At 38.4% G+C, this 89,786-nt stretch carries 80 protein-coding genes; 35 read left to right on the forward strand and 45 right to left on the reverse strand.

Annotated features, from left to right (window positions below; all coding sequences use genetic code 11):
* Positions 1-213: 213 nt before the first annotated feature.
* Both R3F25_12455 and R3F25_12460 read right to left on the reverse strand, forming a co-directional pair.
* Positions 214-1,158 carry a hypothetical protein gene (locus tag R3F25_12455; protein MEZ5497611.1) on the reverse strand — a complete coding sequence of 315 codons (945 nt, stop codon included), beginning with the start codon at positions 1,156-1,158 and terminating at the stop codon, positions 214-216.
* A gap of 71 nt (positions 1,159-1,229) precedes the next feature.
* Complete coding sequence (locus tag R3F25_12460) at positions 1,230-2,855, reverse strand: M12 family metallo-peptidase (protein MEZ5497612.1); 1,626 nt, start codon at positions 2,853-2,855, stop codon at positions 1,230-1,232.
* A 289-nt stretch (positions 2,856-3,144) separates the two neighbouring features.
* Between R3F25_12460 and R3F25_12465 the strand changes: the two genes are divergently transcribed.
* From R3F25_12465 to R3F25_12485, 5 genes are all read left to right on the forward strand, one after another.
* Complete coding sequence (locus R3F25_12465) at positions 3,145-3,930, forward strand: hypothetical protein (protein MEZ5497613.1); 786 nt, start codon at positions 3,145-3,147, stop codon at positions 3,928-3,930.
* Between the two features lie 27 nt (positions 3,931-3,957).
* Positions 3,958-4,560, forward strand: a complete 603-nt coding sequence (locus tag R3F25_12470) for a DUF4124 domain-containing protein (protein ID MEZ5497614.1) — start codon at positions 3,958-3,960, stop codon at positions 4,558-4,560.
* 137 nt (positions 4,561-4,697) lie between these two features.
* Positions 4,698-4,937, forward strand: a complete 240-nt coding sequence (gene acpP, locus R3F25_12475) for an acyl carrier protein (protein MEZ5497615.1) — start codon at positions 4,698-4,700, stop codon at positions 4,935-4,937.
* Positions 4,938-5,017: 80 nt separating this feature from the next.
* Positions 5,018-6,256 carry a beta-ketoacyl-ACP synthase II gene (gene fabF / locus R3F25_12480; GenBank protein ID MEZ5497616.1) on the forward strand — a complete coding sequence of 413 codons (1,239 nt, stop codon included), beginning with the start codon at positions 5,018-5,020 and terminating at the stop codon, positions 6,254-6,256.
* A gap of 11 nt (positions 6,257-6,267) precedes the next feature.
* Positions 6,268-7,575: an aminodeoxychorismate synthase component I gene (locus tag R3F25_12485; protein ID MEZ5497617.1), complete on the forward strand. Its 1,308-nt coding sequence runs from the start codon at positions 6,268-6,270 to the stop codon at positions 7,573-7,575.
* Between the two features lie 51 nt (positions 7,576-7,626).
* Here R3F25_12485 and R3F25_12490 read toward each other — a convergent pair whose 3' ends face one another.
* From R3F25_12490 to R3F25_12505, 4 genes are all read right to left on the reverse strand, one after another.
* Positions 7,627-8,193 carry a hypothetical protein gene (locus R3F25_12490; protein ID MEZ5497618.1) on the reverse strand — a complete coding sequence of 189 codons (567 nt, stop codon included), beginning with the start codon at positions 8,191-8,193 and terminating at the stop codon, positions 7,627-7,629.
* Positions 8,194-8,319: 126 nt separating this feature from the next.
* Entirely contained in the window at positions 8,320-8,757 is a 438-nt protein-coding gene (locus R3F25_12495; protein MEZ5497619.1) for a hypothetical protein, read from the reverse strand.
* A 65-nt stretch (positions 8,758-8,822) separates the two neighbouring features.
* Positions 8,823-9,377 (reverse strand): response regulator transcription factor, encoded by a 555-nt coding sequence (locus R3F25_12500; protein MEZ5497620.1) that lies wholly within the window; start codon positions 9,375-9,377, stop codon positions 8,823-8,825.
* On the reverse strand, positions 9,374-10,591 hold the full coding sequence (locus R3F25_12505) for an ATP-binding protein (GenBank protein ID MEZ5497621.1): 1,218 nt from the start codon (positions 10,589-10,591) through the stop codon (positions 9,374-9,376). Before R3F25_12505 ends, R3F25_12500 begins: the two co-directional genes overlap by 4 nt.
* A gap of 129 nt (positions 10,592-10,720) precedes the next feature.
* Here R3F25_12505 and R3F25_12510 point away from each other — a divergent pair, with 129 nt between their 5' ends.
* Positions 10,721-12,787 (forward strand): TonB-dependent receptor, encoded by a 2,067-nt coding sequence (locus R3F25_12510; protein MEZ5497622.1) that lies wholly within the window; start codon positions 10,721-10,723, stop codon positions 12,785-12,787.
* Between the two features lie 70 nt (positions 12,788-12,857).
* On the opposite strand, the gene R3F25_12515 is transcribed toward R3F25_12510, so the two are convergent.
* The 4 genes from R3F25_12515 to R3F25_12530 are packed head-to-tail and all read right to left on the reverse strand — an operon-like array spanning position 12,858 to position 18,610.
* The gene (locus R3F25_12515) at positions 12,858-14,687 is read right to left on the reverse strand and encodes a hypothetical protein (protein MEZ5497623.1); all 1,830 of its coding nucleotides are present in this window, start codon (positions 14,685-14,687) and stop codon (positions 12,858-12,860) included.
* A gap of 57 nt (positions 14,688-14,744) precedes the next feature.
* A complete protein-coding gene (locus tag R3F25_12520; protein MEZ5497624.1) occupies positions 14,745-16,742 on the reverse strand; it encodes a DUF3488 and transglutaminase-like domain-containing protein in 1,998 nt (665 codons plus the stop codon).
* Positions 16,729-17,715, reverse strand: coding sequence for a DUF58 domain-containing protein (locus R3F25_12525; protein MEZ5497625.1), 987 nt, complete (start codon positions 17,713-17,715; stop codon positions 16,729-16,731). The genes R3F25_12520 and R3F25_12525 overlap by 14 nt, the downstream gene beginning before the upstream one ends.
* The gene (locus R3F25_12530) at positions 17,696-18,610 is read right to left on the reverse strand and encodes a MoxR family ATPase (GenBank protein ID MEZ5497626.1); all 915 of its coding nucleotides are present in this window, start codon (positions 18,608-18,610) and stop codon (positions 17,696-17,698) included. Before R3F25_12530 ends, R3F25_12525 begins: the two co-directional genes overlap by 20 nt.
* A gap of 215 nt (positions 18,611-18,825) precedes the next feature.
* Here R3F25_12530 and R3F25_12535 point away from each other — a divergent pair, with 215 nt between their 5' ends.
* Together R3F25_12535 and ung are read left to right on the forward strand one after the other, a co-directional pair.
* Positions 18,826-19,629, forward strand: a complete 804-nt coding sequence (locus R3F25_12535) for a response regulator (GenBank protein ID MEZ5497627.1) — start codon at positions 18,826-18,828, stop codon at positions 19,627-19,629.
* Positions 19,630-19,632: 3 nt separating this feature from the next.
* Entirely contained in the window at positions 19,633-20,316 is a 684-nt protein-coding gene (gene ung, locus R3F25_12540) for a uracil-DNA glycosylase (GenBank protein MEZ5497628.1), read from the forward strand.
* A gap of 60 nt (positions 20,317-20,376) precedes the next feature.
* Here the strand turns inward: ung and R3F25_12545 are convergent, their stop codons facing one another.
* The 11 genes from R3F25_12545 to rsmG all read right to left on the reverse strand — a co-directional run bounded on the left by R3F25_12545 (position 20,377) and on the right by rsmG (position 35,346).
* The gene (locus tag R3F25_12545; GenBank protein MEZ5497629.1) at positions 20,377-20,793 is read right to left on the reverse strand and encodes a hypothetical protein; all 417 of its coding nucleotides are present in this window, start codon (positions 20,791-20,793) and stop codon (positions 20,377-20,379) included.
* 65 nt (positions 20,794-20,858) lie between these two features.
* A complete protein-coding gene (locus R3F25_12550; protein ID MEZ5497630.1) occupies positions 20,859-21,257 on the reverse strand; it encodes a hypothetical protein in 399 nt (132 codons plus the stop codon).
* Between the two features lie 69 nt (positions 21,258-21,326).
* A complete protein-coding gene (locus R3F25_12555; protein MEZ5497631.1) occupies positions 21,327-23,846 on the reverse strand; it encodes a B12-binding domain-containing radical SAM protein in 2,520 nt (839 codons plus the stop codon).
* A 15-nt stretch (positions 23,847-23,861) separates the two neighbouring features.
* Positions 23,862-25,829 carry a S9 family peptidase gene (locus R3F25_12560; protein MEZ5497632.1) on the reverse strand — a complete coding sequence of 656 codons (1,968 nt, stop codon included), beginning with the start codon at positions 25,827-25,829 and terminating at the stop codon, positions 23,862-23,864.
* 20 nt (positions 25,830-25,849) lie between these two features.
* Positions 25,850-26,791, reverse strand: a complete 942-nt coding sequence (locus tag R3F25_12565; GenBank protein MEZ5497633.1) for a class I SAM-dependent methyltransferase — start codon at positions 26,789-26,791, stop codon at positions 25,850-25,852.
* On the reverse strand, positions 26,778-28,328 hold the full coding sequence (locus R3F25_12570) for a sulfotransferase (protein ID MEZ5497634.1): 1,551 nt from the start codon (positions 28,326-28,328) through the stop codon (positions 26,778-26,780). The genes R3F25_12565 and R3F25_12570 overlap by 14 nt, the downstream gene beginning before the upstream one ends.
* Before the next feature lie 140 nt (positions 28,329-28,468).
* Positions 28,469-31,099 (reverse strand): TonB-dependent receptor, encoded by a 2,631-nt coding sequence (locus R3F25_12575; protein MEZ5497635.1) that lies wholly within the window; start codon positions 31,097-31,099, stop codon positions 28,469-28,471.
* Between the two features lie 198 nt (positions 31,100-31,297).
* Positions 31,298-33,055 (reverse strand): phosphoenolpyruvate carboxykinase (GTP), encoded by a 1,758-nt coding sequence (locus R3F25_12580; GenBank protein ID MEZ5497636.1) that lies wholly within the window; start codon positions 33,053-33,055, stop codon positions 31,298-31,300.
* 20 nt (positions 33,056-33,075) lie between these two features.
* Positions 33,076-33,948 carry a ParB/RepB/Spo0J family partition protein gene (locus R3F25_12585; protein ID MEZ5497637.1) on the reverse strand — a complete coding sequence of 291 codons (873 nt, stop codon included), beginning with the start codon at positions 33,946-33,948 and terminating at the stop codon, positions 33,076-33,078.
* A 1-nt stretch (position 33,949) separates the two neighbouring features.
* A complete protein-coding gene (locus R3F25_12590) occupies positions 33,950-34,723 on the reverse strand; it encodes an AAA family ATPase (GenBank protein ID MEZ5497638.1) in 774 nt (257 codons plus the stop codon).
* Positions 34,720-35,346 carry a 16S rRNA (guanine(527)-N(7))-methyltransferase RsmG gene (rsmG, locus tag R3F25_12595; GenBank protein MEZ5497639.1) on the reverse strand — a complete coding sequence of 209 codons (627 nt, stop codon included), beginning with the start codon at positions 35,344-35,346 and terminating at the stop codon, positions 34,720-34,722. Before rsmG ends, R3F25_12590 begins: the two co-directional genes overlap by 4 nt.
* Before the next feature lie 135 nt (positions 35,347-35,481).
* Here rsmG and R3F25_12600 point away from each other — a divergent pair, with 135 nt between their 5' ends.
* Positions 35,482-36,132 (forward strand): protein-L-isoaspartate O-methyltransferase, encoded by a 651-nt coding sequence (locus R3F25_12600; GenBank protein MEZ5497640.1) that lies wholly within the window; start codon positions 35,482-35,484, stop codon positions 36,130-36,132.
* Between the two features lie 16 nt (positions 36,133-36,148).
* Positions 36,149-37,513 (forward strand): TolC family outer membrane protein, encoded by a 1,365-nt coding sequence (locus tag R3F25_12605; protein ID MEZ5497641.1) that lies wholly within the window; start codon positions 36,149-36,151, stop codon positions 37,511-37,513.
* Between the two features lie 56 nt (positions 37,514-37,569).
* Here R3F25_12605 and R3F25_12610 read toward each other — a convergent pair whose 3' ends face one another.
* The 3 genes from R3F25_12610 to putA form a co-directional block, all read right to left on the reverse strand.
* Positions 37,570-37,908: a PilZ domain-containing protein gene (locus tag R3F25_12610; GenBank protein ID MEZ5497642.1), complete on the reverse strand. Its 339-nt coding sequence runs from the start codon at positions 37,906-37,908 to the stop codon at positions 37,570-37,572.
* A gap of 14 nt (positions 37,909-37,922) precedes the next feature.
* Positions 37,923-40,076, reverse strand: coding sequence for a DUF1631 family protein (locus R3F25_12615; protein ID MEZ5497643.1), 2,154 nt, complete (start codon positions 40,074-40,076; stop codon positions 37,923-37,925).
* A 164-nt stretch (positions 40,077-40,240) separates the two neighbouring features.
* The gene (putA, locus tag R3F25_12620) at positions 40,241-43,375 is read right to left on the reverse strand and encodes a bifunctional proline dehydrogenase/L-glutamate gamma-semialdehyde dehydrogenase PutA (GenBank protein ID MEZ5497644.1); all 3,135 of its coding nucleotides are present in this window, start codon (positions 43,373-43,375) and stop codon (positions 40,241-40,243) included.
* A 354-nt stretch (positions 43,376-43,729) separates the two neighbouring features.
* Here putA and coxB point away from each other — a divergent pair, with 354 nt between their 5' ends.
* The 6 genes from coxB (at position 43,730) to prpC (ending at position 50,051) form a co-directional block, all read left to right on the forward strand.
* Complete coding sequence (gene coxB / locus R3F25_12625; protein MEZ5497645.1) at positions 43,730-44,614, forward strand: cytochrome c oxidase subunit II; 885 nt, start codon at positions 43,730-43,732, stop codon at positions 44,612-44,614.
* A gap of 21 nt (positions 44,615-44,635) precedes the next feature.
* Complete coding sequence (gene ctaD / locus R3F25_12630) at positions 44,636-46,255, forward strand: cytochrome c oxidase subunit I (protein MEZ5497646.1); 1,620 nt, start codon at positions 44,636-44,638, stop codon at positions 46,253-46,255.
* Between the two features lie 123 nt (positions 46,256-46,378).
* On the forward strand, positions 46,379-46,906 hold the full coding sequence (locus R3F25_12635) for a cytochrome c oxidase assembly protein (protein ID MEZ5497647.1): 528 nt from the start codon (positions 46,379-46,381) through the stop codon (positions 46,904-46,906).
* 14 nt (positions 46,907-46,920) lie between these two features.
* A complete protein-coding gene (locus R3F25_12640) occupies positions 46,921-47,793 on the forward strand; it encodes a cytochrome c oxidase subunit 3 (protein MEZ5497648.1) in 873 nt (290 codons plus the stop codon).
* Positions 47,794-48,024: 231 nt separating this feature from the next.
* The gene (gene prpB / locus R3F25_12645; GenBank protein MEZ5497649.1) at positions 48,025-48,912 is read left to right on the forward strand and encodes a methylisocitrate lyase; all 888 of its coding nucleotides are present in this window, start codon (positions 48,025-48,027) and stop codon (positions 48,910-48,912) included.
* Between the two features lie 11 nt (positions 48,913-48,923).
* Positions 48,924-50,051: a 2-methylcitrate synthase gene (gene prpC / locus R3F25_12650; GenBank protein MEZ5497650.1), complete on the forward strand. Its 1,128-nt coding sequence runs from the start codon at positions 48,924-48,926 to the stop codon at positions 50,049-50,051.
* 266 nt (positions 50,052-50,317) lie between these two features.
* Here the strand turns inward: prpC and R3F25_12655 are convergent, their stop codons facing one another.
* From R3F25_12655 to acnD, 4 genes are all read right to left on the reverse strand, one after another.
* A complete protein-coding gene (locus R3F25_12655) occupies positions 50,318-51,091 on the reverse strand; it encodes a sulfite exporter TauE/SafE family protein (protein MEZ5497651.1) in 774 nt (257 codons plus the stop codon).
* Positions 51,092-51,219: 128 nt separating this feature from the next.
* Positions 51,220-52,392: a 2-methylaconitate cis-trans isomerase PrpF gene (prpF, locus tag R3F25_12660; protein MEZ5497652.1), complete on the reverse strand. Its 1,173-nt coding sequence runs from the start codon at positions 52,390-52,392 to the stop codon at positions 51,220-51,222.
* A 9-nt stretch (positions 52,393-52,401) separates the two neighbouring features.
* The gene (locus R3F25_12665; GenBank protein ID MEZ5497653.1) at positions 52,402-52,827 is read right to left on the reverse strand and encodes a hypothetical protein; all 426 of its coding nucleotides are present in this window, start codon (positions 52,825-52,827) and stop codon (positions 52,402-52,404) included.
* 110 nt (positions 52,828-52,937) lie between these two features.
* On the reverse strand, positions 52,938-55,529 hold the full coding sequence (acnD, locus tag R3F25_12670; GenBank protein ID MEZ5497654.1) for a Fe/S-dependent 2-methylisocitrate dehydratase AcnD: 2,592 nt from the start codon (positions 55,527-55,529) through the stop codon (positions 52,938-52,940).
* Positions 55,530-55,827: 298 nt separating this feature from the next.
* On the opposite strand from acnD, the gene R3F25_12675 reads away from it, so the two are divergent.
* From R3F25_12675 to R3F25_12690, 4 genes are read left to right on the forward strand one after another with little or no spacing between them, the layout of a single operon-like run.
* Positions 55,828-56,409 (forward strand): PepSY-associated TM helix domain-containing protein, encoded by a 582-nt coding sequence (locus R3F25_12675; GenBank protein ID MEZ5497655.1) that lies wholly within the window; start codon positions 55,828-55,830, stop codon positions 56,407-56,409.
* The gene (locus tag R3F25_12680; protein ID MEZ5497656.1) at positions 56,406-56,915 is read left to right on the forward strand and encodes a DUF2271 domain-containing protein; all 510 of its coding nucleotides are present in this window, start codon (positions 56,406-56,408) and stop codon (positions 56,913-56,915) included. The genes R3F25_12675 and R3F25_12680 overlap by 4 nt, the downstream gene beginning before the upstream one ends.
* Before the next feature lie 12 nt (positions 56,916-56,927).
* Complete coding sequence (locus tag R3F25_12685) at positions 56,928-57,737, forward strand: DUF4198 domain-containing protein (protein MEZ5497657.1); 810 nt, start codon at positions 56,928-56,930, stop codon at positions 57,735-57,737.
* A 17-nt stretch (positions 57,738-57,754) separates the two neighbouring features.
* Positions 57,755-59,830, forward strand: a complete 2,076-nt coding sequence (locus R3F25_12690) for a TonB-dependent receptor (protein MEZ5497658.1) — start codon at positions 57,755-57,757, stop codon at positions 59,828-59,830.
* A 43-nt stretch (positions 59,831-59,873) separates the two neighbouring features.
* Here the strand turns inward: R3F25_12690 and R3F25_12695 are convergent, their stop codons facing one another.
* Positions 59,874-60,245: a nuclear transport factor 2 family protein gene (locus R3F25_12695; protein ID MEZ5497659.1), complete on the reverse strand. Its 372-nt coding sequence runs from the start codon at positions 60,243-60,245 to the stop codon at positions 59,874-59,876.
* Between the two features lie 195 nt (positions 60,246-60,440).
* Between R3F25_12695 and R3F25_12700 the strand changes: the two genes are divergently transcribed.
* Positions 60,441-61,343, forward strand: coding sequence for a hypothetical protein (locus tag R3F25_12700; protein ID MEZ5497660.1), 903 nt, complete (start codon positions 60,441-60,443; stop codon positions 61,341-61,343).
* Positions 61,344-61,420: 77 nt separating this feature from the next.
* On the opposite strand, the gene R3F25_12705 is transcribed toward R3F25_12700, so the two are convergent.
* The 5 genes from R3F25_12705 to R3F25_12725 are packed head-to-tail and all read right to left on the reverse strand — an operon-like array spanning position 61,421 to position 65,524.
* Entirely contained in the window at positions 61,421-62,059 is a 639-nt protein-coding gene (locus tag R3F25_12705) for a hypothetical protein (GenBank protein ID MEZ5497661.1), read from the reverse strand.
* An 18-nt stretch (positions 62,060-62,077) separates the two neighbouring features.
* On the reverse strand, positions 62,078-62,872 hold the full coding sequence (locus tag R3F25_12710; GenBank protein ID MEZ5497662.1) for an SDR family oxidoreductase: 795 nt from the start codon (positions 62,870-62,872) through the stop codon (positions 62,078-62,080).
* Positions 62,865-63,539, reverse strand: coding sequence for an iron-containing redox enzyme family protein (locus tag R3F25_12715; protein MEZ5497663.1), 675 nt, complete (start codon positions 63,537-63,539; stop codon positions 62,865-62,867). The genes R3F25_12710 and R3F25_12715 overlap by 8 nt, the downstream gene beginning before the upstream one ends.
* Positions 63,502-64,869, reverse strand: a complete 1,368-nt coding sequence (locus R3F25_12720) for an AMP-binding protein (GenBank protein ID MEZ5497664.1) — start codon at positions 64,867-64,869, stop codon at positions 63,502-63,504. The genes R3F25_12715 and R3F25_12720 overlap by 38 nt, the downstream gene beginning before the upstream one ends.
* A 4-nt stretch (positions 64,870-64,873) precedes the next feature.
* On the reverse strand, positions 64,874-65,524 hold the full coding sequence (locus R3F25_12725; protein ID MEZ5497665.1) for a thermostable hemolysin: 651 nt from the start codon (positions 65,522-65,524) through the stop codon (positions 64,874-64,876).
* A gap of 147 nt (positions 65,525-65,671) precedes the next feature.
* Between R3F25_12725 and R3F25_12730 the strand changes: the two genes are divergently transcribed.
* The 3 genes from R3F25_12730 (at position 65,672) to R3F25_12740 (ending at position 69,796) form a co-directional block, all read left to right on the forward strand.
* Positions 65,672-66,295 carry an RNA polymerase sigma factor gene (locus R3F25_12730; protein ID MEZ5497666.1) on the forward strand — a complete coding sequence of 208 codons (624 nt, stop codon included), beginning with the start codon at positions 65,672-65,674 and terminating at the stop codon, positions 66,293-66,295.
* Position 66,296: 1 nt separating this feature from the next.
* Positions 66,297-67,277 carry a FecR family protein gene (locus tag R3F25_12735; GenBank protein ID MEZ5497667.1) on the forward strand — a complete coding sequence of 327 codons (981 nt, stop codon included), beginning with the start codon at positions 66,297-66,299 and terminating at the stop codon, positions 67,275-67,277.
* Positions 67,278-67,393: 116 nt separating this feature from the next.
* Positions 67,394-69,796, forward strand: coding sequence for a hypothetical protein (locus R3F25_12740; protein ID MEZ5497668.1), 2,403 nt, complete (start codon positions 67,394-67,396; stop codon positions 69,794-69,796).
* 360 nt (positions 69,797-70,156) lie between these two features.
* Here the strand turns inward: R3F25_12740 and R3F25_12745 are convergent, their stop codons facing one another.
* From R3F25_12745 to R3F25_12755, 3 genes are all read right to left on the reverse strand, one after another.
* Positions 70,157-70,294 carry a DUF3265 domain-containing protein gene (locus tag R3F25_12745; protein MEZ5497669.1) on the reverse strand — a complete coding sequence of 46 codons (138 nt, stop codon included), beginning with the start codon at positions 70,292-70,294 and terminating at the stop codon, positions 70,157-70,159.
* On the reverse strand, positions 70,251-70,670 hold the full coding sequence (locus R3F25_12750; GenBank protein MEZ5497670.1) for a GFA family protein: 420 nt from the start codon (positions 70,668-70,670) through the stop codon (positions 70,251-70,253). The genes R3F25_12745 and R3F25_12750 overlap by 44 nt, the downstream gene beginning before the upstream one ends.
* Before the next feature lie 276 nt (positions 70,671-70,946).
* Positions 70,947-71,168: a hypothetical protein gene (locus R3F25_12755; protein MEZ5497671.1), complete on the reverse strand. Its 222-nt coding sequence runs from the start codon at positions 71,166-71,168 to the stop codon at positions 70,947-70,949.
* Positions 71,169-71,357: 189 nt separating this feature from the next.
* On the opposite strand from R3F25_12755, the gene ald reads away from it, so the two are divergent.
* The 7 genes from ald (at position 71,358) to R3F25_12790 (ending at position 79,356) form a co-directional block, all read left to right on the forward strand.
* Positions 71,358-72,413 (forward strand): alanine dehydrogenase, encoded by a 1,056-nt coding sequence (gene ald, locus R3F25_12760; protein ID MEZ5497672.1) that lies wholly within the window; start codon positions 71,358-71,360, stop codon positions 72,411-72,413.
* A 21-nt stretch (positions 72,414-72,434) separates the two neighbouring features.
* A complete protein-coding gene (locus R3F25_12765; GenBank protein MEZ5497673.1) occupies positions 72,435-74,729 on the forward strand; it encodes a DNA translocase FtsK 4TM domain-containing protein in 2,295 nt (764 codons plus the stop codon).
* Positions 74,730-74,794: 65 nt separating this feature from the next.
* Positions 74,795-75,460: an outer membrane lipoprotein chaperone LolA gene (gene lolA / locus R3F25_12770; GenBank protein MEZ5497674.1), complete on the forward strand. Its 666-nt coding sequence runs from the start codon at positions 74,795-74,797 to the stop codon at positions 75,458-75,460.
* The gene (locus R3F25_12775; GenBank protein MEZ5497675.1) at positions 75,460-76,719 is read left to right on the forward strand and encodes a replication-associated recombination protein A; all 1,260 of its coding nucleotides are present in this window, start codon (positions 75,460-75,462) and stop codon (positions 76,717-76,719) included. Before lolA ends, R3F25_12775 begins: the two co-directional genes overlap by 1 nt.
* Positions 76,712-77,083 carry a fluoride efflux transporter CrcB gene (gene crcB / locus R3F25_12780; GenBank protein ID MEZ5497676.1) on the forward strand — a complete coding sequence of 124 codons (372 nt, stop codon included), beginning with the start codon at positions 76,712-76,714 and terminating at the stop codon, positions 77,081-77,083. The genes R3F25_12775 and crcB overlap by 8 nt, the downstream gene beginning before the upstream one ends.
* 281 nt (positions 77,084-77,364) lie before the next feature.
* Positions 77,365-77,523, forward strand: a complete 159-nt coding sequence (locus R3F25_12785; protein MEZ5497677.1) for a DUF3149 domain-containing protein — start codon at positions 77,365-77,367, stop codon at positions 77,521-77,523.
* A gap of 216 nt (positions 77,524-77,739) precedes the next feature.
* The gene (locus R3F25_12790) at positions 77,740-79,356 is read left to right on the forward strand and encodes a cation:proton antiporter family protein (protein ID MEZ5497678.1); all 1,617 of its coding nucleotides are present in this window, start codon (positions 77,740-77,742) and stop codon (positions 79,354-79,356) included.
* A gap of 53 nt (positions 79,357-79,409) precedes the next feature.
* Here the strand turns inward: R3F25_12790 and R3F25_12795 are convergent, their stop codons facing one another.
* Genes R3F25_12795 through trpD form a run of 4 tightly spaced genes read right to left on the reverse strand, consistent with a single transcriptional unit; the run spans position 79,410 to position 82,874 of the window.
* Complete coding sequence (locus R3F25_12795) at positions 79,410-79,871, reverse strand: TlpA disulfide reductase family protein (GenBank protein MEZ5497679.1); 462 nt, start codon at positions 79,869-79,871, stop codon at positions 79,410-79,412.
* Positions 79,861-81,066 carry a YihY family inner membrane protein gene (locus tag R3F25_12800; protein MEZ5497680.1) on the reverse strand — a complete coding sequence of 402 codons (1,206 nt, stop codon included), beginning with the start codon at positions 81,064-81,066 and terminating at the stop codon, positions 79,861-79,863. Before R3F25_12800 ends, R3F25_12795 begins: the two co-directional genes overlap by 11 nt.
* Positions 81,059-81,853 carry an indole-3-glycerol phosphate synthase TrpC gene (gene trpC / locus R3F25_12805; protein ID MEZ5497681.1) on the reverse strand — a complete coding sequence of 265 codons (795 nt, stop codon included), beginning with the start codon at positions 81,851-81,853 and terminating at the stop codon, positions 81,059-81,061. Before trpC ends, R3F25_12800 begins: the two co-directional genes overlap by 8 nt.
* Positions 81,846-82,874, reverse strand: a complete 1,029-nt coding sequence (gene trpD, locus R3F25_12810; GenBank protein MEZ5497682.1) for an anthranilate phosphoribosyltransferase — start codon at positions 82,872-82,874, stop codon at positions 81,846-81,848. Before trpD ends, trpC begins: the two co-directional genes overlap by 8 nt.
* Before the next feature lie 203 nt (positions 82,875-83,077).
* Here trpD and R3F25_12815 point away from each other — a divergent pair, with 203 nt between their 5' ends.
* Together R3F25_12815 and R3F25_12820 are read left to right on the forward strand one after the other, a co-directional pair.
* Entirely contained in the window at positions 83,078-83,458 is a 381-nt protein-coding gene (locus R3F25_12815; GenBank protein MEZ5497683.1) for a hypothetical protein, read from the forward strand.
* Positions 83,459-83,594: 136 nt separating this feature from the next.
* Positions 83,595-84,182: a hypothetical protein gene (locus R3F25_12820; GenBank protein ID MEZ5497684.1), complete on the forward strand. Its 588-nt coding sequence runs from the start codon at positions 83,595-83,597 to the stop codon at positions 84,180-84,182.
* 81 nt (positions 84,183-84,263) lie between these two features.
* On the opposite strand, the gene R3F25_12825 is transcribed toward R3F25_12820, so the two are convergent.
* Positions 84,264-85,385: a glycosyltransferase family 4 protein gene (locus tag R3F25_12825; GenBank protein ID MEZ5497685.1), complete on the reverse strand. Its 1,122-nt coding sequence runs from the start codon at positions 85,383-85,385 to the stop codon at positions 84,264-84,266.
* Positions 85,386-85,447: 62 nt separating this feature from the next.
* Here R3F25_12825 and R3F25_12830 point away from each other — a divergent pair, with 62 nt between their 5' ends.
* Positions 85,448-85,684 carry an AbrB/MazE/SpoVT family DNA-binding domain-containing protein gene (locus tag R3F25_12830; GenBank protein MEZ5497686.1) on the forward strand — a complete coding sequence of 79 codons (237 nt, stop codon included), beginning with the start codon at positions 85,448-85,450 and terminating at the stop codon, positions 85,682-85,684.
* On the forward strand, positions 85,681-86,079 hold the full coding sequence (locus tag R3F25_12835) for a type II toxin-antitoxin system VapC family toxin (GenBank protein ID MEZ5497687.1): 399 nt from the start codon (positions 85,681-85,683) through the stop codon (positions 86,077-86,079). The genes R3F25_12830 and R3F25_12835 overlap by 4 nt, the downstream gene beginning before the upstream one ends.
* A gap of 2 nt (positions 86,080-86,081) precedes the next feature.
* Here the strand turns inward: R3F25_12835 and asnB are convergent, their stop codons facing one another.
* Genes asnB through R3F25_12850 form a run of 3 tightly spaced genes read right to left on the reverse strand, consistent with a single transcriptional unit; the run spans position 86,082 to position 89,723 of the window.
* Positions 86,082-87,992, reverse strand: coding sequence for an asparagine synthase (glutamine-hydrolyzing) (gene asnB, locus R3F25_12840; protein ID MEZ5497688.1), 1,911 nt, complete (start codon positions 87,990-87,992; stop codon positions 86,082-86,084).
* Positions 87,993-88,041: 49 nt separating this feature from the next.
* Positions 88,042-88,995 (reverse strand): nucleotidyl transferase AbiEii/AbiGii toxin family protein, encoded by a 954-nt coding sequence (locus tag R3F25_12845; GenBank protein ID MEZ5497689.1) that lies wholly within the window; start codon positions 88,993-88,995, stop codon positions 88,042-88,044.
* Positions 88,995-89,723 (reverse strand): DUF6088 family protein, encoded by a 729-nt coding sequence (locus R3F25_12850; protein MEZ5497690.1) that lies wholly within the window; start codon positions 89,721-89,723, stop codon positions 88,995-88,997. Before R3F25_12850 ends, R3F25_12845 begins: the two co-directional genes overlap by 1 nt.
* Positions 89,724-89,786 lie beyond the last annotated feature (63 nt).

Raw genomic sequence — 89,786 nt, forward strand, 5'->3', positions numbered from 1 at the left:
CAGGACCTTGTTGGGCGGATACAGATAAATAACAAAAAATGAGTAATAAAGCGAATATTAATTTTTTCATATCAATAACTCCTTGAGGTTTAGTATTGGTTTCCAGAAATCATGGAAACCAGAAAATATTGTCACAATTTTATTTTACAAATGATTGATGATAACATTGGGTTGCCAGTGCAAAATTACTTCATCCAAGTCTAACGAATAACACTAATTATTAAAAAATATTCCTGTATCCGAACTGATTTTTATCGCTTCAAAAGTATGACCATCCTGATCTTCTCCGAAAAGACGATAGGCACCCAATCCGCCAAGTTTCATTTTGAAAAGTGGTTTGTTGCTTGGATCATTTCCAAATAAACCATAATCTTTTCTAAACTCACAACCGGGACTTACAATTTCATCATCTGAAATAAGTTGGCATGTGATATCACCCCATAACAAATATTCAGGGTAAATTAAAGGATAAAAGTAATAAACCGGATAATGGGTTTCATTGATTCCATCCTGATTTGCATCAGCAATTATTTTATTTCCTATAACAATTGTTTCAGAAAAGTTATTAAAAGGCTGGTATGGAGCATATATTGGATTACCAATTTCAGGATTAAGCGTATATAACAAAGTCCAAACACCTTTTAATTCAGGAAACTGGAAAGATGTCTGTTCAGGAAAATCTCTGCTTTTTGTAACACCAAAGATAATTGGCACAATATTTTGCTCTTCTCCACCATTGATACTGTACAGAGCATGATTTTTTTGTGTGAACTTCAGTGAAATTTGTCCCTCATAATCTGTTTGAGTAGGAAAAACATAATCATTGTTAAAACTATTGCCATTCTCAAACTGCATCAAATCAGCATTGAGCGTCCACATGATATTGGGTTCATCAGAAGGTGATAAATCGTTAACAAATGTCCACCATCTGGACTTTCCATCATCATCGTACCCAAAAACCACTCCAAACAGTTTGCCATCCTGTATGTCAAGAGTCATTCCGCTTCCTGATTGATCCGGGTTATACCACATCCCATTATGAGGTTCGGTTCGTTTTGATAGAGACTCACAGTCCACACAAGGAGCTACAGGACCTTGTTGGGCGGATACAGATAAATAACAAAAAATGAGTAATAATGCGAATATTAATTTTTTCATATCAATAACTCCTTGAGGTTTAGTACTGGTTTCCACAATTCGTAGAAATCAATATTTTCGTAATGTTCAATTTAAAAACAACCATTTGTATATGTGGCAACGACTTGATTGCTATATGCGCTGCAACCTGCTGAGTTACAAGCTTTTGCCCTTAAATACTCAGTTCCAGCTACATTTATGAATGTTCCTGTTGCTGAACCACTATATACTAGTGCCGGAGAACCAAATGATGAACTTGAGGATGAATAGAGTTTATATTGTGTTGCGCTCGATTGCGCTGTCCAGTGAATTGTATTCATACCATAGCAAGCTCCGCTTTGCGATGAGATTGGATTGGGCGCTGAAGGTACAGTCAAAGCATTCCCTCTCCATCCCGAAACTATTGGCATTGTATTATTTAATGATTGTTTCATATTTCTATTGGAAGCACCGGTAGCAATCCCATTGTAATACTTACTCGGATTTGAGAAATAATCTATTCTTTCACAGGGTGAATATGGACCATTAAAGACACAGTCATCAGAGCCTGTTCCATAAGCACCCATAATGGTTTGCCAACTATTATCCGGGTTTTGGTGATCAAAATAAATTAGGCCTCTGGAATATGAGTAAACACCCGGATATCCCCCTGCAACAGCATGAGCACCACCAAATATATGCCCAATCTCATGCAATGCTGTCAAATCTCCCAAAGCATAAGAGTCTGCGACTACTGCAAATGGATATTGTGATAAATAGCCATAAGCTAAGCCACCTACTCTACCACTAAATCCAGCTTGACATTGCTGACCTGTATTTGATCTAACAATTAAGACTGCAATATCAGCTCCATAAGTAACTATATCTTGTTGTATATTAGAAAATTCGCTTAATGAGTAACCCATTTTATTCAAAATATCATATTTACATTGTCCTGAAAAAGTGGAGTTTATAATTTTCATACCGGCAGATGATATAGAGTTATTGGAAGCGACTCCGCTACGAAAAAGTGCCGCATTCATTTCAGATACAATTGTGCTAACATAAGCACTCGGCCAATAGACATCACTGGAGAAGTAGAACAATACTTTTACATAACCTGTACCGTTAGCCCATTTTTCAACATAATTAACAGCTTTTTTTTCAATACCTTCTTCACCAATAACATCTTCGCTAGTATCCTTATTCATCAACCTTTTTTCCAACTTGGCAATGGCGTGTTTATTGCCGGAACCTTCCAGTGGTGCGATGATATAAATAAATTTGCCATAATTGATTTTTCCCATGACATTATCACCATCAACAGAAATCGTGAAGAAGTTACCGGTATCGCCTTCTACATGCCCTGTATAAGTGACAACATCCTCTCCTTCTATCAGATTCTGAACATTCTCAACATTCAGAAATAATGGTTGGCTGCTGTCAGGAACTTTGATGGGTATTTGTTGACCTGACATTTGTGTGTTTGGGGCTTCATAGAATTTGCCATTCTCTCCTTTGAAAACACTTAAGGCACGTTTATTAAAACGAATATAACTGGCATTGATTAAGGCATTCTCATGTCCTAAACCAGCCTTGAGGATATGTTCATTCGTCATTGGTTGCGGATTGAGACTTACAAAATCCGGTCGATTTTCAATGGCATGGTAATTAACTGCGTGAGAAGCTGATGCAAATATCAGGCACGCTAAAATGTATGTATGTATGTATTTTTTCATAGGTATTTCCTCTGTCAATAATTTAAAAAATATAATTCCCTATCTCACCGAACTGAGTTTAGTGGTTTGGTCAAACCCATATTTCAGCAAGATTCCAAAATCATAGCACAAAATATGTTAGATTTTTGTGAATTATTACTGAAAATGGTGTGATTTATTGATTCGTTTTTCAAACTTCTGTCTCGCATATTGAAAAAAGCAGATAAATACAAATTAATAAATAACACATTCAGCTAAACTTCATTGGAACATGTTATAATCATCAGCACTTGTATTGTTACAATCTTAAATGAAATTACTGGCACTCATACTCGCTTATTTAATCAGTCACACCATCAAAAAACCGGATAAACTGCGCGATTTTACCTGGTATAAAAACTGGGCAAGGTGGTTTGAAAAATCTAGCGGAATTAAAAGTCCTGAATTGAATGTGATTCTCACAGTTGCTCTTCCCGTACTAGCGATATACTTCATCCTTTCACTACTTTTTGGTTCTGTTTTGGGTGTGTTATTGGTTTCAGTTTTGATTCTTTTTTATGTCATTGGACCACATAGTCTCAAAGAAGATGCCGAAAGCGGAGAAATTCACAAAAGACTGGGATTGAGAAAAAACACCAAAGTCTCAACTTTAATTAAAACCATGACTGAAGTTTCCATGCATCGTTGGTTTGGAGTTTTTTTCTGGTATGTTGTTTTAGGAGTTGCCGGTGCTTTAATTTATCGTTTAAGCGAGCGACTCGATTTTTATACTGAAAATGATAATGAATTGAAAAGTACGACAACGCGTCTGATGAAAGTGCTCAACTTCCCGGCGGCATGGATGATGGTTATTTCTCTGGCAATCGCCAGTGATTTTGAAAGAATTTTCAAAAAATGCAAACCTTATATGAGCTTTGAAAATATCAAATCCATGGATGACAGTTTTTTGTATGAGGCAACAGATTTCGCGGTTGAAATTTGCGAAATTGAACCTGACGAACAAAAAAATGTCGAATTGGTGACATTAAGCGTTTTGAAAAGAATGCTGGTGGTTTGGCTTGTGGTAGTATCTATTCAAGTTATTTTAGCAATTTAAAATTTAAGGTTTATTGAAATGCATAATGTGAAGTTTGTCCTCTTGGTTTTATCCTTGTTTTTGTTTTTTTCTGATGCCTCAGCAAAGAAAAAAATGTACAAATGGGTGGATGAAAACGGTCGTGTTACATACAGTGACAAAGTTCCACCAGAGCAAATTGATAAAGAACATAAGGAGCTAAACGAACACGGAATTGTTGTTGAAAAAGTTGTCGATAAAGAAGTCGAAAATCAACTCGCCGAGCAAAAAAGACAGCAAGAAGCGGAAGAAAAATTAGCTGCTGAAGAAGAAGTCAAGCGTCAAAACATCCTGAAGGCCTATACCAGTGAAAAAGAAATTGAAAGATTGAAAGAAGAAAGACTCTTTGCACTGAAAAAAAATATCGAATCCGCTCAACAAAACCTTGAGTTTCAAAAAAACAGCCGTGAGCAATTGGTCTCAATGGCAGCTGACTCAGAACGCAAAGGTCAACCGGTTTCAGATTCATTACAATCAAGAATTAAAGCCGTTGATGAAAAGATTTCTTATCAAATCGAATTTATTGAAACCAAAAAAGCGGAAGTGAGTACCGTTGAGGAGAAATTCGAAGAAGATTTAAAAATGTATAACGAAGCGAAATATGGTAAATAACCAACCATTTTAGCGACAATCACGACAAATTATCCGGTATATATGCCTTTGAGCCGGACTAATTACTGGATTATTATTTTATCATTGCATAAAATACCACACGAAATTTATATTTACACCAAGGGGTACAAAACAAGATGAGCGATAAAGAGCAACGCGTTAAAGAAATTATTGTTGAGCAACTGGATCTGGATGTTGATGCATCTGAGTTGAATAACAGTGCTTCATTTGTTGATGATTTAGGTGCTGACTCACTGGATACTGTTGAGTTGGTTATGGCTTTGGAAGAAGAATTTGATTGTGAAATTCCTGAGTCTGATGCAGACAAAATCACAACCGTTCAAGGTGCTATTGACTATGTAGTAGCTAACGCCTAATCTTCAGGGCTGATTACTGAACTTTAGATAAAGCTGCGTCATGTTACGTGGCTTTTTTAATTTAATAGGGGAACGATTTTATGAAACAAAGAAGAGTTGTAGTAACAGGTTTGGGGATTGTATCACCTGTTGGAAACTCCATTGATACAGCCTGGAAGAACATAGTAGCGGGCAATAGTGGTATTGACCAGCTCACTCACTTTGATACAACCGATTTTGCTTGCACCATTGCAGGGGAAATCAGAGATTTGGATATTGACAAATATATCAACAAAAAGGAATCCCGCAAAATGGATCCTTTTATGCATTATGGAATTGCAGCCGGAGTTGATGCTATCGCTGATTCCGGTTTAGAAATTAATGACGACAATGCTGAAAGAGTCGGTATTTATATCGGTGCCGGTATTGGTGGTATTTATGGTATTCAGAAAACCACAGAGACATGGCTGGAAAAAGGGGCACGAAGAATCTCACCGTTCTTTGTTCCCAGCACCATTATCAATATGGCCGGTGGTCATCTTTCGATTATGTATGGAATCAAGGGACCGAGTTTTTCAGCAGTAACCGCTTGTTCGACAGCAACACATAATATTGGCTTAGCTATGCGTTCCATCATTTATGGTGAAGCCGATGCCATCGTGTGTGGTGGTTGTGAGTATGCGACAACACCTTTAGCAATTGGAGGATTTGCCTCTGCAAAAGCATTGTCCACACGAAATGACGACCCTAAACGAGCCTCCAGACCTTGGGATCAGGATCGTGATGGTTTCGTATTGGGTGACGGTGCGGGCGTTCTGGTGCTCGAAGAGTATGAACATGCAAAAGCTCGTGGAGCTAAGATTTATGCTGAAATCATTGGGTTTGGCATGAGTTCGGATGCTTACCACATGACATCACCATCACCGGCGGGAGAAGGAGCGGCGAGATGCATAGTTAATGCGATGAAGGATGCTAAAATCAACCCGGAACAAATTGATTACATCAACGCACACGGAACTTCCACACCTCTGGGCGACAGAGGAGAGACCGATGCAATCAAGACTGCTCTGGGAGATTATGCTTATAAAACGGCTGTTGGTTCAACTAAATCCATGACCGGACATTTGCTGGGTGCAGCCGGTGGTGTTGAAGCGATATTCAGCGTGCTTTCCATTCGTGATCAGGTGTTACCGGGAACCATCAACTTGGATAACCCGGGTGAAGGATGTGACTTAGATTACATTGCAAATGACTCACGAGATGCAGAAGTTAATATTGTCATGTCAAATTCATTTGGGTTTGGCGGAACCAATGCAACCGTTGTGTTTCAAAAAGTATAATCACAAAATTCGTGAAAAAACAATTTCGAGCCAAGCTGGAAACAGTTCCTGATTTACAAGCTCTGGCTCGAAGTTTCCCTAAGAAATTCCCGGCATTACTCAATAGCCATATTGTTAACGAAATCACCGGTCGTTACAGCATTCTTTTTAAAAAATCAAAGGACATTCGCTTTGCCTATTCACAAGGGCAACTCAATCGGTTATTTAAGAAGTTTGATAAGAAAATACCCAAATCTAAGAAAGATTTTCCCTTACCGTTTTATTCCGGTTGGTTTCTTTATCTAAGTTACTCTGCAATCAAAGCGTGGGAAACCAAGTTACAAAATGTCAAACATGATGAAAGACAACCACTGGCTTTAGCTTTTCGCAGTCATTCGTCCATTGTTATCGACCATATTAAAAATCAGGCTTGGATTGTTGCTGACTCCAAAAAAAGACTCGGCAAACTGAAGAAGATACTATTGAAGCAAAAAACAATTCCGGTATCCGAAAATTCACAATTGAAATTACAAAATGATGACGTAGAACTCTACAAAAATAATGTGAGAAAAGTGATTGATTACATCAAAAAAGGCGATGTCTATCAGGTTAATCTGGCTCGAAAGTGGAATATTGAATCTAAAGAAAAAATTGATGTATTTTCGCTCTACCAATCGTTGTCAAAACACAATCCGGCACCATTTGCAGGCCTTTTACAAACAGAAAATTTTTCGGTCATCAGTTCGTCACCAGAGCGACTCATAAAAGTCGAAAATCAAGTTATTGAAACACGCCCGATTGCAGGAACCCGGCCTCGTGGAACTGATTTGGAACATGACAAACTATTAGTTCAAGAACTCATCAATCATCCCAAAGAACAAGCAGAACATATTATGCTTATTGATTTGGAACGGAATGATTTGGGAAGAGTTAGCCGCCCCGGAACGGTTAAAGTCAATGAGTTTATGACGATTGAGTCTTATGAAAAAGTTCATCACATCGTATCGAATGTAATTGGGAAGCTGAAAAAGAACACCACCTATTATGATGCTATCAAATCCACTTTTCCGGGTGGTACTATCACCGGCTGTCCCAAAATTCATTGCATGGAAATCATCGACGAACTTGAGGATTATCCACGCGGAGCTTATACCGGCTCGTTCGGATACATTACCGATGATGGCAGAATGGATTTAAACATACTGATTCGCACTTTTACATTAACAAACAACGAACTCACTCTTCATGCCGGAGCCGGAATTGTTTACGACTCCATTGCCGAGAATGAAGCCGAAGAGTCAATGCACAAGGCCAGAGCATTGATTAAGAGTTTGCAATAAAAAAAGCCTGCTGAAACTCAACAGGCTTTCTTCAACTTAGGTTTTATCGGCTTAGAATCTAAAATAGAAGTTTATTCCGTAATCCCCATCGCCATATCTCCAGCCACCGTCGTATGGGTAGTTTGAGTAATAATCATAGTAATAAGACTGTGGATGAACAGTGACACACCACATTCCATCATGCCAATGTCCGTACCCATACCCGGGACGGCTAAAGTAATATCCTAAACCTCTTAATGGACGATACTGATAACGGCTTTGATAATAAGGGCGATAATTATTGTAATGACGGTAATTTCTGTAGCGGTTATTGTCATATCTTCTGTAGTCATGATAACCGTAATTTCTTCTGTGATTATTGCCATAGTCATGATGACCATAATCTCTTCTGCTATCATGTCGATAGTTATTGTGTCTGTTATTATATCCGTAATTTTGGTGATTATTGCCGTATGAGTGTCGGCTCTCAGAATAGCCCCGATGCTTTCCACCAACGCTGTGCTTGCTCTGAGGCTTTCCTGAAAAAGAACCGTGTTTTGCATGTCCTTTGTCAGCAACAGCCAAAGTACTCAATGCTAAAGCAGATACGAAAGTTAAAATGTATTTAAAATGTCTCATAGTCGTTCTCCTGAAAAGATTACGACTCTAGTTTATGAAAATATTCCTGAATTTATCCTGAATCAAAAAAAGCTGTTTATTTTAGGTTCAGGTTAGTATTTTAGATATGTTTCAATTCAATTGGAATTAACTGTTTGTGGTTTTAGGTTTTTCAGCTGGTTTAGCTTTCATTTTATGGTTGATTTCATCCAGAACGACATCTAACTTATTCAATATTTTTGATTTAGTCTGTTCATCAATATATTTCGATTCCAAAGTGGTCTGAGCCCGTTTTAACAAATCATCCAGTTTCTTTTCCTGTACATCAATTGGCGACATTATGTCCTTGTCAGCATCATCAAACAGCCCAATCCATTTTTCAGAAACTTTGCCATAACTCAGCAAACGATACATATATCTTCCTGGTTGCTTTTGGTGCTTGATTAACCCAAAAACTGTTGCAAAAAACACGGCGGGCATTAATAACAAATCCCTAAAACCATCAACAATCAGTTTTAATTGCAGTACAAAAGTATCACGAATCACTTCCGAACGAGAGTGAGTTTTATCGACTTTTTTTGACATGGAAGTATGTTAGAAAATTAGAAGATTCAATTCTAATCAATTTGAAGAGAATTTAAAATAGGCTGTTAGTCATTTATTTTTTGTTCTGCACTATCTTTGACAGGTCTCTTTTTCAGCTTTCTTTGTAATGTTCGACGATGCATATTCAACTGCTCAGCTGCTTTTGAGATGTTTCCGTCATTTTCCGATAAGACTTTTTGCAAATGTTCCCACTCCAATCGTTTCACCGGTAATGGTTTTTCCGGAATTGGAATATCAGTATCCGCTTCTTCAATATTTAAAGCTGCCAAAATACTGTCAACGTCGGTCGGCTTGGTTAAATAGTGTTTCACACCCAACTTAATGGATTCCACGGCGGTTGCTATGCTGGCATAGCCGGTTAATATCACAATTGAAACTTCCGGAAATTCAGCCAATAAGAACTCGCAAACTTTGAGTCCCGAATCCTCACCAATCCGCAAGTCCACAACTGCTTTATCAGGATAAAACTTCTTGGTTATTTGTTCGGTTTGTGAAAAATTATTTGCCGTTTCAACAATAAATCCTCTGTTTCGCAAAGCCCCTGCCAGAACTTCACAAAATATCTCATCATCGTCAATAACTAGGATTCTTTCTTTCATGTTTGCAATATCGGCAATGAAATAACAATTTGAGTACCGGATGAATCCACATCTTTTACATTAATACTTCCGGAAAATCTTTGAATGGTTGCGTGAGCCAAAAACAGCCCCAAGCCCATGCCAAACTCTTTATCCGAATCTATCGGCTTGCCAAATTCTTCATCGAGACCTTTTCCATTATCTGTAATTATAAAATTTAACTCATCGGATGAAATCTCACTCTTAAGAACAACTTTTGTGGACTCTGCCTGAAAGGAATTATTGATAATATTTACCAAAGCCTGAACCAAAGTTTTATCTGAAATCATCTGTTGTTGATTGGTGAACTCACAAACTTTCGTTTCCAGTTGAACTGATTCTGGTGGATGAATAGAGTTCAGAACTTTTTCAATGAACTTCCCAACAGTCAACTTCTTGCCTTTAATAGCTTGTGTCGTTCCTGTTGAGGCTGTAATTTGTGTCAGAGAATCTTTACATCTGTAAACTTGAGATTCCACAATTTGTAATTGTTTATGAAAATCAACAAGTTGCGGATTCTTCAACATCTCTTTAATGATGATGTTTATGGTTGCCAGAGGTGTTCCCAACTCATGTGCGGAACCAGTTGCTAAAGTCGCCAAAGCCAGTATTTTATCATTTTTCGCCTGATTGAGACTCGCCTGCATCAGCTGGGAATCTTTTCTGCGAATATTATTTACTAGACCAATAATCACCCAAGATAACAACAAAGCAATGACAATAAAGCCAAGCCACATACCAATCAAATGCTGGCTAAAACTGGTTTGGTGATGGTTGTGATGCATACTTGCTTCCATACTTACAGGCTGAAAGAATTTAATCAGTAAAGTGTAGGATATAACAGCAGAAAGTGTCAGCAACCATGTGTGTTTTGAGCGTAACGTGGTAGCTGAAAATATGATTGGAATGAGCAAAAACCAAGTAAAAGGATTGCTCGAACCGCCGGTTAAATAAAAGAACAAGGACAGCTCAACAATATCAATCAAAAGCTGAAAAAAGAATATCCAGTCATTACTGTTTTTTCTTGTCAGCCAGAACAGTATATTTATCAAAAAATACATGCCGCTAAGAGTCAAAACTGAACTCGGATAAATGATGTTCCAGATGTTTCTGGTAGTAAACCAAACGACAATCTGACCGACTATCAGAAAATTTCTAAGCCAAAATGCAGTAACATGACGTGAAAAATGATTCATTTGGGAATTTTAAACCACTTTGAGTATTTTTGTTACCTCAACGTCTTTGGTGCGACAATTTGTCGCATTTACCAATCCTGCCTGAACAAGTATCATGTCGCCCGAATTCGAATAAAAAATACTGAGAACATGAATAAAACCATATTGTCGTTACTTCTAACTTCATCATCACTTGCTTTCACACAAACCTTAACTGACAAAGAAGAGTTAGATAATATCGAAGTTATCGGACATGAAAACAACCAACAGAATATTGTCAAATTACTTCCGGAAAATGCTCAAAGCATCATCGACACGCCTGAAGTTCTGAAAAAAATTCCCGGAGCGAATGTCAATAGAAATGGTCCTCTATCCGGCATCGCCCAATATCGCGGTTTATTCGGTAACCGCGTCAATGTTCAAATTGATAACATCACCATGCAAGAATCTTGCTCAAACTCAATGGATACTGCAATGAGCCATATTCCCGCTTCGATGGTTGATGCGGTGGTTTTAAAACGTGGAATTTCTCCGGTTAGTTCCGCTATCGAATCCATCGGAGGAAGTATTAGCGTTATCGCCAAAGAAAATATCAATCAGTCAGAAGCATTTCAATTGCATGGTGATGTCAGTTCAGGGTTTTCAACGGTTAACTCTGGCAAAAAAACATCAGTCCTTTTATCAGGCACATCTGAATTCCATAATATCTATCTCGGTTTTGATAGTGAAAGCGGTGACAGTTTTAAATTTCCGAACGGTAAAAATTACAGTACAGAATATAACCGCGATTTCTATATGTTTGGCTACAACTTCAAATCTGATAATCAGGAACTCAAACTAAAACTCAACTATAACGATACCGGCAATACAGGAACGCCTTCATTACCAATGGACATTGTTTATGCTGAAGGTGGCGTAATTAGTTTGGAACATGCGTTAAGAGTTAATGATAGTTTATCTCTGAATTCGCAGTTCTCTCATCAAAATACCGACCATTTGATGAACAATTATTTGTTTCGCTCCACTACAGATAAAAAAGACTCACTCACTCAAGTGAACAACAATAGCTACTCACTAACAGCAAATTCCAATCAAGCTTTTGGGAATTTGACATTTGGACTTGAGGGAGATTTCACAGCTCATCAAGCTACAATTACAAATCCTGATAATCCTATGTTTAGTATTACCAATTTTGATACACGGAAATACAGGCACAGCGCATTTGCTGAACTTGAAAAGAAACTATCCGAAAAAATTCAAATGACAACCGGCTTGAGATACACTTTTGTGGATATGAGTGCTGCTGATGTGTATTCTTCCGTTTCCATGATGCAAAACTCTATGGGCAATTTGCATAGAGCCTTACAAGACAGATTCAATAATTTAGATAGAAATATCAACGATAACAATCTGGATTTAGCCATCACTTTTGAGCAAAAGATTAATGATGACCTCTCTTTAGAATATGGTTTCGCGCGAAAAACTCGTTCTCCAAGTTATCAGGAACGCTATTTGTGGTTGCCTTTAGAAGCCACAGCAGGAATGGCAGATGGTTTGCAATATTTCGGAAATTTAAACCTCAAACCCGAGAAAGCCAACCAACTTGAGCTGGGTTTAAACTTCAGCAATGACAAACTGAGTTTCTCGCCACATGTTTTTTATCATGATATCAGCGACTACATTCAAGGAACACCGACAACCAGCTCACCGACTCCACCAAATACTTTGACATTCAACAATGTGAATGCGGAACTTTACGGTGCAGATATGGAGTTCAGTTACAAATTCAACTCCAGTCTCACTTTGAATAACGTCACATCCTATGTTCGCGGAAAACGCAAAGATATTGACGATAACCTTTATCGAATTGCACCTTTGAACACCCGAATTGAGCTGGTTTATGCCAATTCCAACTGGAGTCTATCTTCTGAGATTGTCGCTTATCAGTCTCAGGAAAATATTTCATCAACTAATAAGGAAAAAACAACTCCCGGTTATGGTTTGCTGAATTTAGCATCGAATATTAAACTCACTGATTCCGCAAATATCGCTTTTGGCATGAATAATGTTTTTAATAAACAATATTACAACCACCTGAATGGTTATAACCGCAACAATCTGAATACAGATGTCGGTTTTGATGCTTCAAATTTACAAGCCTACAGATTACCGGGAGAAGGCAGAAATATTTATTTCAATCTCTATCTGCATTGGTAACCCTCGCCCTATTCTTTTCAATGCAGATATTTACTGAGAGAGCTTCGCGGAAGCTCTCTTTTTTTAATGCTTATTCAAACCCATCTTCAAAAATAATATCACTGGCATAAGTTTCATCGGCTCCGACATCATAAGGATCACCACTAATTGTTGGGTCATCCCAGCCACGATTCTCAAAGTCCATATCTTTACCAAACAATAAATCAGATGCATCACACAAGTCTCTAACAGGAGAAGTTGCTGCAATATGATAATCTCTACTCGCCGGATTAACAAACTGAGGATCAAATGTTCCTGATGGGTTTAATGGAGGTGTAACAAAAGATGCTATCTCGTGTGCAATTAAACAACGAACATCGGTACTTCCTTGAAAGGTTGAATTTATGACAGTTCCCGAACTGCTATCATGAACAATTGAGTTTTGCATTTTCAACTGCGAACCATTTGCACTATGTATCTGAAACACAGCTATTTCTGCGTTGTTATCGGCAAATGTGCTTTCATAAACCTTTATGACAGCTCCTAATATAGCGCTAATGACATAGTTATCCAGATAACCTCCATTTCCATTATTACCATTGTGGTTAAATACGCTATTATCAATTTGTACACCTGCAACATGTCCCGGTGTAACACCATCCGGAGTCCTCGCAGAAATCGCCGTTCCCGTCGCGGCTCTGTTATCTTCAAAAAAAGCATTGCTGATTTGCACATTGACACTAGATGCCACATTGGAGCTTTCTGTATAAATCGCTCCTCCGCTTCCTCCTTGTGTGCGATTTGCAGAAAAGAAATTACATCTTTCCTCGTTCCAGCATTCCTTGTTCGATCTCCTAACGAACAAATAGGATTTATCGAATAAAGCTATTGCTCCTCCCTGTACATTAGCCGTATTATTATAAATCCATCCATCCAGGATTTCCATATAAGTGTCTGTTCCTCCCAGATAGACAGCTCCTCCAACATTAGCAGTATTCTGTGTTAGACTGACGGGGAGAGAATCAGGATCACCATTACATGTTGCTCCTATACATTGGTTTCCATTTAAAGAAATATACGAACCACCTGTCGCATAGATTCCGCCGCCATTATTATCAGCTGTGTTTGAATCGATTCCCCAAACCGCCGGGATGGAAGATGATCCGGAATAGAAATTAATTACACAGCCATTACTATAAATGCCTCCTCCATTTCCACCGAGTGCACCGGATGCAATAGCATGATTGAATCTGACAGAAGAGTAATTGGAAATATTCATGTTCAAAGAAGTTCCTGCTCCGGATGTCACACAATATATTCCACCTCCTGAAAACCCTGCTAAAGCGTCATTGCTATAAAAACTTGAGTTTTCAATATCTACTTGTGTGTGAAATGAAGACGATTGATTGATGATAGCCAACCCTCCGCCACCGACAGCTGATGAGTTATTCTGAATTGAGACATTCTTAATTGTTAGTGAGCCATTAACATGACTCGCATACAAGCCGCCACCGGGTTCTAAATCAGAATATCCATTCTCAATGACAAGATTTTCGAATACAAAATCTCTTGGAGATGAAATCGATCCGTTTATCCATATTACCGGATTATCACTGGACACCAACCCCTGAATTGTTGCTCTCAAATGATTATCACTGATATTGGCATTGGCATTGGCACAACTTGTAAAGCCTCCGCGCATAGAGATTCCAGAAAAAAGAACCAGATTTTCATCATATGTGTTGCTAACAATCCTGACTTCTGTAGCTCCTCCAAGATTATTCAATGCAGTTGTTATATTTGAAAAATCACAACCACTTGCTGTTGAACCTACAGTTACAAAACCAGCTCCATTAACAACTTCAGTTTCTGCGTAAGCTAAATTTCCTAATAATAAAATAATCAAATATATTTTTTTCACACTCCACTCCAATTTTTTAGCGACATCATTCTAAACAAAATTGAATCGTATCACATACTAATCAACCTGTTTTTTGACATTAATCATTTTCTGGCGGATAGCTTTCAGATAATTTTGAAGTTGTGAATCTGCTTTTTGTATTTTTTTGGGAGATTTTGAAAATCTGAGTTTGATATATAAACTGATGAATTTATCAATTTCATCTTTCAGCTGAGGATATTGTTTTTTTATCAATTCGGAATACTCAATCACTCCTTGATAATTGAGTTTCGTTAAGCCGTCTTTGGCAAATAATTTTATGAATTGATTGAGAACTTTATCATATTGACTCAGTTTTTGTTTGGGTCGTGTCAAATATAAAAACAGCATAACCAAAACAGTTGTAGCCAGCATGATGCTTCCTAATACAATCACAATCGCTTTAGCATCTTGTTTCTCGAATCCAATAATTTGAAATAATGCTTTTTGTTTCAAAGCATTATATTCCCGAATCCACTTATTCCATTTGTGGCGCACACGATCATACTTTTCACCTAGTTTTCTATACCACTCTGTATCATGCCAACTGCGGGAGTTTTCAGAGATTAATGCTTGCGAACCTCGCTCCACTCTCAAAGGTGAAACTGCCGCCGTTGGATCAACTCTCATCCAGCCTTTTCCGTGAATCCAGACCTCAGACCAGGCATGAGCATCAGACTGTTTGACTTGTAAATATTCTTCGTTTACAGTTCCGCCTTGATAACCGGTGACAATTCGGGCAGGTACACCGGCTGCACGCATCATATAAGTGAAAGCCGATGCATAATGCTCACAGAAACCACTTTTGGTTTCAAACAAAAACTGATCAACGGTATCTCCCTGTAATAACGGCGGAGTGTAACTGTAATAAAATTCATCTTCAGCAAACCATTGAAGTATTTTTTGAATCAACTCAAGAGGTGATTTTGTGGATGATTTCCACGTTTGAACCAGTTGTTGGGTTTTGGAGTTGTAACCGGTTGGCAAATCTAATAATCTTTCAAAATCCGCTCTTGATAATGTTTCATAGGAATTAAATGGCTGTATCACAGAACTGGCTTGATAATGTCGCAATTGATTGATATCGAGTTCGGTCATTAGTTGTGAATCTGCTTTCAAGTCCGCTTTTGAGGGAAAATCGACAATATAATCCAAAGCAAAAAGATATTTTTGACCGGTTGGTTCCAGTTCGACTTCATAATGAACGATTGGAAGGTCGTTTGGTTTTTTCAAATCTCTTTTAACAGAACTTACCTTTTTATTTCGGCTCCAGGTCATTCCATCAAAATCCCACAGCACCGGTCCTCGCCAGTATAACTGCGACATTTCAGGAATTTCGCTATCAAATACAACCCTGAAAGCTGTTGAATCATCACTAAACAATTGAGAAATACTACCCGGTGACATTTCTTCACTAATGCCTGTTTTACCGCTTCCAAAAAAGTCAGGAGAACCCCAAATCGGACTGCCCAACCGAGGAAAGAATAGAAAAAACAATGCCGCCAAAGGTATTCCTGCCAGCATTAAACTACCGGTTTGTTTAATCTCTGATTTGAGGAAGTATTTGCCATCATCATTATGTTGTAAAACAAATAATGTGTGGGTTATCACCAGAACCGAAGCAAGCAAATAGAGAATCAGCAAAATATCCTGGCTATAGAAAAAACGCGTCAGAATTACAAAGTAACACAGAGTCACTACCATCCAGGCATCACGTTTTCGCCAGGTTTCGAGGACTTTTAAGACCGTCATAACAGCTAAAATCGTGACACTTAGCTCCCGATTCAGACCGATTCCATGCACATAAACAATGACCAATGTCAGAAACACCGTCATAAAAGCAACGACAAAACCGGGCAATGGACGAACCCTTCTTCGTACTGTTAACCAACGAATGGTTACAGCCATCAATAACAAAATCGGAAACCAGATTGGAAGCCGCGGAATATGAGGTAACGTGGAAATAACAACCGACAACAATATCCAGAATATCTGTTTGGAACTCAAACTGTAAATTTCTGCTTTAGTCAGTTTCATTTTCCAGTCCAAATAATGCCAACGCTTTTAAGCATTTCAGATAATGTTCATTAGAATATCCAAAGCCAGAGTCAAACCCCGGTAATTTCAAGCAATAATCCAATTGCAATTTTTGAGCCTTCAAAACCCAAGCTGTCAATCGGGAAAGTTTCATTTCCATATCTGACAATGGAACAGTTGAATAGTCCAATAGCAATTTATCGCCCTGATGTTGCTGAAACTCACGACTAATCAACTCTCCGGTTTGAGCCGTTCTTTTCCATGCAATCAACCGCAAAGAATCTCCTGACTGAAAAGGTTTTAAACCATGAAAATCATCACCGTGAGTTATTTTGGAGGCATCTCCTTCATCTCCGGCATTTTGTGGAAGCGGTGGAGGATTCACCTCCGGAATTGGATAAACCAAACATTTCTCACCAATATTCACCCAAACCCAGGCGTAAAAAATTCCAAACGGAAAAGAGCTGTAAATTTTAACCTTATCACATTGCAACCACCCTCGTTTCTGTGATCTCAGCCGGTGTTTAATACTACTGAGTTGATCAGGTATCACCTCCAACACGCTATTTTCATAGCTCTTATTCTTTGTGCCAATATCAAATTTTGTTTCAGTTGTTTTTAAGTGTAATTTAAATATTGCTACTTCACCGGCAAAAACCGGCTGAGCCTCAACATGATGAATTGTCAAACTCTTCAAATTTAAAAAAGTTCTGTAAAGTGCAACCTGAGCAATTCCAAACAGCAAGAATGTCATCATTAAACCCAGATTATTATTAAAATTCAGACTGGCAATCAGCATCAAAAAAGTAACAAATCCAAAGAATATTCCGGGCTTTGTCGGTAATACAAAAATTCTTCTCCAATTTAAGTTCAGAGGCAAAGTTTCGGGACTTTTATGCAAAACCAGATTCGGAGCAAATTTGGCAAATAGCCGGTCTTTAAATGACTCTGAATTACGGGATTTTTGTTTCATGCAGAATTTCCGATAAGATATTCTTCACTTTTTTCTGAACTGAACGACTTCTCATCCTATGCTGAGCGACCGGCGTGAAGGCATTTTTCACATCCTCTGGAATCACAAAATCACGACCATTGATAAAAGCGATTGCCTGAGACAATCGAAACATTGCCAGCCCGGCTCTTGGTGACAAACCATCAACCAAAAGACTGTGGCTTCGAGTTTTGGCAACCAATTGTTGAAGATAATCTTTAACTTCATCTCCGGCATAAAGCGACTCAATATGTTCCTGGACCTGGAGAAGATGTTTCTCATCAACCACTTTTTTCAAAGGTGCTCTAAAAGCGGAAGCAAACTGATCCGAATAGAGCTGTCTTTCAGATTGTTCAGAAGGATAACCGAGTGAAATACTGACCGTAAAACGATCCAGTTGTGAATCCGGTAAAGGAAATGTTCCGGCTTCATCTGTTGGATTTTGCGTGGCAATCACAAAAAATGGTTTTTCCAGTGGATAAGTTTTGCCATCGACACTCACCTGCTTCTCAGCCATTGCCTCCAACAAAGCGCTCTGAGTTCTTGGAGTACCGCGGTTCAATTCATCAGCCAGCAACAGTCGTGTAAAAATTGGTCCTTGAAAAAACTTAAACTCAGACGTGTTCGGCTGGAAAATAGAAACGCCCAAAACATCACTTGGAAGCATGTCACTGGTAAACTGAATTCTTCTGAAGCTTAAACCCAATACTTGAGCCATGGCATTCGCCAGAGTGGTTTTGCCTAAACCTGGTTTGTCTTCAATAAGCAAATGCCCGTTTGCAAGAATACATGCAAAAGCTAACTCTATCTGTTTTTGTTTATCAAATAACTTGTGACTCACCTCTTCAATCGCTTTGAGTATCAGTTGATTCTGCAATGTATTCTCCATTTGTTTTTTTAAACATAATAAACCAGTTCTCATCTTAATGAAAGCAAATCATCAATTGAAATCTTGCCAAAAATTATGACAACAAATTTATGAAAAATTTCAATTTTCTGCAAAATCGCTTTCATTGAATTCTGCCAATCTGTTCTAGTAAATCATATAAGCATCTAGTAAAATGTGATTACTTTTGTTTGATTGCAGGTTAAATGTCCGAAATTGCAAATATACTTATCGTTGATAACTCAAAATTAGCACGAGCCCTAACCAAAAAAACAGTTCAAAAAATTAAACCTGAAAGTGAAATTTTTTTAGCTGACAATGTGGCTCAAGCTAAAGAGATTATTACCGATAACTCGATTGACATGCTCATTACATCTTTGCTCTTATCTGATGGTGATGGCGTGGAAATTTGTAAATTTGTTCGTGCCAATCAGCATTATATTCCTGTTCTTGTTATCTCCGGAGATGTTGACCACCGGGTTCAACAAAGACACATGGATGCCGATGTGACTGATTATTTAGATAAGTCTAAAGGTCAAAGTGGTCTGGAATTTTTTATTAAAGGGATTCTTGCACCGGAAGAAAATGTCAAAGGTCATGTTTTGTATATCGAAGATTCCAGAGTTGTTGCCCATGCAACTAAGAAAAATCTCGCAAATCACGAGCTGTCATGTGATCATGTTTTGTCAATTACGGATGCCATCGAATTATTGGAAAATAAAGAACATGCGATTACTAAATATGATGTGATTCTTTCCGATTATTATTTGAAAGATAATGAAACGGCTCAATGGCTGATTGAGTATGTGCGTGAGATTTTACAGATCAATAAAATTGAACTTCCAATGGTCGTGATGACAGGCGACGAGAACGAAAAAAATCAAAAGAAAATCCTCAAATCCGGTGCTAATGATTTAGTTCTAAAACCGGTTGATAACGAAATTCTTATAAAAAAAGTCCAGTTCCAGATTCGTTTCAAACAGTTTCAAATGAATTCAGCAAAATCTTAGTCTATGGCTGAAGTCAAACTCCATCCCAGCTGGCTGAATGTCCTAAAGGATGAGTTTGAACTCCCTTATATGAAAAATTTGAAATCCTTTTTGTTAACTCAAAAACAACAAGGTAAGGTTATTTATCCTAAAGGCGAAAATATTTTCAATGCTTTGAACTCTACACCGCTGGAAAAAGTGAAAGTAGTTATTATCGGTCAAGATCCCTATCATGGTCCGAATCAGGCACACGGATTGTGTTTTTCAGTGAATAAAGGAATTGCTATCCCACCTTCTTTGAAGAATATTTACAAAGAACTTCATGATGATATTGGTTTTCAAGTTCCAAACCATGGGAATTTACAGAGCTGGGCGAATCAGGGAGTTTTGTTGCTAAATAGTGTTCTTACTGTTAATCAAAGTATGGCAGGAAGTCATCAAAACAAAGGCTGGGAAACTTTTACCGATAAAATTATTTCAGAACTCAATCAGCATCATACACACATTGTTTACATGTTATGGGGATCTTATGCTCATAAAAAAGGAGCTTCAATTAACCCTAATGAAAACCTAATTTTGAAAACAGTCCATCCAAGTCCGCTTTCAGCTCATCGAGGATTCTTTGGATGCCAGCATTTTTCCAAATGTAATAAATATCTTATCGAAAATGGAATCCAACCTATTGATTGGAAAATCAAAAACATATAAAAAAAGCCCCTTAAAAAAATAATTTCCTAAGAGGCTTTATTTGAAACGCTAATAACTAATTTATGTGATTCTGATTATAAAAAGTAAGAGAGCTAAGCCTATAGCAACCAGACCTAGTTTTTCCTTCAGAGACTCAAATTTACCAGCTGTACTGTCAACAAACTCTGATGCTTTATTCTCACCCATAAGGCTTTTTAATAAACTTTTAGACATCATCAATGCTAGAACAATTAATACTACAATTGCAACCAAATAAATTATTGTCAACACCGGAACCCATTTCAGCCTTGTGCCAAGATTAAAGAGAAGTTCAAAAAACCAGTATAAACCTAGAACAAGTGAAACAAGCCCAATCCAACCTTCATAAGGTTTTGAAAACTCAAATGCCACTTTACTTTGTTCGATTTTGCTCTGAATGAATCCAGATGCAGCAATCGCCCCGACAATAATCATAGTTAACAAAAACACCCAAAACATAATAATCCCCTAATTTAAAAACTATATCTGTAATATTTTATACAATTCATTCCAGGATGCAAAGGTTATTCTTCTTTCCAAACAACGGGCTTCCAGTTTTTCACCTCTTCATCACTTGAATCAAAGCCAAGATAATATGTTTTGCCCGATTCAACCGTAATATTGAGCATATTGTTCACATTATCTGTTTTTCTCTTTAAAGATTTTTGAGTTCCCGGAGCGGTGTTATTTAATATCACCGGAGCCAACCTCAATTGATACTCGCCAGGCTTTAACCACACTGCATTTTCACGAGGGGAAACTAAATCGCCATTGACCTCTTGAAGAATAACAGATGAAATTCTTTGTGTTGACTTATTGGATTTTAAAACGAGCTTTGCGGCATCATCTCCCGGATTCGCAAAATAATCACCTGCAAAAGCTAGGGCTGAAACAAATAACATTGAAACTAATAACTTTTTCATAAGACACCTCAATTTTGGTTTGTAATTGATATATTAATTTAATTAATCTTAACCAAGACTGAATGATTGCTACACTTTTGATTTTGCGCGAGATATTGAGGAATCTAGCTCCCAAAAGTACTGATGGGAGTCATATTGTAAAGATTCATAATTGATATGAGCCATCAATCCGGGATCATCTATACTAAATGTGGCATTACCAAACTCATAAAGTTTCTTACGTTCATCATCTGTTACCGACAAATTGTGTTTAAAATAATTCTCACAATCATATTTCAACTCGATTGACAGAGGATAATCACAACTATCAACAGGCATACAGGACTGATTTAATTTTATGATTTCGGATAATTCTTGAGTATTCACTTGAGGATAAGTTTTCACGATATACTCACTAATTTCAGCATAAAACCGATACCAACCCACCGGAATGAATTTTGCTGTATCAAAATACCGAAACACCCAACTCGTAAACGGAAGTTCTTCAGTATTGGAGTTTATTTCCATCAATAAATCGTGTAAAAAATCTATTGCCTTAACTTGATACTCCCATTGCAAATATCTCATGACATATCTCAATACAGAGTATCCATCAGCAATCATGTAGTAACGATTCAGTTGCTTCATCAGCTTGAGTTCGTCTTCACTGAAACTGAAAGACGATATGATGAAATCATTTTCATCAGTTTTAATCTGATACTTTTCCAAATATTCCGGATTTGCCATGGGGCTATTCGGTAATAACTGAGTTGGATAGGCTTTGACCGACACATCCAAATCCATATATCTTTGCAAGTCATTTTTAAATGCCTGAACAGTAATTCCCGGCAGCCCTATCATTAAGTCTGTTGATAATGGCAGATTCAAATCAGAGAATACTTGAGCCAGTTCATCATATTTTTCAGTTTTGATGTTTTTCCTGTTGATAACTTCTAGAGTTTTTTCATCTGTAGTTTGTATTGATATGATACCCTGACTGACAATTTGACCTTCTGTAAATATTTTAATAATTTCTGCCAGCCTCCAGGTGGAATTTTTTGTATAGTTAACAACCACTTCTTGAGGAAAACCATGCTTTTTCTTCATTTCAACAATAAAGGAAGCCAATTCAATATCTCGGTCATACATACCGAAATTGGCATCGGCTATCCATAAAATCTTTGTCGATTTTTCAGCTATCCAACGTATTTCGTTTTTTACTCGCTCTAAATCGTATTTTCTGACTTTTTGACTGATAGCCGAACCCCAATCACAAAATGTACATCCAAAAGGGCATCCGCGATTTGATTCCACAATCGCTGCATCAACCCGTCCGTCATAGCCATCAAATGTACCCTCAATGTAAGGGGATGGAATTTGGTCAGGTTCAGCCATTCTCTCTCTGTTAGCAGTTTTAATATATTCTCCATCTTGATTCGGATGGCGATAGGTGATGCCCTGTACTCCACTGAGCTTTTCATTATCGAACTCCAACCGATTATGATTTATCAAAATACTATCTAAAACCTCACAAATTGTAACTTCGCCCTCATTATGAACAGAAATATCAACTGAATTATTTTTGTTCATAAAATCCCTGCTGGCTTGTAAGTAATTGGGAGTACTCGGTCCGCCATGAATTGTTATGTTTTCCGGATTGTGATTTTTAACTAATTTTGATATTTTCAAATTCAAATCAATTGACCACATATAGTTGGAAAATAACCATATCCCTTTACCAAATTTTCTATAAACCTGATTGAGCAGTACTTCAGGTGTGAAATACGAAATTGGAATGAAATTGAATATTTTTTGAAGTCTTCCACCATCATAGTGACTTAGAGAGCTGTGCAAAAGCCCTAATGCCAAAGGATAATGATTTTCCATGTGTGGAACAAAATAGACAGGGATCCTGTTATCAGATTCTAAGTCCTTCCAGCTTTGCTTTTGAGAAACTTGATTTTCCTGTTTAATTTGACTGGTCGTCTGCAGAGAAAGAAATGGGTGTTTTACTTCTTCAATAATTAATTTCTTTTCTGCCAATTGGTAAAAGATTTTCTCTACATCTTCTTTTTTGATAATACCTAATTCGGATATCACTTCATTCATTGTTTTTCTTCCAACCACAGAAGATAAAACCAATAAATATTCTAACGGTAACTGATAATATTCTTCTTGATGAGAAAGACTAATCAGAAAGCCTTGTTCAGAGACAAGAAGAGCAAAATTATTGCTGAGTTTGTATTTCTTTTCTACAGAACATTTAGAATCAGTTACTGGCAAACTATTAATTTTTTTTATATCTTTACAATTCGTTAAATAGTCGCCGGTAGTATTTGCATTGACTAATATAGAGTGCTCAATGTAACCCCTGATTTTATTTTCTGCAAACCGTATATCTTCTTGTTGTGTATAAACATCTATAAATTGAAGTCCACTGACAAAACTATCAACGGACTTCTTTATTGTACAAGGAGTTATAAAGTTGTTTAAAATAATCAAATCTACCGACTCCATTCGGTATTTTTTATCAATTGAACTCAAAGAGTCAGTAATAAACTGACCATCTTTTTGTAAAATGATTATTTCAGGATTGAGAATGTATTCCAACTGATTTTACCTTGCTTAATGCCCTATGTTTTCATCAAGAAACTTTAAGATTTTTTCATAAAGTTCGATACGATTTTCTATTTTATGAAAGCCATGACCTTCTTTCTTTTTATAAATTGTTTCATAAGGCTTACCAGCTTCTTTTAATTTTTTCTCCAAGAAGTATGCATTTTCAATTGGAACCCTAACATCATCATGACCATGAACTAATAATAATTTGGCTTTAAGTTTATCAATATGATGTGCGGGGGATATTTTAGGCATTACATTTTCGTAATCATCTCCCATCATTTTTTTCATGTAGTACTCTTTCTGTTTAGTTCTACCTCCTTTAAAAGAATCCGCTTTTTTCCATTGTAATTCAACATCGTAGATACCCGCATCCGGTATCGAACATTTATATAAATCCGGTTCTTTTACAACTGCTTGCATGGACGCATAACCACCGTAACTCACTCCATGAATACAAACTCTATCTTTATCAGCATAACCTTGATTGATTGCCCAATGAGTTACATCTGTTAAATCATCCTGCATTTTATAACCCCACTCTTGATCGCCGGCTTTCTCAAATGGCTCACCATACCCACCGGACCCACGATAATCCAATTGAATCACCAGGTAACCTCTGTTTGCCAGCATTTGTGCTCTGTTATCCCATCCCCAATAATCTTTTGCTCCATAAGGGCCACCATGTGGATAAATAACCAATGGTAGATTTTTTAATTCTTTCCCAGGTGGAATCGTCATTTGGCCATACATTTTTAAGCCATCTCTGGCATTCATAATGAATGGCTCTACAGAAGCCATATCTTTTGGCTTAATACTCGGTCTGGAGCTTGCTAAATATTTTGCACTATTTTTCTTCCTGTCAAAAATATAGAAATCTCCGGGATTTTTATCACTATAAACATGAACTGATGCTAAATCCCTTTTTTTGTTATAATTATAAACAGTTACGTTTTCGTTTTTAAATGCTGCTCTTAGTGACTTATGGAATCCAATTTCTTCATTTAACTTTTCATCTTTCAAATAAAAATAATTCCGATAGCCTGCATCATAATAAACTCCCAGCATTTCTCCTTCAGATCCGACAACAGAGCCAGCTATATCAACATCCGGATGTCTAAATAACTTATCAATCTTTTGAGTTTCAATGTTGAATGAAAATAATCCTAGTGTCCCGCCATCTTCTAAATCATGATCAGATACAAAATATAATATTCCATTGTTTTTATGAATACCTATAAATGAGACAACTGGTACTTTTTTCTTTACTTTCGGCAATTCCAGATGATGCCATTCTTGATTAAAGTCTTTATAGTGTAAATTGACTGTATCATCATCAAAATTGTTTCTGTCTTTTGGATCGTATTCAAATGCAATTCTTGGCTTTTCATTTAAGTCCACATCAATCGAATAAATAACAGAATCTCTACTCTCTCCAACCGGTTTCGGAGAATCATCAACATAAATTGTTTTTCCAGTGTAGACATTTAACTTAACTAAATTCCCTTCGCCTTTGTCTGTATAATGTCTTTTCAGCATCAATACATTTTTTGGATCATCTTCCAAAAGTGATACCATAGATAAACTTGCCATTTGATAGAGCCATAGATTAACCCTCTTTTTGCCATCTATATCTACTGCAAATAGAATTGGGTCTTTTCTGGCACCATCAAGCCAACCTGTTATATTTGATGCCAGAACTAATATTCTTTCATCATTAACCCACCAATATTGTGAGACTTCTCGCTCCTTGCCTACATCAAAGGTAAATACTCCTTTTTTGTTTTTTATATCCATGATTCCGAGCTTAATTTCAGTTTCATCTTCATAGGTGTATGCCAAATGTTTACCATTCGGCGATATTTTTATATTATTAATTTGTGATTTCTGGGCAAAGTCTTTTAGTGGAATTTCTTTTGCTTGAATTGATGTAAAAACAAAGAAAATCAGACTTAATATGATAATTTTTTTCATAATTTTTTCCTTTTTTCGATTTATTTAATAAAAGTGTATAAAACACCACTATTTTGGTTACTGTTGTAATATATATCTTTCTTTGTTTGAAGTTTGAGTCCTTTTTCTTCGAAAGCATGATACCAATTTGGGTTGTTATTAATTCTTTGTGCGACTGATAACAAATCATTCATTCTCAACTCTGCGAATTGAAGTTGTGATACAAAACCAATAATTCTTTCTTTATTTGCAGTTAATTCAATTTCTGACATGTGATACAAATTATCCATGAGCATTAAAACAGAACGAAGTAATGGGGAGTTTAATTTTTGAAAATGTCGTACAATTTCTGGCTGAATTTTTTTAAGTTTATCTCTGAAATCAAAATAATCATTCTTTCCTGTATAAAATTTTCTAACTTGACTGAGCAACTCAGAGTTTGAGAGAATCAGATAGTCATTTCTTTCAACTTCCATTTGTTTAATGATGTCGGTCGAGCCACTATGAGAAATCATTGTGAACTCTCCTCTCTTTTTTAATAATTGATAAACTTTATCAGCTGCAATTTTCCAATCACAGTATTCAATACCGTATTGGCTGGTTATTAAGTCAAAATTTGCCGAAGCTAATTCTAAATCTTCTAAATATGTGTTAGCTACAATTTCTATATTTTGTATATCCCTTTCGACAACAGGGAATCGTTCAATAATTTGCTTTTTATTTATATCTGCCGCATCAGTCGCAGTGACTTTGAAATTTTTATCAAAATTTCTGGAATATTGTGATGCTAGAATTGAAACGGCACAATTGCCGGCACATAAATCTAAGATTTTTGAATTATTACTTAAAGTCTTAAATCTACTCTCCCAAGCATCTAAAATTTCGCCACTATAATTTTCCACAAAATCTTGTGGTAACGAGGTTAACTGACCACTTTTCCAGTATTCGCTCCAATGTTGTGACTTGTTATTACCATCGTCCATTTAGTTTACCTTTAATCATTGATTTCAGTTCCTTGAGTGAGTCGCCATATTTTTTATAATGCTTAACTGCTTTTTTATAAATCGGTTGGGAAACTTGAGCAGCACTTGCTGTATTAATACTGCGTTTGGTTTTATAAAAATTCATGCAGTTAAGCTCAAATTCTAAATTTAGAAAGTCTAATAATTTTCTAATTTGTAAATCAGGGTTTTTCACAACCTTTTCATATTTCACAGTATGAATTTGCTTAGGAAAATATTTCTTCCAAATTTTTACCATTTTTTTTTCAAAGAAATGATAATCAACTAATTCTTTCAAGTTAAAGCTATATTCGTTTCCTTGTGCAAAGTTCTGTTTGAAAGTACTTAGACAAACATCCATCGAGTTTCTCTTTGTGTGAATGAAACGAGCATTCGGATTTGTCATTAAAATAAAGCCCAAATATATAAAATTTGCATGGTATTTATCTGTAAATATATTTGTTTCTTTATGATATTTACTAGTATTTATTAAGTAATTCTCACCAAGCTGCATCAATTGTTTATTATTTAAATTCGTAAGCCCATGAGGAAATCCCCCCTTAAGGTCTTGCATTATATTTTTCAAAGCTAGCAGTTCACTTGCCCCTGTTACTTTTGAATGTGTTGCAACTATTTGTTCAACCAAAGTGGAGCCTGATCTTGGCATTCCAGCAATGAATATGGGAATATTTTCATTATCACTTATTTGAGCTTGATTGAAATCATCGTATTTGTTTTGAAATATTTTTTTAATTTCATTGTATAATTTTTTCCAATCAGTTGGTGCACGGTTAAAGCTTATAAATTTAATTTCATTGGCTTTAGTTAGGATATCGAATGACTTTTTATACTTTTTATTATCTTCTAAATATTTTGCTTTTGCAAAAAGAAGAGTTTGGATATCCCTATGATAAGTTACTTTTTCAAGCATTTGCTCAATAAAAAGTATCTCGTCATTTTTAAATTTGTATGTTTTTAAATCAGCAAGCATCCAGTAAACTTGCGGTTGGTACGGGTTGATAGCTAATGCCTTATGAATTTGTTCAACTGCTTGTTCCGTTTTTCCATTATTTTTTAACAATAATGCATAATTTAATAAACAATCAATATACTGAGGTTGGAGCTCTAGTGTTTTTAAAAAATGGACTTCAGCTTTTTCAAAATTATTTTGTGCCTTAAATAAATTTGCCATCAAATAATGAGCTTCCACCGAGTCAGGAGATATTTCTAAAACTCGAGATACAAGCTTAATACCTGTTATATAATCAGCTTTAATTTGTTTAATGAAAGCTAAGTTCAGAAGAGTTTGCTCATGGTTTTTATCGAGTACTAATGCTTGTTTAAAACTCTTTTCTGATTGTAATAACTTCTTTTCATGTAGAAAAATAATTCCTATTAAACGATAAAGCTCAGGATCTTTTTTATTTTTTTTTATTAAAGATTTAAGAAGTTTATGAGCACTTGAGTATTGTTGTTGCTGAAGAAGTAAGTCGATGTCCTGTTGTAATTGACCATTCATAAAAACTATAATATTTTTAAATATGTAATTTTATGAATTATAGTCTATTTAATCATTGAAGAAAACTTGAAATAAAAATCCGACAGAATAAAAAAGGGCATAACGAGTATGCCCTTTTTACCCAGTTACTTAACTTTCAATTAGAAAGTTTGAGTATATCTGAAGTAAGTCACACGACCAAAACCATCATATAAATAATAGTCATAATCACGATCACCAATCGCACCTAAACCGATAGGAGGATATTTTTCAAATAGATTTCTTGCACCTACTGTAAACTTACCATCCCAAGGAGCGTTGTAGTTGAACTGTAGATCATGAGTTGTCCAAGAAGGAGCCGCATCATAAGTACTATCAGCTGTTTGAGAATCAATATAATTGATATTCCAAGCTACGTTCCAATCTCCATACGAATAAGTATTATTCAATATAGCACGGTGAGAAGGAAGACCTGCTTCACCAGCTGTATCGCGACCACCATCAACAGAAGAGTCTAATACATGTGAAATTTGGAAATTATTAGAAACCTGACCACCTAAGAACTCATAATTGAACCTTACATTCAAATCAAGACCAGATGTTTCAACAACACCTTGGTTACCGAAACCTCTAACAATTCCAGTAATACGACCTGTAGTTGAGTTACGATTTACAGACAATCCAGGAGGCAATTCCAAACCTTCATTCCCTAGATAGATTAAGTATGCAGAAGTGAATGAACGAATTCTATTGTCAATTTCGATATTATAATAATCCAAAGTCATGTTCATCCAATCAACAGGCTCATAAGCAAGTCCTAAAGAGTATTGCTTAGAAGTTTCTGCTGACAAGTTTGGATTAGCTGTAACTGTTGCATCAACTTGTACACGACAACCTGCTGCCTGACCTAAAGCCAAACAAGTAGGATCATCTTGAATAGTGTCTGCTGAGAAAGAATCTTTCTGAGTTAAGATATCCAAAGTTGGAGCTCTGAAACCTTCACCATAAGAAGCACGTAAAGTCAGATTATCCAATGGTTGATAACGGAAAGAAACTTTTGGTGAAAACTCACTACCAAAATCAGAATAATCGTCATAACGACCAGCTAAAGACATTTCCAAATTAGGTAGGAATGGAACCAATGCTTCGAAGTAAATCGAATCTACGTCGCGATTACCCGCTGCTGAGTTACCAGCCGAACCACCGATTTGGCCAGCTTCTGACAATGAATCATATTGATCCGAGTATTTGATTTTTTGTGTTTCAGCACCGACATATACAGATACTGGACCATTTTCCATTTCAAACATATCAAATGCAACAGAACCAAACATCTCATCCAAGTCATATTTACTGATTCTTGAAATAACAACTTTCATACTGTTCAGAGTTGTTGGCGAGTTACCATACGGATTCCATAGGTCATAAGCACCAGACTCAATTGCTGCACGAGCAGCTGAACGTAACAAGTAGTTGTTACCAATGTCAAAAGTTCTGTTGTTAGAACGTGTTACACCAAATTCAACTTCAGCATTACCAATATTACCAGTTGTACCCAATTGGAATCTTGTCAGTCTGTTAGTTACAGTACTGTCACGATTTCCAAGTGCGTCATAACGGTGATAAACCGCAATCGGCTGATTCACTACCGGTTGACCATATAAATTAGTCAAGTTAGGATTATAATATGGTGAACTTGGATTGGTTGGATTGTTTGGGCTACTTGCAGATACATACGCATAATCAGGAACCGGAGCATAACGTCCGAAAGATTCTGTTTCTGCAACAGAAACATTCATCCAAACCTGCCAGTCATCATTCACGTCATAAGAACCTTTCGCATAGAAAGACTGGTTATCAGTTGACGCATCATCAGCAGATACCGAAGCAAAATTAAAACCACAGAAAGGCAAACCTTGCGAGGTAGTTACTGGAGTGAAAGCCGTACCCGGGAAGTTACAAGCACCAGGCAATGACTGCAAAAGTATATCATATTCATAAGCACCTGTATCAGGATTAACTGTATTTCCTGTAACAAACCAACTTTCCATGTTATTGCCATATGTCGAAAGACCTGGCGAATACCATGGATAATCACGTGCAAAAACAATTTCACGACTATTCCATGAAACACCTGCTAATAAACGTGAACGGTCACCTGAAGCACCAAATACGATAGAACCTTCTTCTCTGTCACCGCCATGAGCAGGAATAGAAGCTTCAGCTCCACCAATCATCATTTCAACACCTTGGAAATCAGTACGTAAAATTACGTTGATTACACCACCGATTGCATCTGAACCGTAAATCGCAGAAGCACCATCAGAAAGAACTTCAATTCTTTCAATCGCACCAGCTGGAATTGTGTTCAAATCTTGGTTGCTACCAGTAGATGGCGAAGCAGGTAGTCTACGACCATCAATCAGCACCAATGTTCTTGAAGAACCCAAGCCACGCAAACTAACAGCAGACACACCTTGAGCAGAGCTACCAGATTGTGGACGGAATGAACCCGCACTGTTGAATGTTAAGCTACGAATGAAGTCAGCAGCAGAAGATTCACCGCTTAATTCAATTTCTTCACGTGTAATTGTAGTTACAGGTAACGCTTGTGCAACGTCAGAACGTTTAATACGTGAACCAGTAACAACTTGTTTATCAAGTTTTTCTTTATCTGCACCCTCGTCTTCATCTTGTGCGAAAGCTACACCACCAAGTGCAACTGAAGCAACCAGACCAGAATACAAAGCAGTTTTAATTGCGCTAGCAATAGGATTACGCTTTATTTTCATTTGTTTCTCCAAATATTTATCCATGAGTCTCCTCTAAAAAAGTTATTATCGTGTTAGAAATCCTCTCTTCCGACGGAATATTAACATTTAAATAATACAAAAAAAAGAGTGAGATGCGTTTTTTTTATCTTTTATTAACAAATTTTTTACAAAAATACACATTCAATAACAATCACCTGAAATGATTGATTAAAGTAGTTATTTTTGCTCATTTAACATTTTTTTAATATTTGACAACTGGTCGTAAAGCTCTTTTGGAACACGTGAACCAAATTCGTCAAGATATTCCTGAATACTTTCAACTTCTGTCAGCCACGCATCATTATCAACCTCTAATAATTTCTCCAGGCTTTCTACTGAGAAGTCCAAATTTTCAAGGTTTAAGTCTTTTGTCAGTGGCATATCTCCAATCGGAGACGATTTACTTTCGAGTTTTCCTGAAACACGGTTAACTATCCACTCTAAAACTCGCATATTTTCACCGAATCCAGGCCACATGAATTTCCCGTTTTCGTCTTTTCTGAACCAGTTAACAGTAAAAACTTCCGGTAAATTTTGCGCTCTTTCTTCAAAAGACAACCAATGTGACCAATAATCCGCAAAATGATAACCACAAAATGGTTTCATTGCCATTGGGTCTCTGCGTACCACACCAACCGCCCCTGTTGCAGCAGCTGTCGTTTCCGAAGCTACAGTTGCACCCATCAACACGCCATGCGCCCAATTACGAGCCTGCGTAACCAAAGGAACAAGTCCCGCTCTTCTCCCACCAAATACGATAGCAGAAATTGGTACACCTTCGGCTGCTTCGGCTTTTTCGGAATAACTCGGGCAAGTCTTTGATGAAACGGTAAATCTTGAGTTAGGATGAGCCGCCGGGCCATTTTCAGGATTAAATTTATTACCTTTCCAGTCATAAACAGGAACTCTGTCATTCAGGCCTTCCCACCAAGGTTGATTGTCTTCAGTTTCTGCAACATTGGTGAAAATTGCATCCTTATAAAGCATTGCCAAAGCATTAGGGTTGGTTTCATTTGAAGTTCCCGGAGCGACTCCGAAAAAACCGGCCTCAGGATTAATCGCCCAAAGCCTTCCATCTTCTCCCGGGCGCATCCAGCAAATATCATCTCCTATTGTCGTAATTTTCCAACCTTCCTGGACATAGCCTTCAGGCGGAATCAACATTGCCAAGTTAGTTTTTCCACAAGCCGATGGAAAAGCGGCTGCAATATAATGAATCTCACCTTGTGGATTCTCCAACCCAAGAATCAACATGTGCTCAGCGAGCCAACCTTCGGTTTTTGCTTGATAGGAGCCAATTCGTAATGCATGGCATTTTTTACCAAGCAAAGCATTTCCGCCATATCCCGAACCAAAACTCTTAATTGTTAGCTCTTCAGGGAAATGCATAATGTATCTTCTTTCCGGATTTAATTCACCAATCGAATGCAAGCCTTTAACGAAATGGCCTTCTTTTTCAATACGTTGTAGTGCCGGCGCACCCATACGCGTCATGAGTCGCATATTTTGCACAACATACGGACTATCAGTGATTTCAACACCACATCTTGAAATTGGCGAATCAATCGGCCCCATACAATAAGGAATAACATACATGGTACGACCTTTCATACAACCGCTAAACAGGTCGTCCATTTTCTCATGCGCATCTTTAGGGTCCATCCAATGATTGTTTGGACCGGCATCTTCTTCATTTTCAGTACATATAAATGTCAGGTGTTCCACGCGCGCTACATCTTGTGGATCTGATAAATGAAGGAAACAACCCGGATGCGTTTCTTCATTCAGTTTTTTATAATCGCCGGTGGATAATAAAAGTTCATCCAGTTGTTGTTTTTCTTCTTCAGAACCATTACACCAAACCACTTTTTCTGGTTTTGTAAGTTCTGCAATATGATTGACCCAATTCTCTAGTTCTAATAATTTTGTTGACATAATACTGTTGTTTTTGAAACTTATTTAATTCTTGACAAGATACCTTCGAGTTCATCAACCGAGTGATAGCTGATGACTAATTTACCTTTACCTTGTTTACTGTGTTGAATACTGACTTGTGAACATAGTTTTTCTGAAAGATCATGTTCCAGCTTCCGGATATCGGAATCTTTTTGTGATTGTGTTTTCTGTACTTTTTCAGCACCATAATTTTTAACAAACTGCTCTGCTGCACGAACCGTCATTGATTTATTAATCATTTCCATGGCTGCTTTAAGCTGTAAACTTTTATCCAGTGCAAGCAGAGTCCGAGCGTGCCCCATTTCCAATTGTCCATCATCCAGCAGCTTTTTAACATCTTTATGCAAATCAAGTAATCGCAATAAATTACTCACGGCAACTCGTGAACGCCCGACAGCTTCTGCGGCTTGTTGATGCGTTAAATCAAATTCTTCGATGAGCCTTTGTAAAGCCAATGCCTCTTCCAACGGATTAAGATCTTCTCGTTGAATATTTTCAATCAACGCCATTGCAATTGTTTGCCTGTCATCAGCTTGTTTGATAACAACAGGAACCTTGCTTAGCTCAGCAATTTGTGCAGCACGCCAGCGACGTTCGCCGGCGATGATTTCATATTTATTTTTTCCGATGCTTCTAACGATAACCGGCTGAACCATGCCTTGAGCCTTAATTGAATCAGCCAACTCTTCCAACTTTTGAGCATCCATCTTGGTACGAGGCTGATATTTTCCCGGCTGAATCAGCTCGATTTCCAATTCTGTGAGAATGTTGTCGTTATCAGATTGAGTAACTGACGAATCCCCTTTGGTATTTGTTTTTGAGCCAAGAAGTGCGTCAAGCCCTCTTCCCAGTCCTCTTTTCTTTGTTGCCATGTTAGTTATTTCCTCTTATCACTTCTCCTGCTAACCCGAGGTAAGCAATGGCTCCACGTGAAGCAGAGTCATATTCGATAACCGACATTCCATGTGACGGAGCTTCAGCAACACGCACATTTCTGGGAATCACAGTCACATAAACTTTTGAATCGAAATGTTCAAGCAATTGTGACGAAACATCATTTGCCAGATTGTTTCTGCCATCAAACATAGTACGGATAATTCCTTCGATTTCCAAATCAGGATTTGCAGTTGATTGAATTCTTTCAATAGTCTCAAGCAAAGATGCCAAACCTTCCAAGGCATAGTACTCACATTGCATCGGTATCATTACACCTTTTGCAGCGACCAAGGCATTGACTGTTAAAATACTGAGTGAAGGCGGACAGTCAATAATAATGTAGTCATAATCTTTGTTGAGTTTAGCTAGTTGCTTTCTGAGAACAGACTCAGGGTTTTGTTGTTCCATTAGTTGTAATTCAGCAGCCGTTAAATCTGTATTTGAACCAATCAAGTCAATCCCGGTATTCTCTGCTGTTAATACAACTTCATTTATATCAACTTCCTGAAGCAACATATCACAAGCATTAGGCTCAATTTCTCTGGAATCAAATCCACAACCCATAGTTGCATTTCCTTGCGGATCTAAATCAATCAACAAAACTGATTTTTTTAAATGAGCCAAACCGACAGCCAAATTGATACTGGTTGTGGTTTTACCAACACCACCTTTCTGATTTGCTACCGCAATTACCTTGTTCTTTTTGTTCATATTTTTGTAAAAACCAACAACCGTCTTTCTGCATCTAAAAACGGAACTTTAATATCAATATCTTTTTCCAAATGAAATCCTATTTGTTCAGAATTTTGTTCTGACTCAACTCTTGGTCCTTTCATTGCCAATACTCTGCCATTATCCGAACAGAGATGCCCTGCAAGCTTTAAAAAATTGCCCACCTCAGAAAAGGCTCTGGATATTACCACATCATAACTCGATTGGGGATGATAATTCTCAACTCTGCTGCAAACAACCTCAATATTTTGCAGATTGAGCTGTCTTTGCGCAAATCTCAGAAATCGAGTTTTTTTATGACTGGTATCTAACAAAGTAACAAACAAATCAGGATTGAGTATTGAAAATATAATTCCCGGAATTCCACCACCGGTTCCTACATCAATGATTGAGTTTCCCTGCAAATAACGATAAACTGCAGCACTATCAATAACGTGTAAAGTAATCATTTGAGAAAGGTCTCTAATCGCTGTCAAATTATATGTTTTGTTCCACTTGTCCAATAGATAGACAAATTCTAATAATTTTTCAGCATGACCGGTATCAAGGTTTAGCTCATTCAGGCTTTCAGTCATAAGCCCAACAAGCGAGTTTTTATTCATAATGTGACTTTTAACCCATTGTTAAATTCAACTTAATAAGGTAACTTATGCAACCCTGACACGTTTGTAATAATTAAGAGCGGGCAATTATAGTAATTGTTCAACTAAAGAACCAAGAAAACAGGCAAAATACTTATGAATTTTAATACCGCCAGAAAAAATATGTTACTGAATCAGGTGAGAACCTGGGACTTTATCAGCCCCGAAGTATTGAATACAATGCGCAAGCTACAAAGAGAAGAGTTTGTTCCCGTAGAACATAGAAAACTCGCATTCAGCGACTTTGAAATTCCGTTGGCTCATGACGAATCGATGATGAAACCAATTGTCGAAGGACGAATTCTACAAAATCTCCATCTCAACGGAACAGACAACATTCTTGAAGTTGGTACCGGAAGTGCGTATTTCACAGCTTTACTTGCACTTTCTGCAAAAAAAGTAACCAGCATTGATATTCATCAGGATTTCATTGATTCTGCGGAAGAAAAATTATCTGAAGCAAAGATAAAAAACTGCGAGTTGCTTTGTGAAAACATATTCGAGATTTCTTCCAGAAAAAAATACGATGTCATTGTTATCACCGGCTCTATGCAAAACACACCCGATTTCTTACTGAAAAATCTCAACAAAGGTGGTAAAATTTTTGCAATCATCGGCGACGAACCCATTATGAGCGCATGTCTCATTACAAAAAATGAGAATGGCGAAACAAACTTTGAAACTTTATTTGAAACGGTTGTCAAACCTCTCAGCGGGCAAAGTCAGCACTCTAATTTTAAACTTTAAAAAAAGTGATAGTATTATGAAAAAAATATATTTAAGCATAAGCTCAGCACTTCTTAGCTTCTCTGCAGTATCTGCGGATTTAACGGAAGTCTTTTTACAGAGCGAAAAACATGACCCTCAACTTTCCGCGGCAAAACACACTTTGAATGCCAGTTCCGAAGGCAAAAAACAAGCTTTCTCTACTTTTCTGCCTCAAGTGTCCGCGAGCATGAGCGCTTCAACGAGTGATACAGAAAGTACAACTGACAAGGATGGCAATGAAATCAGTTTTACCAGTGACTCTGATAACAGAGGCTGGAGTGTGAGTTTATCTCAGACGCTGTACAATCATGCCAACTATCAAAATTATAAAATTTCAAAACTTCAGGTTCTACAATCTGAAGCAGAATATACAACCGCTTATCAGGATTTTATCCTCAGAGTAGCAAATGCGTACTTCAATGTTCTTGGAGCAAAAGATAGCTTGTTATTCTCTGAAGCTGAAGAAAAAGCCATTCAACGTCAACTGGATCAAGCTGAGCAACGTTTTGAAGTTGGATTGGCGGCAATTACAGATGTTCATGAAGCCAGAGCCAGATATGATGGAGCGAGAGCTTCTGTGATTATTGCTCAGAATCTTTTGGATGATGCCAATGAGGCATTATTTGAAATGTCTCAGCAATATTACACCGAGCTTACACAAGTTCCCAATGATGTTGACTATGGTATGTTCCAGCTTAAAACAATGGACGCGTATCAGGAGTTGGCATTAGCCCAAAACCCTGATTTAATGGTAGCGAAAGTTAGTAGTGATATCTCTGAAAAACAAATAGGCGTGAGCCGCTCAGGACATTTTCCAACATTGTCACTTTCAGCACGAAAAAATCATTCATTTAGCCCTAATACTGTTTCAACCCAATTTGATTTGAACACACAAGTTCCGGTTCAATTTGAATCCGGTGACCAAACAAGCGATACCAATTCGATTTCATTGAATCTGAACATACCAATTTATTCCGGTGGACGAACATCTTCACAGGTTCGCCAATCTGCCAGTCTGCACAGCGCTGCAATGGACAGACATGAAATGACCAGACGCAACACTGTTCGTAGTGTTCGAAATGCCTATCATGGAACATTGGCAGCAAAAAGTAGCGTTGATGCCAGAAAACAAGCGATGATTTCTGCAGAAAGCGGACTGGAAGCCACAGAAGCGGGATACGAAGTCGGAACAAGAACCATTGTCGATGTGTTAAACTCACAAAGAAGTTTATATCAAGCTCAAAGAGATTACTCACAAGCAAAATATGACTACTTTATTCAGTACCTCACATTGAAAAGAGCATCCGGAACTTTGAATGCAGAAGATATATTTGATATCAATAACAAGGTATTAAAATAAGTTTTCATAACTTAAAACAAAAAACGCCGGATTTTCCGGCGTTTTTTTATATCTCGTTATACTTCATGAGGAGAGAGATGGATAAGCTTTTCGAGTTGAGCTTGATCTTCATCCGAAATGTCAATGACATGCAACCCACAAAAATTGAAATCTTCACGATGGCTTTCAGTCCACATACACTCTAACCCCACAACAATATCGTGATAATCTTTCGAATCAAACTTCCAGAGCGTTTGAAACATTTCTCCAGGCTCAATACCATTTTTACAATTTAACAAAACACCATCGCGAGACACATTCAAGACCTCTCCCATGCCTTTTTCCGTGAGTGTGTTGATGAGAAGAATTTCAACAACGGGCTTAACTCTTTTATTTTTTCGATATTCCTTACTCATTGAGTTCTTTAAATTTATTTAGCAGCCTGTGGAATCCCCATTATATTTATAATTTTGTTATAAATACTACTCAAAACACCTTTAAAATATTCTTTTTTCTCAACTTCAACAATTCTAATTTTTTTCGCTACTATATCTTTGGCTAGAGATGACAAAGATTGTTCATAAGGTTTATTACCAATCAAAGATACAAATAAAGCATTGTTAGAAACAGGACTAAACCAGCTTAGCTTTCTTCTGATTTCTGATGAGTTCTCATCGCCATTAAAATCAAAGAATGTTCCAAAAGGTAAAAGTTTAAAACGAGTCAATTGAGACTTCTCCTCTTCAGTTAAATTCTCATACTCATCTTTCTTAGTTTTTTGAGCAGATATTTTATTTTCAGAAAGGGGAATTTTTTCTTTAATGGATGGAACATCAATGATTTGGATTTCCTTCTCATCTTTTCCATCCATCACTGCTAAAGAACACTCTTTAATGTTCAACAGCACATTGGTTTTATCATTAACCGAATATCCCAATTCATTCATTATCAAATCTGTATGATGCAAAGATTCAATTTTTTGTTTTGGAGTCAGTTTTCTCACCATCTCTGCATGTGTCATTTGCGCAATACAGGTTGCCGTACTAACAATCTTTCTCCACTCAGAAGATTCTTCTCCTTCACGTAACAAAACCAATATCAATTTATCTTTAAAAGCCGTCAGCAGCAATTGCTTGATAAAATGGGGAATAGAAAGATTAATCAGTTCATCAATAATTTGATTGACGCGCATCCGAGCTCTTTCCATTTTTTCCTTACCTTTACTAACACTCACCCACTTTTGCTCTGCTCGCTGAGCTCGAAGCTCTGTCATCTCCAGATATGCGGTTAAATCCTCATTGGCTGTTTTAAAAGCGGTATCACTTCCATCAAAATTTCCTGCAACGTGCTTACTGAATTTCTGTAAATCATCAACAACCTTGGTTCCATGCCATTTTTGTGAGGCCTGAATGATATTTTCCAGATATTCTCTGGCAGGGTGCTTGTCATCCTCAAAAAATTTCATGTTAGCTGTTGCCAGTCTCAATAATGGAATACTGATTGCGTCAATCGAAGAAATAACATTCTGATCAATGTTACTATCATTCTGAACATGTTCATAAAACAGACCCATCACCTCCATCGCATTTTGATGTTGAGGACTCAGCTTAGGGTAAAAGACTCCGGTAGTGTTTTTAATTGTATCTAACAAATTTTCCTTAAATTGCCTTCCAATTCCTCGATTTTTTGGCATTTGGCTCAAAACCTTGTCAAGAGTGTCAGCATCCACATTAACAGGAGCATTGATGTTTTCAACAGGTATCTGTTGTTCTCTGCGATTGGATAGGAAATTAAAAATCTCATTGACTGTGTGATTTTCAGAGTGAACTTTAGCACCAGAGACATCATTCTGTTTGCTACTCTCAACCTTGGAATCAGGGTTTTCCGTATTTTTTTGTTCAGCCGCTCGTTGCGCGGTGCTTTTATTCGAAGGCTTCTGAGAAATTAGATTTTTGTATTCAAACTTGATATTAGGTAATATACCTGCCTGCTCAAATTCCTGATTAATCTGAAGATACATGCCCTCAAGGTTGATTATTAACAACCTTGTCAACTCTCTAATCATTAGAGTTTTAGTTTTAATACTGACTTCCAGCAAGTCAAAAAGCTGGCTGTAAACCCAAACAACTGAACTAGCTCCGAACGGCATATTGAATTTATCAATTTTTCGGGAAGCGTAAATAACCTTAAACCTTTTTTCCAAGGCATAAAGATATTTTGTGAATTTAATATCGAGAACTGATTCCAGTTGAGTAAAAGCTAATGTAATTTCCAGATCTTCATCATTTACCAAAGAAAGCTTTATTTCTTCTTCATTATTTCTGACCTGTTTGTAGATTTCATCAGGCATGGAGTCGATGATTGATAACAATGGGTCTTTTGTCCCGGCTGAGCTTTTTTTCAGCAAGTTAAACTGCTCAAAAATCTTCACCTCTTCAGAGTTCGATTGAGCTTTCTCAGATTTTGAAAATAGTACATTCAGAGTTTTCTTTATCGATTCATCAAAACTCCTGACCAGCGATTTTTCAAAAAAAAACAAACACCGATCTATAATCAAGTGTTGCCTAGCTGCTTGTTTCTGCATTTTCTTTCCAATATATCCCCATTCCAGACCAATAATATATCAGATTTATTGAATAAATCAAAATGACTAACTTGTAAACTTTTGTCAAGTCAACCAAGAAAAAGTTTAGAAAAGCCTAATTTGTTAGTGGTCAACCATAAAAACTTAAGGTTTTAAAAACTATTTTAATCTTCACTAATCTCCAACAAATCAGCATTTCCACCAACTGCAGATATATTGTTGGTTATCGTTGTTTCAGTTATGAATCTTTCCAGATAGTTTGGGCCTCCTGCTTTTGGACCTGTGCCTGACAAACCCAGCCCTCCAAAAGGATGAACACCGACAACGGCTCCGATAGTGCTACGATTGATGTAGCAATTTCCAACTCTGATACGCGAAACAATATGCTCGATAGTATTGTTAATTCGAGAATGCACTCCGAAGGTTAAACCAAATCCCGTTGAGTTAATCTCATTAATCACTTTATCCAGCTCCGATGCTTTGAAACGAATGACATGCAAGAATGGACCAAAAACTTCTTCTTTCAGTACATTAATTGAATCTATCTCAAAAGCATGAGGAGGAAAATAATATCCTTGTAAATTTTCAGGAATGCTCAATGCTTTAATGAGTTTGCCTTTTTCCTGAATAAAATCAACATGCGCATTGAGTTTGTTCAGTGCCGTTTGATCTATGAGCGGACCGACATCTGAATAATAGTTTTCAGGGTGATTGATGCTCATCTCCTGCATTGCACCCGCCAGCATTTTCAGAACATTATCGGCGATATCCTCTTGGACATATAAAACCCGTAAAGCCGAGCATCTTTGACCGGCGCTAACGAATGCTGAAGCCACCACATCTTTGACCAGTTGTTCCGGCAATGCCGAAGAATCAGCAATCATACAGTTTTGACCACCTGTTTCGGCAACTAAGGTGGCAATTGAAGCATTTTTTCTACTTGCCAGATTAAGATTAATCACACGCGCGGTTTGAGTTGAACCAGTAAATACCACTCCGCTTATTTTTTCAGATTGGCAAAGAACATTCCCAATTTCCCGACCTAAACCGGGAACAAATTGAAAGACCTCCTGTGGAACACCAGCTTGATGAATTAAACAAGCTGTAAAATATCCAATAATTGATGTTTGCTCTGCCGGTTTAGCGATGACACAGTTACCGGTGACCAGAGCTGCAACAATTTGCCCTACATAAATTGCTAAAGGAAAGTTCCACGGACTGATGCATACGAACGTCCCTTTGCCGCTAAAACTTAAAAAATTGCTTTCCCCTGTTGGTCCGGGCATTTTTTCAGCTTCTGACATTTTTTCAATCGCATGATAGGCGTAATATCTACAAAAATCCATGGCCTCTCTGATTTCTGAAATGCTGTCAGTCAAACTTTTCCCGGCTTCATGCCTGAGCAAATGCAGAAGCATATCACGATTTTCATGAATCAAATCAGCAACTTTATTGATAACTTCCGCCCGGTGATTCACATTCGTTGCATTCCATGCGGGAAAGGATTTTGAAGCGTTTTGGATAGCAAGTTCAGCATCTTTAGCATTCGCAAAAATATTGTAGCCGACAAGATAATTCGAATCCGCCGGAGAATAAACCTCTTGCGACGTTGATTCACCTCTATATCCCGGAATCAAAGGTGTACAAGTTATCTTTTGTAATTTGAAATTCTCCAATTTCTCTTGCAAATTATTAAAAGTCTGTAAATCAGCTAAATTAATTCCCTGAGAATTATTTCTTTTTGGTAGATAAATCTCCATTGGCAATGAAATTTGCGGATGGCGATGATTGGAATGTGATCGTACCACCTCAATCGGATCTTGAGTAATGTCATCAATACCCAACTCTAAATCGACTAAGCGATTCACAAATGATGTGTTCGCACCATTTTCAAGCAATCTTCTCACCAAATAAGGTAACAAATCCTCATGAGAGCCCACAGGAGCATAAACCCGACAAGGAACATTAAGTCCTTTTGGGTCAATCGTCTGTTTGTGTAAGGCTTGACCCATTCCATGCAATCTTTGAAACTCATAACCAACATTATCACCGGCCATCACTCTGACAGCAGCAACAGTATTGGCATTGTGTGTGGCAAATTGAGGATAAAATTTATCACGGTTTTTCAACAAAGTGGTTGCACACGCCAAATAAGAAATATCTGTGTTCACTTTTCGGGTAAATACCGGATAGTCATCCAAACCTTGCTCTTGAGCTCTTTTTATTTCAGTATCCCAATAAGCACCTTTGACCAATCGTAATGGAATTTTATGACCATATTTATCATTCAATGAAACCAGAAAATCAATGACTGCTGATGCTCTTTTCTGAAACGCCTGAACCACCAAACCGAAACCGTTATAATCTTTCGGACATTGGCTATAAACTTGTTCAAAAACCAAAAGCGACAATTCCAAACGGTCGGCTTCTTCAGCATCAACAGTCACCGCCATATTCAACGAGGCGGCTAAATCAACAATTTGCTTCACTCTCGGGACCAATTCTTTCAAAACACGTCCGACATTTGCAATTTCATAACGTGGATGTAAAGCAGATAATTTGATGGAAATGGTCGCAGCCTCTTCAATCTTCTTTTTGGCATTATATTTAGCAATCACACTCACAGCATCAAGATAGGCTTTCAGATATCTGTCAGCATCCGCTTGAGTTAATGCAGCCTCTCCAAGCATATCGAATGAAAAACGATAATCACGATGCTTTTTTGTTTGCGAGCGTTTCAGAGCTTCATCAATGGTTCTTCCCATGACAAATTGTCTGCCCATCACTTTCATTGCCTGATAAATTCCTTTTCTGACGACTGGTTCACCGGTTTTGTTCAGTAGCTTGTCGAATATTTTTGACAAGCCTTTTTTATCTTCATCAATGTGAATGATTTTACCGGTCAGCATCAAACCCCATGTCGAGGCGTTAACAAATGTTGAGTCACTTTTACCCATGTGTGACTTCCAATCTCCATCGAGCAACTTATCCTTAATTAGTTTTTCGGCCGTTCCTTTATCCGGTATTCTTAGCAAGGCCTCAGCCATACACATCAGTACAATTCCTTCTTTGGATGACAAATCATACTCCTTCATAAAGGCATCAACACCATCCATATCCTTGATTTGGCTCCTTACATTTTTGACCAATTTAACTGCTAGTTCTTTGATTTCCGCCCGAGCTTTAAAACCCGGATTAGCTTGTTCAAGCAGTTCATTAACTAAGGTGTTTTCATCCTTGAGAAAATTTTCAGACAATCCTTTAATTGGAGATGTTTTTTGACCGGAAAAATAATTCACTGTTTCGCCTTAACAATTTTGTAATTGCGGCTATTATAATTGAACATGACTTTGGCTTGGTAGAATATTTTTTGGATTTTGGAATATCAATTCTAGGTATTAAAAATTGAGAAATTACATGGCGGATTTACAGCAAAAGCAGGACAAATTATTCATTATATTAGAATTTTCTAATATAAATAAAATTTGATAAATTTCATAAATCAATGCGACTTTTTCAAATTGCTCATGCTAAACTACCGTCGATTGGTAGAGGCATCATCATTAGTTCAGGCAGATATTGCCGGCAACTGAGTTACTCTGAATGCATCAAAGTTTAAACGCCAAAAGAAAATCAATGAGGTTATAGAATCAATGAATAAAACAACAAAAAGTTGTAAAAGAGGGTATTTAAGTCTCTTTTTTACAGTTCTGGGCACATTTATTTCCGGCTTTGCCTACGCTGAATATGGTGTAAATATGACACAAGGTGTGACCGAATTCAGTCAAACAGCTTATGATTTACACATGATTGTTTTCTGGATTTGTGTGGTCATAGCCGTTCTGGTTTTTGGAACAATGATTTATTCCATGTTTGCACATAGAAAATCAAAAGGTGTCGAAGCGGCACAGTTTTCACACAGCACCAAAGCAGAAGTAATCTGGACGATTATTCCTATTCTGATTTTGGTTTCTATGGCAGTTCCTGCGACTAAAGCACTAATGAGAATGGAAGCTCCAAAAGATGAAAATGGTGAACACCTCAATATGGAAATGACGGTAAAAGTTACAGGTTATCAATGGAAATGGAAATATGAGTATCTGGGAGAAAATGTTTCTTTTCTAAGCACTTTGAAAAGAGATAGCGACATGGCTCGTCAGATTGGTGATTTCCCAAATAAAAAACGACCGGGTGAAATTGAAAATTATCTGTTAGACGTCGATCAACCATTGGTTATACCGGTGGATACCAATATTAGATTCTTACTCACTTCCAATGACGTGATTCACTCTTGGTGGGTTCCACAGTTTGGCTGGAAAAGAGATGCAATTCCCGGTTATGTGAACGAAGCATGGACAAATGTTAAGGAAGTTGGTACTTATCGTGGTCAATGTGCTGAATTATGCGGTAAAGACCATGGATTTATGCCAATTGTTGTTGAAGTAAAATCTAAAGAAGACTTCGCTAAATGGCTGAGTGAGCAGAAAGGTGAAAACCTTGCAGGCGATGTATCTGTTCAAACACTAGCTAAAAACTGATAATATTTGAGGGTAGAGAAAATGAGTCATACTACAACTTTAGATCACGAACACGACCATGACCACAAACCCAAAGGTTTTGTAAACAGATGGTTAATGACAACAAACCATAAAGATATCGGTACTCTTTATCTGGTTTTCGCACTGATTATGTTCATTGCCGGCGGTGCGTTGGCGATGATTATTCGTCTTGAATTGTTCCAACCCGGATTGCAATTTGTTGAGCCTGATTTCTTCAACCAGCTAACAACCATGCATGCATTGATAATGGTATTTGGTGCTGTAATGCCTGCTTTCGTTGGTTTTGCTAACTGGATGATTCCAATGATGATTGGCGCTCCTGACATGGCATTGCCAAGAATGAATAACTGGTCATTCTGGATTTTACCTTTTGCTTTTATTATGCTGGGTTCTACCTTCTTTATGGATGGCGGTGCTCCTGCTGCAGGTTGGACACTATATCCTCCTCTGGTTTTACAAGGTGGTAAAAATCTGGCATTTGCGGTATTTGCAATCCACATGATGGGTATTTCTTCAATCATGGGTGCAATTAACGTTATTGCTACAATCATGAACATGCGAGCTCCGAATATGGGCTACTTGAAAATGCCATTGTTTGTATGGACATGGTTGATCACTGCTTTCTTGTTGATTGCTGTTATGCCTGTATTTGCGGGCGCAGTAACCATGCTGTTAACTGATCACTATTTCGGTACAACATTCTTTAACGCTGCCGGTGGTGGTGATCCGGTCTTATTCCAGCATATTTTCTGGTTCTTCGGACATCCTGAAGTTTATATTATGATTCTTCCATCATTTGGAATCATCTCTGAAATTATTCCTACTTTTGCTCGTAAGCCATTGTTTGGTTATGTTTCTATGGTTTATGCATCAGCAGCAATTGCATTCTTGTCATTCATCGTTTGGGCTCACCACATGTTTAGTGTTGGTATGCCATTTGGTGCAGAATTGTACTTCATGTATGCAACTATGCTGATTTCGATTCCGACAGGAGTCAAAGTATTCAACTGGGTTGCAACCATGTGGAAAGGGGCGATGACATTTGAAACACCAATGTTGTTTGCGATAGCATTTGTAATTCTATTCACCATTGGTGGTTTCTCTGGATTGATGATGTCAATTGCTCCGGCTGATTTCCAGTATCATGATACCTACTTCATTGTTGCACACTTCCACTACGTTCTGGTAACAGGTGCAGTATTTGCAATTATCGGCGGAGTCTATTACTGGATTCCAAAATGGACTGGTAACATGTACTCAGAAAGACTAGGGAAAATCCATTTCTGGTGGTCAACAATTTCTGTCAATGTTCTGTTCTTCCCGCAACATTTCTTAGGTTTAGCTGGAATGCCAAGACGTATTCCTGATTATTCAACTCAATTTACTGAGTTTAACATGTGGTCAAGTATTGGTGGATTCGCTTTTGGTTTGGCACAAGTCTTCTTCTGCATTATTGTTTGGAGAACTGTCAAAGGTAAAGGCACCACAAAAGCAACAGACAGAGTTTGGGATAGTGCAAAAGGTTTAGAATGGTTTGTACCATCTCCGGCTCCTCATCACACTTTCCAGGATGGAGCACCTGTTAAAGATGAACAATTAGCGCACGTTTCATCACACTAATACAGATATGTCCAATAACGATATCGAGCAAAGAAGAAAAGCAGCCCGACGCACAGCGTTAGGGTTGCTTGTGTTTGCGATAGCAATGTTTTCGGCTTTTTATATGCTGAACTTTAGATAATTATGAATAAAACGGTTTTAAAAACAACAATCGTATCAGTCCTGATGTTCGGATTTGCATTTGCTTTAGTTCCGCTCTATGACACTTTCTGCGAGCTCACCGGCTTGAATGGCAAAACCGGAGATCCTGTGGCTGAAGATATTATCAAAAAACAGGTTGTTGATGAAAATCGTGAAATCACTGTTCAGTTTGATGCCAATGTCAACTCACAACTTAACTGGGAATTCCGACCCACTGAATTCAATATGAAAGTTGTGCCTGGTAAGTTGTATAAAACTGAATATTACGCAAAAAATTTATCAAAAAAGAGAGCCATTACCGGCAGAGCCACCTATAGCGTTGCTCCGGGTAAAGCCTCTTTATATTTTAACAAAACAGAATGTTTCTGTTTTACCGAACAAACTTTAGAACCACAGGAAGAAGTATTAATGCCTGTGACTTTCATTGTAGATTCGAATTTACGAGAAGACGTCGATATCATGACGTTGTCTTATACTTTTTATGAATTTGATTCAAAAAACAAAATTTAGAAACGAGGGGTAAAATGTCAAATACAAATACTGAACAATATTTTGTGCCACATAAAGCACGTTGGCCGATTGTCGGCTCAATTGGCATGACATTAACAGCAGTCGGTGCTGCTACTTTCATGAACAGCTCATCTTCACATACTCCAGTATTGATGTACCTTGGTTTTGCAGTCATTATTTTTATGATGTTTGGCTGGTTTGGTGAAGTTGTCAAAGAATCTGAAAGTCAAATGTATAACGAACAAGTTGATACATCATTCAGAATGGGAATGGTGTGGTTTATCTTCTCAGAAGTGATGTTCTTTGCATGTTTCTTTGGCGCACTCTGGTATGTTAGAAATTTTGCAGTGCCTTGGCTTGGTGGCGAAGGAACCGGTTCTTGGACAAATAATGAAATTTGGTCCGGTTATGAAGGTGTTTGGCCAACAAACGGTCCTGCAAATGTTGGTGGTGAATTTGAACTAATCGACCCTTACCACTTGCCTTTAATTAATACCATTTTACTGATGGCGAGTTCCATCACTTTAACAATCGCTCACCATGCCTTGATTAAAGGACTTCGTAAGAAAACAATCGGTTGGTTGATTGCAACGGTTATTCTTGGTGCGACATTCTTGTTCTATCAAGCTGAAGAGTATATTGAAGCCTATCAACATCTTGGTTTGACATTAGGTTCAGGAATTTATGGCTCAACATTCTTTATGCTCACCGGCTTCCACGGTATGCATGTAACATTAGGCGCAATTATGTTGACTGTTATCACCATTCGTATGATAAAAGGTCATTTCAAGCCGGACAGCCATTTTGGTTTTGAAGCGGTGGCATGGTACTGGCACTTTGTTGATGTTGTATGGATTGGCTTGTTTATATTTGTTTATATCATGTAATTTAAACATAATCACCCTATTTAAAAAACGCTCTGACAACAGGGCGTTTTTTTTGATATTCTAAAAAATCAGACACCTTATATAAGCACTCTCTAATTAGTCTTTTGCCAATCATTCTGGTATAATCCGCAGCGAATTTTTTTGGTGTTTTTTAAAAAATCAAACAAAAGTATAATTGCACAAAAGATTACAATACCGACAATATTAACCACTGGCAAGTAAAATAATATCATGACAAAGACAATACAATCCGCCGGATTAAAATTCAGAGAAGCTGTCAACAATAACAAACCGCTTCCGGTTGTTGGAACTATTACCGCCCTCACCGCTTTGATGGCAGAACAAACTGGTCATAAAGCCATTTATTTATCCGGTGGCGGAGTGGCTGCCAACTCTTTGGGAATGCCGGATTTGGGAATCAGCTCATTGGAAGATGTGTTGACTGATGTCAGAAGAATTACAGATGTTTGTTCCTTACCGTTGTTAATTGATATCGATACCGGTTGGGGAGGAGCTTTCAATATAGCCCGAACCACACGAAGTGTGATTAAAGCCGGAGCAGCGGCCATGCACATGGAAGATCAGGTCTCGCAAAAGCGTTGCGGACACCGCCCTAATAAAGAAGTTGTCACTAAAGAAGAAATGGTTGACCGTATCAAAGCAGCTGTTGATGCCAGAACGGATGATAATTTCGTGATTATGGCTCGTACTGATGCTTTAGCGGTTGAAGGTTTAGATTCAGCCATTGAACGAATGAACGCTTATGTGGAAGCCGGAGCAGACATGCTTTTCCCCGAAGCCGTTCAATCATTAGAGCAATATCAAAAAATCAAAGCCTCTGTGAATGTTCCGATTCTGGCGAATATCACCGAATTCGGTAAAACCGAACTCTATTCGCAATCCGAACTAGCACAGCATGGTGTCGATATCGTGCTTTATTGTTGTTCCGCTTATCGTGCGATGAATAAAGCCGCACAAACGGTTTACCAAGCGATACTCAAAGACGGGCATCAACGCAATGTCGTGGAAATTATGCAACCCAGAGAAGACATGTATCAATTTCTGGGCTATCACAAATACGAACAAAAACTCGATGAATTATTCTCAAAAGACAAATAAGGAGAAAACAAATGGCAGGTAAGAAAAAAGTTGGCGGAGCAGGTCTTCGCGGACAATCAGCTGGTGAAACCAAACTCTGTACGGTTGGTGTTTCCGGTTCCGGTTTAACCTACAACGGTTATGACGTTTCAGATTTAGCTGAAAACACCACATTTTATGAAACCGCTTATCTGATATTTCACGGAGAACTTCCTAATCAACAGCAATTGGATAAATATGCTGCAAAAATCAAAGCCAATCGTGGTTTACCGGAAGAAGTGAAGAAAACCTTGGAAATGATTCCAAAAAGCACACATCCGATGGATGTCATGCGCACCGGTTGTTCCATGCTTGGTAACATCGAACCGGAAACAGATTTCTCCCAACAACAAGATGCCGCCGACAGACTTTTAGGAGCTTTTCCTTCAATTATCTGTTACTGGTACAAATTTAGCCACGAAGGTGTTCGTATCGAAACAGAAACCGATGATGATTCAATCGGCGGGCATTTCTTACACATGCTTCATGGCAAAAAGCCAAGTGACTTACATGCTCGTGTAATGGATGTTTCACTAATTCTATATGCCGAGCATGAATTCAATGCTTCAACATTCACAGGTCGTGTGGTTGCTTCCACATTATCTGATATGTATTCCTGTGTGACTGCTGCGGTCGGAGCCTTACGAGGACCTTTACACGGCGGAGCTAATGAAGCCGCTATGGCAATGCTATCACAATGGAAATCTGTTGATGAAGCCATTGCCGGAATTGACGAGATGCTCGCAACAAAACAACTCATCATGGGATTTGGACATGCGGTTTACACCGAATCCGACCCAAGAAATGCTCTAATCAAACGCTGGAGTAAAGAACTCTCCGAAGAGGTTGGTGACGAATGCCTATACGATGTCAGCTGTGCCGTTGAGAAGAAAATGTGGGATGAAAAACGCATCTTCCCTAACGCTGACTTCTTTCACGCCTCCGCCTATCATTTCATGGATATTCCAACCAAACTGTTTACTCCAATCTTTGTCTGCTCAAGAATCACCGGCTGGGCAGCACACGTAATGGAACAACGCGCTAACAACCGCATTATCAGACCAAATGCCGATTATGTCGGAGTTGGACCAAGAAAAGTTGTGCCGATCAGCGAAAGATAGTTCCGAAAGTTCAGACTTTGAAAAACTGCATAGGCACGGTTTAATATCGTGCCTTTTTGTTTGTTAAGGAACACAGAGTTTCACAGAGAAGACACGGAGTTACACAGAGATAATTTATTGTCTTCCTGAGCTGATACTTAGAACAAGCTGAAAGCAAAAATACCTACTTTTCGTTTCCATCACGAAGTTTAAAATATTAAAACCCTCATGTCCTTTATGAACTTCATGGTTAATTTTCTTTTCATAAATAATCTATATTTTAACTATCAAATTAACCCTGAGATTAACCCCAAAGCGACTAGCAACAAAAAGGTAGAAACAAAAAAATGCACCGATTGAATGGTGACTTTTTTCAAAAGTATTCGTCCCAGATAAGCACCGATAAATGCTGAGAAACAAGCTGTAATAACCAATATCCAGTCGATTTGCGATTGTGTTTTTATAATGCTTTTGCCATAAACCGATAGTCGGGTGATATCAACCATAATCGCTACCATCACTCCGGTCGCAATAAATTGCTCTTTGGTTAATCCTGATTTGATTAGAAACATACTGCGGAACGCTCCCTGATTGCCTGTTAATCCACCAAAGAAACCACTGATAATTCCACCGATTGGCAGATATTTTTTATCAAAAGACAATCTGGAAAAAGCAGGAATCAATTCCAGAACCACAAAAATCAAAATTAGCCATCCAATGATAAATTGAAACAAACTGGTATCAAACGAATGTTGAAAAATCGTATAACCAACATGGAGATTGCTTTCCGCCAAGCCTTGTAATGCTTTTGCTCCTATGAAAGCAAAGACCAAAGCGGTTATTCCAAATCGTAGAAAGACCTGCCAGTTGACATGTTTGTAAAGCAATCCAATTTTGAAGAAATTATTTGCCAAATGGACGATTGCAGTAATTCCGATGGCAATCTCCAGTGGAAAAAACAATGCCACCACCGGCATCAGCAATGTACCTAAACCGAAACCTGAAAAGAATGTTAAAGTGGAAGCTGCTAATGCAACAAGTGATATGATTACGATTTCCATATTATGGCAAACCATATGTCATTCTGACTAAGCGAAGCGCATGGAAGAATCTCATGTGAGCCAAACTGAATTCCACTTTTTTGAGATATTTCCACTCACTTTGCTCGGTCAATATGGCAGTATTTTGATTACAAAACATCAGGAATATGAACCGTTCCTTGCATCAGAATCCTTGCACTTCGGCTCATGCTGACTTTTTGAACTTTCCATTCGCCATCAATTTGTTCAACTTCAGCACCGACTTTGAGGGTTCCTGAGGGATGTCCAAATCTTACCGAGTCTCTTTGTCCAACTCCGGCTGCCTGATTCACCAAAGTCCCCGGAATTGCTGAAGCTGTGGCGATTGCTACCGCAGCTGTCCCCATCATAGCATGATGCAATAAACCCATAGACAAAGCGCGGACATTGAGATCAATATCATCAGTTGAGATTTTTTTTCCACTCGATGAAGTATAGTTTTTTGCCGGAGCGACAAATGCTACCTTCGGGGTGTGCTGACGACCGACGGCTTCTTCAACAGAACTAATCAAACCCATTTTCACCGCACCATAGGCACGAATGGTTTCAAACATTTCCAAAGCCTTTTTATCTGAATTGATATCGCCTTGTAGTTCTGTTCCCAAATAATTGATATCTTCACCTTTCAAAAAAATGGTTGGTATTCCGGCAGTAATCATCGTCACTTCAAAAGTCCCTATTCCCGGAACTTCTAACGTATCAATCAAATTTCCGGTAGGAAATAACGCTTCATCACCGACCGGATTGACAAAGTCAATTTTGACTTCAGCTGCCGGAAACGTCACTCCATCGAGCTCGAAATCTCCGGTTTCCTGAACCTGACCATCGGTCATAGGAACATGAGCCAGAATGGTTTTTTTGATATTCGCTTGCCAGATTCGCACTACACAAATTCCGTTTTCTGGAATTCTATCCGCATCGACCAAACCGGATGCAATCGCAAACGAACCCACCGCGGCAGTCAGATTTCCACAGTTTCCACTCCAGTCCACAAAAGCACGATCAATCGCCACCTGACCGAACAGATAATCGACATCATGACCCGGCTCACTACTTTTCGACAAAATCACCGTTTTGGAAGTACTAGAAGTCGCTCCACCCATACCATCAGTCTGTTTGCCATAAGGATCGGGACTACCAATCACTCTCAGCAACATTCTGTCACGGGATTCTCCCGCAACTTGTGCCTTTTCGGGCAAATCTTTCAAATTAAAAAAAACTCCTTTGGAAGTTCCCCCGCGCATATAAGTCGCAGGAATTTTTATTTGTGGTTTGTGTTTCATATTTCTATATTAATGCTTAATTGAATATTCTGAACTGTGGTTTACAACAAAATACTTAGATTTTAACTTTTCAGCAGTATCAATATTTTTGAATCGTCTGAGATGGACATACCATTCACGTTTAATCTCATCTAAGTAATCTGCATGGGATAAAAAAGCAAATCGAATTGTTTCATTTTGATATAGCTTATTTATATTATCTAATATTTTCCCATCATAGACATACCAGTAAGACCACGGAATACAGTCAGGATTTTCCTGACATTCTTCACTAATCGAAGTAAGTCCTGTGAAATCAGATTTTGTTACTTTTACCACAAGCAATAAATCATTCTCAGACAATTCAAAAAAACTTAAAATTTCAGGGTTAGGTCCAGAGTATCTATGTACACAACCGGATAGTATAAGTAATAAAAAAATTAATATTTTCTTCATATCAAATTGGATTCAGAAGAGTGTTATTTTCTTCGTTGGCAAGGCAGGAGGGCGCAGTGTACATTTTGTACATGAGCACTCCTAACGCCGCATACGGGGAAAAGAACTTCTTATGAATTTGATTTAAGGAAATCATTAGCAAAACGCTGCAAAACGCCTCCGGCTTCGTAGATGGAGACCTCTTCGGCAGTATCCAGTCGGGATTTCACAGGGATTGTCACCTGCTCACCATTTTTACGATGAACGATCACCTGCATTTCAGCTCCCGGGGCGATTTCGCCCTGGACATCGTAGGTTTCAGTGCCATCGATATCATAAGTCCTACGGGTTTCACCGTTGACAAACTCCAGTGGCAAGACTCCCATACCTATCAGGTTGGTGCGATGAATGCGTTCAAAGCCTTCGGCAACTATGACTTCCACACCTGCCAATCGCACGCCTTTGGCGGCCCAGTCACGGGAAGAACCTTGTCCATAATCCTTGCCGGCAACTATAATCAAAGGTTGTTTGCGTTCCATATAAGTTTCGATGGTTTCCCACATGCGCATTTGTTTGCCTTCGGGTTCGAGTCTGGCTAATGAGCCTTGGATAATCTCACCGTTTTCATCAAGCACCATTTCATTCAGCAGTTTGGGATTGGCAAAAGTGGCTCTTTGTGCGGTCAGATGATCGCCTCTGTGCGTTGCATAGGAATTGTAATCTTCTTCCGGCACACCCATTTTATCCAGATAAGCTCCGGCAGCACTGGATTTCTGAATCGCATTGGATGGTGATAAGTGATCGGTGGTGATGTTATCTCCCAAAACCGCCAGCGGACGCATGTCTTTCATGGTTCGCTCACCTGCCAGCGCTCCTTCCCAATAAGGCGGACGTCGGATATAGGTACTCATCGGACGCCAGTCATATAAAGGATTTGCCGTTTGTCTATCATCAATATTCAGTTTAAACATCGGCTCATAAACCTGAGTAAAATGTTCCGGTTTAACCGATTCAGCAATCACCTGATCGACTTCGGCATTGCTTGGCCAGATGTCTTTCAATGTTATCGGATTGCCATCTTTGTCGGTTCCAAGCACATCTTTTTCGATATCAAAACGAATCGAACCGGCAATCGCATAGGCAATTACCAATGGTGGTGATGCCAAAAATGCTTGCGAAGCATGCGGATGAATTCGTCCGTCAAAGTTTCGGTTGCCTGACAATACAGCTGTGCTGTAGAGATTTCTATCCAGAACTTCTTGCTTGATTTTCGGATCTAATGCTCCACTCATGCCATTACATGAGGTGCAGGCATATCCAACAACACCAAACCCCAGTTTTTCAAGCTCTGGTAATAACCCTGCTTCTTTTAGGTACAAGGTCACAGCTTTGGAGCCCGGAGCCAGAGAGGTTTTTACCCATGGCTTTCGGGTCAATCCAATCTTATTGGCATTTCTGGCGATCAATCCGGCAGCAATCATATTGCGAGGATTGGAAGTATTGGTACATGATGTAATCGCGGCAATAATACAGGCTCCGTCGGGCATTAAGCCATCTTCGGAAGAATAATCACCTGTGATTCCTTTGGATGCCAAATCTTTAACTGCTACCCGTGCATGCGGATTGGATGGTCCGGCAATGTTTCTGACCACAGAGGACAAATCAAATGTCAAAACGCGCTCGTATTCGACATTTTTTAAATCATCTGACCAAAGACCAGTTTGTTTGGCATAGATTTCTACCAGTTTGACCTGCTCATCATCACGGCCTGTCAGATGCAAATAATCAATGGTTTGCTGATCAATCGAGAACATCGCAGCAGTGGCACCGAATTCAGGCGTCATATTGGAAATGGTTGCCCGTTCTCCCAAAGTCATGGCTGTTGCACCTTCACCATAAAACTCTAAATAGCTTGAAACCACTCGTTCTTTTCTTAGAAATTCAGTCAAAGCCAATACAATATCGGTACTGGTGATGCCTTCTTGAGGTTTACCTGTTAGTTCGACACCAATTATATCCGGCAAACGCATATAAGACGCACGACCCAACATGACGCTTTCGGCTTCCAGACCGCCAACACCAACCGAAATGACTCCCAAAGCATCAACCATCGGTGTGTGCGAATCGGTTCCCACAAGCGTATCAGGGAAAGCCACGCCGTCTTTAATCTGAACTACCGGAGACATGCGTTCCAGATTGATTTGATGCATGATGCCATTACCCGGAGGCACTACATTGACGTTTTTGAAAGACTTTTTACACCAGTCAATAAAATGAAAACGATCTTCGTTTCTGCGGTCTTCAATCGCCCTATTCTTCTCAAAAGCATCTTTCTCATAACCTGCATGTTCAACCGCCAAAGAATGATCCACTATCAACTGAGTCGGTACCACGGGATTGATTTGTGACGGGTCACCACCTTTTTCAGCTATGGCATCGCGCAAACCAGCCAAATCCACAAACGCGGTCTGACCGAGGATATCATGACAAACCACACGTGCCGGAAACCACGGAAAATCCAAATCCCGTTTACGCTCGATAATTTGTTTCAGCGATGCTGTCAGATTTTCCGGCGGACAACGGCGCACCAGATTTTCTGCTAAAACCTTGGAAGTATAAGGAAGTTTGTCATAAGCACCGGCCTGAATGTCTTCAACAGCGGCTCTGGTGTCAAAATAATCGAGATTGGAATTTGGTAAGGGTTTTCGGTAATTGTTGTTCATGCTTTCCCCAGTTGATTCTCATAAGTATAGATTTGATTCTGAATTATACAGTTTAATAAAATAGCTTTAAATAAATTTTCCAACAGTTCTAAAATGATAGAAGAAGTTTTCATAAATATATAAGTATTAATCCTCTCTGAGGAGACAGGTTGAGGTCATTCAAAAGGAAAAATATTTAGATTTTTTCTATTTTTTAATTGATAATGAGAATTATTATCATTATCATTCGCATTTACATTATCAGCACCTTGATTTGAAATTGAAAATTAAATCAAACAAAAACTACTTGAAAAAACAAATGCACACTTGGCACTGGATCAGTTCAGCTATTTCACTTGTGTGTATCATACTGTTTACAATAACAGGAATCACCCTCAATCATGCAAATTATTTTGAAGCTTCAGCAAACGAAATTATCATTGAGGAAACCATTCCTCAAGAACTTCTGAAAAAACTTAAAAATAATCCATCCTCTACTCTAACTGAGCTCCGCTCTTGGATAAAAACAGAGTCAAAACTCCCAACAGATATACTTCAGGGAGACATCGAAACGACCAACAATGAAATCTATATCCAAAAACCAATCCCAGGTGGTGACAAATGGCTATCTGTTGACCTGGATAAAGGAACCCTGTTGTACTCACACAGTGACAGAGGATGGATTGCATGGCTGAATGATCTGCACAAGGGAAGAAACACTCACGGAAGCTGGAACTGGTTCATCGATATATTTGCAATTGCTACATTAGTATTCTGCATTACCGGGTTAATTCTTTTATACATTCATTCCAAAAGACGACCTGCAACCTGGTACATCACCGCTGCCGGACTTGTTATTCCGGTCATTATAATTAATTTATTTACAAAATTGTCGCTATGAAAATACTTTCTGTCACCACATTACTATTAATAGCTCTTACAACATTTGCCGGAAATCAATCATCTGCCGATTTCACGTTAATAATAGAAGTCCCAAAAATAAATGTCTCTGAATACCATGCCCCTTACATTGCCAGTTGGATTGAAGACAGTAATCATCAAACTGTTATTCCTACAAGTCTTTGGTATGACAACCAAAAAAAGTGGTTGAAGGATATTCGTCAGTGGTGGAGAAAAACCGGAAGAACTCAATCAGCTCCTTATGATGGCGTTACTGGTGCGACCAGGAAGCCCGGCAAGCACAAAATCACATTGAAGAGTGACGAGATTGCTTCTCATTTAAAGAAGGGAAAATACTCCTTATTTATTGAAGCCTCCAGAGAAGTCGGCGGCAGAGAAGTGTTGGAAATTCCCTTTGACTGGCCATTAACAGAGAACTTTACAAAGTCAGTTAATGGCCAGTTTGAACTAAGCACAGTCACTCTTCAAATAAAATTCAATCAATAATAAGGAATCAGTATGAAATTCAAAATTATATTACTTACTTTTACAATTTTATATTCATTACAAACCAATGCCCATAAGAGGTGGTTTCTGCCAAATGAATTCAGTGTTTCTGAAAAACAATGGATTAGCATTGATGCCAGTCTGTCAAACAATATTTTTTACGCTGATAGGCCCTGGACACTTGATGGAATTCAAGTGATTCATCCCAACCTCCGCGCTTCTACAATTAGTAATCCTCAATATGGAAAAAGAAAAAACACTTTTGAGGTTTACCTTGAAGATACAGGAACAACAAAAGTGGCTTCCATCAGCAACATTTATTTTGCTCAGTTTGAATATTCAGTTCAAATGAATGAAGTCAAACGGATACGCTCATTTGACTATAATGAATTGATTTCCCAGATACCTGAAAATGCTAAGAATATAAAACTTTCAAAATCAATTTCCAGATTAGAAACCTATCTCACTTTAGGAGCTCCTTCATCTGCAGTCTTTAAGGCAACCGGTTCCGGATTAGAGCTATTACCAATTACACATCCAAATGATGTGTATGAAAATGAAGCGGCTCAATTTAAATTTTTGGTAGATGGCAAACCACAAAAAAATATAAAAGTCTCTCTCGTATGGGAGGGAACACGTTATCGGAATGATGAATCTGAAATCACTTTTATAACCAACGAGCAAGGTATCGTTACATTCACACCAGATAAGCCGGGTGCATATCTTTTAGAAGCATCATATAAAGGTAAATCTCCTGATACAGATAAATTTGAAAATTTACACATGAGTTATATGGCAACTCTAGAAGTTCTGCCGCAGTAATAATAAAAGGAAAAAAAATGAAAAAAACAATTAACAAAGGTCTTTGGGCCTCCACTCTTTTTGCGTCAACACTTTGCGCAGCACAAATAATTGAAAACAACGAAACAAAAGAAAATGAACAGACTCAGGAAGAAGTTTCTAAAATGGATTCGGTCAAGGTATGGGGAACAACCGTTCAGTCATCCTCTGTCAATATCGACGAAAAGTATCTCACTATGAGACAAGCCGATCACCTGAGTGACTTGTTGAGAAGCATACCCGGAGTTGATGTCGGAGGTTCACACTCACTCAATCAAAGAATAAATATCAGGGGTCTGGATGACAGGGATTTATTAATTACCATCGATGGCGCAGTGCAAAATACCTACATGTATCACCACATGGGAAATTTACAGATTCATGCAGACATTTTAAAGGCTGTAGAAATTGAGGTTGGAACAAACTCCGTAATCAATAGCGGATTAGGCGGATCGGTAAAGTTTAAAACTAAAGAGGCCAAAGACTTATTGGAGTATGGGCAAACAATCGGTGTCAGGACACAGGGTTCATTTGCCAGCAATGACTCTTCTGGAGGCTCTATTACAAGTTATGGACAACTCTCGAATAATGTCGATTTTCTGGCTTATTATAATTATGTTGACAGAAGCAATTTCACAGTTGGTGGCGGGAAAATATTAGGGAGCGACGGAGTTGTCATTAATGAATCTGGAGTTGTAAAAGGTCAAGCTGGAAGAACAAATGATGGTTTATTCAAACTGGGAATAGATCTTAGTCCTCTTCAACGCCTTGAATTTGGTATTGAGGGATACAGTGATAAAGGGAATTACAGTTATCGTCCGGATATGGGTCTTGCAACAGATATTGCAATCGCAGATGGCTTGGGACTCCCTTTGGTTTATCCGACAGAATTTTTAAGAGACACCTATACAATCAATTATGATTTAAGCTGGGGATCTAATTCCAATCTGGTTGCATCCGCTTACATGAATAAAAGTGACTTATGGAGAGACCAGACCTCACTGGCAAATGTACTATCAGGAAACCCAAAAATTGTAGAAGGAAATGCATTAAACAAAGGATTTAATATACTAGGGAACTCAACACTATCGGGCATAAACGAGAATGAATTGACTTATGGTATGGAGTTCTATGATTATGAAACCGAATATTCAAGAGACTACCAACTCACTTCCAGTGAGAATGCCAGCAATTTTGCAATCTATCTCCAGGATAAAATTGCTATTACTGACAAACTCTCTTTGACACCTGGAATACGCTATGATCGCTATAGCATTGACTCACAAATAGTCGATAATGACTTTGATGAGTTCACTTATGGTTTGTCTCTAGACTATAAGATAAACGAGAATCTGGCATTCCAAGTCAGCTCTACAGAAATCTTTAAAGGCCCTGAGTTATCAGAAATTTTTATAGGTGCAGGTCTGAACGATATTGAAAACCAATTGATTAAAGCAGAAACGGGCTACAATAATCAAGTTGTACTTAATTATAATCCTTCAGAAGCAATACACTTAGGTATGACTTATTACCACTCTAAAATTAATAACTATATCGATGAATCATTGGACACGAACATCGGTGATATTACTCTGAGGGGATATGAGTTTTTTATCAGCCATCAAAAGGGAAACTTGCTGGCATTGCTGAGTTATGCCAGCCAGGACAGTGAACTGAATGCTTTTGCAGATTTCATGAATTTGGATAATGCACGTCTCGACCGTGCAATTGGGGACAGTCTCAATCTTAATATTGATTACTCATTCCCGGAAAAAAATCTTGACCTTTACTGGAACACTCAGTTTATCGCCGACTTACCGGAAGAACTCGATACATCCGGTTCTGCAAGACAAAAAAATGCCTATACCATCCACAACCTTTCACTGCGGTGGATTCCCCAGAAGATGATTCAGGGAATGGAATTAACTTTTGGAATTGACAATATTTTCGATAAAAGTTATGCCTCCCACGCATCAAGAACCGGAGATTCAATACATCCCCGTTTTGGAGCACTTCATCTGACGGATTACGAACCAGGGAGAAATATTAAAACAACAGTTGCTTATCGTTTTTAATAAGTTATTGAGTGTTTTAGTGATAACATACTAAAACAGGCTGTTAGCTTTTCAGATAGTTTTCGGGGATGGACAATCCCTGAACTCTGAAAAAGCTGAGTTGATCAAAGTAACCTCGTTGAAAGAGAATCTTTCCATCAACAACATGAAAAAAACCACAACCTCTCAAACCTAAAGGATCACTCCATTCCAAAATTGCCCAATCACCGGATTCATGTAGTATTTCAATCTGACAAACCATTTCAGCTCTGCCAAACTCAACAGTGAATAATTTACGAATGGCATCTAAACCGACCAAAGGTTCGGTCACTACCTGATGATTGGTTGCATTTTCATGATATAAATTGCACAAACCATTGACATCGGCATTATTAAAACAGCCAACCCATTTTTCAACGACTTGTTTTGGTGTCATAACCCAATCCATTTACTTTAAAAATTCAATTCTAACTGAAAACTGAATAGATAGTCTTGGCAATTTGTGAAATATTTCTCAGAATGAAATGAATTAAAAAAAAACAGTCAACGCATTTGATAATGTTTCGTTCAAGCCTATAAGAATTTGACAGTTCTTTATGTTAAGATACTTTTCAAAAGAATGGGGAATATTATGAAAAACAAATTGATAGCTTTAATTTTTATGGTTTTAACTTTTGGTCAGGCTTGGTCAAAAGATGTCACAGTTCTTTCACAATCATCTGAAGCCGCTGATGGTTTGGACTTGATGGCGGTGAGTGAATTATTTAAGGAAACACCAAATCTGGAAGAGTTTGAAAAATCACTCAACGACCCGAATATCGGCATCAACAATCTGGATTTAGACAACAATGGTTATGTCGATTTTATTCGTGTTGTAGAAGATGCTGTTGAAGACACCCGCATCATCATTCTGCAAGCGGCTTTAGGCGAAGATGAATTCCAGGATGTTGCCACCATTGAAGTGGAAAAATCCGGCAATGACTATAACCTGCAAGTTCGTGGCAACGTCATTGTTTATGGACCTGATTATTACATTGCACCTTCGGTTGTACGAATCGCCACTTGGCCGATTCTCGGTTGGATTTATCGCCCGGTTTATCGTCCTTACCGTTCAACATTTTATTTCGGTTACTATCCTCGCTGGTGGAAACCATTCAGTCCGGTTCACGTCAATGTTTACCGTACCAGAACCGTCACTTTTACCAAGAGAAATACTTTTGTGGTGACAAAAAAAAACCGTGTAAAAACAGTTAACAAAGTCACTTACAAACCAAGTAATTCTAGCAAAGTAACACGCACAGTTGGAGTGAAGAAAACGACAACGAACGGAAAAACCACAACGGCTGTTGGGGTGAAGAAAACCCGAACAACTGCGATCGGAAACACGGTCACTACCAAAAAAGGAGTTAAAAGAACCAATAACAAAAATACAGGAACAAAAACCACCACCAAAGGTGTAAGGAAAACCAAAACAAACAAAGACGGTTCAAAAACCAAAGTAAAGAAAACTAAAAAAACCAAGAAAAAAGATTAAGTTATAAATCTTTATCAGTCAAAAAAGCCATTGGAATCATTTCAATGGCTTTTTGTTTGGAGAAAAAATCTAAAAAACTAGCCTTTCAACTCTTCTTCTACTTTCAAAAGTAGTTTTTTAATTTCTGCCTGACGACCTTTGTCAGCAACTTCACGTCCGGGACGAGGTGTGGCATTTTGAGCTTTAATTAAATGCTGTTTGGCTTTTTCGTACTCATCTTCTTCCTCATAGAGAAAATCAGCAAAGAAATAATTCGAGTCGATACCATCAGGGTTCAACTCTAAGCCTTTTTGCAGATATTTCAGGGCTTTTTTATCGCTGCCAAAGCTCAATGGCCAGCCCGGAACCTTGTAATATAAAACTCCAAGGCTGGTGTAAGCCGAGCCATTAAGAGCATCACCATCAATTTCGATGGCTTTTTCAAACGATTGCTTGGCATGTTTTGCCAGTTTTCCGGCGGAAAAAGTTCCGGCAACGCCGGCATAAGTGGAGTAAACAATGCCTTCCCAAACGAGGGCGTGTGGATTTTGTGGTTGTTTGAGAACTAAATTACTGGCGGCTTTTGCCAGATTTTCAAAGGCTTTTTCCTTAGCATCTTCATTGGTCAGGTAATTGACTTCCGCCCAATGTTTTTGAATTTCCATAACTTCAGGAGTCATTTCGGCATTGGCAACAATACTGCTGAGTAAAATTAATAAAATATATCTTTTTTTCATAAAATCACCTTGTTTGTTTTATTGAGTGAGTATTTGTTTAATTTTTTGATGTTCTTTTTTGATGGAACCGGAAACCACTTTTGGAAACAGCCCATTCACTTTTACGAATAACTTTTCCGGCCAACCAAAAAACTGTTCAGAGTTGCCTTTTTCAATGGCGGAAATGATTTGTGGAACGATTTGCTGTGGAGAGTCCACTTTGTTCTTTAGTTCAGAATTCAAATGATTGACGGCACTGGAATTGATTTTGGTCGCCACCGCACGAGGAGCCAGATATTGCACATCAACATTGGTATCGGCGAGTTCCCGAGCCAATGCCTGAGAAAATCCACGAAGACCGAACTTGCTGGCACAATAACCACTGAATCCGGGATATCCAATTGCACCAAAAGTCGAGCCGATATTAATCAACTTACCGGCATTGGCGCTTTGCAACCACGGCAAGACCGCTTTGCTTATGAGAATTGGTGCTAACAAATTAACTTGTAACATTCTTTCCAAATCTTCATCAGTTTGGTTTTGCAGAAAATTCACATCGCTGATTCCGGCATTGTTGATGAAAACATGTTTGTGAGATTGATGTTGTTTCAATAATTTTTTCAGGTCGTCTCGAAATTGCATATCAGCAACATCGCCGGATAAAACATCGACAACATTTTTTAGTTTTGACTTCAATTGTTGAAGTTTGTCCGAGTTTCTTCCGGTGAGAATTAAACTCACGCCTTTGTCATCGAGCTGTTTACAAATTTCTTCGCCCAATCCACCATAAGCACCAGTGACCACCGCAAGTGTTGAGTACCATTGATTATTCATAAGTTGGTAATCCTCTGAAGAAATTGGCATAAAGTTTATAAAACCGTTTGCAGGATTTGATGACGATTTGTAATTGTTGTTCATCCAGCCTATTGATTAAATTCTCAAAAAACTTCTGATGATCCTGATCCAAATCACCGTGCGAAATTAAATAGCTAAAGGCTTTATTCGGTAAATTCAGCGTTTCCTTAATGCAACCCGCTGCTTTGGTGGCAATCTGCACGCTGGTTCCTTCCAAAACATGAACCATCCCCAAAAAGCACAAAGGATTGATGCGGTTGATAGAATCATAGGCATAAGCAACCATGAGTTCTGTCGCAAAATCGGGCTCTGAGGCTGCAACTTGTTGTTTATCACCACCACAGGCTTCGATATCGTTCAAAATCCACTTTTCATGACCAATTTCTTCCTCAATGTATTCTGCCATTGCTGTTCTCAGCCACTCATCGGATTCGCTGATACGACTTCCGGTCAACATCAACAACGACACTGTGTGTTTGACATGATGATAGGCCTGCGTCAAAAAAGCGATATAGGTTTCCAGTTTGATTTTGCCGGCTAAAGTTTGTTGAATAACCGGCAATGAGACTAATTCAAACTGCTCTTCAGATGTTGCATAGCAAAGTTCTTCAAACGGCGTAATTTCTTGTTTCTGTTGTAACTGCATAAATATCCTGTAGTTGTTGTTGATAGGTTTTAAAAATTTGCTGATGTTTAGTTTTACCGGAACTTGTCAGCATATTATTTGAAATACTGAAAGGTTCTTCAGCGAGAATAATTTGTTTAATTTGTGCATAATCAGGGAAATTCTGATTAAATTGCTCAATTCTTTCCTGCAAGGATTGCAAAGAATGTGTTGTCACACAAATTGCTGTTAAAAACGGTTCGGAATCGCCATAAACCACGGCTTGCATGATTCCAGACATGGCGGTGAGTTCAGCTTCAATCCAATCGGGAGAAATATTTCTGCCAAACGAATTAATGATGACATTTTTCTTTCTGCCAATAATGTGTAAGTTGTGGTGTTCATCAAAACGTCCAATATCACCGGTTGAAAACCATTCATCATTATTTTTTTCTTCACCCAAGTAGCCTAAATAAGATGCTCCTTGTGTTTGAATTTCTCCATCTTCAGCAATTCTGACATTGATGTGAGGTAATATTTTGCCAACATGGCCTGTTTCAGAATCATCGGTATTCAAGCTGATGACCGAACCGCATTCGCTGATTCCATAACCTTCGAAAACAGGTAATCCCAATTCTTTTGCTTGTTCGAGCAAACCTTTGGAACAAACCGCTCCACCAACCGCAATGAATCTCAAAAACGAAACATCGGTTTGACTTTGTTGGAGATAGGCAATCATCATTTTCAACATTTGCGGCATAACAATGATGCTGTGAGGTTGATATTGAACCAATGCATTAACGAATTTTTCAATGTCCAAACTACCTGATCCATTCATTCCTAACTCTGACATGGGAGCGGTAATCACTTCAATTCCTGCATATTCAGCCGCATAATTGGCCGCTACGTTTTCAAGCAAAATACTGAGTGGCAAAACGCAAAGATGTTTTTTGACATTAAATTTGGAAGTCACTTCTGCCAATGATTGACCGACTTTTCTCAAATGCTCTTCACTGAGACATACACCTTTGGGTTCACCGGTGGTTCCGGAGGTAAAAGTCACTTTGTGCGTTTTTTTCGGGAATCGAATCTGAGATTTCAGCTTTCTTGTCATAATCACAATATCTTTGGTCAGATAAAATGGTTCTTCGAATCCCAAATTGGTCCACAAAGTCTGAGCTTTGCGATTGCAAATAACCGTTCCAATTCCGGCAGAATTAGTCATGTGGATGATTTGATTCACCGAGAAAAAATGCGGAACCGGAATAATAACCACATTGTTTTCCGTTAGAATTTTATCAATTTGCAACCAGAATTGATTGTTATCGAGCTGAATCGCAACGGTTGAAGAGGGTTTGAAATAATTCATCATGAGATTAAACCTGTTGCTCGTTCATGTTGTTTTTTACGCTGGAATAATAAACTGCCGGACGATAGCTGTAATAACTTCCCCAATCCGCAGCCGCTCCATTCACCGCACTAATATCTGCCAAACCCAAAGAGTTGAGTTCGATATCTAGTTTTTTGAAATGAAATTTGATTGGTAGTGTGAGTGTGTAAACCGTCCAATCAGCCTGTGAATTTTTGATAATTCTTGAAGCCAAAGTGATAACCGTTTTGATATGCTTGCTGTTTTCAACGGCAAAATTTCCCAATTCCAGAATTTTTTTGCGTTCAATCGGCTGGATTTCATGACAAGCTAAGAGTTGTTCCACCGGTTTTTGCAAATAACACTCTGAAAACAACTTCTGCTGATGAGCAAATCGAAAGCCGACCGCTCCAATTAATTTACCGGAATTAATTTCCCTGACACACAAAATTTCAGGGAAAAAGGATTTCAAATTGGCTCCAAAATGTTGTTTATAAGATTGGCTGACAAAGTTCTCGACTTCTTTTCTGGCTCTATGAGATGTTGAAATCATTTCCATGCTGTAATCTGATAATTCATCGGATAGCTTGTCTTGTGTCCGCAAAGAGGGTTCTTTTTTCAGCATTGTTGAAAGCATTGTTGTTTGTGCAATATTCATAGTTGAATTGACTTATTTTTACGTTTCGTTACCTTTTAGAGAGCCTAAGTAATACAATTCAATCGGAAAAAAATAATTTTTTTAATTTTTTGAGATTGATTTTGTTCAATGGCACTCTCTAAGTGTTAAGTAAATGTTAAATGTGAAGTGAATACACTGGATGATTTAGAACTGGCAAAAGCCATAATGAAAGGAGATGAAAAGGTTTTTAATCATTTTTTTAATGATTATTATCCCAAGTTGTTTCGTTTTATTATGAGTCGGATTGATTCTGACAACGATTTAGCAGACGATTTAACCCAACAAACTTTGTGTCAGGCAATTGATAAGATGCATACGTTTGAAGGCAGAGCCAGTTTGTTTACATGGATGTGTCAAATCAGCAGAAGTTTAATTTCTGCTCACTTCAAGAAACAACAACGAAGAAGCCGTGTAGTCATTCCGATAACCGACACGGAGGAATTTAGAGACGTTCTGGATAATATTGCCATGAGTGAAGAGAGCCAACCGGAAAATTTAACTGAAAATCAGGAACTCAACCTGATAATCACAGAAATTCTGGATCGTTTACCGAATAATTACGGAAACATCCTGGAATGGAAATATGTGGAAAATATGTCAGTTGATGAAATTGCCGAGCAACTCAACACCACCATGATATCCGTTCAGTCTTCTCTGGCAAGGGCAAGAAAGGCTTTTCAGCAAGTGATGAACCAAATTTTACAAAACGACAAATTACCTAAATCCCTGTTACAATTAAGGGAGAGTTGATATGAAAGAAAGCAAAGACAAAGACATTTTTGAAGTATTAGCCAATCACGGCAAACGAGCTCAGCCCAATGCGGAAATGATGGAAAAAGCCCGTGCCAATGTTAAGGCTCATTGGCAAAATTCGGTTAAACAAAATACAACACCAGACAAAACAAATTACAGAAAATATTTTAGCCTGGCGGCATCCGTTTTAGTTTTTGTGACGGTTGGTTTTTTCATCTCAAAAAACATCAACACAAATAAGGTTGATCATTTAATCGAATCATCATTGATTCGTGGCGAACTCATGGTTTCAACGGATAAAAACAACTGGACTTTGCTTGATAAAAACCAAAATATTGAGTCTGTCATCAACAGCCACTGGATAAAAACCAATGAAGATAGTTTTGCATCAATTGTGTTCTCCAATCAAAGCGAATTACGCATTAATCAAAATACCATCTTAAAAGTTGATGGTCTTGAAAACATTCAACTGGCATCTGGTGAAGTTTATTTCGATGCCGATAATGCCATCCAATCACGTATGAAAATTGACACAGACTTAGGGTCGGTCACGCATATCGGTACACGTTATGCGGTTAAAGTCAAAAATAACGAATTACAGGTTGCCGTACGAAACGGAAAAGTGAATCTTGAACAAAACAACAACCAACAAACCATCAGCGGTGGGAATAAAATTCAACTGAGTTCATCAGGCGCTATCAGCAAAACCAGAATTCAAAAACACGATAACAGCTGGAATTGGACAACAAAAGCATCTCAACCTTTTAAAGGTCAAAACAAAACTCTGCATGATTATATCATCTGGTTTGCCCATGAAAACGGCTATGAAATTGACTGGAACAGCAAAGAAAGCGGAACAATGCTGGTTCGTTTATCCGGCGAATTACCCAAAATTGATCCTGTTAAACAAATTTCTGCAGTTTTCACATCAACCAAATATAATTATAAAATTGATGAAGGTCTGCTAAGTATTTTCTAGCGACTGGTGTAAAATCACCGTTTCTGGAAAACTTTGCAATACACAACCAATTCATGAAGCAATTTTGCATTTGCCTGCTTTTTTTTACATCCAATCTATTTGCACAAAAGCTGACTTTGTCGGATTGGGTTGGTGTTTTTGCAAAGCAAAACATCAACATTCTCTATAGTAGTGATTTCATCGATGAAACTACATTGCAAAAGATTATCTTTCTGGAATCTGAAACTCCTGAGTCATTAGGTCAATCTTTATCCGAACTCCGTTTAAAACTGATAAAAATTGATGATTCCAACTATGTTATTTCACATTCGGAGAATAATAATATTTCCAACAACGGCTTGATTGTCAAATTAAAAAACACCGAAAACCAACAACCGATTGATTCATTCCGAGTATCCCATCAATCGCTGGACAGTGAAACCAACAATGGAACAGTTTTGCTAGATAACCTCAGTGGTTCACAAATCGAATTAACCCTTTCCGCCAAAGGATTTTATCCTTTAAGCCAAATGTTTGAAATTCCGCAAGGTTATAAAACCCTGAAATTATCGTTAGAACCATTACCTCTGAGTATTGACAAAATTGTCGTCACTGCCAGCCAATATCGTTTATCCAATACCAAGCCCAGCCAGCATCGTATCAGCCGGGAAGAACTAGAAAACACACCATCGGTTTTTCACGATCCGTTGGCTTCAAGCAGTCAATTAGCCGGAAATACGGTCTTTGGAATTAGTGCCAAAAACAACACCCGAGGTGGCAATGAAAACGAATCCCTGATTGTTTTGGACAATCATATTCTTAGAAATCCGTATCATTTTGAAAATTTTTATGCGCTGTTTTCATCAATCAATCAAAGTATTGTCGATGACACCGAGTTTTACAGCGGGGTTTTTCCAACCCGCTACGGCGGTCGTCTGAGTTCCGTTATGAATATTTCCACCGGCGATACAACTTCAACCTACACACACGAAGTTGCCAGCGACTTGTTGAACACTCATTATACTTTCAAAAAAAACAACTCCGATTATTCCAAAGGTTTCCTGGCATCACTCAGAAATGGCGGAATGTTCATCAGTGATAATTTGTTTGAAGATAAATTCACTCACCCGGAATCTCTGGACGGATATTTTAAAACCACGCAACAAATCAATGACAATTGGTCATCATCTCAGCATTTGCTGGTCAGCAGGGATGAATTCAACATTCGCGAGAGTGGCGAAGACAACTCACTGGAAGATGCTACTTCGGTATTTTCAGGTCAGGACTTCTGGATGCAATGGAATTATGACAATCAGGAAAACTCTTATGCCAATTTCCAATTATTTGCTGCGAAAACCCATAAAAAAAGAGTAGGATTACTTAACAACGAAAACACCATCGCATCCATCTCCGAAAATACCAACAGCAAGTATTTGGGATTGGATTATCAACAAACCATCAATCTCAACGATTCGTTTTCAGTCAACTTCGGAGCTCGTTTAACATCCGAAAATGCAGATATTAACTCTGAAAAAAACATCAACCATTTCGGCGAATTGCCACAACTCATTAACCTTGACAGACAATTTTCTTCCGAATTTGATTTTGACAAAGACGGTTTGTCCGGTTCGGTCTTTATCAACGCCCGACACAATTTCAACGAGCAATGGATTTATGATGTCGGAATTCGCTATGAATATTTGCAATGGATTAAGCAAAAGCTCTACAGCCCACGATTCAATATCAGCTACTTCCATGACAAAGACACGACCTATAGATTTGCTTTAGGAAGACATCAACAATCGCAATACATTGACGAACTTTTACTGGAAGACCCGAATCCCGATTATCTGGAACCCTCATCGGCTGATTTAATAGTTCTTGAGTTCAACAAAACTCTCAACAAGAATTTATCCCTGCGTGCAGAAGCCTATTACAAAAAATACTCTTCAACTCAGCCCTATTATCAAAACCTTTTCAATGGTTTGCATATTCTTCCCGAGCTTTTTTATGACCGAATTCGTATTACACCTGATGACTCCTCCGCAACCGGTTTGGAAGTCACACTCAATGGAGGTTATGAAAAATATAACTGGAATGTCAGTTACACCATTTCTGACTCAGATGATGAAATTGATGACAGAGTGATTCCCAAAAGCTGGGATCAGCATAGTGTTTTAAAGTTTAACTTACATACACCAATCAATTATAAATTCATTCAAAACTGGGCATTGGATATATTCGCAAGTCATGCCAGCGGACAAGCCACAACTTTAATCGAAGAGACCCCAAATGGTTATGAAATCGCCCCCAGAAATGAATCCACTTACGAATCTAGCTTTAGATTAGATTTAAAAATCAGTAAACAGGTCAAAACCTCAAAAGGACTTATCAAATACTCATTCGATGCCATCAATGCTTTTGATTTGGATAACCTTTGCTGCACCGATTATCAACTCGATGATGGTGTTTTGACTTCCAAACAAAAAAATCTATTGCCGTTTATCCCGAATTTGAGTGTTTCTTATCAGTGGGAGTGATGGCGTGCTTTGCTCCTTTTTATTGTCATCTTCGGGCTTGACCCGGAGGTCTAGTGAAACTCTGTCATACTGAGCGAAAGCGAAGTATCTCCACAAAGATATCGTCATGCTGAATTTATTTCAGCATCTTTCTTTTCGTTACTTTTGCTTGTGCGAAAAGTAACACAAAACACACCCCAAACTCTCAGCCTACGGCTTCCCAAAATATTTCCTCAAATTTGGCGAGGTATTTGAACTCGCTTCGCTCAGACATAAATACCTCGTATTTCCAAATTTTTCACAAATATTTCGGTGAGAGTTAAGGGGGGGGGTTGTTGCATCGCTGTTGTTTTAACGCCGCGTTAAGGGGCGAATGCCGTATCAACCAACCTTCCGCAAACCGCTTTCACCACGAAGACCACTGCAAACCAAAAATGCCGTGCGGCATGAGTCGCTTGAACGCTTTGTTATGTGTTTAGCTCTTAGCTTGTTCTGGAAGCCTTTCGTAACTAGGTACATCACACAATTTCATAGACCATTTAGCGCTACTACCAACAAAGATTTTAGCAGTAGGCGGAATTGGAACTGGACTATCGAGGCTACCAGCCGGAACCACTACGCTGTTAATACTTTCTGCAAACGTTGGGATTGCAGACCCGCATTTTGAACAAAAGCTTTTTGCATGAAATGAATTTGGATGCTTATACGTTCTGACATCACTTTCACCGTTTAACCAAGTTAAGGTGCCAGCTTGAGCAAACAAGTTTGCACCATGAGCCGAGCCTGTACCCTTTTGGCAACGAGTACAATGGCATAAAAAGAAAGACTGGAACTCACCTAAAAGCTCATACTTCACACTACCACAAAGGCATGAACCTCGATGTTTATTCGCCATAAAAGCCTCCTTTCTTTCGATTACACATAATGTGGAGCTAACCTGCTAGTCTTTTCATGGTCAGGATTGGCCATGTAACGGCTTATTTGTGTTCTGCTTTTTGATAGGTAGTCAGCCGATTTGATACTGATTGTCAAAATTTGCTCCGCTTTGATTTAGTTCTTCAAGTTTATTGTATTCAATTGAACGAGTCAAATGAACTCTGAATTTAAACAATCAATCCAGACAACCGGAAATAACATATCCCTAAATCCCCTTTCAAAAGGGGAAACAAAATCAAGTTTTAAAATAAATCACGGTGGATTGAGGAGATGCTTCGGCTACGCTCAGCATGACGATATTTTTTTTTGAGATACTTACGACTTCGTGGACTTCATCCACTTCACTCAGTATGACGGTGTTCTTTTTACAAACCCCTTTAACTCTCACCGAAATATTTTTGAGAATTTGGAATGACGTTTGCTTTTGTCTGAGCGTAGCGAGTTTAGCAAATGCCAAATTTAAGAAAATATTAAGGGAAGCCGTAGGCTGAGAGTTCGGGGTGTGCTTTTGCGTTACTTTTGCACAAGCAAAAGGAGCAAGAAGAAAACATAGACATAAAATATTGAAAAAACACTTTTTTTTATACGCTGAACCATTTATCGGATAAAATATTGCTTTTTTATACTTTCGATTAAGGGGACAATAATGCGTATAGGCATACCTAAAGAAACAAAAACTCTGGAAGGCCGTGTGGCTCTCGTTCCTGCAGCTGCCGCTGATTTGGTGAATGCAGGACATGGTGTTTATATCGAAACCAATGCCGGAATTAAAAGTGGTTTTAGCGATGAAGATTACACCAGTCACGGTGTGAAAATCTGTAAAGATGCTGAAGAGCTTTATGCAACCGGTGAAATGATTGTTAAAGTTAAAGAGCCGATTGCCGGTGATTTGAAATATTTGCGTAAAGATCATTTGCTGTTTTGCTATTTGCATTTGGCAGCCGAGCCGGAATTGACTGAAAAGTTACTGGAAATCGGTTTAACTGGTGTGGCTTTTGAAACGGTTGAAGAAGCTGATGGTTCATTGCCTTTATTGGCTCCGATGAGCATCATTGCCGGTATGATTGCCACTCAGGTCGGAACGCATTTATTGCACCAACCATCCGGTGGAAAAGGTGTTTTGCTTGGTGGTTTGCCATCAACAGAGAGAGGAAAAGTTGTGGTATTAGGTGCCGGTGCAGCCGGTGGAAATTCAGCGGCTTTGGCTGCCAAAGGCGGTGCGAATGTGGTTGTTTTCGATAAAAGACAAGACCGTTTGGCTGAAATGATGGCTTTAGGTCCTAATGTAACTGCTCTTTATCCTTATGAAGAAACTGTTGCCAGAGAAGTGGCTTCAGCGGATTTGGTGATTGGTGCTGTTTTGGTTACTGGTGCAAAAGCTCCTCATGTGATTAGTGAAGAAATGGTTAAAAACATGCAACCGGGTTCTGTGATTGCCGATATTTCTGTCGATCAGGGAGGTTGTGTGGCAACAACTAAACCAACAACTTGGGAAAACCCAACATTCGTTAAACACGGTGTGACTCATTTTTCTGTAACAAATATGCCGGGCTCAGTGCCACGCACTTCGACTCAAGCAATCTCAGCAGCCATTTTGCCGTATGTACAAAGATTGGCTCGTGATGGCTGGAGAGATGTTGAGTCTCTGGCTAAAGGTATTAATGTTGATAACGGTAAAATTGTTCATCCTGCATTATTGTAAGTTTGTTGCTATAATTAGCACATGACAGAACGTAAAGTATCAGGACATATACGCAGCAGAGTTAGAGAGAGTTTTTTATTTCTCATCATTCCTCTGGCAGTTTATGTTCTGATATCTCTCATCAGTTACCATCCTCAGGATTCCGGCCCGTTTTCGGCATCCAATAGTGACGTTATTCATAATTACGGTGGCTCCAACGGGGCTGTTATTGCCGATATTTTGCTCAATATCATTGGCTATCTTTCTTATCTGATTCCAATTGGTTTGGTATTTGTCGGTTGGAATATCTACCAAAACAACAAAGTTGCAACTGAAAACAGTTGGTTTGACACTCTTATCAAAGCCGGTGGTTTTGTTTCCGCTTTGCTGTCCGGTTGTGCTTTGGCATACATGTATATCGACACCAAAGAGGCTATTTTTACCGGTGGTGGAATTGTTGGTGAGGTTGTTGGAAACACCTTATTTACCAGTTTGGGAACGGTCGGTGCGACGCTGATTCTGTGTGCTATTTTTCTGGCAGGCACAACTTTGTTCACCGGAATGTCGTGGATTAAATTCACCGATTGGGTGGGTAAAATGACTTTAGAGTTAATCAAGTGGCTGAAACTAAAATTTGAGCATTTGAATGACTGGCGAATCGGCAAAAAAGCCAAACATCACCGTGAAGAAATTCGCAAAATTGATGCTGAAATCCAGCAAAAACGTGAGCCGATAACTATCGAACCGGCATTTGAACCCAAATACACCGAAAGCAAACGAGCCGTTAGTGAAAGACAAGAGCAACTTTTTGAAACCCTTCCGGCAAGTAAGTTCCCACCGCTGACATTATTGGATAATCCCCCGCAACAAGTCGTTGGCTACTCTAAAGAGGAGTTAGAAGTTTTATCCAGACAAGTTGAGTTGAAGTTAGCTGACTTTCGGGTCAAAGTGAAAGTGGTCGGTGTTTTTCCAGGTCCTGTAGTCACTCGCTTCGAGCTGGAGCCGGCTCCCGGAGTGAAAGTGAATCAAGTTGTCAATTTGGCTAAAGACTTGGCAAGAGGTTTATCAGTTATCAGCGTGAGGATTGTCGATGTGATTCCCGGAAAACCTTATATCGGACTGGAAATTCCAAACACCAATCGGGAAATCGTTTATCTGAGCGAAGTTTTAAAATCGGTCGAATATGACAAATCACGCTCGCCGCTCACTTTGGGTTTGGGCAAAAGTATTGCAGGACGTCCGGTGGTGGTTGATATTGCCAAAATGCCGCATGTGCTGGTTGCCGGAACAACCGGCTCTGGTAAATCCGTAGCCGTCAATGCCATGATTGTCAGTTTGTTGTATAAAGCAACGCCGGATGAAGTCAGAATGATTATGGTCGATCCAAAGATGCTGGAACTTTCAGTTTATGAAGGAATTCCGCATTTGCTGGCTCCTGTTGTCACCGATATGAGCGAAGCTTCCAATGCTTTGCGTTGGTGTGTTGCGGAAATGGAACGTCGATACAAACTCATGGCAGCAGTCGGAGTGCGAAATCTCGCCGGTTATAACCGCAAGGTAAAAAAAGCCAAAGAAGAAGGACAGCCTCTGGCAGATCCATTATTCAGACCCGATGAATTGATTCCGGGTCAGAAAGCTCCTGAACTCGAGCCAATGCCTTTTATAGTCATTGTCATTGATGAATTTGCTGACATGATGATGATTGTCGGTAAAAAAGTGGAAGAGCTGATTGCTCGTCTGGCACAAAAAGCCCGTGCGGCCGGTGTGCATTTGATTCTGGCAACACAACGACCGTCAGTTGATGTGATTACCGGTTTGATAAAGGCGAATATTCCAACCCGAATCGCCTTTCAGGTTTCTTCTAAAATTGACTCTCGAACCATATTGGATCAAGGTGGTGCGGAGCAATTATTAGGACACGGTGATATGCTGTACTTGCCTCCCGGAAAAGCCATTCCTGAGCGTGTTCACGGCGCATTTATTGATGACCATGAAGTTCATGCGATTGTTAATTATCTTACTGAACATTACGATGCTGATTATAAAGAAGGCATTCTGGATGAAGTTCAGCTCACAGATGACGGACAAGAACTCAGCGCTACAGGAATTCCACAAAAACCGGAAAGCGATGTCGATGAGCTCTACGATCAGGCTGTTTTTATCGTGACTGAAAGTCGCAAGGCATCCATTTCCTATGTACAAAGGCGTTTAAGAATTGGTTACAACCGAGCAGCAACCATTGTGGAACAACTCGAAGAAAACGGTGTCGTCAGTGCCGCTGCGCATAACGGAGCTCGAGAAGTGATAGCCCCTCCTCCAATCGGCGGGGAATTGTAAAATTAGAAAATGAACCATTTGCTATTAAAAATGGTCTTCATCAACAAACCAAATATTTTTATATTATGAAAAAACTTTTCTTCCCTTTTGTTTTGATAACAATATTTTACCAAGTCAATGCAGAGTCCAATTCGCAAGAGCAAGCGAAAGCAATTCTGCATAATTTAAGACAGGATTTGACATCATTAAGCGCCGATTTCCAGCAACAGGAAATAGACATCAATCAGAATGAGTCTGAGGTTTCCAGTGGCAAAGTCTGGCTCAATTCGCCCAATCAATTTCGTTGGGAATACATCAATCCGGCACCACAACTCATTGTTGCCAATGGAGAACAAGTCTGGATTTATGATGAAGATTTGGAGCAGGTAACGATTAAACCCCAGGACAGTTCAGCCAATCCCATTTATGTTTTGCTGGATGATTCTAAAACGGATAAAAATTATCAGGCTGAATTGATAAAAGTTTCTCCGATTGAAGAAGAGAATGACTATTCATGGATTGAACTCACTCCAAAAAATCAAAATGATGAAGTCAAACAAATCTGGCTCGGTGTTGAAGATAATATGATTCGGGTTCTACAAATCAGAAATCAAATGGAAAACAATGTGGTTTTCAAATTTTCCAATACAACCAGAAACCCTGAAATTAAATCTGATTTGTTTAATTTTTCAGTCCCTGAAGGAACCGATATTCTAATGGAAAATCCCGGATTCGGTGAATCTGATTATTAATGCAACCTCTGGCTGACAAATTACGCCCAAAAAAACTCTGTGATGTTGTCGGTCAGGAGCATTTAACGGCTGAGAATAAGCCGTTTGCCAAAATCATTGAGAACAATCACCTTCATTCAATGATTCTTTGGGGACCTCCGGGAACAGGGAAAACCACTTTGGCGAGAGTTCTTTGTGATTCTGTTCATGCCAAGCAAATCAATTTATCAGCAATTTTATCCGGCGTTGCCGATATCAGAAAAGCGGTCAACCAGGCTCAACAAAATCAGCAAGACGGTTTCTCAACGGTACTGTTTGTTGACGAAATCCACCGCTTTAACAAATCGCAACAAGATGCTTTTTTACCACACATGGAAAGCGGGTTAATTGTGTTGATTGGTGCAACCACCGAAAATCCATCGTTTGCATTGAATAATGCACTATTGTCACGCTCAAGGGTTTATATTCTGAAAAGCATTGAATCTGCTGATTTAGAGAGATTATTGCAGAAAGGTTTAGAATCCACTAATTTATCCTTGACACAATCGCAACAAAACATGTTGATTCAGGCTGCCGATGGTGATGCCAGACGCTTACTGACATTGCTGGAAATTCTCTCGGATTATTCAGACAATGGCAATGTGGTTGATGAAGATGTATCCTTGATTATTTCGGGTCAGAATCGTCGTTTTGACAACAAAGGAGATATTTTCTATGAACAAATATCTGCATTGCATAAATGCGTTCGCAGCTCAAATCCGGATGCCGCATTGTATTGGTTTAACCGAATGCTGGATGCCGGTTGTGATCCTCAATATATCGCCAGAAGGCTGTTACGCATGGCGAGTGAAGATATTGGCAATGCCGATCCCAGAGCCTTAACTCTTGCTTTGGATGCCTGGGAAAGCTGGCGACGTTTGGGTTCTCCCGAAGGAGATTTAGCCTTAGCACAAGCAGTGGTTTATCTGGCGAGTTGTCCTAAAAGCAATGCTGTTTACACCGCTCAAAAACAAGCTCAGCATGATGCTAAAATCTTTGGTTCAATGGATGTTCCCATGCATTTAAGAAATGCCCCAACACAACTGATGAAGAATCAGGGATTTGGCAAGGGCTATCAATATGATCATGACCAAGAAGCTACAATTGCCTACACACAGACAGGATTTCCGGATAAGATGGGAGAAAAAGTGTACTATCATCCAAAAAATTCAGGATTGGAAGGAAAAATTTCTGAGAAACTCGATTCCATCAGAAAGATACGAAACAAAAATTATGATTAAACAAGTTCTTGTTGTAGCTGCAGGCGGAGCCATTGGTGCGGTATTAAGATACCTCAACGCCAAGGCGTTCACACACTTTTTTGGCACACCTTTGCCTTGGGCAACTTTAATAGTCAATGTTGTCGGTTGTTTTCTTATGGGGATTGCCTACACATTGCTTTTGGACAAGTATCAAGTATCAGACTCAATGCGCTTATTTGTTATGATGGGTGTTTTGGGTGCGCTCACAACCTGGTCAACTTTTTCCATGGAAGCGGTATTAATGCTCAATTATGGCGAATATTTTAAAGCCGGTATTTATCTATTTCTCACATTTTTTCTTTGTTTATCTGCATTTTTCGTTGGTATGAGGCTCTCAGCCTGACAAATCGTTATTAATTTGATAACCGTCAAGAATAAAAAAACCAAAAGCTACTAACATTGCAATCCAAGGTTGTTAAACTTTTTTTAGTATTGTTACTAGATGATTTTCTCCTTAAAAATGTAGTCGTTTTTACGGGTGATGCTAGAGCCCTCATTAGTGTCACCTGTTTTTTTTAGAAAAATGACTTTGTTAATGAATAGAATACTTGATAACGGTCAATGTATTTTTACCTGGTTGAAAATAAAATATCGTTTTAATAGAGTGAAAGGGTGATAAAGGTTATGGAATTATTTACAAGAATTTTCGACAGCTATATTGGTATATTGAGCTTAGGAGTTCTCCTGTTTATCATTGGAATGGGAGTGTGGTTTTACAAATTCTTCATGAAGAAAATCGAACAAGAAGAAAAAGCTCAAAAAAAACAAATAACTAAGAAATAACATTTCTCCTCAAAAACCCTGGCGGTTTTTTCCGGTGCTGACGCTTGCCCCCAATTGTCAGCACTTGGATTTTCACAAGGGGTTCCTGCAAAAAATCAATTACGTTACAATTCAACTGATTCAATCAGTATTCACAATTTCAATCAGTGTTATGTTAGAATTTTATTTTTAACTTAAACAGCTCTTAATTCATTTATTTTAATCAGTTATTTGCCTATGGATTCTCAACTTATTTCAATCAATTACAGTGACCCCTTATGGATTGCCATTGCATTTATCTGTGGTTTTTTAATGCGACTCCTCGGCCTGCCACCATTAATCGGCTTTCTCGTTGCTGGCTTCGTGCTCAATAATATTGGTGTCAAAGGCGGAGAGTTCCTTAACGAAATGGCCGATCTGGGTATCACCTTGCTACTTTTTAGTATCGGATTGAAATTAAAATTAAAAGCATTAGCAAAACCGGAAGTATGGGCTGTCGCCAGCCTGCACATGATTGCACTGACATTATTTATTGCTCTTGCTGTATTTCTCTTCTCTTTCAGTGGCATACAAATGCTTACAAACATCAGTACCAGTACAGCACTCCTTATCGGATTTGCCATGTCATTTTCCAGTACTGTTTTTGCTGTTAAGGTTATTGATGAGTTGGGAGCAACCGGTTCTCGTCATGGACAGACAGCGATTGGGGTTCTGGTTGTTCAGGATATTGCAGCCGTCATATTTATTGCGGTTTCTATTGGCAAGGTCCCTTCTCCTTTGGCATTTTTTTTAATTGCTCTTATCCCATTAAGACACTTACTTTATAAAGTTCTGGATAAGGTAGGTCATGGGGAACTCCTCATATTATTTGGCATTACTCTGGCTCTGGTTGGATCTGAAATCTTTGAATTAGTGGGTATAAAAGGTGATGTTGGAGCACTTGTAATTGGAATGTTATTTGCAAGACATTCAAAGTCCAAAGAGCTATCACGTGCACTCATGGGGTTTAAAGAGTTATTCCTTGTTGGGTTTTTCCTGAGTGTGGGTTTGGTAGCTGTTCCTGGGTGGACAGAAATTCTGGTTGCAATGTTTTTTATAATGTTGTTACCGGTAAAGGTAGGAATCTATTTTATTTTATTTAATTTATTTCATCTAAGAGCGAGCACATCCTGGAGAACATCATTTAACCTGGCGAATTATAGTGAATTTGGACTCATTGTTGGAGCTCTGGCATCAACAAGCGGGTGGTTCTCCAATCAATTACTCACTGTATTTTCTGTCGTTATTTCTTTCTCGTTTATTGTTTCTGCCCCACTAATCAATGTGCGTGACAGCCTTTATCAAAAATGGCGACCATTCTTGAAAAAATTTGAAAAGAAACAACGCCTACCGGGTGAGGAAAATCTGGATCTTTCGCATATTAAGCTTGTTGTTTTCGGTATGGGACGAATGGGAACCGCGGCATATACGTCTATGGAGCCGAACTATCCCGGAAAAATTGTAGGCGTGGAGATAGAACATGAAAAAATCAAACAGCATCTTGCTGCAGGTAGAAATGTGGTCAACGGAGATGCTACCAACCCGGATTTCTGGGTACGAGCTCCGGATCTGATAAAGGACCTGGATTGGGTCTTACTTTCATTACCCAATCACAAGGCGAACATGGTGGCCGTTTCATTGCTCAAGGAAATGGGATATAAAGGACATATCGCAGCAACCAGTAAGTTCCCTGACGAGGAAATCGCATTAAAAGAAATTGGTGTTGAATACACATTTAATATATATACCAGTGCCGGTCTGGGTTTTGCAAATGAGCTACAAAATTTTGTTGTTAACAGACCCGTGGATGTATAACAACAGTTGATAGCTCAATAAGCAAACTGCCGTTACTTTTTATAATGTAAAAGCTAAAATCCAGTCATATCCACCAGATCTTTATAATGCACTGGTCCGACTCTTTTGTCGATTTGTTTTCCATCCGGATTAAATACTAAAGTCGTTGGCAGGCCTTTAGTGTTAGCATTTTCGAAGTCCGTTGGTGTATAGACATCAGTTCTTAAAATTGGATAATTGATATTTAAATCCTTAACAAAATTCTGAACGATATCAAGGTCTGTATCTTCATAATCAATACCCAAAATCTCTACTTTATCCTGATAGGTTTCTTTAAAGCGAACAAAGTCAGGGATTTCCTTGCGGCAGGGTTTACACCAGGTTGCCCAAAAATTAACAATAACATATTTGCCTTTATAATCTGACAGTTTGACTTCATTACCATTAATGTCTTGATAAACAAAGTCAAAACTCGACTCACTAATGCAAGAGGTGATAAATATTAGAATCAGTATGACGAGAGTGTTATTTTTCATTTTCTTTCTCAATTTGTTTGAAGACTGTTTTCACAGAGTTTTTCATATCCGAATGAATTTTCGACCAGATTTGCTGAATAAATGGTTCGAAAAACTCAAAACCTTCAGTGGTTGTAAAAGGCAAACTGAAACGACCCATGGTGTAGAGTTTGCCGATACTGATACTATCCATATCTCGTAGCAGGACGTAATCTCCTTCTTGATTGGTTTGAATCATTTTATTCTCTTCCAACCAGTTTAATTGTTCATAAATTTCAACATCAGGAACGCGATCCATTTGGTTGAAGAAGTCAGTCAATGACACGGTTTCGCCTTTTTTGCTGGCTTGCCACAAACGATATAAAATAAAAGTAATGACCAGAAAACGATGATTGCCTGTATAAGATTGCACACGATAGCGCCAACGCGAAGTTTCTAGAGTTGCTGCAATCGTTCCGCCCAATAAAACAATATTCCAGGAAAGATAAACCCAAAGTAAAAAGATTGGTATCGTTGCCAAAGTCCCATAAACTCGTTGATAACTGGGAAAAGTTGCCACATACCATGCAAATCCGCGTTTTGCCATTTCAAACAAAATAGCAGCTGTGATTGCACCAATCAGTGCCGATTTCCACTTCACTTTGCGGTTAGGAACAACCAGATAAATCAGGAAAAACCCAAAAGTCGATGCCAGAACCGGTAAAACTTTGAGAACATAAATTTTAATGGTGTTGAACCCTTCGTAATTAAATAATACCGAAGTGAGAGCAATTCCTCCACCAACTAAGATTGGTCCCATTGTTAAAACAGTCCAATACATCACAATTTTCTTTAGCAAATTGCCCGATGGCTTGGTATCCCAAATCCGATTCAGAGCTTTTTCCATGGTGTGCATCATCAAAATTGATGTCACAAATATTGCCAAAGCCATGCTAATTTTCAGGTTGCGGGATTTTTCCACGAAGCCGGTAATATACTCCTGAACCACTTCGCCGGCAGTCGGTACAAAATTATCAAAAATAAAATCCTGAATCTGTCCGCTGACATCTTCAAAATGCGGAAAGGCTGAAAAAACCGTTACAACAACAGCCATAAACGGAACCAGCGACAACAAAGTTGTATAAGCCAAGGAGGATGCTGAAAGCGGAGTTTCATTTTCAAAGAATTGTCGAAAAACTTCTCGGTAAAACCGCTTAAACGTATCCCATTTATGCATAATTAAACATCCGCTTCATTTCAGCTCCGGGATTTTCTCTTCGCATAAAGGCTTCGCCAATCAAAAATGTATTGATACCGTTTTCCCGCAACATCGAAATGTCTTGTGAGCTATGAATCCCACTTTCACTGATAATAATTCGGTCTTGAGGAATCTGTTTTCCAAGATGAACCGAGGTTTCAATATCCGTTACAAAAGTTCGTAAATTTCTATTATTGATTCCAATCAATCGTGCCGGTGTGGATAACGCTCTTTGTAATTCTTTATCATCATGAACTTCCATCAACACATCCATACCCAGCTCTTTTGCCAAAACAGTGAGTTCAAAAAGTTGTGGATCGGCTAAAGCCGCAACAATCAACAAAATACAATCAGCGCCCATAGCCCTTGATTCATAGACTTGCCATTCATCAATAATAAAATCCTTACGAAGTACCGGAATACTTACAGCATCTCTTGCCTGCTTCAAATAATCAGCATGACCTTGAAAATATTCTTCATCCGTCAAAACAGATAAACAGGTCGCTCCGCCATCCTGATAGGATTTAGCTGCTGTCACCGGGTTGAAGTTTTTACTGATTAAGCCTTTAGAAGGTGATGCTTTTTTAACCTCTGCAATAACTGCCGTTTCGTTATTTGACAACTTTTCATTGATTGCATTGTAAAAACCACGACAAGGTTTTTGAGAAGCAATCATTTCTTCAAAGTCCGAAATCGTATTTTTTTTCTGACCTTTTGTGACTTCAAGTATCTTGGTGTTTATAATTTTGGTGAGAATATCAGTCATTTGTAAAAGCCTGTGTGATTTGGATGAGTTGTTGGAATGTGTCTTGAGCTTTGCCGTTTTGTAATGATTCATAAGCCATCTGAACACCCTGCTTAATACTTTCTGCTTTGCCGGAAACATAAATCGCAGCACCGGCATTCAATGCCAGAATATCTGCAGCAGCTCCTTTTTGTCCTGAAAATGCTTGTTGAATTAAATTCAAACTTTGTTCGGCATTATCAACTATCAAACCATCAATGCTTTGTGTTTTTACACCAAAATCTTCCGGTCGTATCGAATAATTGACAATTTCACCATTTTTCAATTCGCTGACATTGGTCGGTGCTGCCAAAGAAACCTCGTCCATTCCATCTTCCGAGTGAACAACTATCACATGGTTGGCTCCTAATTTTTTCAAAACTTCCGCTGTGGTGTTCAACCAATCTTTGCTGAAAACACCCATAATTTGATTCAGTACGTTTGCAGGGTTGGTTAATGGACCCAGCAAATTAAAAAAGGTTCTCAATCCAATCTCTTTACGAGGAGCCACTGCATACTTGGTTGCTGAATGATGTGCCGGAGCAAACAAAAAACCGATATTACATTGACTGATGCATTGTTCTACTTGTGGTGCAGTCAGGTTTAAATTTACTCCTGCTGTTTCCAGAACATCGGCTGAACCTGTTGTGCTGGATACCGAACGATTTCCATGTTTCGCCACGCAGCACCCGACCGAAGCCGCAACAATTGCAGCACCGGTAGAGACATTAAAAATACCAATCCCATCACCACCGGTTCCACAAGTATCAACTTGAAACTCACCAGTCACACTCACTTTAACAGCACGTTCGCGCATAACTTCCGCGGCTTCACAAATGCTTTGAACAGAATCGCCAAGAATCTTGGAAGCCATTAAATACGCTCCAATCTGCGAGGGAGTTGCATCACCATCCATGATTTGGTTCATTACTGACCTCATCATTCCTTCAGGTAAAGACCGTGATTCTCCCAGTATTTGTAAGGCTTTTCTAATTGCTGTCATTGTATTTATTATCAATCAAAGGCACATTTTATCGCAAAAGTCATTAAACAAAAAAATTATTGAAATTATTTGAAATATTTGTGTTGTTATCAGGTCTTTTAGATTTATCATATCGCTGTTTTCAACAGCTTTTGATATGTTTGGAAACAACCTCAGCCAGAGATAATCTCTGCTGAAATTTATTAATGTATTGAGGTATAAAAATGTTCAATCAATCTTATAAAAAATCTTTATTTATTGCTCTTTTTGCATTCCTTTTGGTTGCAATTGCAAGCACTGCTTCAGCATCAACAAGTCCGTTTGCTCAACACGATTCAGCAAAGTCTCACCAACCTGTCAAAGGTGACGAAGATAAATGCGGTGAAGGTAAATGTGGTGACGCAGAAAGTGAAGAAGGAGATGAAAAGTGTGGTGACACAGATGCTGACTCCGAAGACAAATGTGGTGAAGGTAAATGTGGCGATGGAAAATGTGGAGACGAAGAGTCAGAAGAGAAATGTGGTGACACAGACTCTGAAGAAAAATGTGGCGACACCGAAGACACTGATAAAGAAGAAAAGTGTGGTGAAGGTAAGTGTGGTTGATAACTCCATAACCCTTGGTTTTATAAAAACGGCAACTTGTTTGCCGTTTTTTTATTCAAAATCATTTGCATAGATTGAATTGTTATGACAATATTGTGCACTAATTAATTGATAAATACTGAAAGAGGAAATCATAATGAAAACGACTAAATTATTATTAACATCATTCATCTTGGCAATGGTTTTAAGCCTGACAGCCTGTAACAAACCAGGAACTGTTAAATCTGACACTGTTCCAGCACCTAAATCTGAAACCTCAAAAATGAAATGTGGTGAAGGAAAGTGTGGTGATGGAAAACGCAGCGAAATGAAATGTGGTGAAGGAAAGTGTGGTGATGGAAAATGTGGAAAAGGAAAATGCGGAGATAATAAAGCCAAGAAATGTGATGGCAAAGGCAAAGATGGAAAAAAATGCAAGGATGGCAAAAAGTGCGACGGTAAAGGCAAAGACAAGAAAAAATGTGCTGATAAAAAAGGCAAAAAATGCGATGGCAAAGGAAAGGACGGAAAAAAATGCGACGGTAAAGGTAAGGACGGCAAGAAATGTAAAGATGGAAAGAAATGCGACGGCAAATGTAAAGATAAAAAGAAATGTGGTGAAAAAAAATGCGGTGAAGGCAAATGTGGTGATGGAAAATGCGGCGAGATGAAATGTGGTGAAGGCAAATGTGGCGAAGGAAAATGCGGAGACAAAGCCAAAACTGAAGAGAAGAAATGCGGCTAAACTTTTAAAAACAGCATCAAGAAATTGAAAACGGCACATTTCGTGCCGTTTTTTTAATATCAGATTAAAATCTATTTGGAATTAAAATCCAGAATAAATTTCCAACATCTGTTTATTTACAACCTGATCTGAAAAATTTTCCACAACCATTTTACGACTTTCCTGTCCCATGGATTTCATTAAATCATAATCATTAGAGAGTTTGATAATCGCATTGGCAAGTGGCATTGATTCTTTGACCGGAACTAAAAGTCCATTATTTCCTTTCACCATTTCTCTGCAACCCGGAACATCAGTTGTGATAATTGGGCGACCACAACTGGCAGCTTCCAGCAGAGATTTTGGCAATCCTTCCCGATATGATGGCAAAATTGCAATGTGTGATTCTTTCCAAACATTGACAATATCACTGCGAAATCCATGCCATTTCACCAAACCTTGTTCTTGCCAATTCTGCAAATCTTGTTCGCTTACACTAAATGGATTAACCAAATGAGGAGTCCCAACCAGATTGATTTGAACGTTATCAATACCTTTGTCATTGATTATTTTTGCGGCTTCAATCAATTCAATCAAGCCTTTATCCTTAAGCATTCTGGCGACAAATGTTACTTGAATTGTGTGAGAATCAGGCAACTCCAGAAAAGGAAAGTCATCAGTATTTACACCTGAACCACGAACCAAATGCAACCGGCTTTCGTTAATAAATTTACCTTTGACACCTTCATAATCATCCCGATTCTGCACCACCAAATGAATTCTTCGAGCGCTGAACATAACTCTGAAAGCCTTAGTCACAAACCACTTTATCATTCGGGTTAACATTTTTTTAGAGGTCTCCAGATAACCCATGCCGGTCAGAGTTGCCACCATATTCTTTGACTTTGACAACCAGAAAGCAAAAGTCGTGAGAAACATCATGCGCATGGACACCGTATGGATTAAATCCGGGCGAATCTGATTGATGACTTTTCGAGCCTGAAATATCAGCTTGATATTGGCTACAATTCCTAACCCCGAAGCCCTTTGCTTAAAACCGTAAAACGTAAAACCATGAGACTTAATAATATCAGTGTATTTCGAATCATTTTCATACGCCAAAACTGAAACATCATATCCGGCATCTTTTGCTGCCAATGCCAGACCTAAGCGATGTGACAGGAAATAATTATCGTCTGAGATGATGTAGAGGAGTTTTTGCAAGAGTATTGCCTTAATTAAAAGTAAGTATTATAATAAATTCCAAGTAATATTTATAGAAAAACATGTCAATTGCAATAATATCAAGTAGAGGACAAATTACAATTCCTGCAGAGATAAGAGCCCTATTATCATTAAACAAGGGTGACAAGATAAATTTTATCATTGATGGCAACGAAGTTAAGTTTATCCCTGTAACCAAAGATATAAGATCTATAAAAGGAATTATTAAGAAACCTTTAAAACCTGTAACAATTGAAGAAATGAATAAAACTATTAAAGCCAAAGGTGGACAAAAGTGATTGGACTGGATACAAATGTCATTATTCGATATATGACTCAGGATGATCCTACCCAGGCAAAAACAGCGAGTGACTTTATTGAAAAAAACTGTTCCGAAGAAAGTCCCGGGTATATATGCCACATTGTTTTATGTGAAATCTCTTGGGTACTTGAAAGCAATTATGAGCTGGATAAAGAGTCAATAATTCAGGTTATAGAGGAATTATTACAAATAAATCAAATTACAATACCTCAGCCGGAAACTGTTTGGAGAGCATTGAATGACTTTAAAAATTCAAATGCGGATTTTTCTGACCACCTGATTGCCGGAACGAACTTTACTAATGGTTGCCAACAAACTGTGACGTTTGATAAAAAAGCTGGAAAACATTCACTTTTTCAGATATTGGAATAATTTCAGACATCCCATTGCTCCCGCCACATCTGGAACATCAAAACAAACCATAGCACATTCGCCAAACTATTGTCTCCGGCGTAAAAGCGGGATTTGAGTTTTAATAATTCCTCAGTATTGAAGATATCTGCATCCAGTTTGTCCGACTGGAAATGGTTTTCAACCAATGGTTTGAGTTCATTTTTCAGCCAGTTGACCAGAGGAATCTGAAAGCCGGATTTGGGTTTATCGACAACTTCTGCCGGAATGTGTTTGTACAAAATCTGTCGTGCCAGATATTTTCCCTGCTTGTTTTTGTATTTGAGTTTGTTCGGAACCTGTGCCATAAACTCGATGATTCGGTGATCCAAAAGCGGTTCCCGACCTTCCAGAGAGTTGCTCATACACGCCCGATCCACTTTGACCAGAACATCATCAACCATAAATGATCTGTAATCGGTCAGCATCATGTTGTCTATAAAAGACAATTCCGGTTCAAAATCAAACGTTCCAAACAGTTCCGGTTTGATTTTCAGAAATTGTTTTACTTGTTGTGGATTGACGTAGGACGAAGCATTACAAAACATATCGGATAAAGATTTTGCACTCATAGCGCGCTTGAATTTGGCATATTTATCCTCGATATTGGTAAAACGCTTGCTCTTGGGTAGCAGAGAATTGATTGCACCAACCATTTTTGCAGGAATCACTTTCATCAAAGCATTGACAGTATTTTTTTTCAAAGAACTGGCAAAAACCGACTCAAACTTTTGCAACATAAAATATTTGCTATATCCGCAAAAAACCTCATCTCCACCATCGGCAGACAAAGCCACTGTGACATCTTTCTTTGCCAACTCCGCAACCATCATTGTCGGTAGCGCCGAGCTGTCAGCAAAAGGTTCATCATAGTGAAACGGCACGTCCGAGACTTTATCCAGCAAATCTTGATTGCTGATATACAATTCTGAATGTTCCGTTCCAAAATATTTCGCAATCGTTTTGGCATGTTCGGCTTCGTTGTATTTTTTATCTTCAAAGCCAATGGTAAATGTGTGTAATTTTCTTTGTTTGTTTTGAGCTAGCAAAGCCGTGACCAAGGTCGAATCATAACCACCACTGAGAAAAACCCCGACAGGAACATCTGAAATCATTCTCAGATTGACTGAATCAGTAATCAAATCTTCCAGATTGGAGAGAATCGCTTCTTCGTTGTCAGTAAACTTATCCTTTTTATAAAATTCCTCCACATCCCAGTATTTTATAACCTTAAAATCAATGGGTTCAGAGTCGTTGATATCAATCTCAACATAATGCCCCGGCAGCAATTTATAAGTATTCTCAAAAATCGTATGCGGAGCAGGGATATATCCAAATTGAAAATAGTATGGCAGTACTTCTTTATTGAGTCTCTTCACAAACCCCGGATGCTGATGAAATGACTTTAGCTCTGAAGCAAACAAAAACTCAGATTCTCCAACATGGTAATAAAGCGGTTTAACACCTGCACGGTCACGAACCAGAAATGTTTTTTGTTCAATCTTATCCAGAATTGCAAAAGCAAACATTCCGATAAACTTTTCCAGACAATCCATGCCCCAATGCTTGTAGGCATATAATATGACTTCTGTATCCGAACCGGAGACGAACTTCTGTCCCAGAGTTTCCAGTTCCTCTCTAATGATTTTGAAGTTATAAACCTCTCCGTTAAAAACCAGAATATAATTTCCGCAATCTGAAACAAACGGCTGATGCCCTTTCTTTGAAACATCCTGTATAGACAAGCGGTTTTGCCCCAAATGCACAAACGAATCAGCAACAGCCTCGACTAAAGTTCCGGTGTCATCCGGTCCTCGATAACGCAAAACCTCCAGCATCGACTCGACAACCGAGTTTTGTCTATTGCTACTTATAAAACCGACCAGACCGCACATTAGAATCGCTATCGTTTCATTACTTCAGTTACAAAATAAAACCTAAGCATCACAGGTTCTCTCTGATAAAATAAATCGACTCTTCAATTTCATTCATAGTTGGCAATTCTCCGTAAGCCAAATCTGCAAAGACGCCATTGTATATTGAATTGATTGATTTTGACCAGTTTTTAAATTCCGAAAACAATGGTGCATTTATGAGTGAATGCCGAAAATATTTCAACTGGTTATCAAAAGTGTTTTCTTCATCCAAAATACAAATATCAAGCATCTTATTAAAACCATCGCTGACAATAAAGTCCCTGTGTTTTTTCAGTCTTAATATCTGGCATATATCATAAAGATGTCGAATCCGAGCTGATATTTTTTCGACAGGATTTTCACTGTAGCTGTCTTTAATCATGGCAAGGATTTTTTCCACCAGAGTCCTTTCCACTGATAAAACATTCATGTTGAAGCTATGCAAATTATATTTCTCAACTATGTCGAGTCGGTTGTTTTCCATTAACACTTCTGAAATCAAAGACTGCAACTCAACCGGTATAAATGGTTCAGGAATTGAAAAAGAATTAATTTCTATCAACAAATCCGGAGATGCTTGTCCAAAATTTTCATTTTTGATAATTCGTGGATATTGATAAACGGTTTTCCGAAATCTTGAGCCTTTTGACTCCCTTGCATCATTTTTTATATTAATCAGTCCTTGCGAAACAGCTGTTTCAACCTGCTTGAGTAATTTTTTACCTGAATTTTGACTTTGTTCATTATCTGAAAATATAGCCAAATCAATATCTTCAGAAAACCGATCAATCAATTTATAGGCTTTTGATAAAGAGGTACCACCCTTGAATACAACTTCATTAAAACGGGAAAACTCTGATAAATGCTTAAGTGCTTTTGTAACCCAATAATCTTTTTCAACATATACTTCTGGTAAGTTGATGGCTTGGGCTACAGTAGTGACCAGTTCAGCAAAAAAAAGCTGGTCATCATGCAGATTCATTATCTGATATTCCATTCAGCGGCCTTGGGCCAAATGGAATAGTCCACATTCAACTTATAAACAGTCACAGGATTTAGCGAATCTGATAATGTTTTTGTGATATGAAATTCCAGATCATTAAAAAGAAGCCCAACGATTGCTCTGACCTGAGGGCCATAAAAATTGACAGCCAATCGCATTAACTCTTTTTGTTGAGATGTATTTAACCCGGATAAATAACGACTCATAACTACCAACGATTGGTTAATATCAGAGCCTGAAATTTTTTTAATATCTTTTAAAACGTCCAGATATTGTAACAATTTGACATTTCTTTTTGTGACAGGCACATTGGTTGATATTTTTCTGATGCGAATAGTGCCAAAGTCTTTAATTTGTCTTCCGCCGTTAAAAGCAATGGTAATTGTTCTGGGGATCTGAGTTGTTAAACCCAGCTGATTGTGCAAAGCCATCCCGGTTACATACCCCCGAAGCTGTCCGTTTTTATAAATTTCTGAGCGGATTAATTCTGAGTCAGAGGGTTTGCTCAAACCAAGAACAGTCTTTTTGGGAATATAAAACTTTCCTTTTTCCAGTCGTTCAATCTTTTTTTCCTCAACCAGACGATTCACGGCCTTGACAACGGCCTCAGGCGATTTGATAAACCCCGGAAAAACCTGATAATCAAAAATCTGACCTTCAGAAAATTTATCAATCTTTTGCTGGATAGTTTGCGCTACACTTAACATGAATCGAGTATAAAAGAACAAATTTAACAAAGCAAGTTTATACTTCTAAAAACATGACATGAA

The sequence above is a fragment of the Gammaproteobacteria bacterium genome, assembly GCA_041395445.1.
Lineage (GTDB): Bacteria > Pseudomonadota > Gammaproteobacteria > Xanthomonadales > Marinicellaceae > NORP309.

Excerpts from the sequence above, each read along its gene's own strand:
- R3F25_12455 (MEZ5497611.1), bottom strand. The coding sequence starts at position 1,158 with ATGAAAAAATTAATATTCGCATTATTACTCATTTTTTGTTATTTATCT.
- R3F25_12460 (MEZ5497612.1), bottom strand. The coding sequence starts at position 2,855 with ATGAAAAAATACATACATACATACATTTTAGCGTGCCTGATATTTGCA.
- R3F25_12465 (MEZ5497613.1), top strand. The coding sequence starts at position 3,145 with ATGAAATTACTGGCACTCATACTCGCTTATTTAATCAGTCACACCATC.
- acpP (MEZ5497615.1), top strand. The coding sequence starts at position 4,698 with ATGAGCGATAAAGAGCAACGCGTTAAAGAAATTATTGTTGAGCAACTG.
- fabF (MEZ5497616.1), top strand. The coding sequence starts at position 5,018 with ATGAAACAAAGAAGAGTTGTAGTAACAGGTTTGGGGATTGTATCACCT.
- R3F25_12490 (MEZ5497618.1), bottom strand. The coding sequence starts at position 8,193 with ATGAGACATTTTAAATACATTTTAACTTTCGTATCTGCTTTAGCATTG.
- R3F25_12495 (MEZ5497619.1), bottom strand. The coding sequence starts at position 8,757 with ATGTCAAAAAAAGTCGATAAAACTCACTCTCGTTCGGAAGTGATTCGT.
- R3F25_12500 (MEZ5497620.1), bottom strand. The coding sequence starts at position 9,377 with ATGAAAGAAAGAATCCTAGTTATTGACGATGATGAGATATTTTGTGAA.
- R3F25_12505 (MEZ5497621.1), bottom strand. The coding sequence starts at position 10,591 with ATGAATCATTTTTCACGTCATGTTACTGCATTTTGGCTTAGAAATTTT.
- R3F25_12510 (MEZ5497622.1), top strand. The coding sequence starts at position 10,721 with ATGAATAAAACCATATTGTCGTTACTTCTAACTTCATCATCACTTGCT.
- R3F25_12520 (MEZ5497624.1), bottom strand. The coding sequence starts at position 16,742 with ATGAAACTGACTAAAGCAGAAATTTACAGTTTGAGTTCCAAACAGATA.
- R3F25_12525 (MEZ5497625.1), bottom strand. The coding sequence starts at position 17,715 with ATGAAACAAAAATCCCGTAATTCAGAGTCATTTAAAGACCGGCTATTT.
- R3F25_12535 (MEZ5497627.1), top strand. The coding sequence starts at position 18,826 with ATGTCCGAAATTGCAAATATACTTATCGTTGATAACTCAAAATTAGCA.
- ung (MEZ5497628.1), top strand. The coding sequence starts at position 19,633 with ATGGCTGAAGTCAAACTCCATCCCAGCTGGCTGAATGTCCTAAAGGAT.
- R3F25_12545 (MEZ5497629.1), bottom strand. The coding sequence starts at position 20,793 with ATGTTTTGGGTGTTTTTGTTAACTATGATTATTGTCGGGGCGATTGCT.
- R3F25_12550 (MEZ5497630.1), bottom strand. The coding sequence starts at position 21,257 with ATGAAAAAGTTATTAGTTTCAATGTTATTTGTTTCAGCCCTAGCTTTT.
- R3F25_12560 (MEZ5497632.1), bottom strand. The coding sequence starts at position 25,829 with ATGAAAAAAATTATCATATTAAGTCTGATTTTCTTTGTTTTTACATCA.
- R3F25_12565 (MEZ5497633.1), bottom strand. The coding sequence starts at position 26,791 with ATGGACGATGGTAATAACAAGTCACAACATTGGAGCGAATACTGGAAA.
- R3F25_12570 (MEZ5497634.1), bottom strand. The coding sequence starts at position 28,328 with ATGAATGGTCAATTACAACAGGACATCGACTTACTTCTTCAGCAACAA.
- R3F25_12575 (MEZ5497635.1), bottom strand. The coding sequence starts at position 31,099 with ATGAAAATAAAGCGTAATCCTATTGCTAGCGCAATTAAAACTGCTTTG.
- R3F25_12580 (MEZ5497636.1), bottom strand. The coding sequence starts at position 33,055 with ATGTCAACAAAATTATTAGAACTAGAGAATTGGGTCAATCATATTGCA.
- R3F25_12585 (MEZ5497637.1), bottom strand. The coding sequence starts at position 33,948 with ATGGCAACAAAGAAAAGAGGACTGGGAAGAGGGCTTGACGCACTTCTT.
- R3F25_12590 (MEZ5497638.1), bottom strand. The coding sequence starts at position 34,723 with ATGAACAAAAAGAACAAGGTAATTGCGGTAGCAAATCAGAAAGGTGGT.
- rsmG (MEZ5497639.1), bottom strand. The coding sequence starts at position 35,346 with ATGAATAAAAACTCGCTTGTTGGGCTTATGACTGAAAGCCTGAATGAG.
- R3F25_12600 (MEZ5497640.1), top strand. The coding sequence starts at position 35,482 with ATGAATTTTAATACCGCCAGAAAAAATATGTTACTGAATCAGGTGAGA.
- R3F25_12605 (MEZ5497641.1), top strand. The coding sequence starts at position 36,149 with ATGAAAAAAATATATTTAAGCATAAGCTCAGCACTTCTTAGCTTCTCT.
- R3F25_12610 (MEZ5497642.1), bottom strand. The coding sequence starts at position 37,908 with ATGAGTAAGGAATATCGAAAAAATAAAAGAGTTAAGCCCGTTGTTGAA.
- R3F25_12615 (MEZ5497643.1), bottom strand. The coding sequence starts at position 40,076 with ATGCAGAAACAAGCAGCTAGGCAACACTTGATTATAGATCGGTGTTTG.
- coxB (MEZ5497645.1), top strand. The coding sequence starts at position 43,730 with ATGAATAAAACAACAAAAAGTTGTAAAAGAGGGTATTTAAGTCTCTTT.
- ctaD (MEZ5497646.1), top strand. The coding sequence starts at position 44,636 with ATGAGTCATACTACAACTTTAGATCACGAACACGACCATGACCACAAA.
- R3F25_12635 (MEZ5497647.1), top strand. The coding sequence starts at position 46,379 with ATGAATAAAACGGTTTTAAAAACAACAATCGTATCAGTCCTGATGTTC.
- R3F25_12640 (MEZ5497648.1), top strand. The coding sequence starts at position 46,921 with ATGTCAAATACAAATACTGAACAATATTTTGTGCCACATAAAGCACGT.
- prpB (MEZ5497649.1), top strand. The coding sequence starts at position 48,025 with ATGACAAAGACAATACAATCCGCCGGATTAAAATTCAGAGAAGCTGTC.
- prpC (MEZ5497650.1), top strand. The coding sequence starts at position 48,924 with ATGGCAGGTAAGAAAAAAGTTGGCGGAGCAGGTCTTCGCGGACAATCA.
- R3F25_12655 (MEZ5497651.1), bottom strand. The coding sequence starts at position 51,091 with ATGGAAATCGTAATCATATCACTTGTTGCATTAGCAGCTTCCACTTTA.
- prpF (MEZ5497652.1), bottom strand. The coding sequence starts at position 52,392 with ATGAAACACAAACCACAAATAAAAATTCCTGCGACTTATATGCGCGGG.
- R3F25_12665 (MEZ5497653.1), bottom strand. The coding sequence starts at position 52,827 with ATGAAGAAAATATTAATTTTTTTATTACTTATACTATCCGGTTGTGTA.
- acnD (MEZ5497654.1), bottom strand. The coding sequence starts at position 55,529 with ATGAACAACAATTACCGAAAACCCTTACCAAATTCCAATCTCGATTAT.
- R3F25_12675 (MEZ5497655.1), top strand. The coding sequence starts at position 55,828 with ATGCACACTTGGCACTGGATCAGTTCAGCTATTTCACTTGTGTGTATC.
- R3F25_12680 (MEZ5497656.1), top strand. The coding sequence starts at position 56,406 with ATGAAAATACTTTCTGTCACCACATTACTATTAATAGCTCTTACAACA.
- R3F25_12685 (MEZ5497657.1), top strand. The coding sequence starts at position 56,928 with ATGAAATTCAAAATTATATTACTTACTTTTACAATTTTATATTCATTA.
- R3F25_12690 (MEZ5497658.1), top strand. The coding sequence starts at position 57,755 with ATGAAAAAAACAATTAACAAAGGTCTTTGGGCCTCCACTCTTTTTGCG.
- R3F25_12695 (MEZ5497659.1), bottom strand. The coding sequence starts at position 60,245 with ATGACACCAAAACAAGTCGTTGAAAAATGGGTTGGCTGTTTTAATAAT.
- R3F25_12700 (MEZ5497660.1), top strand. The coding sequence starts at position 60,441 with ATGAAAAACAAATTGATAGCTTTAATTTTTATGGTTTTAACTTTTGGT.
- R3F25_12705 (MEZ5497661.1), bottom strand. The coding sequence starts at position 62,059 with ATGAAAAAAAGATATATTTTATTAATTTTACTCAGCAGTATTGTTGCC.
- R3F25_12710 (MEZ5497662.1), bottom strand. The coding sequence starts at position 62,872 with ATGAATAATCAATGGTACTCAACACTTGCGGTGGTCACTGGTGCTTAT.
- R3F25_12715 (MEZ5497663.1), bottom strand. The coding sequence starts at position 63,539 with ATGCAGTTACAACAGAAACAAGAAATTACGCCGTTTGAAGAACTTTGC.
- R3F25_12720 (MEZ5497664.1), bottom strand. The coding sequence starts at position 64,869 with ATGATGAATTATTTCAAACCCTCTTCAACCGTTGCGATTCAGCTCGAT.
- R3F25_12725 (MEZ5497665.1), bottom strand. The coding sequence starts at position 65,524 with ATGAATATTGCACAAACAACAATGCTTTCAACAATGCTGAAAAAAGAA.
- R3F25_12735 (MEZ5497667.1), top strand. The coding sequence starts at position 66,297 with ATGAAAGAAAGCAAAGACAAAGACATTTTTGAAGTATTAGCCAATCAC.
- R3F25_12745 (MEZ5497669.1), bottom strand. The coding sequence starts at position 70,294 with ATGTACCTAGTTACGAAAGGCTTCCAGAACAAGCTAAGAGCTAAACAC.
- R3F25_12750 (MEZ5497670.1), bottom strand. The coding sequence starts at position 70,670 with ATGGCGAATAAACATCGAGGTTCATGCCTTTGTGGTAGTGTGAAGTAT.
- ald (MEZ5497672.1), top strand. The coding sequence starts at position 71,358 with ATGCGTATAGGCATACCTAAAGAAACAAAAACTCTGGAAGGCCGTGTG.
- R3F25_12765 (MEZ5497673.1), top strand. The coding sequence starts at position 72,435 with ATGACAGAACGTAAAGTATCAGGACATATACGCAGCAGAGTTAGAGAG.
- lolA (MEZ5497674.1), top strand. The coding sequence starts at position 74,795 with ATGAAAAAACTTTTCTTCCCTTTTGTTTTGATAACAATATTTTACCAA.
- R3F25_12775 (MEZ5497675.1), top strand. The coding sequence starts at position 75,460 with ATGCAACCTCTGGCTGACAAATTACGCCCAAAAAAACTCTGTGATGTT.
- crcB (MEZ5497676.1), top strand. The coding sequence starts at position 76,712 with ATGATTAAACAAGTTCTTGTTGTAGCTGCAGGCGGAGCCATTGGTGCG.
- R3F25_12785 (MEZ5497677.1), top strand. The coding sequence starts at position 77,365 with ATGGAATTATTTACAAGAATTTTCGACAGCTATATTGGTATATTGAGC.
- R3F25_12790 (MEZ5497678.1), top strand. The coding sequence starts at position 77,740 with ATGGATTCTCAACTTATTTCAATCAATTACAGTGACCCCTTATGGATT.
- R3F25_12795 (MEZ5497679.1), bottom strand. The coding sequence starts at position 79,871 with ATGAAAAATAACACTCTCGTCATACTGATTCTAATATTTATCACCTCT.
- R3F25_12800 (MEZ5497680.1), bottom strand. The coding sequence starts at position 81,066 with ATGCATAAATGGGATACGTTTAAGCGGTTTTACCGAGAAGTTTTTCGA.
- trpC (MEZ5497681.1), bottom strand. The coding sequence starts at position 81,853 with ATGACTGATATTCTCACCAAAATTATAAACACCAAGATACTTGAAGTC.
- trpD (MEZ5497682.1), bottom strand. The coding sequence starts at position 82,874 with ATGACAGCAATTAGAAAAGCCTTACAAATACTGGGAGAATCACGGTCT.
- R3F25_12815 (MEZ5497683.1), top strand. The coding sequence starts at position 83,078 with ATGTTCAATCAATCTTATAAAAAATCTTTATTTATTGCTCTTTTTGCA.
- R3F25_12820 (MEZ5497684.1), top strand. The coding sequence starts at position 83,595 with ATGAAAACGACTAAATTATTATTAACATCATTCATCTTGGCAATGGTT.
- R3F25_12830 (MEZ5497686.1), top strand. The coding sequence starts at position 85,448 with ATGTCAATTGCAATAATATCAAGTAGAGGACAAATTACAATTCCTGCA.
- asnB (MEZ5497688.1), bottom strand. The coding sequence starts at position 87,992 with ATGTGCGGTCTGGTCGGTTTTATAAGTAGCAATAGACAAAACTCGGTT.
- R3F25_12845 (MEZ5497689.1), bottom strand. The coding sequence starts at position 88,995 with ATGAATCTGCATGATGACCAGCTTTTTTTTGCTGAACTGGTCACTACT.
- R3F25_12850 (MEZ5497690.1), bottom strand. The coding sequence starts at position 89,723 with ATGTTAAGTGTAGCGCAAACTATCCAGCAAAAGATTGATAAATTTTCT.